Here is a 114,593-nt window from a genome sequence, read left to right as displayed (position 1 = left end):
GCGCTGGTTGCTGTCAACTACCGCGGAGTGACGCGGACGGCGCAGATGGCCAGGGTCATCGTCGCCGTGTCGACGACGGCATTGTGTGTGGCGTTGCTGGTTGCCGTCGTGGGACCTGGTTCAGTGCGCGAACTCCCGAACCTCGTGTTCGGGTCGTGGTACGGGATTCTGCAGTCGGCGGGGCTTCTGTTCTTTGCCTTCGCCGGTTACGCCAGGATCGCGACGCTGGGGGAGGAAGTGCGCGATCCGCGCCGCACGATTCCGCGGGCGATTCTGATTGCACTCACCGTCGCGGTTGTCCTCTATGCGCTGGTAGCGGTGGTGCTGTTGGTGACGTTGGGGCCTGATCGGCTGGCGAATTCGGCGCGGCCCCTTGCCGATGCAGTGGGCGCAGCCGGGTGGAATTGGGCCGTCCCCGTGGTGGTGATCGGTGCCGCGGCGGCGTCGGCGGGGGCGCTGCTGGCTCTGATCGCCGGGGTGAGTCGTACGGCGATGGCGATGGCCCGCGAGAGTGATCTGCCTGTCGCTCTGGCTTCCGTCCATCCACGGTTCGTAGTCCCTCACCATGCAGAACTTGTCGTCGGTGCTGTTGTGATCGTTCTCGTCTCGACAACCGATCTTCGTGGCGTGATCGGCTTTTCGTCGTTCGGAGTGCTGCTCTACTACTTCGTCGCGAACGTGAGCGCGTACAGCCAGCGCAGTGTGGACCGGATATATCCGAAGTGGCTGCAGGCAGTCGGGGCGGCCGGTTGTATCGTTCTGGTGGTCACACTTCCGTGGATTTCGGTTGTTTCCGGGGTAGGTGTGGTTCTGGCCGGTTGTGGGTACCGGTGGATACGACTTAATAAATTCAACGACACGTAACACCACAATGGGTGCATCTCGGACGTTGGCGTTCTATCGTCGGTAACGACCGCGAAGACCGCCCGAAGGGGAAGTCGAATGGTGACAGCAGCGTTGACAACAGCACAGACCACGCAGGTGGATTCGCGTCCTGCGGCCGAGGCCTACGTCGGTGGTGTGTGCTTCAAACAGGGGCCACCCCGCTTGGTCGGAGCCGAGGTCGAGTGGCTGACCAGGCAAGAAGCCGGTGGGGAGCGGCCATCCGCCGCGACGCTGGCAAGGGCACTCGGGCGACATGCGCCCACCAGTATCGACCCGGATTCACCGGCGGTTCCCCTTCCTCGTGGCAGTCTCGTCACGGTAGAACCCGGCGGACAGATCGAACTCTCGTCCGCTCCGCGCACATCCGCCCGCGAACTGTGTGACTGTCTCGACGAAGACCGTCGTACTCTCGAATCGCTCCTCGCGTCGTACTCCATCGAAATCAGTTCGGCCGCGGCCGACGTCGCCCGCCCACCTTCCCGCATTCTCCGGTTGCCGCGTTACTGCGCAATGGAATCCCGTTTCGCCGGGATAGGCCCGTACGGCACCTTGATGATGTGCAGTACCGCAGCAGTGCAGGTCAGTGTCGATGCCGGCGGGAGTCCGGAGTCCATCGCCCAGCGTTGGCGGCTCCTCGGGGACATGGGCCCGGCTCTCATCGCAGCATTTGCGTGTTCTCCACGCTTGCAAGGGGTTCCGAGGGGAGATTGGGCTTCCCAACGCATGCGGACGTGGCTCGAACTCGATTCCCGGCGCACCGCCGCAATCCCGGAAGCGCAGGACTACGCCGGCTGGGCCCTCGACGTTCCGCTCATGTGTGTGCGAAGCGAAGGCGATGATTGGACGGCTCCGCGGGGTGCGACATTTGCGGACTGGATCGACGGCGCCTTGGATGCCGAGATCGGACGTCGCCCCGTCTGGGCGGACTTGGACTATCACCTGTCCACGCTGTTCCCGCCGGTTCGCGCTGTCGGCCATCTGGAGGTTCGCTACATCGACGCACAACCGGGAGATCTGTGGAGAGTGCCGATAGCAGCGGTCGACGCGTTGCTGTCCGGGCCCGCCGTGATGCGCGAGGCGAGTGATGCTGCAGCGTCGACGGCCGGAAGGTGGCGAGACGCGGCAGAGTACGGTTTGGACGACGTCGAACTGCGTTCGGCTGCAACATCTCTGATGTCGCTTGCCGCGTCGTACGCGCCGGAGCCACAGTTTGTTCGCCTTCTCGATGCCGCAGCCGAACGGTGTTGTCGCGCAATCGTGCCCGGTGAGAGCGACACATGACGGGGGAGATCACCAAGGAAGCGGTCGAGGCCGTACTTCTACGAGCGCGTGAGCGGTCGACGCTGCTCACCGACTGCGTCGATGATGCCGAATTGATCGCTCAGCATTCCCCGTTGATGAGTCCGCTCGTGTGGGACCTGGCGCACATCGGCAATCAAGAGGAACTCTGGCTGGTGCGCGACGTCGGTGGCCGCGATCCGGTGCGTAGCGACATAGACGAGCTGTACGACGCTTTCAAGCATTCTAGATCGTCGAGACCCACACTTCCCCTGCTCAACCCGGCCGAGGCGCGCGAATACGTACGTACGGTTCGGGGGAAGGTCTGGGATGTGCTCGAAGCCAGCACCTTCGGGCGCACAGAACTCGACATGGACGGTTTTGCGTTCGGGATGATCGCGCAGCACGAACAGCAACACGCCGAGACCATGCTCGCGACACACCAATTACGTTCGGGGCCCACGGCACTCGTTGCGACACCCGCTCCGCAAGCGGCCCGCATGCCGGAACTCGACGAGGTCACCATCGCGGCCGGCTCCTTCGTCATGGGGACCGACGACGAACCGTGGGCACTCGACAACGAGCACACTGCACATCAGGTCTATCTCACCGATTTCGCAATCGACAGATTCCCGGTCACCAACGGGCAGTTCATCGAATTCATCGAGGACGGTGGCTATTCCCGACCGGAACTGTGGTCCCGAGACGGTTGGCGGCATCGCGTCGACGCGAAGCTTCGAGCGCCTCTGTTCTGGGAACACGACAGTTCGGGTTGGTGGCACGAGACTTTCGGCGTCGAGGCTCCGGTTCCACCCGACAAGCCGGTTGTACACGTGAGCTTTTTCGAAGCCGAAGCCTACGCGGGCTGGGCAGGCAAACGGCTTCCCACCGAGGCGGAATGGGAAAAGGCCGCGCGGTGGGATCCGGAATCCGGGAGATCACGACGGTTCCCTTGGGGGGACGTGTCCGCAGACGAGAATCTTGCCAATCTCGGTCAGCGCCATCTCGGTCCAGCCGGCGTCGGCTCGTACCCGGCGGGTGCGTCGGCGGCGGGTGTCGAGCAGTTGATCGGCGACGTGTGGGAGTGGACGTCTTCGGGTTTCCATCCGTATCCGGGTTTCCGGGCCTTCCCGTATCGGGAGTATTCGGAGGTGTTCTTCGGCGGCGACTACAAAGTGTTGCGAGGGGGATCGTTCGGGACCGACAGCGTTGCCTGTCGCGGGACGTTCCGCAACTGGGACCATCCGATCAGGCGCCAGATCTTCTCGGGTTTTCGCTGCGCCAGAACGATTTCGGGTAGATCCTGACATGTGTCGGCACCTCGGGTATCTCGGGCCCCGGCGTTCGGTTCGTGAACTCCTCCGCGACGGCGAGAACTCACTGATGCGACAGTCGTGGGCACCTCGCGAGATGCGTGGCGGCGGGACCATCAATGCCGACGGATTCGGCGCGGTGTGGTGGAACGACGGAAGGCAGGGGCGGTATCGCAGCATTTCGCCGATCTGGTCGGACCCGACCGTCGACGAGACGTTGTCCCACATCGTTTCCGGATCCGTTCTCGCCGCCGTACGTTCCGCGACGGAGGGGATGGCCGTCGAGATCGGTGCCTGCGCACCGTTTGTCGACGGAACCTACGCTTTCAGCCACAACGGAGCGGTATCCGGTTGGCCTGGTTCACTTGCCGACTTGGCGGCAGAAGTTCCGGCCGTCGAACTGCTGAAGATGCCCGCCCCGACGGATGCTGCCTTGTTGTGGACAGTGCTTCGGCATCGGTTGAAGTCGAAGCCCGTGGAGGCCGCCGTGACGAGCCTCGTTCACGATGTGGCTGCGGCGGCACCGGATTCACGACTGAACCTCCTGTTCGGCGACGGGCAGGAACTGTGGGCCACAGCGTGGGGCCACACGTTGTACACGCGGGTCGACGAGTCGCGGGCCCTGATCGTTTCCGAACCGTTCGATCGATCGCCGGACTGGGAGCAGGTGCCGGACCGGCACTTCGTCTGCGCGCGTCCTGGCCATTTGATCATCACCCCGATACCGATGGGAGAACAATGAAAACCCCTACGCTCGAGGTTTATCTGACACCGGCCGAATCGGTCGACGCACTGCGAGTCGAGGCCAGGGAGGGTCTGACCGCTACGCCGAAGTGGCTCTCGCCCAAATGGTTTTACGACGCGCGTGGAAGCGAACTGTTCGAGGAGATCACGGCCTTACCCGAGTATTACCCCACTCGAACCGAGCGCGGCCTGCTCGCGCAGTACGCCGACGAGATCGCTGCGTTGACCGAACCCGAGATCCTGATCGAACTGGGTTCCGGTTCCTCGGAGAAGACGCGGTTGCTCCTCGATGCAATGACCGCTCGTGGAACTCTGCGAACGTATGTACCGCAGGATGTTTCGGTGACGGCACTGGACGGCGCGGCGCGGCAGGTCGGTGCCGAGTTCCCCGGCATCGATGTGGTCGGGGTGGTCAGTGACTTCACCGGTTCGCTGCATCATCTGCCCGGTGGTGGACGGCGAGCGGTCGCATTTCTCGGTGGAACTCTCGGCAATCTCGTTCCGGCAGAACGCGCCGAGTTCCTCTCGGGCATTGCAGCGGTGCTGGATCCGGGTGAGAACCTGATCCTGGGCGTGGGATTGGTGATCGATCCCGCAGTCCTCGTGCCCGCCTACGACGACGCTGCCGGAGTGACTGCGCAGTTCGATCTCAATGTTCTCTCGGTCCTGAACAAGCAACTGGGAGCGAACTTTCCCTTGGAGGACTTCCGTCACGTCGCGCTCTGGGATGCCGAGAACCAGTGGATCGAGATGCGGCTGGAAGCACTTCGTGAACTCTCGGTGCGGCTCGACGACCTGGACCTGGAGATCAATTTCGCAGCGGGCGAGCAGCTGCGCACCGAGATCTCGGCGAAGTTCACCGAGGACGGGATTGCCGCGGAACTCGCGTCCGCGGGCTTCGAGGTGCGGAAGGTGTGGACGGATAGGGATCAGCGCTTCGCGCTTTTGTGTGCGCAGCGGGCGTGAGGTGGGCGCAAGTCAGAGGATGCCGTCTCCTCCCAAGCGTGCCTCAAAAGTTCTGTAGGCGGCAATATTTGAGAAGTGTCGAGAGTAGAGATCTGCTGTGCCGGTCTGGACCGTGTCGGACACTGGGGCAAGATCCACGAAATGCGCGAGTTTTACGTAGGACTGGTCATCGCTCGCGCCGACCGGATATTCCTGCTCGCCGGCCTTGCGCTCGAATTTTGTCTTCGCCTCAGCGGGGTTGCCAGCCCAGATGAGATAACAGTCCTCCCGGTAGAAGCACCCGTCCCCGTCATTCTTCCCCAACTCGAATATCGCTATGCCGAAATAGGGCTGCTCTTGTGTCGAGTAATGGGTCATGCGATTGAAAGTAGCGACATCAGAGCACGAACGATATCGGTGAATACCCTGGGATTCCGCAAACTTGTCGGTGGGTGCCCGTAAAATCGACCATATGTTCGAATCGAAGATTTCCGCGGAACTGTTGTCGATTCAGCATGCGGAAATCGCGCGCGCCCACTTCCTCGAGGTGGATGCGGTCACCACGCTGCACTTGGGGCGCTGCGAGGAGGATGCTGATGCTGGAGTCAATGAGGCGGTTCAAGGCCAATTCGCGCACGTGGAGATCGCCTCGATACTGAGTATTACGGAGTATGCCGCGCAGAAAATGATTGCACTCGGATGTGACCTGCGTTGGCGGCTGCCGCGGGTGGCGGCCGCTTTTGCTTGTGGTGACATCGAGCTCGCCAAGGCGACTGCACTGTCCGAAGCTCTCGCCAAAGTTTCCGACCGGGCACTCGATGAGATCGAGTGACTCCTCGTGGACGGTGCCGGCAGTGCAACCGGTAACAAATTGAAGGCGAGGCCACGAGTGCTCATCGCTCGGCACGACCCTGATGGTTTGCGTGCCAGGCGAGTTCGTGCGGAGGCAGATCGGGACGTCCGGACGTGCGCGTCGACGGTATGTCGACTCTGGACGGAACGCTTCCAGTGGTCGGCGCTCAGACATTGGCGACCAGACTCCGTGCGATGTCGATGCAGGTGTGACGGCGATTGCACCCGTGATGATGATGATTCGAAGACCTCTGCGCTCCCGATTTCGATAATTCTTGTGGGTGTCAACGCTTCCACCCTGCTCGGATTCGACTACCTACCAGGCTATTTGCAGGGACATGGACACATCGATGCCGATCTTGCGCGAGCGATCGCTGCGGACGGTACATGGCAGAGAGTCCTTACCCCTCACGCCGTCCGAGGTGCAACGGTGCTCGACTGCCGTGGCGGTCGGGCCCGTACTCGGCGTGGGTCGGTCGATGCCCTCGCCGGCGGTCTTGCCCGATGTGGCAAGGGGCCCATCGCTCGACACGGGACAATGGTTCTCGGCGTACCGAGTGCACTTACCGGCCGTCCGCAGCGTTGGCGAAGATTGTAAGAACGCGAGACGGTACGTGCCGAGTTCCGAATTATGTTGTGCGTTAAGATAATTGATGATTGGAAGGTGGGCAGTGAAACAAATCGGGGGTCGTCTGGAGTGGGAAGATCCGTCAGGGCGTCGAGCGGCTACCGCGCCCGTGGGCTCATTCTGTGTCCCCGAACTGAGTGCCACCGACGCGGCGAGACTGAATTTCGTGGATGAGTATGCACTGGAACGACGTGTCGGATTGCGGGACAAGGGAGTAGAAGCGGATCTCGAATACCTCCTGGACTGGAGTGTGCCCAGCTGGCGGAAGACGCGATCTGCCTCGAGGTGGATCGCGCCCCCACTGGCGAACGCGTTGCCGGAGATTGCCGACTTCTGACGGGGTTTCGTTGCCCTGTGGCCTGCAGGTACGGCGCGATGGCCCGAAAAATGGTGTTTGTCTGTTTATAGTGAGGCGCAGAACGGTTTCCGACCCGAGGAGAACGCGTGCGTCATCCGAAGCTCGCCGCATTGACCGTGGCCCTGACTGCAGTACTGGTGATGCCGGTAGCGCAGTGCGTGGCTCAACCATTCCCCTTCGACCCCGGCAGTTTCGGCAACGGAAGTACAGGGTCGCTGGGCGGTGAAGACCCGGACATCCCCATCGAGAACACCCTCCCGCAGCTGTCGGTCACCACACTCCTCGACGGACTCGATCACCCCTGGGACGTCGCGGCGGCCCCGGACGGCGCGATCCTGACCGGACAACGGTCCGGCGGATTCTTCGTTCGCCGAAGCGACAACACGACAGGTCCGGTCGCTGCAGATCTTTCGGATCTCTACGCTCAGTCCGAAACCGGCCTCATGGGCATCGCGCTTGCACGCGACTTCGCTCAGTCGCGCACCCTGTACACCTGTCAGGGATTCAGCGCTGGGGGAGTCACGGACGTTCGAGTGATCTCGTGGACCGTCGACGCCGGATGGACCGCCCTCACTCGAACCGGAACTGTATTGCCAGGAATCCCGGTCTCGTCCGGGCGTCACGGGGGTTGCCGAATTCTTGCGGCCCAGGACGGCACGCTGTTCGTCGGGACGGGTGACACAGCGACGCCGAGCGTTCCGCAGGATCCGAATTCGCTGGGTGGCAAGGTCTTGCACATCAACGCCGACGGAACTCCGGCGGCGGGAAATCCGAATGCCGGCAGCTCCGTCTACACACTAGGGCACCGCAACGTCCAAGGTTTGGCCGTGCAACCCGGAACCGGCCGGGTGTACTCGGTTGAGCAGGGCACGAGCGTCGACGACGAAGTAAACCTGCTTACCCCCGGTGGAAACTACGGCTACCGCCCGGATCGGCTTCCCGGAACGTACGACGAATCCGTGCCGATGACCGATCCTGTGCGCGTGCCGGGAGCAATTGCGGCGGTATGGCGTTCGGGTAGCTCGACGTTGGCTACCGCAAGCGCAGCCTTCACCGGCGGAGCTGCATGGGGTGCGTGGGACGGTGCACTCGTGATGGGCGGTCTCAAGAGCAAGGAACTGATCTTCCTCCGCCTCAATGCCGATGGCCGTTCGGTCGACGCGCAGACCTTCGGATTGGTGAACCAGTTCGGGCGCTTGCGCTCGGTGACCCCGACGCCGGACGGCTCGCTTCTGGTGACCACGGACAACGGAACAGGCGACAAGGTGCTGCGGGTGACACCCACGCCCTGATCTTCAGTACCAGGCGATAACCCGGCACGGACCACCCGAACCCCCCGCATGCGTCGGCGCGCCTACCATCACTGTGGCGCCGACGGCTGGAAGTGCGGACAGGTTTGCAAGGGCTTCGACTGTGTACTTTCCTGAGCCCAAAGCGCTTCGGTGAGCCCCGTGGGTCGTGCTTCGGCCCGCGTCGATGCTGAGGGTGTCCGAGCCCACGGCGACTATGTCGCGCTCGGACACCAAAAAGTCGATCGCCTCGGGGGCGAATCCGGGAGTGTGTTGCACGCCGAGTGCATCTCGATTCGTGAAGGCTCCGCCGGCACCGGCCCGGGTATCCCAGCCCGAGTTCATCGCCACCAGGCTCCGGGGAGCGATGGTCCCGTGGGTGGACTCCCAATCGAGGATGTCCTGGCGGGTGAGCAGTGTGTCAGGGTCGACGGAGGCTCGGGCGCTGATATCGACGACCGCAATCGGTACGACGAGGTCGGTGACCGGAATCTTCTCGACGGTGATTCCGTCCGCGCTGGCGTGAGCGGGCGCGTCGATGTGAGTGCCGGTGTGTTCCTCGAGGCGGAGTTCGTTGAGGTAGAAGTTTCCGCCGAAACCAGCGGACCCGAGCGAGCCCAGAGATCCGGCGGTGTCGGCGATCTTCGCCAGGTTCCTCATCTCGAACGAGCGCGCGCCCGGCCACACCGGGAAATCCGGCGTCAGTACGTGCGTCAGATCGACGATGGTGTGACCCGCCGGCGCTGCCGACGCAGTGGGCTGCACCACGCCCGCCACGACGGTTGCGCCGAGCGCAGTAGTGCCCAGCGCCGCGAACATCGATCGTCGGCTGACCTTCCTGCGTTCTCGTCCGATCGATTCGTAGACCTCCGTCAACACCTTCGGTGAGCACATCAGAAACTCCAGATCACTGGGATCAACACCGTCGCAACTACCAGGAACCACAACAACATCGGGAGCCCGAGCTTCCAGTAGTCGCCGAACTTGTACCCGCCAGGTCCCATGACCATCATGTTCGCGGGAGTGGCTACGGGCGTCAGGAAGGAGGCCGCGGCAGCGACAGTGACCGTCATCAGAAGGGGCAGCACCGAGATGTCGAGTTCGCCGGCGACCGAGATGGCGATCGGCGTGATGATCAGCGCGGTCGCGGTGTTACTGATCAGCTGACCCAGAGTCGCCGTCACGACAAACAGTCCGGCGACAACGACATACGGGCTTGCACCGCCGACGACGTCGACGAAGGCATGAGCGAGTTTTTCGGCTGCGCCGGTCTGCTGGATCGCGGTCGAGAGCGGGATCATTCCGCCGACGAGAATCAACGTGGTCCACGAGATGGACCGATGCGCCTGCTCCACACTGATGACTCGTAGCAGCACCATCGCACACGCCGCGAGGAGTCCGGCTATCGCCGAAGGCACCAGTCCGAAGGTCAGCAACACGACCATCGCCGCGACGACGACGAGGGCGATGACCGCGCGGGTTCCCAACGGTGCTGCCTGCTTCCGTATCTGGGCAGGTGCGTCGACCACGAGGACGTTCGGATCGACCGCGGTGTGGGTGTCGAGATCGTCCCAGCTGCCTTGCAGGAGAAGCGTGTCACCTGCCGCCAACTTGACGCCCTTGGGGCCGCAGTCCTCACCAGCACGCTGGACTGCGAGTATCACCAGATCTCCACTGTCGGTCACCATGCCGGGAAAGGCCCTGTCGCCGATCATTTCCGAGCGCGGCGGGATGATCACTTCGACCACACCGTCGTACTTGGTGATCAAGGGTTCGGCGGACGGGGCATCCTTACCCATAAGCTGATACTGCTTCGCGAGGGTCTTGGCGTGTCGGCTCAGATCAGGAGACATGAACGTCCCCGCGCGATGTGGGAGGACGTGGGGGCCGAGTAGCACGGCGATCGCGATGGTTCCCAGTACCAGGGGCGCACCGACCAAGGTGAAACTGAAGAACCCGAAAGCGCCGGCCCCGGACTCTTCGGCTGCTTCGGAAACGATGATGTTGACCGGCGTTCCGGTCAAGGTGAGCATCGATCCGGCATGGGCGGCAAATGCCAACGGCAGAAGCAGTTGTGACGTCGATTTACCGAGACGCACCGCCAAGACGACCACCATCGGTACCAACGCGGCTACGGCCCCGTTGACGCTGATCAATGCGGTCAACGCGGCAACCAGCAACATGATCGCACTCACGAGACGGACTCGGGATTCGCCGACTTTCGCCAGCAGTTTCTCACCCGCCCAGGTGGTGACGCCGGTGGCGTCGAGGGCTTCGCTGACAACAAAGAGCGCGGCGATGAACACCACCGTGGGATCGCCGAATCCGGCGAGTGCCTGCTCCATCGAGATCACACCGGTGGCGTACAGCGCCAGGGCAGTGCCGATCGCGATGATGCCGACCGGGATTCGGCCGATCACGAACAGCGCGACGACCAGTGCAAGCACAACAAAGGTGATGGTGATGTCATTCACGATTCGTAAAGGTACCTGCTCATACAGAACAGCCCCGTCTCGCAAGGGAGACGGGGCCGTGGGATGGACGCGACGGAATTTAGTTGGAGGCGGCGATGCGGGCTTTCTCGAGAGCGGCCAGCGTGCGAAGAACCGTGGCCTTCTGCTTGTTCAGATCGCTCAGTCGTGCGCGAGCCGGCAACCCTTGTGCAAGTTCGGCGACCTTGATCTGCTCGTCGATCGAACCGAGCTGATCGAGAAGCCCTAGGACGCGCGTCTGGAGCGTGTCGATGTCGACGGTGTCCGTCTTGACCGGAGCGGCAACGCGCGTCGCTGTGCCCGTGCTGGAGGGGCGAGAAGCCCGCGCGGGTGACGCGTCGGCGACAACCGTTGCGGCGCGGGGCCGAATTGCCTTGCGGACAGCGGCCGCATCGGGAAGGACGTCCATGCGGATCTCGTTCAGGACTCGGCGTGCCTCGCGTGCGTTGACGCGGTACTCGCGCTCTTCGTCGTCGTCGGACTGCAGCGTGCCGCCGAGCGGGCGCAGACCGTACATGCCGAGGAAACGCTTAGCGTCATCGATGATGCCTTCGTTTTCACGGCATTTTCCACAGCGGGGTTCGTTGCGGAACATGTCCACGGAGTTGTCGTCTCCGCACCAGACACAAGATCCTGGGCGCCACCGCCGGATCGTCGGAACTGATGAATTCAGGGAATGAGATTCGGGCCGGGATTCCAGGGTTTGCGCGTCGATCACGACGAGCCACACTAGGCGAAGATTGCGGCGCGGTGAACACCGCCCCAACATCGACCTGGGTTTCTCGACGCGGGCGTGATCAAGATCATGCTGTTTGCCGCATTTGCTGGTATTCGTGTGTCGCACAGGTGGTTTCATGATGACCGGGTGGTCTGTTTTCGTGGGGTTCGCGAAGACGACTACGGGCGCGTACCGGTGACCGTGAAGTCACAGGTACGCGCCCGTAGTGCAGCGGAAGACTAGGCGCTGCCGTTGAACAGCGAAGTCACAGAACCGTTCTCGAAAACTTCCTTGATGGTGCGAGCCAGCAGCGGTGCGATGGACAGCACCGTCAGCGTCGGGAACTTCTTCGACTCGTCGATCGGAAGTGTATTGGTGACAACAACTTCCTTCGCTCCACACGTCGACAGACGCTCGGCCGCAGGGTCGGACAGGACGCCGTGGGTTGCAGCGATGACGACGTCACCCGCACCGGCCTCCTTGAGTACCTTGACCGCGCCGGCGATGGTTCCGCCGGTATCGATCATGTCGTCGATCAGGATGCAGGTGCGACCTTCGACCTCACCGACGACGCGGTTGGACTTGACCTGGTTGGGCACCAACGGATCGCGCGTCTTGTGAATGAACGCCAGCGGTGCTCCGCCGAGCGAGTCGGCCCACTTCTCGGCGACACGAACGCGGCCCGAGTCGGGGGAGACCACCGTGATGTTCTCGAGGTTGTAGCCCGCGCGAATGTGGTTGGCCAACTGGCTGTGTGCGTGCATGTGATCGACGGGGCCGTCGAAAAAGCCTTGGATCTGATCGGTATGCAGGTCGACCGTGATGATGCGATCGGCGCCGGCAGTCTTGAGCAGGTCCGCGATCAAACGAGCGGAGATCGGCTCGCGTCCGCGGTGCTTCTTGTCCTGGCGGGCGTACGGGTAGAACGGAAGAACTGCAGTGATGCGCTTTGCCGATCCACGCTTGAGAGCGTCGATCATGATGAGCTGCTCCATCACCCACGTGTTCAGCGGTGCCGGATGACTCTGCAGGACAAACGCGTCGGAGCCGCGAACCGACTCTTCGAATCGAACGAAGATCTCACCGTTCGCGAAGTCGCGCGCGGTCTGCGGGGTGACGCGGATGTCGAGTTCCTTCGCCACCTGCTCCGCCAACTCGGGATGTGCGCGACCCGAGAACAACATCAGGTTCTTCTGGTTGTCGATCCAATTCGCAGTCACTGGTTCATGCCATCCTTTTGTACTTGCCGGTCGATCTGGTGGTGATCTGTGCTGTCAGGTTGTGCAGGGCTGTCAGGTTGTTGCAGGGCTGTCAGGTTGTGCAGCCGCTGCAGCGGCATCGGCCGCAGGAGTTCCGGGTCGATTCTTCTGGACCCAACCCTCGATGTTGCGCTGCGCCCCACCCGAGACGGCAAGCGCCCCAGGCGGTACGTCGTTCTTCAAGACCGTGCCCGCACCCGTGTATGCGCCGTCTCCCACGACGAGAGGGGCAACGAACATGGTGTCGGAGCCTGTTCGGACGTGCGACCCCACCACAGTACGGCTCTTGTTCACCCCGTCGTAATTGACGAAGACGCTCGAAGCTCCGATATTGCTGTGATGGCCGATGGTGGCGTCGCCGACGTAGGTAAGATGCGGAATCTTCGAATGTTTGCCGATGTCGGCGTTCTTGGTTTCCACGTAGGCGCCGATCTTGCCGTGGTCACCGAGACGGGTACTCGGCCGGAGGTAGGCGAACGGACCGACAGTTGCGTCCGCGCCGATCACGGAGTCGCTCCCGTGTGAGCGGACCACCACCGCGCGCTCCCCGACGCTGACGTTGTCCAAGGTGGTGTCCGGGCCGATCACGGCGTCTTCGCCCACCGACGTCGTGCCGGTCAACTGAACTCCGGGCAGGAGCGTCACGTCCTGTGCGATGTGCACGCCGCAATCGATCCACGTGCTCGCGGGATCGACGACGGTGACGCCGGCACGCATCCACGTCTCGAGGATTCGACGGTTCATCTCGCGGGCAAGCGTCGAGAGCTGCACGCGGTCGTTGGCGCCCGCGACGAGAACCGAATCCGCGATGTGCTGCGCACGAACACGCTTGCCTGCTCGACGGGCGATCATGATCACATCGGTGAGATAGAACTCGTGTTGTGCGTTGTTGGAGTCGAGAGACGCCAGCGCGTCGCGCAGAGTCTCGAAGTCGAAGGCGTAGACACCCGAATTGACCTCGGTGATCGAGCGCTGCGATTCGGTGGCTTCCTTCTCCTCGACGATGGCGTTGACTTCGCCGTCCGTCGTACGAAGGATCCGTCCGTAGCCGGTGGGGTCGAGCGCCGTCGACGTCAACACCGTGACCGCAGCCGCAGGGGCGGCAGTGTGCTGAGCGAGGAGGTCTGCGATGGTCTTGCCGTCGAGCAGCGGCACGTCGGCGGCTGTGACGAGTACGGTCCCGGCGAAGTCGGCGGGCAGACCCTCGAGTCCGCAACTGACGGCGTGCCCGGTGCCCTTCTGCTCGTCCTGAACGGCAACGGTGACGGGGCGGCCCAGTTCGCCGGCGACTGCGCTGACCGCTTCGGTGACACGCTCACGATCGTGACCGACGACGGTCACCAGGTGCGTGGGGTTCAGTGAGGTTGCCGCGTGAAGCGAATGTGCCAGCATGCTGCGTCCGGCGAGAGTGTGGAGGACCTTGGGAGTCTTCGACTTCATTCGTGTACCGGCACCCGCTGCGAGAACGATCACGGCGGTCTGCACTGGTTTGAGCTCCCTCTGTCGATCAAACTGTCGATCAAACTGTCGATCAAGACACGCATTTCCGCTCGGAAAACGCATGTTGTTTACCAGCTCCGCCGCCAGGACTCGAACCTGAACTATCTGAACCAAAATCAGAGGTGCTGCCATTACACCACGGCGGATTGCCACGCATTGCCGAGCCTTGCGGACGAACGCGCGAAAGAATAATCGCATGCCGACCCGCCGTAGGTCGAACCGCTCCTCCGATTGGGTTCCTGAAGTCCCGATAGGCTGAGCATCCACAGCTGTAATTTGTGTGTCGGAGAGAGGAAGACCATGGCGACGGTGTCCGGTTCGGTTGGCGGGGATCCAGTTCCCGAACGAGCGATACGGATCCGGATGACCGGTACCCAACGTCGGCAACAACTGATCGAGATCGGGCGGGCGCTCTTCGCCGAACGGGGATACGAGGCGACCTCGATCGAGGAGATCGCTCAGCGAGCCAATGTGTCCAAGCCGGTTGTGTACGAGCACTTCGGCGGCAAGGAGGGGCTGTACGCCGTCGTAGTAGACCGGGAGATGTCGCGGCTTCTCGAAATGATCACCTCGTCGCTGTCACAAAATCGCTCGAGAGTTCGAGTCGAGCGGGTTGCGTTGGCTTTGCTCACCTACGTGGAAGAGCACACCGACGGATTTCGAATACTCGTGCGCGATTCGTCCGTCGTCGCGCCGAGTGGGACGTATTCGAGCTTGCTCAACGACGCGATCAGTCAGGTGGGCTACCTCCTGGCGGGGGACTTCTCCAGACGTGGTTTCGACCCCGGACTAGCAACGATGTACGCCCAGGCGCTTGTCGGCATGGTGTCCACGACGGCTACGTGGTGGCTCGACGAACGGACTCCGTCCAAAGAAGTTGTCGCCGCTCACCTCGTGAATTTGTGTTGGAACGGCCTGACGAATCTGGAAGCCGACCCACAATTGGAGGGTTAACCAGGCGCGCCTGCCACGCAGAGATGGATCGCGGTCTAAGCTGTGTTCGCTGTATCACGATCGTTTGATGGGCAAATGTCTCATTTGTTTGCAGGGTGGGTTGAATGCCGAACCGTGCCTTCCATTTTGACGCTGTGAACGGGTAAGACCAAGGATTCGTTCGATGTGTGGTGATTGGAGGCCGGATCGATGGTGAGGCAAGAGCGGGCAGAAGCCACCCGTGATTCGGTGCTGCGCGGAGCAGCGGGGGTGTTCTTGCGCCTGGGCTATGCCAATGCCAGTTTGAGCGAGATCATCGCCGAGTCGCAGGTGACCAAAGGCGCGCTGTACTTCCATTTCGGGTCCAAGGAGGAACTCGCGCGGGCGGTGATCGACGAGGGTTCGGCACGTTTCGATGCGAAATGTGAACTCTGGTTGGACCGTCGCACTCCCGCGCTCGAGTCGTTGATCGGTATTTCGTCCGTCATCGTCGACATCGGTGCGCACGACGCGATGGTTCGTGCGACCTTCCGCTTGCTGGTCGAGATCGGGGACTATCGGGGATCCGGGCCGGCAACGCTGGATGTCTGGCTCGACATTTACCGCGAGCTTGCCAGCCGCGCCGCCGACGAAGGTGATCTGCGTTCGGACGCGGATTCCGCCGACATCGCTCGATTCCTGTTGGAAGTGGCGTCCGGAGTTCGGCTGATGGCAGCGGCGACCGGGACTGTTCGTGAGCTCTCGGACTCCATGAAGGCATCGTGGAACCTGATACTTCCGATCGTGGTCCCGGAATCCAAAGTGGAGTACTTCAGACAATTCGCAGCACGGCGTCTCGCCAGCGATCACTGACATCACGGGCCTGCCGCACAGTTCCTTTGATCAATTTGTTGGAAATGTCCTGGTAGAGAGATTGTTCTCTATTGTTCTGCATTCGAAACAAACTGAGAGTATGTTTATAGTGTTGATGGGAATCCGGAAGTCCGATCTTTCCTCCCATCTTCGGATTGCGGTATGTTCTACCGGTAGCTGAAGAATTGCTAGAACGAAGGTTTGTCAGGGCAGTGTGACGGCGTCGGCACACCGGGCAGCATAGGGGGCTGCCCGGCGTGTACGACCCCAAAGGGGGAGTCAGAAGATGGGTGACACTGCACCGACGCCGATGCTCGACATCGGTCCGCGGATCGGCTGTGACGTCGTGAACGTCGTGGATGTCACTCGAAGTATCGACCTCTTCGGGCGGAGGTATCTCGATCGGACCTTCACTCCTCACGAATTGCAGACGTGCGCCGGGCCGGCGCGGGATCAACGACTGGCCGCGCGTTTTGCGGCCAAAGAGGCCGTTGTGAAGGTGCTCAGGCCGGGTGACGTTCCCGTTCCGTGGAACTCCATCGAAATCACTCGGGCCGAGTGGGGTGGTTGTGGGGTGACTCTGTCCGGCAATGCCGCGGAACTCGCGCGGACCCAGGATCTGAACGACTTTCAAGTATCTATCTCGCACGAAGCGGACGTGGCCATCGCAATGGTGATCGCAACACGCTCGGGCGCTCGCATCGAAAAGAAGGACGACATCGCTGATGATTGATCAGGCAATTCGGAAAGTGCTCGTCGAGCACGGTCGGCTGGCAGTCGACGTGAGCACAATCGACGGCGAGGCCGATCTTTACGAGTTGGGGTTGACATCGCACGCGAGCGTGAATGTCATGTTGGCGCTTGAGGATTCGTTCGACATCGAGTTTCCGGACGAGTTGTTGCGGAAGAGTACTTTCGCGAGCGTCAAGGCGATCGAGGGTGCGTTGGCAGAGTTGGGTGCTGCATGAACGCTCCGCAGTCGCAGTGCTCCACCGGGACGGCTCTCGAGCGGGCCGCACGGTTGGCCGACGAAGTTGCGGCGCTGTGGGCCGACGAAGTTGATGCAGAGGCAAGGTTTCCGCGTGAAGCCGTCGACGCCATGCGCAGTGAACGACTGCTGTCCGTCGCTGTACCGAGGGAACTCGGCGGCGAAGGGCTCTCGCTGCAGGAGGTGTCGCAGATCGCCCGTGTGATCGGAACACGCTGTGCAGCAAGCGGAATGATTTTTGCGATGCATCAGACGCAGATCTACTCGCTGGTCAAGCACGGCAACACCGAAGCGCTCCGCGGGTTCGTCGAAGAAACTGTCGACAAGCAATTGCTGTTGGCGTCGGCAACGACTGAGCTGGGAATCGGTGGTGATGTCAGCCGGAGTTACTGCGCCGTAGAAGATTTGGGCGGTCATCTGCTGTTGATCAAGAACGCACCCGTCATTTCGTATGGTGAACACTCCGACGCGATAGTCGTGACGGCTCGGCGAACGCCGGAGAGTCAGCCGAACGATCAGGTTCTCGTGGTGTGCCGCACCCCAGACTTGACGCTCGAACGCACTACCGAGTGGAACACGCTGGGGCTGAGGGGAACTTGCAGTCTCGGCTACATCCTTCGGGCCACCTCGACACCCGACATGGTCGCCGACGTACCGTATTCCGATATCTCCACCCACACGATGCTCCCGGTATCTCACGTCGTCTGGAGTTCGGTGTGGTTGGGAATTGCCGACGCGGCAGTCGAGAAGGCGCGCAAGTACGTGCGTGCCGCCGCCCGTAAGCAGCCAGGAGTCACTTCGCCCGGAGCGCTCCGTCTCGCCGAAGTTGCTGCTTCGGCACAACAATTCGCCGATCTCGTGGACGCTTCTGCGCGTAGGTACGACCGGGCAGTCCACGCTGAGGAAGGCGCTGCCGATTTCGAGGCGACGGGCGCGGTGGGCTTTTCGCTCGCGATGAACAACCTGAAGGTCACCACCTCCACCGCGGTGGTAGAAATCGTGGGGCAGACAATGTTGATCTGCGGAATCTCCGGATATCGCGAGGACACCGAATTCTCGCTCGGCCGCCACCTGCGTGACGCGCACGGCGCAGCGGTGATGGTGAACAACGATCGAATCATGGCCGGTTCAGCTCACATGGCTATCGGATACAGGGGAACGATATGACAACCGAAACCGTGACGACCGAAACCGATCTGGATCGGGCCCGAGCTGCATTTCAACGCGAACTGCTGGTCGAAGGACTTCTCGTAGAGACGGAAGTGCCCGGACTCTACGGGCGTTCCGGCGTGTTCGAGGACATCGTCGACGGTATCGATCGAGTGGTGGTGGCGGCAGGGCCAGGCACCGCCGCGACTCGGCTGCGGTTTCCGCCGGTGTTCCCGCGTAGCAGTTTCGAGCGCACCGACTACATCGCTTCGTTTCCCAACCTCACCGGCGCCATCAACACCTTCGCCGGTTCCAATCGCGATCATGCGCGACTGCTGGCCGATCGCGCCGAGGGGCAATCGTGGGATCGCCATCTCGAGCCGACCGAGACCATGCTCGTGTCCGCTGCATGCCATCCCGCATATGCGCGATACTCCGGAGTTCTCCCCGAAGGCGGGGTACTGCTGGACATCTACGGTTTTTGCTTTCGGCACGAACCGGCGATCGATCCGGCTCGCATGCAAGCGTTTCGGATGCACGAGTTCGTCACGATCGGTGACGCCGCAGCAGCGCGAGCGCATCGCGAGTACTGGATCGAGCGGGGACTCGACGTGCTCGGCCAGCTCGAGCTCGACGCCACCCCGGTGATCGCCAATGATCCTTTCTTCGGACGCGCCGGAAAGATGCTTGCAGCTAACCAGCGTGAAGAGAATCTCAAGACGGAACTGACGGTTCGGCTCTACGGAGATCTCGACGACGGCACAGCCATCGTGTCCTCGAACAACCATCTCGACCATTTCGGTGTCAATTTCGATATCCGAACGGCGGAGGGCGAGGTGGCGCACAGCTCGTGCGTCGGCTTCGGGATGGAGCGAATCGCGTTGTCCTTGTTGCGGACTCATGGCCTTGATGTGGCTACGTGGCCAACTTCTGTTCGTGAACGAATGGGCATCTGATGTCACGCCTCGTCGATATTTCACCTGATTGCTACCGGCCACACGCGTTACATCAGGACGACCGGGTGTGGGCGCAGACCAACTGCTACACGGATCTGTGGATCGAAGTGTTGCATTCGCTGGGATTGGACCCCGTCCCGGCATTGGCATGTGCCTTCTCGTCGCGGTTCGACGGGGCTCAGTGGACTTTCCTCAAGCTCAAGGCGGAGGACATATACGCGCTGTACGGGATCGAAGTCGCCGAGATGAACGTCTGGCGGGCACCGCTGATCCATGTCGAGGACAACCTCGGGGTTGGGATGCTGTCGACGATCGAGGTGGACGGATACTGGCTTCCCGACACTCTCGGAACGATTTATCACGAGGGGCACACCAAAACCACGATCGTGCCCAATCGGATCGATCGTGTTGCCGGCGAACTCGAGTACTTCCACAACAGCGGGTACTACATGTTGCGAGGCGAAGACTTTTCCGGCGTTTTCGATCTCGATCGTTTCTCACTTCCTTCTTTTGTGCCCTACGTGGAGCAGATCCGGCTCAATCCGGTTCACGCGACCAACGCCGGAAACATCGCCGAAGTAGCTCGACGGAATGTAGCGGTTCGAGCGGCGGGTAATCCGGTGCGAGAGCTGGGCCGCAGGGTGATCGACGATCTCGAATGGGTGCAGGGGGCGGGCATGGATGCCTTTCACCTCTGGTCCTTCGGGCTTCTTCGTCAGTGTGGTGCCTGCGCGGAGCTGGCGGCGGACGCCAGCGAGTTCCTGGACACTGCAGGTTTCTCCGGGATGGTCGAGGCTGCGCCCGATTTTCGCAAAGTGGCGTCCGGGGCCAAGAGCGTGCAGTTTCAGATGGCGCGCGCCGCCAGGGGTCGCGCGGTCGACCCACGTGAGCAACTCGACGAGATGGCCGTGTCGTGGAAGAGGGCGATGGAAGTCGTTGCCGACACAGTCGGCGTCGACTCGCATCGACACCTGAGGTTGGTCTAGCAGTGCCTCGCTCGTCAGCGGACCTGCTGGCCGGCGCGATATGGCGTTGCGCTGCAACCGAACCCGGATCCGTGACCGATCCGGATGCCCTCGAAGCCGTGACCGAGTGGGTCGCAGCTCCCGTGCCGGGAACAGTCGTCGGCGCGTTGCGTGAGTCGCAGTCCGGCGCCGGACGCACAATGCCTGTTGCATCGGCGTCTGTTGCAACATCGTCTGTTGGATCGTCGGACTGGTGGTTCGTGACTACCGTTGCCACGACCGGTGAGGGGTCGTGGCTGCTCCAGTTCGACGGTGTGACGGCGTTTGCCGACGTCTGGATCGACGGTGTCCCGGTCGCGTCCACCGAATCCATGTTCACGCCTGGGGAAGTGAGCATTCCGGCCGGAGTCGGTGTTGGTAAACGTGTCCAGGTGGCTATTCATTTTCATTCCCTCTCCGCGACTTTGAGATCGAGGCGCCCACGAGGACGTTGGCGCTCGTCGATGGTCCGCGAACAGGGTCTTCGGTGGATTCGAACCACGATGCTCGGTATGGCTCCCGTATTCAGTGGTGTGCCGGTACCAGTGGGTCCATGGCGAGGTATCCGGTTGTTGGACAAGGGAGTTGCCACCGTCGTCTCTGCCGTCAAGTACGCGAGTGTCCACGGCACAACCGGCCGCGTTGCCGTCAGTGCGCGGCTCACCGGATTACCGGTCGCGGTGGAGTACGTCACCGTGCGCGTCGGCGAGCACTCGCAACAATTCGCTACGGCCTCCGGGCCGGACGGATTCCTCGAGGTGTCCGGCATCGTCGAAGTGGCGGACGCGCAGTTGTGGTGGCCGCACACGCACGGCGCCCCGCGTACTTATCCGGTGACGATAGAAACGGTCGGAGTCGCCGAGTACCTCGGTTCGGTTGGCTTCCGGACGGTGGAAGTCGATAGATCCGATGGTGGATTCCGGTTGAGTGTCAACGGGATCGGGGTGTACTGCCGTGGTTCGGTGTGGGTACCGACCGACCCGATCTCGCTTCAAGACGACGCCGGCACCACTCTTGTGTTGGAACGGCTGGCCGAGGCGGGTCTGAACATGATTCGAATCCCGGGGACGATGGTCTACGAGAGCGACCACTTCTGGGAGGAATGCGCGCGACTGGGCATTCTGGTGTGGCAGGACATGATGCTGGCGACGCTTGATCCGCCTGACACCGACGAATTCTTCGAACTCGTTGCCGCCGAGGTCACCGCGTTCCTACGCCGAGTGCGTGGAAATCCCGCATTGGCAGTCTTCTGCGGGGGCAGCGAGACCGAACAGCAGCCGACCATGCTGGGCTTGGTCGATCAACACATACCGCTCATTCATTCGAGACTGCCGAAATTGATCTCGACGGTTGCACCTGAACTCGAGTACGTGACGTCGTCGCCCTCGGCGCCTCGCGGCGGAAATCAATCGGCGCCTTGCGGCGGAAATCAATCGGCGCCTTGCGGCGGAGGGCAATTGGCCACGCACGTCGGAAGCGGGGTCGCTCACTACTTCGGGGTCGGTGCGTATCGCCGTCCACTGGCCGACGTGCTCAGCGCGCGAGTACGTTTTGCGACCGAATCACTGGCATTCTCGATTCCACCGTCGAATGCGTTGATCGAGAACGAATTCGGTTCACTCGCCGTCGCAGGGCACCACCCGGCGTGGAAAGCTGCGGTGCCGCGGGACAACGGATCGTCGTGGGATTTCGAGGATGTTCGTGACCACTACGTCCACACCCTTCTCGGCGAAGACCCTCGTGAAGTCAGGTGGTCAGACCCGGAACGCTATCTCGACCTGGGGCGCGCAGCTGTATGTGAGGCGTTCGCATCGACGCTCGGCTACTGGCGTCGCCCGGACTCTCGGTGCGACGGCGCCTTGACACTCGCACTGCGAGACCTGGAGCCCGGACCGGGATGGGGGGTCCTCGATTGGAACGGCAGCCCCAAAGCTCCGTGGTTCGTGCTCCGTCGGAGCGCCAAACCGATCGCGCTCCTCGTCACGGACGACGGTATGGACGGACTGAGGCTCGACGCAATCAACGAGACAGCCAATCCTGTCGTCGGCGAGATCAGGTTTCGAGCACACTGTCGGTCAGGTGTCGTCCCGGTCGACGTCGCGTTGCCGGTCAAGGTGGAAGCGCATTCAAGTCTGACCTGGTCCGTGGACAGCCTTGTCGGCCGTTTCACGGACCTCACCCACGTCTTTCGGTTCGGGGCGCGGACATACGAGGCCGTCACCGTCACACTCGAAGACGAGGACGGCGAGATGGTGGACGAAGTGGTGCACCTCTTGGGGGGTCCGGCGCGGCCCCTCGAGCAGTCGGTCGGACTTGTCGCTACTGCTCGTAGCGTCGGCCGGCCTCGAGGCCTCGGGGATGAAGAGTGGGTCGTCGACGTCACGACCGATGCTGCCGCCCAATACGTAGCCCTCGAACTGCAGGGCTTCGAGCCCGAAGACTCCTGGTTCCACCTCGCGCCGAACGGTCGCAAGACTGTTCGTCTGCGGAGAACTGGCCAGGCAACGAAGGTGATCGGCCGGGTCCGGGCGCTCAACTCTCACACGAGCGTGGCCGTGACACCGCCGAGCGCACCGGCCACGCAATCTTCACCGGCCAAGCGGACGTCGAAGAAGACGAGCGCTAGGGGAAACTGAAAGGATCGGACTGCGCTGCGAGATCGCGCACCGATAGAATCGAACCGGCGCACAATTCTGCCTCGGTGGGGATCTTGCGCTCGGGCTGTGAGCCCGCAACCCGTCATCACTGTTCAGGAGCGCGTTCGTTGACTTCCTTGTCCTCTGCCCAGACTGCGCTCGCTGGACTCGCCGAGGTAGCCCTCGCAGACGCCGCGTTCACTCCGGTGATCGACTCCATCGGCGCGGCCGCCCTGGACATCGTGGCGCCGACGCCGGCTCGACCATTCATCGCCGCTGCACTTGCCGCCCGCACGCCGGTACTGCTGGTGACGGCCACCGGTCGCGAAGCCGACGATCTGACGTCAGAACTCACCGAGATGCTCGGCGGAGGTGTCGCGCAGTTCCCGTCGTGGGAAACATTGCCGCACGAGCGACTGTCGCCGAGCGCGGATACCGTCGGACGACGGGTGGAGGTACTGCGCAGACTCGCCAGACCAGACGACGCCTCGTACGGCTCGCCGCTTCGGGTGATCGTCACCACGGTGCGCTCTCTCGTTCAGCCGATGGCACCAGGTCTGGGCGAGATCGAGCCGATCACATTGCGCGTCGGCACCGAGATCGATTTCGATTCCGTTCTCGTACGTCTGGTGGAGATGGCGTACAGCCGTGTCGACATGGTGGGAAAGCGTGGTGAGTTCGCGGTCCGCGGCGGCATTCTCGACTTGTTCTCGCCGACGGCGGATCATCCGGTACGTATCGAATTCTGGGGTGACGAGGTATCGGAGCTTCGGTACTTCTCGGTTGCCGATCAGCGTTCGCTACCGGACGTCGACGTCGATTCCGTGATTGCGCCGCCGTGTCGTGAGCTGATTCTGACAGCTGATGTTCGCGATCGAGCTGCGGCACTCGCTGCTGAGAACCAGGCTGATGCCTCGTTGGTCGAGATGCTGGACAAGATCTCGGCAGGCATCCCCGTCGAAGGAATGGAAGCACTGCTCCCGGTTCTCAAACCCGGTGAACTGCAACTACTTTCCGATGTTCTTCCCGTCGGTGCGCACATCCTTCTGTGTGATCCGGAGAAGGTGCGCACCCGCGCCACCGACCTGGTGCGCACCGGCCAGGAATTCTTGGAAGCGTCGTGGACGGCGGCGTCGATCGGCGGCGCGGCACCGCTCGACACGTCGATCCTCAACGGCGGGGGAGTCGATCTCGGCGCCTCCGCGTACCGGTCGCTTCGTCATGTTCGCGAATCCGCCGAAGCTGCCGGCCGTCCGTGGTGGACGGTCAGCCCGCTGGCGTCGGGAAATGGTGAAGAACTCGAGCTCCCGGTTCAGGCGGCACCGCAGGTACGTGGTTCCGACGACCTGTTGGCCGAGCTGTTCGTCAGCCTCCGGGCGCACGTGAGCGCGGGCGGTCGCGCGGCGATCGTGGTGGCAGGTGCCGGAACGGCAAGCCGCGTCGTGGAGCGACTCGGTGAAGCCGAAGTGCCCGCCAAGATGCTCGACGCCGGCGCTACCCCCGCCCGTGGACAGGTCGCGGTGCTCCGCGGATCACTGCACGACGGCTTGGTACTCGCCGGCGACGACTCGACGCCGGGGATGGTGATCGTCACCGAGTCCGATCTGACGGGCAACCGTGTTGCCGCGGTCGGCGACGGAAAGCGTTTGCCGGCCAAGCGCCGCAATCAGGTCGATCCCCTCGCGCTGTCGGCAGGGGATATGGTCGTGCACGATCAGCACGGTATCGGCCGTTTCGTCGAGATGGTCGAACGCACCATCGGCGGGGCGCGTCGTGAATACCTGGTCATCGAGTACGCGCCGAGCAAGCGTGGTCACCCGGGTGATCGTCTGTTCGTCCCGATGGAATCGCTCGATCAACTCTCCCGGTACGTCGGTGGAGAGTTGCCGGCGCTGAGCAAGCTCGGTGGATCCGACTGGGCAAACACCAAGCGCAAGGCCCGCAAGGCGGTTCGTGAGATCGCGGGTGAGTTGGTTCAGCTCTACGCGGCGCGTCAGGCAGCCCCTGGGCATGCGTTCGGCCCGGACACGCCGTGGCAGAAGGAACTCGAGGACGCATTCGCGTTCACCGAGACCATCGACCAATTGACCGTTATCAGTGAGGTCAAGGCCGATATGGAGAAGCCGGTTCCGATGGACCGGGTGGTGATCGGTGACGTCGGTTACGGCAAGACGGAGATCGCCGTTCGCGCCGCGTTCAAGGCAGTACAGGACGGCAAGCAGGTGGCGGTGCTGGTGCCCACGACTCTTCTTGCACAGCAACATCTTCAGACGTTCACGGAGCGAATGGCGTCCTTCCCGGTGAGGGTGCGAGGGCTGTCCCGTTTCACCGATGCCAAGGACTCGAAGGAAATCATCGCCGGCATGGCCGAAGGTGAGATCGACATCGTCGTCGGTACTCACCGGTTGCTGCAGACCGGTATCCGCTGGAAGGACCTCGGGCTTGTGATCGTCGACGAGGAACAGCGATTCGGAGTCGAGCACAAGGAACACATCAAGGCACTACGCACCCACGTCGACGTCTTGACGATGTCGGCTACCCCGATTCCTCGTACTCTCGAGATGAGCATGGCCGGGATCCGCGAGATGTCCACGATCCTCACGCCGCCGGAAGAACGTCATCCGATCCTCACTTACGTCGGTGCGTATGCGGACAAGCAGGTTGCCGCGGCCATCCGGCGTGAACTTCTGCGCGACGGCCAGATTTTCTACGTGCACAACCGCGTCAGCTCGATCGACAAGGCAGCCAAGAAGATCCGCGAACTCGTTCCGGAGGCCCGCGTCGTCGTGGCGCACGGTCAGATGAACGAGGACACTCTCGAAAAGACCGTGCAGGGATTCTGGGAGCGCGACTTCGACGTGTTGGTCTGTACCACGATCATCGAAACCGGTCTCGACATCTCGAACGCGAACACGCTGATCGTCGAACGTGCGGATTCACTGGGGCTTTCGCAGTTGCATCAGTTGCGCGGCCGAGTCGGGCGTAGTCGCGAACGCGGATATGCCTATTTCCTGTATCCGGCCGAAAAGCCTTTGACGGAAACGGCGTACGACCGACTGGCAACGATCTCGCAGAACTCCGACCTCGGCGCAGGTATGGCAGTTGCGATGAAGGACCTCGAAATTCGTGGAGCCGGAAACGTCCTCGGCGCAGAGCAGTCCGGCCACGTGGCGGGTGTCGGGTTCGATCTGTACGTCAGGCTCGTGGGAGAGGCAGTCGAAGCCTTCCGGGCGGCAGCCGACGGCAAACCGATCACGATGGACGAGGGCACCAAGGAGGTCCGGATCGACCTGCCGGTCGACGCGCACATCCCGCCCGATTACGTCACCAGTGACAGGCTCAGGTTGGAGGGGTACCGCAAGCTCGCTGCCGCGACGGATTCCGACGGTATCGCTGCTGTCGTCGAAGAATTGGTCGATCGTTACGGCTCACTGCCCGAAGAGGTTCGACGGCTGATCTCGGTGGCCAAGCTGCGTCTCCTGTGCCGCGAGTACGAACTCGAAGAAGTCGCCGTCACCGGGACACAGCTGAAGGTTTCCCCGATGGCCCTGCCGGATTCCAAACAGATCAGGCTCAAGCGGATCTATCCGAGTGCGCAGTACCGGGCAACGACCGGGCTCGTGCAACTCCCGCTGCCACGCACCGGGGGAGTCGGCTCGGATCGGTTGCGTGACGTCGAACTGTTGCAGTACATCGCGGACTTCATCCTCGCGATCGACGGGCGCGCGGCCGGCGCCGTCGTAGTCGAGGCGTAACTCGAGGTGACCACAACGCCGACCGTCGTACTGCTCGATCCGACACGCCCGCAGGTGGTTCCGCTGGCGGCGCTTGCGTACTTGACAGGCGAGATCGAGATCGACGTCGGCGTTCCGGAGTCGGCTCGTGTCTCTCTTCCCGATTCGACGCCGGGCGCCCTGGTGACGGTGATGATGGACGTGCCCGGACCGCGACTCGATGCAGTGGTCGCCTCGGGGGCAAGGATCGTGCGGGCTGAACCAGTCCTCGGTGATCGATTGGTGGAGGCCGCGTCGATCATGGATCGATTGTGGAACCGTGGCGGGTGGGAGTCGACGCAGACGCACGACAGCCTGTCCGTGTATCTCGTGGAGGAGACGTACGAGGTGCTTGACGCCATCCGTAGTGGCGATCTCACCGACCTTCGTGAGGAATTGGGTGATCTCTTGCTGCAGGTCCTGTTTCAATCCAGGATCGCGCAGTCGACCGGGGCCTTCGACGTCGACGATGTGGGTGCGGCGCTCATCGAGAAGCTGATTCACCGGAGTCCGCATCTGGAGACGTCAGGAACCGTGGACATCGCCGAGCAAGAACGTGCATGGGAGACCCTCAAGGCAGTGGAGAAGGCCCGTGCCTCGGCGATGGACGGGATCGCCGTCAGCCAGCCTGCCGGCCTGTTGGCCGAGAAGTTTGCGAGTAGGGCGATCCGTGCCGGGTTCCCGCAAGACCTCGTCCCCGCTGAACTGCGCGAGAAGCTGGCCGCGTATCGGGCGCTGGAAACTAGCCTGCGGGTAGAAGCACTGAGGTTCGCATCGAACTATCGCGCCGCGGAGGGCCGGATTGCCGACTGCCCGGCCGGGACGGATCCGGGTTCGAGTGCTGGTCGGTGGACTGCGGCTTGGCAAATACCGGCCGAAGATAACGAGTGAGCGAGCTAGTTGTTGTGGGTATGGACGTTGCTGACGCGGGACTGAAGTAGACGGGCTGGTCCTCGGCGTGAGAATGGGAGTTGCGACACAACCGTTCTTAACCAAGAAGGACCAGCCCTGTGACACACCGTAATGCTCCGCTGACAGTGGAGGGAAGACGGCGACTCGTCGAACGATGCCGAACGCGTCCGGTAGCGCATGTCGCTGCTGAAATGGGGGTCTCGCGGCAATGCGCCTCGAAGTGGGTCAACCGTCACCGCAAATACGGCGACCTGGGACTACACGACCGATCCAGCACACCGAAACACCAACCGACCGCCACTGCGGCGGGCGTCGTGGCCGAGATCGAATTCATGCGACGGACCCGGAAATGGTCGGCCTCACGAATTACGTTCGAACTCCGAATGGATGGAACGGACATTGCTCGCAGGACGGTCACGAAGATCCTGCGGAATCTCGGGCTGAATCGTCGCCGGTTCATCGACCCGAACGGCGAAACCAACCGAAAACCACAGGTCATCATCGCGAAACGGCCAGGACAGATGGTCCACGTCGACATCAAGAAAGTTGGGAAGATCCCCGACGGCGGCGGGTGGCGCGTCCACGGCCGCGGGTCCGAGCAGGCCAAACGATCCCAGCGCCGGAAAACGAAGAACAACCAGGCCCGCATCGGCTACACCTACCTGCATTCCGCGATCGACGGTAACACCCGCCTGGCGTACACCGAAGCCAGGAACAACGAAACCGCCGCAACAGCCATCGATTTCATGAACAACGCCCGACTCTTCTTCGCCGCACACGGCATCACCCGGATCGAACGGGTGATCACCGACAACGGATCATGCTATCGGGCAGCTGATTTCACGGCTTCACTCGGAACCTCTCGACACCAACGGATCAGGCCGTACACCCCGAAACACAATGGGAAAGTAGAACGATACAACCGCATCCTCGCCGAAGAACTGCTCTACTCCCGCGAATACAGCAGCGAGCAGCAACGACGCACCGCCGTCGAGGTGTGGAATGTTCACTACAATTACCACCGACCGCATTCAGCACGCGGAGGACGACCGCCCGTCGCTTACCGCCGGCACCGCGTAGCTAACGTCCGTGCCTCATACATGCAAACCAGGCGTGCAGCTCACGGACACATCGGTATCGCAAACCTCACTGCCTGATTACTTTGTCCGGACGCACTGGAGCTACTGCTGGCTGGTGCCCCTGCGGTGGACTGGAACCCACCCAATCCGGAATGAAGGCACTGGCAGACTCGCTGAGGGGGCAAAATGAGGTGCTTGATCAGGTGCCTGAGACCCGGTATCTGACCCGAAGGTAACAATGTGATGCAGATTCCGGACACATTTGCATTACGACTCGAAGTCAAGGGTCCGTGGCCTACGCAGTGCTGATAGGTTCCCGACGTCTGGATAGCGCAGCATTTGCCGGGGGGCGTCAGGGTGAGTTCGAGTAATCAGCCATACATATCAGCGATGCTCGCGCGACCAGTCCGGATCCAGCCCTCAATGGCTCCGAGCCGCGTGCTGTATGCCCGGTTCGCCGCTTCTCCCAGTTCAGAGGATCGATACCCCCGATGCCGCACTTGTTCAGTATGTACACATTCGCGGGTCTCGCGACGCTGCAACGGTAACGAGACGGGCTCCTCGCACGACAATATGTTCGACCGCGTTGGTTGCCAAGGCTGAACTGACGCACGACGGCACTGTCGGCGGCCGAGAAACGCTGCGAACGGGGGCGATGAAAACGTGATTACGCTTACAGGTTGACCTTCCTGAGGCCCGATTTTGCCCGGTTTGTACAAATTTTCCGCAATTTCCTGGTTACCGATGGGTTGCCCGCTAATGATGAGTGCACATGAAACAAACCTAAGGTATGTTTTCAATCAAGAAGTTCGACGCGGGGTATGAAATTGCCCGAAGCAACCAGCTCAGGGCTGGTTATCGAAGCAAACTCCAGTCGGTGTGGCTTGAAACCGTGCGTCTCCGGGCGTGGCAACCTGCGGGGTGTTGCCGCTCCAGGATCGCGATATTGGTTACCGGTCAGCGACTCGCTAGAGAACTGATCCAGCCAACTCATAAGTTCGATGACCAGAAAGACAGAAAATCCATGAGCGTACATGTCGGGGTTGAAACCGAGTCCGGGCAATCGCCTATCCGCGCGATCGGTCCCGAGGCGAGTTCGTCGGCGAAGGTCGGTACGGATTGGAGGCAGGGATACCGGCGTCACATCGCCGTTACCGACTCCATCACCGTCGTACTGGTGATCGCCCTTGCGCAGATCGTGAGCATGTGGCCCCACCCCCTCGAGTGGCTGACACCGATGAAGGTCGTTGCCTCGGTCGCCCTCGGCGGACTCTGGATGGTTGCGCTCGCTCGGGGCCGTAGTCGTCACCAGGCGACGTTGGGTGAGGGCAGCGACGAGTACGAGCGCGTCCTTCTCGCCACCGGCCAGGTCTTCGGACTGGGCGCCCTGGCGGCCATCGTCCTCGGCGTGGGAATCGCACGGAGCTATCTGATGATTGCCCTGCCGGTCGGCCTGGGAGCACTGCTTCTCGGCCGCTACCTGTGGCGTCGCGACATTCTGCGCAAGCGTGCGTCCGGCAAGTGCAGGAATTCGGTCCTTCTCATCGGTGGCCACGCATCTGTAGTGGCAACCACCCGCTCGTTCGTCCGTGACGCATCGGCTGGATACGACGTCGTCGGCGCATGCATTCCGCGCCGCGCTACCGCCGTCGACGATCACATCATGGTCGACGGTGCACGAATCCCGGTATTCGGCAACGAGTTCGAGGTCGTCGAGGCAATGCGATCGAGCAATGCGGACACCGTCATCGTCACCGGAACCGAGGACTTGGGTCAGGTCGGACTCCGCACGCTCATGTGGGATCTCGAAGCCGAAGGCGTCGACCTCGTCGTATCGCCCGTCGTTGCCGATGTCTCCAAGGCACGGTTGATGTTCCGCCCCGTCGCAGGGCTTCCCCTGATCCACGTTGCACGGCCGCGTTACGAAGGTGCCAATCGCAAGCTGCCGGCAGTATTCGACGCAATGTTCTCTGCACTGATGATTCTGCTCGTGTCGCCCGTTATGGTTGCTGCGGCCATCGCGGTGAAGGCAACGTCCAAGGGTTCGGTCTTCTACAAGGCAGAGCGAATCGGTCTCAACGGAAAACCGTTCCCCATGTACAAGTTCCGGACCATGGTCCAGGGTGCAGACCAGCAGGTGACCGATCTCATGGGTGACAACGAAGGCGCCGGCGGAGTGCTCTTCAAGATGCGCGAAGATCCTCGGATCACTCGGGTGGGCAAGGTTCTGCGCCGACTCAGCATCGATGAGCTTCCTCAGTTCTTCAACGTCCTGCGGGGCGAGATGAGTGTTGTCGGTCCTCGCCCGCCGCTGCGTCGTGAAGTTGAGATGTACGACGACGAGGTTTCTCGCCGTCTGTTCGTCAAGCCCGGCATCACCGGACTGTGGCAGGTCAGCGGACGTAGTGATCTCTCGTGGGAGGATTCGGTCCGACTCGACTCCTCGTACGTCGAGAACTGGTCCGTGGCACAAGATCTCTCGATCATCGCACGAACTGTCTCAGCAGTAGTCAAGAGCGACGGAGCCTACTGACACTGAAAACCGGGTGGTGCTCGGAGAATTGTTCTCCGAGCAACACCCGGACTTTCGTGTTTCCGGATGAGTGGCTGGTGACCACGAACAGGTCGCCGGAGTAGCTGTGGGAGCTGATGACTGTTTTTCGAAACACCAGATCCCGCTTGGGGTTCGAGGAGTTGCGTGATGAGTGGATGGCAAGTGTCTAGAACTGTCGCAGGGCTGCGGGAGGTGAGAGATGCGTACGGGCGCAATATGGATGGGCTCGTACCACCCGCGGGTCTGCACGTAGTCGAGGAAGGGTGGTGGATCGCGCTGACGGGTGCTCCGGATCCCAGTTACAAACTTGCACTCGTCTACGGCGGGGACTTGCGAAAAAATGCGACCGAGGTACTCGAGCATGTTCTCTCTCAGAAGGCTGCGGAGCGTCATCATGTTGGCCGGCGCAGGATTGAATGCGGCGACCGTCATGTCGGATGCAGGATGGGTGTGTGTCCGGTCGAGTTCCTTTCGGGCGTTGCCGAATGCGCCGGTGGCGGACGATCCCCGAATCCGGGTGCTCGACGAGTCCGAATTGGATTCGGCGCGCACTAGCGGTGGATGTCTTCGGGATCGATCCCGAATCTGCGGGACTCGTCTACTCGTCCAGGGGCACTGATGGGCACCCGTTCCGTTCTGTCGTAGGACTGTTCGAAGACGACGTCCTGCAAACCGCAGCGATCGTGTCGGTAGGGGAGTCGATCAGCACAGTGTGGGCGGGTGGCACGCGCCCAGGCGGCCGACGGCGAGGGCACGGTCTTCGAATTCTTCAGGAAGCTTCGGCAACGGCCTATGCAGAGGTGGGGGAAGGTTCGCTGTGTTTCTTGGCGAGCGAGGCAGGCGACAGTATGTACGACTCGGCCGGTGCTGAGATCGTCGAATACTGGCAGATGTGGTCGAGACCTCGGTGGCTGTTGGGTAAGTGAGTGTCCTGACCAGGCGGGCAGTAGCACAGATGGGGGTGAGTCAGGGTCGTAGCTCAGGATTCTCCCTTCGAATTGAGTGCCGCGCGATTCATTGCACAATCACTACGCCGATGTTACCTTCGACGCACTCGCCGGGTAACGGTTGATTCGCTCGAAGAGAGATCTGATTGTTCAGCATCTACTTGGGGCAATCTATTTGGGGGCATAGTGGCACGACTCGTCGCTTCTGCAATTCGAACGTCTCTTGCGCTGGGATTTGTCGGTGTTCTGGTCACCGCCAGTGTGTCTGGTTCTACTGCGGCCATGGCGCAGGCTGATCGATTTGAGACGACATCCGAAGTCGGTAATACGGTGTTGCCGTTCGATGTACCCGCCCCGTCGACGCTGAATTCGAAGCGGGTATTCGCCCATTATTTTCCGCCGTATCCGATATCTCTCGACAATCAGGATCCGGCTACAGACACATATTCGCAGCATTATTTGGCCGTGAACGGCGAGGGTGGCGTTCACGCCTCCTACGGTGGGTTTCTCAGGGACAGGCCTCTCCCGCAGGCTCCGATCAGCGATCCTGACTGGAAACTGCGGAACTTGGAAACTGAAGTACGTCAGGCAGCTTCGGAGGGTATCGACGGTTTTTCCGTCGACATCATGGCACGTTCGAACAATACTTCCTGGTGGGGCAGCAGCGTTCCGCTCGCCCTGATGCAGGCAACAGTGAATGCGGATTCGGATTTCAAGATCATGTTGATGCCGGACATGATGGCAGAATTCCAGACAATGACTCCTGTGGAAGCCGCCGCGGAAATGGCAGTCTATGCCGATTATTCATCCGCATACCGACTGGCCGACGGGCGACTGGTGATCTCGCCTTTCGCTGCGGAGCAGAAGACCCCGAGTTGGTGGTCTCAGTTTCTGAGCGTTATGCAGTCGACATACGGCGAAACGGTTGCATTTGTCCCGCTTTTTGTCGACGCGGCGTCCAACATAGATGCATTCGCGTCGATCAGTTACGGGATGTCGAGCTGGGGGGAGAGAAATCCGAACGCGAATTCGCTGTCGCGAACCGATGCTAATGCGCCGCTGGTATTGGCTGATCGAGCGCATGATCTCGGGAAGATTTGGATGCAACCGGTAAGTTTCCAGGATGCGCGGCCGCAGCAGGGAATCTTTGACGAAACGATAAACACTCTGAATCTGCGCAACACGTGGGAAATTGCCCTGCAATCGCAGAGCGAGTGGGTTCAGTTGGTCACCTGGAATGACTACAGCGAGGGGACATCGTTCCAACCCAGCGCAGGTCACGGGTTTGCGCTGCTGGATCTGAATTCATACTGGCTATATCGCTTCCGCACGGGCGCGTACCCGACGGTCGTGCGAGACACGGTTTACCTGTCGTACCGCAATCAGCCAACGTGGGCGACGCCCGTGAATCCTTCCAGCGCGCCGATGGCCCTCAGGCCGTATTCGCCTGCTGCCGACAACACAGTCGAGGTCCTGAGCTTCCTGACCGCGCCGGCGGACGTGACAATCACAGTGGGCGGGCAAGTGACGACGTGTCACGTTCCCGCGGAGGCTTTCCCGTGCGTCGCCGGATTGGGTGCGGGGGACATCTCCGTTGTGACCAGTCGCGCCGGAGTCGCGGTGGCGTCCGTCAATTCACATGTGACCGTCAGTCAGGCTCCGTACAACCAGAACTACGACTATCTGATGGACTCGAGCAGACGGTGACGCGGAGCACTCTCGCTCAACATGATTCGAACTGAGCACGAACGTAGCCAGCCGTCTGCCACACGTAATTGGCGGCCCAGACCCAGACCGGCAGCGGCTGTGGATCGGCGACAACTCTGATCTCACCGTCCCAACACTTGCCGATGATGTACCGGCTCCGCGATACGTGCGGCACAAAGGTGACAACGATTACTCGTTTCCACCCTTCGGCCTCGGCTCGCCTGCGGATCTCCTGACCTTCACCCCGGGTTGTGGAGGGATCGGGCTTGAAGCAGCTCACGTCAAAATCGTAGTGGCCTTCGCAGATCGACTTCATCGTCGTGTCGCTCGCGCGGTAGGGGTTCGAAAATACGATCTGCGGTGCGAATCCCTGTTCGGCTAGGGACAGCCCGTACTCCTCGCGCCCGTCATGATCGCCGCCGAGTACAACGATGGCGTCGGCTTTTTCGGGAGCGTCGATTTTCGGGGTGACATACACAGGCCAGCCGACCGCGGTGACCGCGATGAGTGCGAAGGCAAGTGCGACGAGACCTCGTATCCGGCGACGCGACCGGCCGGTAGTGGCGGTGAGGTCAGCTTTCACGAGACTGCGAGCCGACCTTCCCGCTGCTTGCTGTATTCAGCTTCGAGAACCTTTCTGACAGCGTCCATCCCGAGCGTGTTTCTTGCCACGTCCCGAGCGCGTGTTCCCATGTTCGCCGACTCTTCGGGATTGTTGAGCATCCACGAGATCGCCGAAGACAGGGCCTCCGTCGTATCGTCCACGACGATTCCGCAGTTTCCGTCCCGGATGAGCGACGCAACACCGCAGGTGTCTGTCACGATGACCGGGAGCCCAGCGGCCATTGCTTCGAGCACTGACATCGGAAACGGTTCGTTCACCGACGGCAGGACGTAGATCGACGATCTTGAATATCGTGCGGTCGATTGGTCGAAGGGAAGTGGACCTTCGTAACGAATGGAGTCACGGTGGCTGGACTGCTCGATCGACGTCGTCACGGCCGCGGCTTCGCCCTCGTCCGGGCCCACGATCGAGAAGTGTGCCTTACGCCCCGAGTCGAGTACGACACATGCGGCGTCGACGAATACTTGCGGTCGTTTGCGTTCTTGTAGGCGTGCGAGGAACAAAACGTCAGGAACCTGATCGTCGCCAATAACCGGCCGCACAGCTTCTTCCGACTCGGGAATACCGTTGTTCAGCTCCACGAGGTGAATGTCGTGGCCCGCAGTCACAGCCAGAAGGTCTTGGCGTTCACGATCTGTGAGGTGGAAAACTGTTCGCGCGCCACGCAAGACAGGGACCGTCAACGCCGCGTCCAGCGGCTTCGCCAGCAATTTGTCTGTGCCGTCGATCATTCCGTGAGTTTGAGCCACAAATGGCACCCCGTATGCCAGCGCCAGTCTGGCAACGGGCAGAGTGACGAAGTCGCGGGCGAGATGGATGTGAACGACGTCGAATTCACGGAGGTGCTTCCGAAGCCACAGCAACATCCCAGGGGCGGCAATGCCGGCATACCCGATCTTGGGGATCAGGGTCCGAGCCGGAAACAGTTGCAGCGCAATGCCCTGCTCTTGGGTGGGCGGTTGGGCATACCCACGGGTACCCGCAGCGATCGTGACGTCGTGCCCGTGGTCCTGGAGGGCAGTCGCTTGGTTGAGGGCGACCCGAATGGGCCCTCCGTACGCGGCATCCGGAGAAAGAAGGGTGACGACGTGCAGAATCTTCACTTGATTTCCTTGGCGCGCGGCGCCAACATGGTCGAGTCGTCGGCAACGTCGGAGGTGACCAGCGCTGTGGCACCGACGATCGCTCGGTTACCCACGGTCACGCCGCGAAGGACCGTGGCGCGTGCAGCGATCCAGGCTCCGTCACCAATGGTGATGGGGGCGTTGTCGAATTCGAAAGTAGCGCTTCGGTGATCATGACTTCCGGTGCACAGGAACACATCTTGCGAAATCGCGGTGTCGGCACCGATCGTGACGGGTTCGAGATTCAGAATCCAGGTTCCTTCGCCGATCCACGAATCGGCGCCCACCGTGAGTTTCCACGGCCAGTGGATGCGAACGCGATGCCGAATGAGAACTCCTTCGGCCAGACCTGCTCCGAACTTTCGCAGGATCGAAATTCGAATACGGTTCGGGCACCACCAGTGCGAGAGAACCGCGCCGGATACGAGAAGCCAAGCGATCTGGACGAGTGGTCCGCGTCCCTTGTCGTATCCGGCGCCAGTGAATCCCGCCAACGAGCGTGTGAAATTCACTGGCGTGCTCATAGTCGGACCGATTCCGCAGCATTCTGAACATTTTCCCGGTACCAGGCCACAGTCGATTCGATCCCGCTCTTCGTCGAGATCTTCGGAGTCCAACCGGTTTCCATCAAGGTGGAGACATCGAGGAGTTTGCGCGGCGCACCGTCAGGCTTGCTGGTGTCCCACTTCATCTCACCTTCGTATCCGACGGCCTCGGCGACGATCTCGGCCAATTCACGAATGGTCTCGTCACGACCGGTTCCGACGTTGATGTGCTTGGAGTCGTCGAAGGTGTCCAGCAGGTGCAGGACGGCGTCGGCCAGATCGTCGACGTGAAGGAACTCACGACGTGGGCTGCCCGAACCCCAGTTGGTGACAGACGTGACCCCTTCGTTTTTCGCCTGATCGAGACGTCGAATCATCGAAGGAAGTACGTGCGACACCGTTTCCGTGAAGTTGTCACCCGGACCGTACAAGCTGGTGGGCATCGCCGAAATCCACGGCAGCCCATACTGTTTACGAACAGACTGAACCTGAATGATGCCGGCGATCTTCGCAATGGCGTATGCATCGTTGGTCGGTTCCAGGTGGCCGTTGAGCAGCTGATCCTCGGTGATCGGTTGCGGCGCCAAGCGCGGGTAGATGCACGACGATCCGAGAAAGAGCAACCTGGTGACGCCGTGATGCAGCGCTGCGTCGAGGACGTTGGTCTGGATCTGCAGATTGTCGGAGATGAAGTCGACCGGGTACGTGTTGTTGGCGACGATGCCACCAACCTTCGCGGCAGCGAGAACGACGCACGCGGGCTTCGTCTCCTCGAAGAAGCTGAACACCGCCGATCGATCCCGGAGATCGAGTTCGGACGATGATCGTCCGATCAAGTCGGAGAAGCTCTCGGCGTTCAGCTTTCGCCAGATCGCCGAACCTACGAGACCTCGGTGACCGGCGATGTATGTAGGCGCAGAGCGGTCGAGCGGGGTGGCTGAGTTGGTCGTGGTCATGAGATCGCGCTGCTCCAATCAGGAAGGGACGGTGTGTCGATCCACGGCTTGCCCTCGTGCTCGAGCGCGGCAATATCGGCTTCGATCATGATGCGCGCCAACTCCGGGGTCTGCACGGTGGCCTTCCATCCGAGATCACGCTCGGCCTTGCTCGCGTCACCGACGAGTGCGTCGACCTCGGTCGGGCGCAGGTAGCGCGGATCGAACTTCACGTACTTCTGCCAATCGAGTCCGACGTGGCTGAACGACGCTTCCACGAAGTCCTGGACGGTGAAGTTTCCGCCGGTGGCCAGGACGTAGTCGTCGGGTTGGTCGACCTGAAGCATGCGCCACATGCCCTCCACGTACTCGGGCGCGTAGCCCCAGTCGCGGACCGCGTCGAGGTTGCCGAGGTAGAGGCTGTCCTCGATGCCTGCATTGATGCGGGCGACTGCCCGGGTGATCTTGCGCGTCACGAAAGTCTCACCACGACGCGGGGATTCGTGGTTGAAGAGAATTCCGTTGACCGCATGGATTCCGTACGCTTCGCGGTAGTTCTTGGTGATCCAGTACGAGTACACCTTTGCCGCACCGTAGGGCGAGCGCGGATAAAACGCGGTCTCCTCGTTCTGCGGCGGGGGAGAAGCACCGAACATTTCCGAGCTCGACGCTTGGTAGAAGCGGCACTGGAGTCCGGTCATCCGGACGGCCTCGAGCAACCGCGTCGAGCCGATGCCCGTGGTGTTACCCGTGTGTTCGGGCTCGTCGAAGCTGACCCGGACATGCGACTGTGCCGCAAGGTTGTAGACCTCGTCAGGCGCGATCTTCGACAGCAACGTGACGAGACGTGCTCCGTCGGAGAGGTCGCCGTAGTGGAGGAACAGACGGGCGCCCTCTTCGTGAGGATCCTGGTAGAGGTGATCGATTCGCGAGGTGTTGAAGGTGGATGCCCGCCTGATCAAGCCGTGTACTTCATAGCCTTTGGCCAACAACAATTCGGCCAGGTATGAACCGTCCTGTCCGGTGATACCTGTGATGAGTGCGCGTTTGGTCATCGAGCGTCAACTGCCTTCTTTGTGATCGTGCTTGTCGGGACGGAATACGGAGTTTTTCCGCGACGTGCAGCCAGCTCTCGTATCCACTGTTCGCATGTGTCGATGGACGCTGTCTTGCCTACGGATGCGGCGCAGTAGTCCAGTCCGGCCTGTCCGAGTTGAGCAGATTTTGTTGCATTGCCTGCCAATTCGAGTGCAGCGGCGAGTAGCCCGGCTGGACTTCCGCTCGGAACCACGACACCTGCACCCGATGCGCGGATCTCGTCCGCGGTCGTCGATTCGACGTCGGTGGCCGCGAGGATCGCGGTTCCGCTGCTGAAATACGACGTGAGCTTGCTGGGCACTGCCATGCCGACGATGCCAGGGGCCTCATTGACCAGGAGGATATCGGCGGAAACCATTGCGGTCCTGAATGCTTCGTCGTCCAGTGGCCGAACGAAGTCGAGGCGGTCGATACCGGCGCCGGCCGATTCGAGGGCCGGACGTTGATTGCCGTCTCCGACGAGGACGAAACGAATCGGAAGTTTCTGTGCGTCCGCGAGCCGTGCGGCTTCTACCACGTTCTCGAGGCCCTGCTTCACACCCATGTTGCCGGTGTGCAGTACGACGGTCTCGTCGGGTGCCCAGCCGAATCGCGCACGTGCTGCAGCAATGTCACCGACGGCGATCGGCGCGACGTGCGTCCAGTTCCTGACGACAGTCACGTCGGCGGGAGAAACGCCGAATTGGTCGATGACGTGATCGACGAAGCGGTCGTGCACCACTGCGAGACCGTCGGCGGACTTCATGACCGCGGCCTCGAGACGTGCAGTCGCACGAGCACTGCGACCGGACATGGCACCGGTCTCGACGACTCCCTGGCCGTACAGGTCGTGAACCCAGATACCGATTGCCGGGCGGCGCGGGGTCATGCGGGCGCGGCCGAGTGACATGGCTGTCGCCAGCAGTGCAGGACTGGTGCAGACGATGACGTCGGGTGTGCCCCACTTGGACGTGATCGAGCGAGCTCCGAAGCTCAACTCCATTTTGATTCGTCCGAGCGCGTTGGGCGGACTCGGGACGAAGTGACGGCGACGGTGAACGTGAACCCCGTTGATGTCCTCGTCGATCGAGCGACCCGTGTACCCAGGATCGATTTCCCAAGCGGGATAGTGAGGGAACCCGGTTATCACGTCGACGTTGTGACCGCGAGCGCTCAATTCTTCGGCCAAGTCCGTCATGTACGGAGCGATACCGGTCGTCTCGGGTGAATAGTTGATACCGAGCAGAGTGATGTTCAGCATGTCGTCACGTGTGGTTTTCTGGTCGATTGAAGCGCCGACTTCGTCGCGGACGCTCACGCGTAACCGATCAGCTGATGTACTGATGGTGAACCTCCAAGTCCGGTAACCCAGACCGAAACAATCAAATGGTTTGGTTAACACCATTTAAGCTGCACTCTGGTCTTTTTTCAACCGGCTCATGTGCGATGTATGGATGCCCGAAGGCGAATGGAGGTGGCTGATTTTCCCCTCCGAATCGGCATCAGTAGTGGTTAGCCAAGGATTTGCCATTCTCGCGCTGGTGCTTATGTCGGGAGTGCGGCCGGAAAAAGTGTTGCATTCAACACCGATCCCGACGGCGAGTACCGTGGATCTATATGTTTTGGGGCCTCGCGACTTTCGATGTACTAGTTGGGCTCGATGTGTGTGTGGGCTCCCGCTCGATGTCGGAGTTGTCCACGGCGTCCTGTTGTCGGAACTGGGGATTGCCGACCTGCTGGGACACGCGCCGGTTGGCGCCGACTCGACTCTGCCTGCACCCTCGGTTACTATTTAGTAAACAATCTTTTGGTCTGTTCTCAATTTTGTTCAGATAGTGACCCTGGGGCCGGGTAGCGACACTGTGAGGAGCCCCGAGTGACGGCTCCACGCCACCGATCCTGATTCGTAGCCGATTCATCCCGCGGAAGGTGGTGAATACCAATGGCCAATTTGCGATTGCGCGTCGTGTACAGCGTCGGCGACCAGGTGTTGTCGAGTGTCAGCAACGCAGTCATTCTCTTCGCCATGGCGGGACCGTCCTCTGTTGCGGAATTCGGTCTTGCCGTCCTGGTGTTCTCGATCATCACCGCCTCGATCGGATTCGTACGCGGCGCCGCAGGCACCCCGTTGCTCCTCATGAGCGCCAACAGTCATCGATCCATCCGTGTGGAGTCGCAGTTCGCCTCAGGCGCAGCGGCGATCCTCGGAATCGGCGTGGGTGTGATCGCTCTGGTCGTGTCCATCGGCTTGTCCGAACCCTCCGTGGGAATCGCGTACGCCGTCGCGGCGCCCATAGTTCTCTGTCAGGACGCACTGCGCTTCTCCTCGATGTCGCACGGCGATCCGAAACACGCATTCTTCAGTGACGCGCTGTGGGCGGCACTGTCTCTCGTTGTCCTCGGCGTCTCGTGGATCAGTCCCGACGCCCTGTCGATACCGGAGATGATTTGGCTGTGGAGCGGTGCAGGCTTCGTGGCTCTGGTCTACCTCGTCGTTGCATTGCAGACGCGGCCTCGTCTGCGCGGTGTGATCGAGTGGTCACGGATGTACTGGCGCCACCGAGTGCGATTCGGGTTCGAAGCGGGCATCGATCAATTGGCGGCCATCGTCGTCGTGTCGGTCTCCACTGTGTACATCGGTACCGAAGCGGCAGCGTCGCTTCGCGGCGCAGTGACAGTTCTCGGTCCCTTCGCGGTGCTCATCAGTTCTTTGCCACTGATCGTGATTCCTGAGTCGATTCGTGCCGGGCACAGTCCCAAACAGATTTGGCGAACGCTGGCTCTGACCGCGTGGATCACCTCGATGATGGCATTGACCATCGGATTCCTGGCACCGTTTGCACCCGATGTACTCGGGCGGATGCTGCTCGGCGATTCGTGGGAAGTTGCCATACATGTTCTGCCTTTCCTGGGGCTCGAATACGCGGCGGTGTGTTGGATATCAGGTGCTTACAACTACTACCGAGCACAAGCGGCCAGCGAGCGGTTGATGAAGTATCGAATCATTCAGTCGATCACATCCATAGTGATCTGTACCGTGGCCGCCGCAGTGTCCAGGACGGCAGTTGGTGTCGCCGTGGGACTCGCGCTGTCGGCGGCATTGATTGCCTCCGTGCTGGTTGTTCAGGTCATGCGGGAACAGCGAATTCGGTCAAGAAAAACGGAATCAACGCAGGTTGTGTCTTCGGTCGGTCAACTGGTCGGTAGTTCACGATGAAATCCGCTGTCTCGAACGCCGTCGCATTGCGGCCGACGCTCGGTCCACCACTGATCGCGACGTGGGCGGCTGTACTCATGGTGGTCGTTGTTCCGGGAATCATCGTCGCGTACACCCCAACGCCCCCGACCAATGCCTGGATGGGTGCTCTGCTGGTCACCACAGTGGGTGGGCTGCGATACGGCTGGATTGTCGGCGAAGGTTACCGCCGACTCGTCGAGATGTCGTTCTGGGTATTCACCTATGTATTCATGGGCTTGGCCCCGCTGACACAACTTCGAATGCGAGTAGATCCGGCAACGTCTCCGCGCATCGATCCTTCCCTGGCGTGGTCGACCATCATGGTGGTCATCGTGGGTTTGGCCGCGTTCTTCGGAGGACTGATCGTTGCACGGCAGCTGTGGTCCCGATTGGCGAATTCTCGGCTGACCCGCCCGGCAAACACCCAGATCAGCCTTCCTCGAGTGCTGATACTTTCCGCATGTGCACTGTTGGTCAATGCGTACTACATATCCAAAATCGGTCCAGGCACCCTGCTGTCGAGCCGAAGCGCCGTCACCGAGCGCGCGCAAGTGGTACTCGGCGAGTCCACGGTCGCCAGTATCACCGTCGCAGTGGCGATGATGACACTTCTCGTCTCATTTGTGGCGCTCGTGAAGTACTGGGACTTGACGGAGCATCCGGATCGGGCGATCTTGGTGGTCATCGTGATCTTGGCGGTGACATTGTTGGTGACGCTGAATCCGATTTCGAGCCCTCGATACCTGTTCGGGACGGGTGCTCTCGCGGTGGCAGCATTGTTCGGCTTGTTTGCCACGGCCAAGAGATTTCGTTTCGTCGCGTTGAGTGCCGTCGCGGCGTTGGTACTGATCTTTCCGGCGTTGGACGCGTTTCGATACAGTTCATCCGCCCAGCTGAAGACAAGTTCTCCGTTGGAGTCGCTGACGTCCCCGGACTATGACGCATTTGCGCAAATCAACAACACGCTGTTATTCGTGCAGAATCACGGAACTACAGGTGGAAAGCAGGCGCTCGGGGTTCTGTTGTTCTGGGTCCCGCGTTCGATCTGGCCTGACAAGGCATTCGACACCGGGATTCTCCTGGCCGAAAGCCGGGGCTATGTCGTGAAAAATTTGTCTGCTCCGCTCTGGGCCGAATTGTTCATCAACGGTGGATGGATTGTGCTCGTCGTCGGGATGCTCTGTCTGGGAATTGTGGTCGGGATCCAGGATCGGAAGATCGAGATCGCCCTTCGGGTGTCGCGAGCGCCGACTGTCCTTTCCTGCATTCTGCCGTTCTATCTAATTATCTTGATGCGTGGATCATTGCTGCAAGCTATGTCGTATTTTGTCGTGATTGTTGGGTGTGCACTGTTTGTGACTGACTGGAGTCGTGCGCCAGATGGAGGGTCGACATGACGTTCGTACCGAAGTTCGTACGTGCCCTGCCGAAACGCTCCTTGTTGACACTGGCGTCGCTTGCAGTGGTCTTGATCGCGATGTTCACGTTCGTTGTGGTCGACCGCACGGCAGCAACACGTACGCTCGCAACTTTTGTCGATTCACGCGAAGAATCGGTCCCGCAACTCACCTATCGAGACGACATTCCGACCGCGCTCTGGGTGGGGGATTCGTTCACTCAAGGCGGTGCTGCCTACCCCAGGATCATTTGTGCCCAACTTGGCTGTTACTGCAATATCGATGCGCAGGGTAGTACCGGATTCATCAACGAGGGTGCGCCGGAAGGGCGAGCTTTCACCAGTCGAATCATCGACAGGTTGCCGACTTCGATAAAGCACTTCGAGGCAGATCTGATCATCCTCGACGGTGGTCGCAACGACATGAGTTCGGATCCGAACGACGTGCTCGAGGCGATGACTACCTACGTCGACGCTATTCGCGGTGCATGGCCAGCCGCCGAGTTGGTGATTATCGTCCCGTACCGGATCGAGACCGAGCCGTCCTATGCCTACTCGGAGTGGCTCCCGGGGATCGAAGATCTCGCCAGCTCGGCTGGAGCGGTCGTGCTCGATCCATACGTCGAAGGCTGGTTCGACGGCGCAGACACCAGCAAGATGGTTATCGAAGACAACTTTCATCCGAATGAATTCGGCAATTCGTACATCGCGTCGAAGATCAAAGAATCGTTGGAGCGAGCGCACGTCGTCACGCCAGGAAGCCCGAATGGAGGTCTCGGATAATGGAATTCGATTCATTTATTCGTGTGCTGCGTCGTCGTTGGATCGTCGTAGTCGTCGCAGTTGCCGTCGGGTTGATCGGCGGGCTCGTGATGTCAGTGGTCAGTACACCTCGCTACGAGGCTGTTTCGCGTGTTTTCTTGGCCACCCCCGGTTGGGGGACGCCCGTAGTGATGACGAATGCAGAATCCAGTCCGTATCGGGGTAACGAATTTTCCCAACTCAGGGCCGCGACGTACCTACGGATGACCGAGGGGCAGGATTTCTTCTTTCGGGTTGAGGCGCGGATGGATACGGCCCCCGGCGATATTCCGGCTACTGATGCAATCGAATTTCGGGTTGTGCCGGACACGGTGCTGGTCGAGTTGAGCGGCTCGGCAGCGTCGCCGGAACGCGCGTTGGCGTTGACCGAGGCGTTGACAGCTGAGGCGGCGGCGACGATCGAGAAGCTGGAAACGCCGGCCGGAACACTGGTTCCGGTAGTTCGGCCGACAACTATCGATTCGGCCCGATTGACCGACGCCCCTTCGGAGCCGCGGATTTGGCTACTTCTCAGTGGCGGTGGTGTGCTGGGACTCCTGGCAGGTGTTACCGCTGCGGTCGTCCTCACTCGAACGTCGCGGCGTTTGGACAGCGCACTTCAACTGGCATCGATTTCGTCGCTACCAGTTCTCGCGACCTTCGGTGAAGCCGATCCGGCTTCTATGTCGGACGCGGACAACGTGAATGCACGTGCGTCATCTCCGCCGGTGGACCCGGCAGGATCACGATTGCGATTCAACCTCGAGTTTCTCGGTCCTGGATTTTCCGCCGGGATAATCGCGGTGACCAGTCCGCACGTAGAGGCACCGACAGACACTGTTGCGCGGGGTCTGGTTCGCGCCGCGTCGGAAGCCGGCAAGCGGAGTGTCCTGGTGGACTGCACTACCGGTCGAGTTGTAGGACGTGACCGCCCAGGGCTCGCCGATATCGTCCTCGGTAGTGCGTCGATCGAGGAGGTGGTGGTCGAACCCGTTCAAGGGCAGGGCCACATGCTCGGAACCGGAGATGTCCCGGAGACGGCGTCGGGATTCATGGAGTCCACGAAGGTTCACGATGTCCTTCACGAGCTTCGAGACGTTTTCGATCTCGTGGTGCTCGACGTCCCCGGATTCCTCGAAACCAACAAGCCGGCGGTGATGTCCATTTACAGCGATGCGGTAGTAGTCGTTGCAGCCGAGGCAGTTTCGACGCTCGACGACTTGACGGCAACATTCGATGGACTGCGTACGGTCGGTGCTCCGCTGGTGGGTTCGGTTCTGGTCCGATCGCACGGGCGCAATCAGAACTCGTTCGACTATGTCGCTCCACCGGATCCGTTCGAACGGACGCGGTCGGTGGACGGGTTCGTAGGCCAAGTGCAGATTACTTCTGGTACCACAGGGAAAGCTTCGACATGAAAAGTGTGTATCTAACACTCAAACGATGGGCGCTCCGTGGCTGGATCGTTCCGGTCTGTGGCCTGTTGGGCCTTATTGCTGCAGGCTTGATGGTGGTCTCGACCCCCCAGTCCTACTTGGCGACAACAACTCTCTTCATCGGGTCGCCGGGTAGCGCGGACTCCGCAGGTGCATTGCAAGGTGACTCCTTCTCACAGCAACGTGCGAGCACCTATGCGCAATTGATCAAAACAGAATCGATCGCCGTCAAGGTCAAGGACGATCTCGGTTTGGGCGTCACGCCCCAAGAACTTTCCGCAGCTGTCACGGCGACACCCATCGAGAAGACGGTGCTCCTGAACGTCACAGTCGCAGGTGACACGCCACAGACCGCAGCAGACATTGCCAACGCCTACGCGTCGAACTTCGCGAAATATGCAGGTCAGTTGGAGAAACCGAACGATGGTGGTGCGCCGAGTGCATTGGTTTCCGTGGTCGGCACGGCTGATCCTGTAGACGCACTCAAAGCAGTCGACTCGAAGACAAATCTCATGATGGGTCTGCTGGGTGGCCTCGTTCTCGGCGGTGCATTGTGGTGGCTACTTCGTCGACTCGACAAGACGATCAGATCGGCAGACGCACTCGCAACAGCGGCCCAGGCCCCGGTCATCGGAGTGTTTCCCAGGTTCGATCAGAGCGGCACTGTTGATTTCGATTCCACGGTTGGCGGTCCCGAGGTGGAATCTGCACGAAAGCTCCGGACGAACGTCGAGTTCATGGACATCGACAATCCGATCCGAACGCTTGTTGTCGCAAGCCCATCCGCGGGCGAAGGTGCCGTGGAGGTAGCCGTGTTGTTGGCGCTCTCCCTCGGTGAGGCAAATCGCCATGTGGTGTTGGTCGACGCAGATTTCCGTGGGGCAGCGCTGGCAAGCTACTTCGGCGTCGCAGACAGGCGGGGATTGTCGGATGCATTCGCCGGAAACATCGCAATTCGAGACGCGGAGATCGAGCTTCCGGATCGCCGGATAAGCTTCGTCCCCGCCGGAGCCAATTGCGTCGCGCGGGTCGGTGATCTCGCATCGAGTGCGATGACCGACGTAATCGCCGAGTTGTCCAACCGATACGAATATGTCGTCATCGTGGCGCCGTCGATCTTGTCGTTTGCCGATTGCGCTTCCTTGGCAGCCAGGGCGGACGGAGCAATGGTCGTGAGTAAGAGAGAGTTCGGCACGACAGATACCGTCACTCGCGCGGTCGCACTATTGCGAAGCGCGGGATCCAGAGTGTCTGGGGTAGTGCTGACCGGCGCCAATGTTGCTCGTACGCAAGCCGAAGTAACGTCACCGATCGCGAAACCGTCTATCGGGAGCCGCAATTCCGGCAGTGAGTCTCGGGGCGCGTGGACCGTGGGGCCTGATGAGGTGAGCGAGAGCGTGCCCGAGGACGACGGTCCGGTCGGCCACTGGCCACCCGTCGACAAGGTCAAAGCGTCGCCGACGTCGCCCGCGCCGAAGGTTCAGGAGCCGGAAGACCCCTCGGCGGAAGAGGCTGTTACACCCGAGGAACCTCCGGTGGAGGAGTCCAAAACTCCTCTGGCGACACCGGAACGCCGCGTAAGCCGGGTAACCGACGAGTCTGCGTCCGCTCAGGAACGGACGTCAGAACCCACTGAAAGCCTGGAGACTTCCGGGGACGGCGATGAGGATCTGGACGATTGGGCTCCAGCGGTTTCCCCGCAGCGATACACCCGTTCGGACATCGATCCGCCGACGGTGGCCATTCGGCGCGACCAGCTGCCGAAGCCACTCGACCAAGCGGATAAGATCGACGAGCCGGGATCGCGCTCGGAGCCGAATCAATCGGACCGGGCGAATGGGAAGACCAAGCGGGACAGGCAGAAATCTGTATCGTCCAGGAAATCCGCCGCAATGGCATCCGATGACTGAGCTTATGTGTAGCTGCGCAGGTATCTACGTCACCCGCTGTCACTTGGGGCTCGGAGCGTGCACTGACCAAGGAGGAACGGCACGCCGTGCAGTGGAATTCGGCTCGTGAGAGCCTTGCACCGGTGCCTCGTCGCCGAAGGTCCGTTCGCTTCTGGATAGTTTCTGTCGGTATCGGAGCAGTTGTGTGCGGGTTCTTCACGTTATGGGTTGTGCCGCACCTGAACTCGTCGAACGGCGGTGGGCAGCAGGCTCTACCTTTCGAACGACCCGATTCCGCTTCCCTGAATGAGAAGTTGGTGTTTGCACACTACTTCCCGCCGTATCCGATCTCACTCGACAACGCGGAACCGTTTGCCGATACCTACGAGACGGAATATTTGTCGATTGACGGCGAGAAGGGTATTCATCAGTCGTACGGAGGGCTGCTGCGTGATCGCCCGGAGTCTCGGGCGCCCCTGACTGATCCCCAGTGGCGCCAACGTGATCTCGAAACCGAGGTTCGCAATGCAATTTCTGCGGGCATTGACGGGTTTTCGGTGGATATCATGACCCGTGCGACAGACACCGACTGGTGGGGTTCGACGATTCCGAATGCGCTAATTGCGGCGGCATCCACAGTCGATCCGAATTTCAAGGTCATGTTGATGCCGGACATGAATGCCTCATTGAAATCGACCAGTCCACAAGAACTTGCGGCGGAGATGGCGCAATATGCAACTGCACCTTCGGTATTCAAGCTCGATGACGGTCGCCTTGTGATCTCCCCCTTTCTGGCGGAGAACAAGTCGCCGCAGTGGTGGACTGAGTTCATCGCTGTCATGAAAGATTCGTACGGGATTGACGTGGCCTTCGTTCCGCTCTTCCTCGATGCCGCAGCCAATATGGACGCATTCGCGGCCATCAGTTACGGATATTCCAACTGGGGCAATCGCAGTCCCGCAGGGAACCCGTTGGAAGCGCTCGGTCCGACGTCCCCGAGGGCGGCGGCAGACAAAGCGCATGCGATGGGCAAGGTGTGGATGCAGCCGGTGTCCTTCCAGGATGTCCGGCCCAACCAATCGATTTATGACGAAGCGAACAACAGCCAGAACCTTCGCGACACCTGGAATATTGCACTCGAATCCGACAGTGAGTGGGTGCAATTGACCACCTGGAACGACTACAGCGAGGGGACCGCGTTTGCACCGAGCGAGGGGCATGGACGTGCGTTGCTGGATCTCAATGCGTATTGGTTGTACTGGTTCCGGACAGGCGAACCGCCGGTCATCAGTCGTGACACGGCCTACTTGATCTATCGATCACAATTGGTCGGTGCGGTTCCATCGAACCCCCCACCATCGCCAATGGTTCTCCGTCCCGGTTCATCTCCCGTCCGCGATACGGTCGAGGTCGTGACTGCGGTCAGGGGACCGTCGACAGTGACGGTCACGATCGGCGACACCTCCACTTCATGCGAAGTCCCCGCGGGTATCGGAACATGCGTGGTGCCTGCAGCGGTCGGGTCGGTTGTTGCGACTGTGTCTGACGGAACGTCGGAGATCGCTCGCGTTAGCGCGCACCGAGAAGTCTCCGCAGCGCCCTACAACCAGAACCTGGAGTACCTGGTTGATTCCAGCCGTCGTTGACCACACCGATCTGAGCGATCGCACGGAATTCGTCAGCAGTCGTTCGGTGCGGGTTCTCCTGCGAATCGTTGAATCAACCAGAGGGCGGTTTCGCCGCCCGCATCGAGGTTGTAGTGCGTTTGCTCTGGTCGGACAATGTGTTGAATCGTATCTCCGAGTTCACATCCCACGTCGACAGCATGCTGAACCCACATCGGCCGGACCACGGCATCCTGGCCGCCGTTGATGACAAGAAGTGGTGCCGATGCCTCACGCTTGGGTAGCGAAACGTCAGTGAGCCAAGTCTTGAAGATTTCGGCAGCTTCGGGAGTCGAGGGCGCTGTGTCGGCCGGGTTGATCTTGTCGTTGGACTTGGCGCGTTGATCTGCCAGAGCACCGGAGCACGCGAGCCACATCGCGTGGTTGGTTGCCAGACTGCCGTGTAGGTAGTCGGTTTCCTTTGCCTCGGGATACGCGCTCTGCAATCCGGCGATCAGGAACGGCATTATGACCTGTTGATCGCGCGTGAGCCAGTTGGTGGTCGACAGTTCCGCCATCTGTACGAGATCGACGGTGGGAGCGAGTGCAACTGATCCTACGAAGTCCAGTCCCGTCCCGTACGAATCGGCAAGCTCCGCGGCCGACCACGCCGCTTGCCCGCCCTGAGCTACGCCGTATGCCGCCCACTTGGACGTAGTCTCTGGCACAACTGCTTTGGCGGCACGGACGGCGTCGATCACGTTGAAGCCTGCGGTGTTCGGCTCGAGATACGCGTGAGGCCTGTCGCTGATACCCAAGCCTTGGTAGTCGGTCATCACCGCCACCATGCCCAATTTCATCAAGGAGGCAATTGCACTGGCGAACCCCAGGAGGTTCGGGTAGAGCGAAGGACCGCATTCTGCGGACAGGCCCGCGGGGGCATGCCCGAATGACACGATGTTCCAACCGCCTTCCGGCGCAGGACCCGCTGGACGAAAAACACTGCCGGACACCTGAACTGGAAGTCCGTCGATTCCGGACGTCGATTGATATACGACTCGAAATGCGCTGGCTTGTGTGTCGGTGATCAGTGGATCGAGATCGGTAAGTTCGGTCGAACTGATCAAGTCGCCACGGTCTTGGAGCGCGGCGTCGCTGACGACGGGCAGCGCCTCGGGATCCCAGGGCTCGATTGACACGGATTCACGTGTGGCAGTGGCCGGTTGAGTGCACGCGCACGCCAAGACTGCAAGGCACAGTGTGATCCCGGCAAGACGTAGGGAGCTTCGCATCGCAGTGGTGCCGCTCAGTGCCCGGAGTCTGAGGCAGGCAGAATTCGATCGGCGTCAGGTTCCTCGAAAATCGATGCGACGGTTCGGAATATCTCAGATCGGGCAGCAATGCGTATCTCACGTTCGTACAGGCTGTGATCGCCGTACTCGTAGTCATGCACGTCGGGGCGGAATCCCGATGCGTGCAACCGGGCGAGTCCGATCTCGCCTCGGCTCGCATTGAACCAGGCGCGGTCTTCGGGAGAGAGCAGAACGGTTGTGTGAACGTTGGCCTTGTCGAGTTGCGCCAGGAGCGATTCCGGCGCGTTGAGGTAGCCGATGTTGCTGAAGGCGAGCCAGGCGCGATAGGGGAGGAATGACTGAAGGCGTCGTCCGAAGTTGCGCACAGCGCGCAATGGAACGAACGCTTTGTCCACCCACCTCGAGTCGAGTGATTCGATCTGCGCCTTCTTGATGGGCAGCCGATGGTTCTGTAGCGACCAATTGACGTTGTTGATCAGCATCACACCGGCAGCTCCGCGCTTGTCTGCAGTGTATGCGCTCAACCAGCTGCCCGAGCATACTCCGATATGAATGCGCTGCTCTGCCGGAATATCCAGTGCATCAACAAGGTCCAGTGCATCGGCCCGTGCCGATGCTTCGATTGCCGGTGTACTTTCGTCCTCGATGACTGTCCCGGAATCGCCGGTGCCACGTCGGTCGAATCGCACACCCTGCACGCCCGACTTGGCCAAGTCGCGTGCTTGTTCGACCCACAACCGCGCGGGACCAATTCGGTGCTCGGCAGCGGTGCCGTGTAAAACGACTGTACCGGTGGTGTTCGGCGACGCGCTCACGGTAACGATCGACAAGAGATCGTTGGGGCCCTGTCGCTCGATGACCTCGTAGACGGGTGTGCCGTCGGCAGTGCGATCTACGATTGCCCGCGTGTGAATCGCAGGATGAACCGACGCCGTCGTCGTCGGGAACTGACGGGACATCCAATGGGCGATTCGTTCGATGTCAGACGTCGGCACCGACATCACGAAGCTGCTTGGCGTGACAAACGGTTCCTGTCGGTCGACGACCATGAGCTCAGCGCCCAGCGAATCGATTAACTTCTGCATGCGCGCGGATGCGGCATTTTCGCGGCGACTGACGACGAGGGTGGCTGAGGGAGCACCCTTTTCGGCAGGATCGATCCTCAGCTTTCCTAGGGCGGTAATTGCTTCGGGTGCGAAGGCGCCACCGACGAACGATACGCAGTTGCTCTGATCTGCCTCGCCGCCGAGTGACATTCGATAGAACGCGGTTTGCTCGCGAACATAGGCTTTGCCCACGATGATCGGGTCCCAGAGTGTAAGTGCCCGAAGCGAGTTCAATGACGCAAGTGCGTTGGTCCCGATCAGGGTGCCGGCGCGGAGTCCGACCATTCCCAAGTCGGCAACACCGGAGTCACGCAAATAGCGGACTGCATGTTCGACACTCTGGGTCCAGTGTGTCACCGCATTCGGGTCGTTCTGATCCCCGGCCGAATCACCCTGTCCGCGATAGTCGAATCGCAGAACCATGAATCCGGCTTCGGCCAGTTTCTCACTCAGCTGCCGGAGACCGCGGTAGGTTGAGACGTGCTCTTTGGCAAGCGGCGAGCAGATGACGATTCCGCCTCGCACCCGACGATTGGTCGGCAGGTGGACGCTTCCGAAGAGCGGAGATTCGTCGGGGCCGAACCAGGTCTCGAAAGTGGAGATCGGCGATGTACCCGGTTCGGTACGGCGAAGGGATCGCGGCGACGGTGTTGACAGGAATTTGTTGATCCTGGGTGCGTGAGATGTCAGGGTGTACTTCGTCAAGATGAGCCTCATGGTCGGACTGGTCTCTCCGGCTCCGATCGCGCGTATCGGAAATTAATGCGGACAGTAGCGGGAAGGTAACCGTTCGTCGAGTATTCTTAGTTGTTGTAAACATACCGTAAGACGGTTAAGAGTTCGATATTCGGTGTTTCGGTCCGAAAAGAAGGGTGGCGGTTCCGTGAGTGCTGTGTTTGGTTTCTCGATTGGGGCGGATGCCGTCCGGATCATGCGGATCGATGACGACTCGTCGGCGGACACGAGCGGCACACCGGATGCGGACGCGGGCGAAACTCGATTTTTGTCACGTGTCCTGGGAGTTGCTGCGGCATCGCCGCCTCGAGTTGCCGCGAAGGCGGCAGCCGATCTGGGGCGGAAGAGCAGTGCGCCGATAGTCGTCGCGTGTCCGGACGAGCGCACACGGATATCAGTCGAGGCGGAATTCAAGGCGTCGGGAGTCGCCAACTTTCGTCTGATCTCCGAGGCGGAAGCAGTGCTCGAGCTGGTAAATGCCTCGGGTGCCGTTCACGGATTCCGCAACCTTCTGGTTTACGACCTCGGCAAGACCGGACTGACAGTGTCGATCGTCGACGTCGTGAGCGGCCAGGTTCAGGGTTCGACGCGCACGAGCATGGTGAGCGGCGACATGCTCGACCGTCTGGTGGGTGAATTCCTGAGGAAGCGTAGCTCCGACCTCAACCCTTCGAATGACCCTGTCGAGGAACGGGACTGGACCGAATTCGGACGGTTCGTGAAAGAGGCGTTGTCGAGCACCCTCGAGTTCCGCGAATCGGGTTCGGGGCCGACCTTGATGACTCGATTCGATATCGACGAGCTTGCGCGCGATCTGTTCATCAGCTCGTGGGCTGCGATCAACGAAGTCGCGATGCAAGTGCAGCGACGCCCCGATGTAGTCGCGATCGTGGGCGGCGGAGCGCGCCTCCCGCTACTCGAAGAGGTGCTGCGCGAGCTACGCATTCCTGTAGTTCTCCCTGCGGAGCCGGAGTTTGCAGCGGGGAAGGGGGCGGCGCTCTGGGCTCGAACTCGTGAGCTGGGGACACGTGAGATTCCGATAGTCAGGCAGGGGCCGACTGTCCCGGTCGTCGAGACGCCGGTCGTCGAGGTGCCGGTCGTCGAGGTGCCGGTCGTCGAGACGGTGGACGTTCCAGAGGCAATCACCGAGGTGATCGATCTCACCAAGGCGGTGACCAAAGCGCCGGCGGTCACCGAAGCGGCTGAGCTCGTCAAAACGGAGTCCGAGGAGCCGGCTGAGACCGAGGAGTCTGCTGAGACCGGGAAGGTTGATGTCAGGGCGAACGTCCCGAGTGTGGTTGAAGGATTGGATGATTCGGAGACACCCTCGGTTGAGGGCGATGATCCCGAATCAGATGAGAGCGATCCTCCCAGTGATCGGTCGGATGATGTCGCCGGTGTGACGGTCACTCCTGAATCTGACACAGAGGCCAGCCCACGTCGATCGCGGCTTCCCTTCGTAGTGGGAATCGCGATGAGCGTGATCGCCGTGTTCAGTGTCGTGTTGTGGGTGACTGTGCGCCCGTTCGCAGATCCTGCTGTCGCGGAGGCTCCTCCGGTTCAGGTCAGCGACTCGACGGTCGTCAGCGACTCGACGGTCGTCAGCGCCGCGCCATCCCCTCCGCCTGTCGTCAGCACGCCGACTTCCGCTCCGACCACGACTCGAGCGGTAGGCAACGGGGTCGTCGAGAGACAAAGCTCGGAGTACGGACTGGTGAGGGCGTGGCGGTACTGATATCGAGGTAAATATTTACTCGAATAGTTTTGAGCCCCAGTAACTTTCAGGGGTCAGTCCGCCCGGGCAAGCGAAGACGGCTGAGCCGACGTGTTGAATGTATTCGTTCAACGCATCGTGCCGTGAAAGGTTTTGCTGCATCGGAACAAACTGCTCGACTGGATTCCGGCAATACGCGACAAAGAACAGTCCGGCATCGAGGTGGCCGAAGCCGTCGGAGCCGTCGGTGAAGTTGTATCCGCGGCGCAAGATCTGAATCCCACCGAGTTCCTCGGCCGAGGCCAGACGCACGTGTGAATCCTCCGGGATGACGAAGTCGTGTCCCATTTTGGAATCGAGATCGAGCTCGTCGAACTCGTCCTTGCCGCCGAGCGGCGCGCCGCTCCGTTTGGAGCGGCCGATGACGGCTTCCTGTTCCTTGAGCACTGCGCGATCCCACTGCTCGATCAGCATTCGGATACGCCGGGCGACAAGAAATGATCCCCCTACCATCCATTCCTGGTCGTCGTCAGAGTCGACCCATACATGCTGCTTCAGCAGATCCGGGTCTTCCGCCTTGATGTTGGCGGTTCCGTCCTTGAATCCGAACAGGTTTCGCGGTGTCGCCTGCGTGGTCGACGTCGACGACGTTCGCCCGAACCCCAGTTGTGACCATTTCACCGACGCAGTGCCGAACGCGACGCGCGCCAGGTTACGGATCGCGTGCACCGCTACCTGCGGATCGTTGGCACACGCCTGAATCGCGATGTCTCCGCCGCTGCGATTCGCATCGAGGTTGTCAGCACGGAAATGGGGAAGGTCCAGCAGGGCAGCAGGTTTCTTGTCCGCGAGCCCGAAACGGTCGTCGAAAAGGGACGGTCCGAATCCGATGGTCAGGGTGAGTTGCGACGGTGCGAGATCGAGAGCCTCACCGGTATCGCTCGGTGGTGCGTGCGGACCGTCGCCGGTTGCGCCGTCCTCGGTTGCTTCCTGACCCGCAGTCATTCGTTCTGCCATCGCCGTCCACGTCTGCAGCAGCGAGATCAGTTCGTCACGTGATTTCGTCGTCACGTCGAAAGCGACGAAGTGCATGCGATCCTGGGCCGGCGTCGTGATGCCTGCCTGATGTTCACCACGGAAGGCCACCACATCTGCGTGATCGGCGCCGGAATTGTCCTCGGCTGTCACCCGCCCGATGACGGCACCGGCACCGGCCAGGACGGCGCCGGCGCCCACGGTGCCGAACAATCGGCGCCGTGAAACTCCCTGCGGTGCTACGTTTTCCGCAGCGGGCGTGCCTTCTGGTGAATCAGTCATCTACTGCCCCGCAACTACTTCCTGGACCTGGCTGACCTCGGCGGACAGGGCATCGATTTTACGCGAGAGTTCCTGACGCTGCGTCTCGGTAACGGTGTCGTAGTACACAAATCCGTCGCCGACGCGGAATTGTGCCAGCGCGGCGTCGAGATCGGCGAATCGGTCGGCGATGCGCTGAGCGAGCTCGGGGTTACGTTCCTGCAGAATCGGGTTCAGCGCCGCGATCGCAGCTTGCGAGCCGTCGACGTTGGCCTGGAAATCCCACAGGTCGGTGTGCGAGAAGATGTCTTCCTCACCGGTGATCTTGGAAGTCGAGATCTCGTCGAGCAGCCCTTGGGCGTCGCCTGCGATCTTGGTGGGATCGATCGTGTAATCGTCTGCGTTCACCTGGTCGGCAAGATACTGGATGTCTTCGAGCAGCTGATCGGCGACCGCATTGGTGTCCGGCTGCAGCCCGGTGACCCACAGATCCTTCTCGAGGCGGTGGAATCCGGTCCAGACCTGACCGGGCTCGAGATCCGCCTCGCGGAGGTCCAGCTTGGGATCGAGTTCGCCGAAGCTCTCGGCTTCGGGCTCGATGCGCTCGTAGTAGGTACGTGCGATCGGGAACAGTGCCTTTGCCTGGTCGACGTTGCCGGACTGGACGGCGGCGACGAACTGCGCTGCGGTGTCCTGCAAGGCGACGATCTGGCTGCGGATATACCGACGGTAACCGTCGGCAGCCTCGGTGAGCTGGCCACTCTCGTCGGTGGCTGCCTGCGAATCGCCCGTGACGACGAAGTCCTGACGGATTCCGGTTCCGACCATGCCCGGCTTGCATGCCAGTTGGTACGTTGCGGCTTCGGGGAGGGACACGATCAGCTGACGAGTCAGGCCGGGTCCGATGTTCTCGACCTCGCCCATCGCTCGATCACCCTCGGCGAACACGTAGAACTCGGTGACCTTCGAGCCGTTGTTCGTCACCTGGAATGTCGACGTGCCGGTCGTGCCCGTAGTCGCGCTGACCTCACACGAGTCGTCGGTGGCGGTGACGACGATGTCGCCGTCGCTCGCCGTGGTCTTCTCGGTGCACGCGGCGAGGGAGAAGGGAAGTACCGCAGCCGTGGCCAGTACGAGGGTGGATTTACGCATGTCGGCAATGCCTCTCAGGATTTTTCGGGAACATGTGTGTCGTGCGCGGGCGGGGCCGTCGGCTCGGACGGCTTTGACGGCAGCGGACGCAGGAAGAGCGCGAGAACGACGACGAGGTAGACGACCCACGCGGTGGCTTGCAGGACAGTCGGATCCGGCCGGAAATTGAAGATTCCGGCGAGGACGGTGCCGTACCAGGTCGACGGGTCGTAGCCGGGCGTCAGGTTGAAGGCGAGAGAGGATCCACCCGGCAGGACGTTTCCGGTCTGCAGAGCGCGAACGCCGTACGAGAGGATGCCGGCGGCAACGACTATGAGGAAAATTGCCGTGTACCGGAAGAACGTCGTCAGGTTGAGGCGGAGGGCGCCGAAGTACATGGCGACGGTCAGCACGGCGGCCACGAGAATTCCGAGGAGCAGGCCGACCAGCGGCCAGGAGCTGCCCGCGGTGTTCTCGGCATATCCGACCATGAGCAACGCCGTCTCGACGCCTTCACGACCAACCGCGAAGAACGACAGCGACAAAATGGCAACGGGGCCGGCGATCAGCGCCTTTTCCATTCCCGCTTTCAGATCCCCGGAAATGTTCTTCGCTGCCGTGCGCATCCACAGGACCATGATCGTGACGATGACGACGGCTATCAGGGAGGCAACGCCTGCGATGATCTCGGCGGTCAAGCCGTCGACCGTGGACGTTCCGTAGTGGATCGCGAAGAAGATGATCGCCACCATCGCGACGGCGATCGCGACGCCGAGCCACACCCATTTGAGTGCGTCCTTGCGCTGAGCCTTCACAAGGTAGGCGGCGAGAATCATCACCACGATGCCCGCTTCGAGGCCTTCGCGCAGACCGATCAGGCCACTACCGAATAGCTGAGTGGCAACTGACGGTGTGCTCGCGGCAGCGAGTACCGACACGGGCACGGGCGACTCCTGACTGAGTGGGTGAAACAGGTTCGGACAGCTTTATGAGGCTAGGCCAGCCTTAACTCAGAAAAAGATACTCCACTATCAGCGGGGAACCATGCCCTGACCTGTACTTTTGCTGTTCTTTACCAATGGATTCGGGAGTAGTTCGCTCGCCTGTGGATGATGGAAGGGTGTACCGAACCCCCGCTGCCCACAGTCCCCGGCGTCTCTCGAGAGCCGTCGCCGCAGTAGCTGCCGGAACAGCCTTGCTGGGCGTAGGCGCCGTGGCGTGTGGATCGAACGAACCGAAAGTAGCCATTCCCGAGGGCATACCCCCAGGTAGCGGCTCTCCGACACCGCCGATCGACATCAACGCTCCCGGCCGCAGTGCCGATCAACTTGCCGACTGGGCGGCGGGATTGTCCGACGACATCGGGATCGGTACGACTGCGCTCGAGGCATACGGGTATGCCGCTGCGGTCATGGCCGAGACGCTTCCCGGCTGCGGAATCGGGTGGACAACTCTGGCCGGTATCGGCAGCGTCGAGAGCCGCCACGGGACCTACGACGGTTCGTCGGTCGACGCGTTGGGTCAGGTCGCCCCGATCATTCGGGGAATCCCTCTCGACGGTGGCCCGGGAGTTGCCGAGATCCCCGACACCGACGGCGGAGCGATGGACGGCGACCCCGTGCACGACCGCGCCATGGGGCCCATGCAGTTCATCCCTGAGACGTGGCTCAAATGGGGTGTCGACGCCAATGGCGACGGCCGCGTGGACCCGGACAACATCGACGACGCCGCCCTCACCGCTGCCCGTTACCTGTGTGCACGCGGGGGAGACCTCACTTCCGCTGCCGGTTGGCAGCAGGCGCTGATGGCGTACAACCTCTCGGGCGACTATCTCGCGCTGGTTCGTGATCGTGCGTCGGCATATTCAGTCGGGGTTCGGCCGGACTGACGGTGCTCGATCCGCAGGTCGGGGCCATGACCGCGCGTCGATAAAGAAGCCTTCGGCCGGTGCGGTTAGGCTGTGTGCTGGCACTACAGAGGTGCTGGCACTGCAGAGGCCCAGCCGCGATCGTGGTCCTCTGTCGACCGGAGGGGTCGGAGCCCAAGTGTCAAGCACGCAGTGCGTGCCCCAATGCGAAGCCCATTCGAAGGAGAACCACACAGTGGCCGGTATTGAGCAGGTCGGAGCTCGCGAGATCCTTGATTCCCGTGGCAACCCCACGGTTGAGGTCGAGGTTCTGCTCGAAGACGGAAGTTTCGCCAGGGCTGCGGTGCCGTCCGGCGCTTCGACCGGTGAGCACGAAGCCGTCGAACTGCGCGACGGTGGCGCGCGCTACGGTGGCAAGGGCGTCGAGAAGGCCGTAGAGGCTGTGCTCGGCGAGATCGCTCCCGCCATCATCGGCATCGACGCGACCGAGCAGCGCACGGTCGACCAGGCGCTGCTCGACGCAGACGGCACCCCGGACAAGTCCCGCCTCGGCGCAAACGCTTTGCTCGGTGCCTCGCTTGCCGTGGCTCGCGCCGCTGCCGAGTCCTCGGGCCTGGAGCTGTTCCGTTACGTCGGTGGCCCCAACGCTCACGTTCTCCCCGTCCCGATGATGAACATCCTCAACGGTGGCGCACACGCCGACACCGGTGTCGACGTCCAGGAATTCATGGTTGCGCCCATCGGCGCACCGAGCTTCAAGGAATCGCTGCGCTGGGGCACCGAGGTCTACCACTCCCTGAAGTCCGTTCTCAAGGAGAAGGGCCTCTCCACCGGTCTCGGTGACGAAGGCGGATTCGCTCCGGACGTCGCGGGCACCAAGGAAGCACTCGACCTCATCACGATCGCCGTGAACAAGACCGGCCTCAAGCTGGGTACCGACGTCGCGCTCGCTCTCGACGTCGCAGCCACCGAGTTCTACACCGACGGCACCGGCTACAAGTTCGAGGGCAAGAACCGCACGGCGGCCGAGATGGCGGCGTTCTACGCCGACCTCATCGAGGCATACCCGCTCGTCTCCATCGAGGATCCGCTCGACGAAGACGACTGGGACGGCTGGGTTGCGCTCACCGATCAGATCGGCAACAAGATCCAGCTCGTCGGCGACGACCTTTTCGTCACCAACCCCGAGCGTCTCGAAGAAGGCATCGTCAAGGGCGCGGCCAACGCACTCCTGGTGAAGGTCAACCAGATCGGCACCCTGACCGAGACCCTCGACGCTGTCGATCTCGCTCACCGCAACGGTTACAAGACGATGATGAGCCACCGGTCCGGCGAGACCGAGGACACCACCATCGCCGACCTCGCAGTTGCCGTCGGCAGCGGTCAGATCAAGACCGGTGCTCCGGCCCGCAGCGAGCGCGTCGCCAAGTACAACCAGCTGCTGCGTATCGAGGAGAACCTCGGCGACGCAGCACGTTACGCCGGCGAGGTTGCGTTCCCACGCTTCGCTTTCGAGGCCTGACGGAAATCTAAGATTCAGTAGTGTCTGCACAGCGCGGTAAGCCACGATCCCCCGGCGGAAGTCCGGGGGGTCGTGGTTCCCGTCGTGGAGACACACCGTCTCGTGCGCGTCGCGACAGCGCTCGACGCCCACGGGCGTCGGAACCTTCGATAGATCCCGCAGCCGTTGATTCTGCTGTGACAGTCCCCGCTCAGTCGGGGGCTTCGACCGAGAAGGCGTCGGCGCGCGGGTCGAAGTCGGCACGAGGGAAGAGCGGAACCAACAAGTTCTGGTCTCGGCTTCCCAAGTCGGACAACACCATTTTCGGGTTGTCCACCAGCCGAGCCGTGGTGCTCGCGATGGTTGTGCTCATGTTGGCGCTGACACTGGCAGTGCCGCTGCGTACTTACATCAGCCAGCGATCGGACGCCGCGCAGGTGGCGGCCGAACGTCAGGTGCTCGAGGAAGAACTGCGAAAGCTGCAGGGGCAGAACGCACGCTTCGACGACCCTGCGTACATCGAAGCTCTTGCACGAGAACGCCTTCGGTACGTCAAGCCGGGCGAGACCCCGTTTCAGGTTCAGCTTCCCGGTGACTACAAGGAACCGGAGAAGAAGCAGGAAAAGGAAACACCGCTGACAGGTCCGTGGTATCGCGATCTGTGGCAAACGATTTCGGAACCGCCAGTGGTTCCCGAGACGACGACACCGGCCCCGATGCCGTTGGCGCCGATAGAGCCAGAAGAACAAGGAGTACCCACCGGGTGAGCAACACGTCCGAAAATTCCCCACAGGTTTCACAGGCGGACCTCGACGCCGTTGCCGCTCAATTGGGCCGTGAGCCACGCGGAGTGATCGAGATCGCGTACCGCAGCCCGGACGGCCAGCCGGGCGTCGTCAAGACTGCCCCCAAACTTCCGGACGGGACACCGTTCCCGACGTTGTACTACCTCACCGACCCACGACTGACTGCCGAAGCGAGCCGTCAGGAATCCGCCGGCGTCATGCGTGAGATGACCGAACGTCTGACCCAGGATCCCGAACTTGCCGCGGCTTACCGGCGGGCCTACGAGTCGTACCTCGCCGAGCGTGACGCGATCGAATCTCTCGGAACCGACTTTGCCGGTGGTGGGATGCCGGATCGCGTCAAGTGCCTGCACGTGCTGATGGCGCATTCGCTTGCCAAGGGGCCCGGCGTGAATCCGCTCGGTGACGAGTCTGTGGCGTTGGCCGGTCACGGAAAGCTCCGCGGCACTGCAATTCCCGCGGACTGGCCTGGCATCGACGATGCCGACAACACGGACCAGTGACTCGCCGTGTTGCCGCAGTCGATTGCGGCACCAACTCCATTCGACTGCTGATCGCCGACGTCGGCGCCGACGGTCGTCTGGTCGATGTCCGACGCGAGATGCGCGTCGTGCGACTCGGTCAAGGCGTTGATGCGACAGGGACATTCGCGCCCGAGGCCATCGAACGCACCCGGGTTGCGCTCGTCGAGTACGCGTCGATGATCGCCGACGCCGGAGCAACCGCCGTTCGCATGGTCGCCACCTCGGCTACTCGCGACGCTGCGAATCGGGAAGACTTCTTCACGATGACGCGAGACGTGCTCGGTGCGGTGATTCCCGGATCCGGAGCCGAGGTGATCACCGGCGACGAGGAGGCACGTCTCTCGTTCAGCGGTGCTGTGGGAGAACTTGATCCGTCCGAGGGCCCCTTCGTGGTGGTCGATCTCGGCGGCGGGTCCACCGAAGTTGTCCTCGGCGATGCTTCAGGCGTCCAAGCTGCGTACTCCACCGACATCGGCTGTGTGCGCGTCACGGAGCGGTGCTTGCCGTCGGATCCGCCTACAGCAGCGGAGGTTTCCGAAGCGACGGCTTTTGCGACCGCGAAATTGGCGGAGGCGTTCGAGGCCGTTCCCGTCGAGAAGGCGCACACGTGGGTGGGTGTCGCTGGAACCATGACGACGCTGGCCGCGATCGCGCAGGATCTTCCGGAGTACGACGCCGAGAAGGTGCACCTGTCGCGAATCCCGTTCAAGCAACTGTTCGACGTGTGCGAGCGTCTGACCGCCATGCCTCGGGTTGATCGTGCAGCGTTCGGTCCGATGCATCCGGGGCGGGTGGACGTCATCGGCGGCGGAGCGATCATCACCACGGTGCTGGCTCAGACCTTCGAGGCCAAAGCCGGGATCACCGAACTGATTGTCAGCGAACACGACATCCTCGACGGTATCGCGATGTCGATAGCTCAGACCCACCCGATAGTCTGATCCCTGCCGCACCCGACCAGTCGGGTGCGTCAAGGCCCCCATAGCCCAATTGGCAGAGGCAACGGACTTAAAATCCGTAAAGTGTCGGTTCAAGTCCGACTGGGGGCACAGGTCAGCAGGTATTTCGAGGGGATTCGCCTGCTAGCTTGACGCCGTTTTGTCACGGATTGTCACAACTGGTGCATAACTCGCGGCATCGAGCAGCGCCGGATCTTGCGCGTGCGCGTAAGTCGACAGAGTGAAAGCCGCCGATGCATGCCCCATCCATGCCGCGATGACGGCGATCGGCACTCCACGCAGATGCATCAATGTCGCGCACGTGTGACGGGCGTCGTGAAGTCGGATAGTCGGCACGCCGGCCTTCTTGATCGACGCCTTCCACCAATAACTGAGGGTGTTCGGCGTCGGCGGATTGCCCTCGCGGTCGACGACGACGTAGCCGGTGTCAGCCCACGCTCCACCGAGAAGCAATCTGTCGGCGGCCTGACGCTTGCGGGCTGCTTTCAATGCAGAGACGAGGTCGTCTGGCATTGGAAGCGTTCTGGACGATCGCCGCGACTTTGGTGCGCCCTCACTGATTGTCTTCGCGAATGACACTCGGGACACGGCGACGGTGAGCAGTGCTGCGTCGAGGTCGACGTACTTCCATTGCAATCCACTGATTTCGCCGCGGCGCAGGCCACAGAGTGCAAGGAACCAGGCATGTGAATACTGGTCGCCGTCCGTCATCTCAAGGAACTTCTCGACGTCGGCGGGCACCCATGTCTTCATCTCGTGAGTTTCGCCGGGCAACTTGTCTACGAGCTTGGCCACGTTGCGAACTAGGGAGCCTTGCTTCACCTGATCTTCGAGCGCCGCAGACATGAGCGTCAGCATGTAGTTCACGCTGCGGGGCGTCCACTTCTTTCGCTTCGCGGTCTTTTCACCGACCGACAATCCGCCCGCGCGAAGCTCCACAATTAGATCGTCCAGGTGCCTGCGTGTGAGCTTTTGGGCGGGAATGCTGCCTAATTCGCGGACAACTGGGTCAAGCGTCACTCGATATCCGTTTGCGGTTGAGGGCTTGAGTGAATGCTTCGAAGCGAGCCAGTCGTTTATGACCTTCTCGACGGTCGTCTCCTGTGAATGCACATGCACACCGCGGGCTACTTCACTTTGAATATTGGCTAGCTCGTCGCGTGCGTCCGCTTCATTGCTGAACCGTTTGCGTATTTGCTTTCGTCGGCCGGTGACAGGATCGACTCCAGCGTCGACGACAAGTTGATATCGGACGAGAGCCTTTCCTCGTTCTTTCTTTTGCAGCTCGATCTTCTTGATCTGTGGCGGCAACTGCTGTCTGGCCATGGCGGTCCTATCTGGCGCGAGGGTTGTTTCGCCTTTGCATCGATTGCCAGGCGTAGATCATCGGGGCGGTAACACCAAGTTGCACTGCGAGGGTGGGGACGTGGGGTCCGTACATTCGCTCGGTCACTTCGTAGTCGTAGGAATTGATCAGAAGTCTGGCGGCGAATTCGTCTGCCTTGCGTTCTTGGCGTAGGCCGGCGACCGAGCCAGGCTTTTCGTCATGTTCATGTCCGTAGTGCGCATGTCCGAGTTCATGGCCGAATGTGTGGGCTTTCTGCCGGGCGTGAAGCCGAGTGTTCAACACGATTGATTTCTTGGAGTGCACGTACCGCCCGCGTTGCTGTCCTGGCAAGAAACGCTCCACCACGGTCACGCCCATGTTTTTGGCGATCTCGTACAGGTGGTCCACGTTTCCCCTTAAATGTCGTATCGAGACTCGTCGTCGTCCTCGTCTATGCCTTCGTCTGGTTCGTGCGCGACGTAGGGAAGGTCAAGGATGTCCACTTCGGTGTCAACCTCTTCGGGTTTACTTCTCAAAGTCAACTCATGGACGTTGTCAGGGGTCCGTGGAATGTTGAGGGGGTCATCCAGGACTCTGTCGTGAACAGACTCGAGTCGGCGAAGTATCTCGTCGGCTAACTGTTGGTCGGTGACGAGCCTAAGGGTCGACGATGGGCGTGTTACGCCCGCTTCCTCTGCAGTGACGTGACCAGCCGCGACGAGTGCGTCGATCACGTCGAGGCCAAGTCCGCGTGCGATGCGGATAACCATGTCTGAGCGAATCTCGCCTGCCTTGATCTGCCGGCTGAGGGTGCTGTTGTCGACACCAGCGCGCGTGGCGATGCTGCGGACGGAATCGCCCTGCTGTACCAGTTCTAGCCAAGTTACCGATGCGTTCATGTGTTGCATACTGCCTCACTTCTGATACAAGCACAAGCCAATCTAGCTGGAATGTTGCCGAACGCAACGCATTTTTGGTGAATCACCCTGTTGCAATTCGAGGCATCGAGTGGCACTCTTCAACACATCGCCACAAGGTGTGGACAAATGCAACACAGATTGGGAGGTGACGGTATGCCCGCCACTTTGCGAGTCAAACCAGGACTGCTCAAGAGGGTTCGTGAAATGCACCGACTCCCCTCCGATGACGCTTTGGCTCAGGCGATCGGGGTCAGCCGCGCAACTCTTGTCCGTGTCGACAAGGAGGAGATCCCACCCAGTCCCGCATTCATGGCGGGCCTTGTCGGATTCACCGGTCTGGGACTGGGTGAGGCGTTCGAGATTGCACAGGCGCGCCCCAGCCGGCAGGCGCGCCCCAGCGAGTTGAAGGTGTCGGCATGAACTCAGTGACGACTATTCCGACACGGCTGCTGAGTGCTGTTCAGGCGGGTGAGCGTCTCGGAGTTAACGAGACCACTGTCCGCGAACTTTGGAATGCGGGCGAACTCAAGTGTGTCCACATCGGTCGCGGTCGCAAAGTTTCCGACGCAGAGATTTCGCGCTACATCGCCGAACACGAGCAGTTCGCGCCCGCCACATGAAGATTCACCGGCCGCCCCCGAACGACTTGGCAAACCTGAACCCTAAGGAATCGTATGACTGAGCGGGAGCTTGCTGACAATCGGGATTCGATGTCGCTGGTGGAGCGCGTTGAGGCCCGCCGCGATCTTGATGAGGCTGCCGGCGTCAAGTACGGACTGCCGTCAGAGCAGGGGTTGAAGCGTTTGGCTCGGATCCTCGGTCCTGGTCTACGACGGATCGACAACCAGAAGTAAGCGAAGCCGCCACGGGGGCAACCGTGACGGCCTCTATTCACCTACCCAAAGGAATGAACATGTCTGAGAATACTGCACCGACCAGGACCGACACAGGGTTGCGTGTCGTGAAGCTGGAAGTCGAGCGATTCAAACGCATTCGCGCTGTGGAGATAACCCCGGATCCGAACTCGTCAACGGTGACGATCGCTGGCCGCAATGCGCAGGGTAAGAGTTCAGTGATCGATGCGATCTGGGCTGCGTTGTCGGGTGCCGCGGCGGTGAAGGGTACGTCGACGACTCGCCCGATTCGTGATGGGGAGAACTCGGCGCGCGTCACTGTGGATCTCGGTGACATTGTGGTGACGCGTACGTGGTCGGGGGAGAAGACCGCGTTGAAGGTGGAGTCGAAGGACGGCGCCAAGTACAGCTCACCCCAGCGGATGTTGGATGAGATGGTCGGCCGGTTGTCGTTCGATCCGTTGACGTTTGCGTCGTTGCCAGCGAAGGATCAGCAGTCGGAATTGCTCGGCCTGGTGGAGTTGCCGTTCGATCCGGCTGTCCTTGCAGGGCAGCGGAAGTCAGCCTTCGATGAGCGCACCGATGTCGGCCGGACGGTGAAGCAGCTCAAAGGTCAGCTCGACGGGTTCCCTGAGATCGGTGACGACGTGCCTGACAACCCGGTATCTGTCGCCGCGCTGGTCGCCGAGCTGGATACAGCCCGTGAACTGGAGGTATCGATCGAGGTCGCAAACGATGAGATTGCCACCGCCAGGAACATCTTGGCCGAGACTGACCGCGCAATCTCCGAGCTCCGCGAAAAGGAGAACCGTTGGCTGGAAAAGCTCGAGGAGACCACGGCGCGCCTGGCTGCTCTTCCTGATCGCATAGACATCGAACCCATCCGCTCGCGGATCGACAACGCGGAGACGATCAATGCCGGTGTTCGTCGGAAGCAGGAGCGGCAGCAAGTCCTCGACCAGTTGGAAGATTGGCGGGAGAAGCAGGACGCGCTCACTGCCCGGATCGCCGAACTCGACAAGAAGCGGGAGGACGGTCTCGCTGCGGCCGAGTTCCCGGTGCCGGGGCTGGGTTTCGATGAAGACGGTGTGACTCTCGATGGTGTGCCGTTCGCGCAGGCGTCGGCGGCGGAGCAGCTGCGGGTGTCGGTGGCGATGGCTATGGCTCTGAATCCGAAGGTTCGGATCATCCGCATCACGGACGGCTCGTTGCTTGACTCGGAGAATCTGGCGCTTATCGAGGAGATGGCCGGCGCCAACGGTTTCCAGGTGTGGATCGAGCGGGTTGACGAGTCAAGCTCGGTCGGTGTCGTCATCGAAGACGGCGAGGTCAAAGCATGAGTGTCAACGAGGAAATGTTGCGGTCGGTGATGGATCACATCGAGACGTGGCCGAACCTGCTGGATATGTCGACGTGGCGGTGCGGGACTACTCGCTGCTTCGCCGGATGGACGGCGGATCTTGCTGGCGCTGAGTGGATCGCGGACAGTCTCGATCAGACCCAGGTAGGCCCGATCGATGGGGAGATGTGGTTCGCGGGCAGTGTTGTTCGCTCGGCGTCCGGTGAGTTGTTCCATGTATCTGAGTTCGCACGCCGCGAACTCGGATTGACAGCGGAAGCCGCCGACACGTTGTTCGATGCCTCGAACACATTGAAAGATCTCCGCGAGATGGTCGAGAACCTTTGCGATTTCGGGACAACGTACGACGCTGCACCGAAGACGCAGGCTGAGGTGACCGCGCCATGATGATGCTCGTAGACGGCGACCTGAAGTTGATTCACACTGTCGAACCTGATGGGCGCGTGCGAATCACGATCGAAATCGCGGGAGAAGTCGTTCGCGCTCCGACGTTCGCGCACACGACGTACTCGCTCGAGTCGTTGACGTTCATGGACGAGATTGCATCGCAGGACTTCCGGCGGTCCATCCGATGAAGCGCCGAGGGACGACCCTGCTCGGATACCTGAGCTTGTACGCGTGCGCGGCGATCGTCACGGTCGCCATCTACTACAGCATCCCCGGGGGTAACTGATGGAACCTGTTGTTGTGTACGACGATCGGATGATTTGGCATCTCGCCGCTGGCACGAAGATTCGTGAAGTCGGGAAGGGTGGCCGGGTGTTCGTGGTGGACAAGACCTGGCCTGGTCGGTTGTGGCTTGGTTCGACGCCGTGTGCTGTGTCGGATCTGGAGATGCCGGTGGAGGTGATGGGGCGTGGACGCTGACGAATTGGCCGGCGTCCTGGTAGAGAACCTCGACGAGTTGGACGGATTCGGAGTGTGGACAGAAGTCGACTACGACCGATACAACGGCGCGACCAGCCGCGGATGGGCGACAGCATATTTCGAGATCACCTCCGCGAACGGGCGAGACGCATCGATGACCTATCTCGTCGCCTACCCCACCGAATCTCACCCCGACGACGGCGCAGTCGACCGCGCATACGACGAAGTCAAAGATCACCAGATTGGAGTCGACCTGTGAAGATCAACGGAACCAGCGAGCGGCAGTTCGACTACACCTCGGACGCTGATCTCGGGTTTGTGCCGCCAACCGATGCGGCCTTGTCAGCGAAGGCTGCACGCACCGTCGCGGCGAACTCCCACGACGCCGACGACGCCCGCCTGCTGCTGTCGATGCTCGGCCTGCTCGAACCGGAGGCGTCGTGATGGCGGCGACGAAGAAGGCCGGGCTGTGGTCCGACGTCGACGATGTCGCGACCTTCGCACACCAAGTGTGCGAGGACATCCGCGAATCGGACACTCGCGCACTGCATGACCGTTTGACGGTGGAGTGCGCTCGGCGGCCCGGGCAGATGGCTCAAGCGTTGATGGCGCTGGCGGCCTGGGTGAATCCGGACGAGCGAATCACGGCCCGGCTGGATCGGGTTGAGCGAATCGCGGAAGTGAAAGCCGAGCACGTGATGCGCGCCAGGGGAGTGAGGGTATGACGTTCACTCCGAAGGCGACGAAGTGCATGGCGTGCGGCGCGGCGATCTTCTTCTGCCGCACATCGAATTCGGAGCGGATGCCTGTCGAGTTCGAGCCGAACCCGAACGGCAACCTCGCTGTCACCCCGAAATCGGACGGGTTACCCGAAGCGGTGGTGATTCGTCCCGGGCAGGCCGCGGGCATGCGTGCCGCCGGCCTCCCGACCTATGTCTCTCATTTCGCGGCGTGCCGGATGGCGGATGAGTTCCGCCGCAAGGCCCGCCACAAATCAACTGTTGACACCTACCGCCGTAACGCGGCGGCCCGATCGAGAGCGAGAAGAGCATGACCCCTCGATACCCCCAAGGCGCGCAACTGAGCTTCGCGCGCTTCATCATTCTGTCCTGCGCCATCGTCATCGGCGCCGTACTCGTAGGAGTGATCCTGTGACCAGCTGGACTGAACTACCCTTGGCCGCCTTCGATCTCGAAACCACCGGGCCGAATCCGACGAAGGACCGCATCGTCACCGCGTGCCTTGCTCGCATCGACGGGAAGACTGTCAATTCCCAGAACTGGCTGGTTGATCCGGAGATCGAGATCCCGGAAGGTGCATCGAACGTGCACGGTGTTACCACCGATCGCGCTCGCGCGGATGGCGCGCCGTACGCGGATGGGTATAAGCAAATCCGTGACGAGCTCGAGCGAGTGTGGGCCGAGGGGCGCATCATCGCGGTGTACAACGGGAGCTTCGATTTCACGATCATCGACCGCGAGGGGCAGCGGCTTGGATACCCGAAGTTGGTGTATGGCCCGATATTTGATCCCTACGTTGTGGACAAAGCTGTGGACAAGTACCGGAAGGGGAAGCGCACGCTGTCGGTGACATGCGAGGTTTACGGTATCCGGCTCGACAACGCGCACTCCGCAGATGCTGATGCCCTCGCTGCAGCGCGATTGGCGTGGAAGCTCGGCAACCAGTACGACGGGCTCGCATCGTTCACCATCGACGAGATGATGGACAAGCAGGAGGCCTGGTATCGCGACCAGCAGGAAGGTCTCGCCCGCTACTTCGAACGGACGGGCAAAGACTTCTCCGACGTCAACACCGAATGGCCGATCCGAGGTGTGGCATGACCGCACCAACCGAGCCCGGCGTATACGACGGCATCACCGATGAGGTGTATCACGGTGACCGGGGCAGCCTTTCGTCGTCGGGCGCACGCCGGCTTCTCGACACCAGCCCCGCACGGTTCCGGCACGAACAGGACAACCCGCGAGCGCCGAAGAAGGAATTCGACTTCGGGCACGCCGCACACAGCCTGGTTCTCGGCGTCGGCTCGGAGCTCCGCGAGATCCCGTCGAAGATCCTCGCGTCGAACGGCGCCGCCAGCACCGCCGACGCGAAAGCGTTCATCGCGAAGGCCAGAGACGAGAACGCCGTCGCGCTCAAGTCGGACGACTACCGGCAGGTGCATGAGATGGCCGACAAGCTACTCGAGCACCCGATCGCCGGACCGCTGTTCAAAGGTGAAGGGCAGCCGGAACAGTCGCTGTACTACGACGACCCGGAAACCGGTATCCGTCTCCGTGCGCGGCCGGACTGGATGACCAGCCCCGGCGGACGACTCCTCATCGTCGACTACAAGTCCACCAAGGACGCGAACCCGGCGAAGTTCATCAAGTCCGTCGCAGAGTACGGCTACCACTGCCAGCACCCCTGGTACGTCGACGCGGTGAAAGCTCTGGACCTCGACGATGATCCGCCGTTCCTGTTCGTCGCGCAGGAGAAGACCGCACCGTACTGCGTGTCCGTCACACAATTGGACGAGGCCGCTGTCGAACTCGGGCGCCGCCGGAACCGGAAAGCGATCGACCTCTACGCCCAGTGCGTAGCCGACAACCACTGGCCGTCGTGGGACCACGACGTCTATCCGATCAGCCTGCCCCGGTGGGCATTCACTCAGGAGAAGAACGAAGATGACCAGTAACGAAATCGCCATCAGCGGGCAGCCGAGCAGTGTGGTGGCGTCGCCGACGTCGATCTCCATCAGCGGAGCGCTGCAGGAGCAGGTACAGCAGATGGGACACGCGTACACGCTCGCGCAGTCGATTTGCAAGACTTCGCTGGTCCCGCAGCACTTCCGCGGCAAGCCGCAGGACGGCGCGGTCGCGATCATGGCCGGCGCGAAGTGGGGACTCGACGCCATCTCGAGCCTGCAGAACATCTTCATCGTCCACGGCACCCCGTCAACATTCGCGAAAGTCATGAAGGCTGTGGTCATCGCGAACGGCCATCGGCTGTGGACAGTCGAGTCCGGTCCGACGAAAGTTGTGGTTCGCGGTCAGCGATTGGACTCCGAGGACATCGAGGAGTCGGTGTGGACTATCGAGCGGGCCAAGAAGGCTGGACTGTTCTCGAACAAGAAGTACGAGACCGAACCGGAGAACATGCTGTACGCCCGGGCGACTGCGGAGTGCGCGCGCAGGGTGGCTCCGGATTGCTTGCTTGGTATGCCGTACTCGCGTGAGGAGATGGAAGACGTCCGGCCGACGCGTGTCACCTCGCAGCGTGAGGATGGTCAGCGGATTTCTGACAGCCTCGGCATCACGACCGCGCCACCCGAACCGCAGCCTGAGGTCGCCGCTGAAGCGGAACCTGCGCCTGCACCGGTCGATGTCACCCACCTCGACGAGTTCAACGAAGGCCCCTCAAATCCGGTCGCGGAACCGGACATCGCGCAGGTAGAAGACGCCGTCGCGGAGGAGATGATCACCGCGGCGCAGCTGAAGAAGTTGCACGTCGTCCTCGGCAAGGAAGGCTTGACCGCCGATGCGGGCAAGCATGACTGGCTGTCGAGCAACCTGCACCGCGAGATCACTTCCACGAAGCAGCTCACCAAAGCGGAGGCAGGCGAGATCATCGATTACCTCGAGGGCGTCCAGAAACAGGATCCGCCAAAGTGACCGACGCCGATCCTCGGCCTGGTGTCGACGAGAACGACCTGCGACTCCTCGCAACCGCACTCGGCTTCAACTACGAATCCACCATCGCGCCGGTACGCCAACAGATCATCACCGTCGGCGACGTCCGAAGAGCGCTCCACAAATACCCCGGCCTCGCCGAGGCAGTGAAAACCACCGCAACACCCAACCAGGAGAAGGAAGCGCCATGAGCAAAGTCCACAACTTCAACGGAACCCCCGACGGGCAGTCGGATTCGATGGTCAAGTACAGCTTCTCGGGATCACCTACCTCGCTGTATGAGCACACACCGAAGGTCGGCGAGCAGCGCGTCATGAGCGTAACGGTCGAATGCACCCTGTCCGGCACTGATCAGGTGAAGGACGGCGACCGGGCCATCGCTCGATGGAAGGTCGTCGACGCCGGAATCGGAACCATGGCAAAGCGCGCCAACGCCGACGAGCCGACCCTCGATTTCGAGTCGGGGGAGAGCAGCGACTACGGCGACTACGGCACCGGCGAGGCCGAACCCGTCGCTGACGCTGCAGGTGACAGCGACGAAACTGCGGACGAGCCTGACGACAACGAGGCCGGCGCCGACGAGTCGGACAACGTCCACGACATCGGCGGACCGAAACTCTTCTCCGCCGAATAGCCGTCAGCAGAATATCGGTACAAACAGTTGACTGTGCGTACCGAGTAGCGTGACATCATCGAAGGCGGGTTCGGCCCAGATACGTCAGGAGCCGAACCCGCCTCAACAGCCACCGAAGGGACGGCCGTGGACACGACCACAACAACACTCGACCCTCGCGAAGCGGTCCTCTCCGAACTCGACCAGCTCCGCCAGCGGCAAGCCGCAGACCGCGCCGCACGACTCGCGACAATCCGACACGCACGAACCCTCGGACTCACCAACCAAGCCATCGGCGACGCTCTCGGCGTCACCGAAGTCGCAGTCCGAAACATGATCAAGAGGGCAGAGAGCGGCACATCTCGCACAGGTGACGAATAGTGCCCAAGGACAAGCGGACCTTCATCACAGTCGCCGTGGACATGCCCGATCATCCGAAGTTCGCGTCACTGTCGAAGGCCCAGAAATTCCTGATCATCGAAGCCTGGTGCCACTGCCGGAAGTACACCACCGACGGGTTCATCGACCTCGCCACCTGGCGGAAAATGGACACCAAACGGAACCGGGAAGCAGTCGAAGCGACAGGCATTCTCGTACCGATTTCGGACGGATTGCGGACGGATTGCGAACCGATTCCGGAAAAATTTCGCGAGCACGACTCCAAAACTTTTTCGGAATCCGGCGTTCTTTTTCTCGACTTTTTGGAGCATCAGCAGTCGCGAGCAGAGATCGAAACAGCCCGCGAAGCAAAGAAAGTCGCAGGTAGCAAGGGTGGGAAGGCTCGAGCAGCGAACCTCGCAGCGGACCCGGAACGTGCTAGCAGACGTCAAGCAGGTGCTAAAGCAAACGCCAAGCAGACGCTCAAGCAAAACGAAGCAGAGGAAGAGGAAGAAGAAGAGAAAGAACTTACTTACGTAAGTTCTTCTACTCACCTAGGTAACACGCGAGCGAAGCCGAGGACCGGTCGAGCAATCGCCGAACACCTCAACGGCAAAGCGCACTCACCCGACGCTCACACCATCGCCCGCGCCTACTCCGACTCCTGCCAAACACCCATCGCCGGAAACACACTCGCCAAGATCGCTCAAGCGATCGACAGCTGCCTCACATCCGGGATCGACCGCACCCAAATCGAAACCGGAATCCAGGACTGGGCCGCATCGCCGATGACCGCACCATCGACCATCCCCGACTTCGTCCACAAAGCCGCCAACCGGCCGGCCGCATCTGCAGCCACGAATGGCGTCGGGAAGACCACCGCCAAGGCCATGGGTTGGGCAAACCTCGGAAATCAACTCGCCCAACAACAAGCCGAAGCACTCAGCGCCACCACCACGAAAGGCATCACCGCATGACGATCATCGAAGCGACGCCACAACAGCTCGCCGACGCCGGCGCGATCATCGGTCGAAGCGCGCTCTTCGACAACCGCTTCGGTGAACCCGACATCGGCCGAGCCTCAGCCTGGGCAGAAGCGCTCGCACCGTACAACCTCGAAATCTCCGACGCACTGAACGCCGTCACCGCCCACTACCGAGCCGAACCCGAACGAATGATCATGCCCGCCGACGTCATCCGACTCGGCCGCGAAATCCGCATCGACCGCTCCCAGCGCGAACCCGCCGAAGACCGCGAACTACGCCAACTGCAACACGACCTGAAACACGGCCTAGCCCAAACCGATCCCCAGATCGGCCTACCGATCCGCGGCGTCGACGGACCGCCAGTCCCCGGAGCATACGAAGTGAACAACGCAGTCGACCGCGGATGCCCCACATGCGGGGCCGAACCCATGACCCCCTGCGCAAACCGCATCACCGGCAGCCCCCGCAAGATGCCCTGCCTCCGCCGCATGACCGGAAAGCGAGCCGGCCAATGAGCGCACCCGACACCCTATTCGGTACCGGAACCCTCGAAACGCTCCAACAAGCCGCCACCGTCGCACACAGCCCCAGCAACCACGGCCCAGTCGCAGGCATAGACCCATCGCTCCGCTGCTCCGGAGTCACAATCCTCGGAACACACCCCCAACCCCAAATCCACCTCATCGGACAAGACGGCTCCAACGACGACCCCCGCCACATCAAAGGCGCACGCATCCGCCACATCCGAACCCGCATCATGGACCTCATCCCACGCAACACCACCCTCGCCGTCATCGAAGGCAGATCCTTCGGCAACAACCTCCCCGGAACCGACGAACGATCACACCTCTGGTGGCTCATCTGCGACGCCCTCGACCACCTCAAAATCCCCATCGCAGTCTGCCCACCCACCACCCTCAAAAAATGGGCAACCGACCACGGCCACGCCAAAAAACCCGAAGTCATCACAGCCATCGAACACATGTGGCCAGGAATCCAACTCCCCGAAAACCCCAAAGCCAAACGCGACGAACGCAAAGCCGACTCCGCCGACAGCCTCGCCCTCGCCACCATCGGCCAACAGCACCTCCGAATGCCGATGCCCTACCTCGTCCTCGAACGCCACAAACTCGCACTCACCAAAATCGCGTGGCCCGACAACCGGTAGATACACTCAACAGTGCCCCACGTAACGGCACACCCAAAGGCGGCACACAAACCCACGGAGAGGGCACATGGCGAGCACCAAACCTGACGGCATCAGCGACCGCGAACGAGCCCTCGGAGCCATGAAAGATCGCCGCGACGGCAAGACCTGGGCCGAAGTTGCGGACGCCTGGGGCTACCAAGACAAGAGCACCGCCTGCCGCGCCGTGAGACGCGTCCTCGAGCGCGTCGAAGGCGAAACCGCCGACGACTACCGCGAAGTCATCGCAGCCCGCTACGAAGCGCTCTGGGCGAAGTCCTGGGAAGCGATCAACACAGCTGAAGCGAAAGGCCAGTTGGTCGGCAAATCACAACTCGTCGCATCCGCCCGCGGTGTGCTGGACAGCCTCGCGAAACTGCAGGGCTTGCAGGCATCGACGAAGTCCGAAGTCACCGTCGTCACGCGTACGGCGATCGACTCGGAGATCGAAGCATTGTTCGGGAAGGCCGGCATCAGTTCCGGCGACGAAACCACCAACCCACAGGAGAATTCATGACAGCACAGAAGTTCCGAAAGAAGCCCATCGAGATCGAAGCAGCGCAGTGGGACGGAACCATAGACGGCGCAACCCCGGTCCTCGACTGGATACGCGCCAACGATGGCACCGCGTATCTGCACCGGGAATGTGGCCAGGGTGATTCACACCTTCTGATCCGCACTCTCGAAGGCGACATGATCGCGCAGTCTCAAGACTGGATCATTCGAGGCGTCCAAGGTGAGTTCTACCCCTGCAAGCCCGACATCTTCGCAGCCACATACGAGGCTGTGTCAGGCGGTGCAGCATGAGGCATCCGAGCGTCGGCGTCATCGTCCACTACCAGTCGTACGGCACCCCGGGTGGTGAGTATCTGCCGGAGCCGCGCGCAGCGATCATCACCGCGGCGAGTGGACCGACGGACCCACTGTCAGCCGATGAGCCGCCCGAGAACTTCGCGGTTGGGCTGTGCGTCCTCAATCCGACGGGCCTCTTCTTCAAAGAGGAGATCCCGTTCGCCGCCAACCCCACTCCTGGGCACTGGAACTGGCCGCCAAATGTCGATGTTGACAGCGAGATTCAGGCGTTGGTGGAGCTGAGCGAGAGCAGGCCATGCCGCCGATGCGACGGATGCGGACGGGTGGCGAACTCTGAGGACGCCGAACCTTGGTCGGAGTGGGAAGCGCTACCGCCGGGTTCAGACCTCGCTGTGCAGATGGGTGTGGTTCGCCCGGTCACCTGCCTCGACTGCAACGGTTCGGGGACGGTGGACCTGTGATCGTCACCGTGTTCACGAAGCCCGGTTGCCCGCCGTGTGATGCGACGAAGTCGAAGCTCGACAAGCATGGCGTTGAGTACCAGGTTCGCGATGTCACCACCGACCCGGAAGCGAAAGCGCGGGTGCAGGAACTCGGCTACCTCGGCACGCCCGTCGTCGAGTGCGGTGACGTGCACTGGCAGGGGTTCAGCCCCGACAAATGCAAACAGTTGGCTGACCAGCTCACGAACCAGGAGGCGGCATGAGCGCCGAAGTGCTCGCCGAGATCGCCGCCGAACGTGAACGCCAGGACGCGAAGTGGGGCGAACAAAACCACCACGACGGCACCGGACCCGGATACAAGACCGCTGCAGACAGTGCGCGCGCTGAATGTGACCAAGCGGCCGCACTCGGTCTCGTCACCTACCGCCACATCCTCACCGAAGAAGTGCAAGAAGCGTTCGTGGAAACCGACCCCGCCAAGCTCCGTGCCGAACTCGTCCAAGTCGCAGCCGTCGCCGTCGCATGGATCCAGAAACTCGACCGAGAGAAGGCCCCCCGATGAACCCCATCGCGCTCGTTCGCAGCTGGCTTACCGGCCGGAAACCACAGCCGGACATGACCATCCGCTGCGGCATCCACACCGGCAGCGACCTCGCCGAGATCTTCCGCTTCAACATCGAAGACGACGACCTCGCAGCATTCACCATGCGAGCAGGAACCGTCCTGGGGCTGACCCTCGACCTGCCCGCACCCTCACCCCGCGCATTCCGCCTCATGCACTCCAGCCTCGACGAGACCACGACCGTATTCATCCGGGTCACACTCGCCGGCAGCGACGTCGAACAGTGGCTCCGCATGCAGTCATGGAACACCGCAGGGACCACGGTCACCGCCGACTTCACCCGCGAATACTCGTCCCGCAGATGGAATGAGCGCGACGGCTACTTCACGGAGATCCTCACCGAACCGTCCCCACCTGTCCCGTTCGATGAGCATCACCCGCACTACGAAGGCTCCGCGCAACAGCACGCCGCAGACCTCGCAATAGGTGCAGCAGGCGGCTGGTAATGGGTGACGTCGTTCCGTTCCGCACACCCCAACCCACACCCGCGAACACCACATGCCCATGCGGCAGCGCATGGTTCACCGCAACCGTGTGCCTGAACGGAACGACCATCACCGGCTACCAACAACCACTCCACTGCACACACTGCGGAAACGAACACGCCCCATAACCCGAACGTCCGCGGGACCTTCCCTGCCGCGGCCGAACGAAACACATAGCAACACAACAGGGAAAGGCCCACCATGCCCGTCACAATCCACGGCACACGCGACCTCGACATCAACGACCTCCACCCACACCCCCAAAACCCCAACCGCGGCGACGTCGAAGCACTCACCGCATCCCTCAACACCTTCGGCCAATACCGCGCCATCGTCGCCCTCACCGACGGCACCATCCTCGCCGGCCACCACCTCTGGCAAGCCGCCCGCGCCAACGGCCACAAAACCATCCGCGTCGAAGTCATCGACTGCGACGAACAAACCGCCCGCAAAATCCTCATCGCAGACAACCGCCTCGCCGACCTCGGCCCAGGCGTCGACCCCGAACTACTCCTCACCGTCCTCAACGACCTCGACATCCTCGACGGATCCGGCTACAACGCCGACGACCTCGCCCTCCTCGAACAAACCATCAACCCACCCCAACCCAACGCCGACCCCGACGACGCCCCACCAGTCCCCGACAAACCCAAAAGAACCGCAGCCGGCCAAACCTGGCACCTCGGCACACACCGCCTGTACGTCGGCTCAAGCACCGACACCGACGCCGTACGAACAATGCTCGCGGGCGACACCGCCGACTGCATCTGGACCGACCCGCCCTACGGCGTCGACTACATCGGCAAAACCAAAGACGCACTCACCATCTCCAACGACACCACCAACGGCCTCCCACAACTCCTCGCCGACGCATTCGCCACCGCAACGGCCGTCGCCCGACCCGGAGCACCCGTCTACGTCGCACACGCAGACACCGAACGCATCACCTTCGAAACCGCCCTCACCGCCGCAGGCATCACCATCCGCCAAAACCTCGTCTGGGTGAAAAACCAACTCGTCATGGGACGCAGCGACTACCACTGGCAACACGAACCGATCCTCTACGGCTTCACACCAACCGCACCCGGCGTCGGCCGCCTCGGCCGCGGCAGCAAACACTGGCACGGAAACAACAGCGCCAGCACCGTCTTCACCATCGACAAACCCACCGCCAACAGCGACCACCCCACTATGAAACCCGTCGACCTGATCGCCGCCCACCTCAACAACTCCTGCCCCGTCGGCGGCATCGTCCTCGACCTATTCGCCGGCAGCGGATCAACACTCGCCGCCGCCTTCATGACCGGACGCCGCGCCGCACTCGTCGAACTCGACCCCCGATACGCAGACGTCATCATCACACGATGGGAAGCACTATCCGGCGACACAGCCGAACAGGTGGCCTGACCATGCGCTCACGCCGAGTCAACGCCCAAACCGCCGAAAAACACGAACGCGCCCTGCAACTCCTCATCGGCGGCGCCACCAACCAACAGATCGCCGACCAACTCGGATACTCCAGCCGCGGAGCCGCACACAACGCCGTCACCCAAGCACTCAACGAACACTCCGCGCGCAGAGCCGAACTCGCCGACCAAGCCCTCACCATCGCCCTCGAACGACTCGACGCACTATGGCGCCCGCAGTACGTCAAAGCGATCCGCGGCGACGGCCACGCATCCGAAACATGCCTCCGAATACTCGACCGACAAATCAAACTCCTCGGACTCGGAGCACCCAGCCGCGCAGACATCTCCATCACCTCGCGCACCGAACTCGACGTCCAAGTGGAAACACTGCTCACCAAACTCGCTGACCGACAGCCCCACCCAGTGATCGAAGCCGACGAAGAACCCGACAAGGAGTAACCATGAGCACGTTCGATGGCGGAGCCTGGCGCGCGCTACCAGCGGCCGACAAGCAGTACCTACGCGACAAACTCGCTGAAGCCTGCGCACGCAAAGGCATCCCCATCAACGACACCACCAGCCCCGGCATCCTCGCCCTACGTCACGAGCCGGCCGTCACCGTGCAACGCCCACACCTCGAGCTCATCGACCGCGAGCTCACCAAACTGCTCTCCACGCCCAACGCGAAACTCATGATCTGGACCCCACCCCAGGTCGGGAAAAGCATGCGCGTGTCCCGCTGGTTCCCGTTCTGGTGGCTCAGCCACCGCCCCCGAGACCGCGTCATCCTCGCCTCCTACGCAGCCAGCCTCGCCAACACACACGGCGCCGCATGCCGCGACCTCGTCGAATCACACGGCCTCACCTACGGGCTACGCATGCGCGACGACGAAAACACCCGCGCCAACTGGTCACTCACCACCGGAGGCGGCATGCGATCCGTCGGCACCAAAGGCGGCCTCACCGGTCACCCCATGAACCTCGGCATCATCGACGACCCCTTCGCCGACCGCGCCGCCGCCGACAGTCCACTGATCCGCGAGCGCGTCTGGGAGTGGTACAGCTCCGCGTACACCACCCGAAAAGCGCCCGGCGCACGCGAAGTCATCGTCATGACCCGCTGGCACCCACTCGACCTGTGCGGCCGGCTACTCGAACGCGACGGACGCACCGAAGAAGGCGGCGAATGGACCGTCCTCCATCTACCCGCCCTCGCCGTCGCACCCGACCCAGCGAAAGGCATCTACGCCGACCCCCTCGGCCGCGAACCAGGTGACCCACTCACACATCCCGTCATCGACCTCGGCGACATCGACTCCCTCGCCGACCACTGGCGCCGGAAGAAGAAAGGATCCACCAGCCGAGACTGGAACGCCGTCTACCAAGGCAGTCCATTCGACTCCGAAGGCGCACTGCTCACCGAAGCGCATATCCGCGACGCGACCGCGGACCTCGCCCTCGTCACACCGCGCATCGCGGGCGTGGGCATCGATCCTTCCGGCGGCGGCCGTGACACCGCTGGAGTCGTCGGCGGCATCCTCGGTGGCGACGGCAAGTTCTACTGGACGCACAACCGCACCGCGCGTATGACATCCGACCGGTGGGCCCGCGAAGCGTGCTTGCTCGCCGACGAGATGGACGCCGACCGGTTCGTCATCGAAGTGAACTACGGCGGTGACCAGGCAACGACCCTGTTGAAGCAGGCGTGGGATGCGCTGCAACGTGAAGGGGCGATTGACAAGCGGAAGCTGTGCCCGCGCCTCGTGCCCGTGCATTCCCGGAAGTCGAAACTGCTCCGCGCCGAACCGATCGCGCAAGCCATCCTCACGCAGCGGGCGTGGTTCGGGCGTGACCCCGGCCTGTCCGACTTCAAATCAGAGTGGCAGTTGTGGGAGCCCGGATCGACGTGGTCGCCCGGCGCATTGGATGCCGGCGTTCACCTCGCGACCGACATGTTGCCGCCCATCAACTCGGGTTCCTCGGTGTCGTCGGCAGCGAAGCGTTCTCGTTCATCTGTCACGGGCACAAGCAGTTTGGCGGCAAGACGCACACGTTGATTTCGGAACCGGGGACACAGTGTCACTGTATCCGTGCAATACTCTGTGTCATGCCCCCAACACATCCATCACAGGCTGACGTCGCCGCCGCATACCGCACACTCATCGCCCACGAAACAGAGCGGAAAGAGCAAGACTTCTACCGCACCCGACTCCAACGGTTAGAGCAGGCAACAGAACCCGCCGAGGTGACAGGTCGAGACTTCCTCGAGGCCTTGCCCACTGTGCGTGAGTGCTTCAGCGACTATGTGCCGCCTGCCGCTGCCGAACCCGCCGAGAAGGAGACGAAAGCGCATTGCCTGTCCGAGATCGAGGGCTGGGTGTGCTCACTGACGACCGGTCACGACGGCGATCACACCGCATACGACCAGGACGGACCGGCCTACACCTGGCCCGCCGCCTCGCCGGTTGTCCCTGCCCGCACCGAAACGTCGGAGATCCGTGCGGCTGCCGATGCACTGAGTAGTGCCCTCGTGATTCTCGACCCGCTCGAAACCGGCCATTGGGAACACGCGTGGCGAACTCTGAACGACCTCGACGACTGCGCGAAACGCGAGAAAGCCTCTGCCACCGCCGAAGCCGGAGGCTGGGACACGTGGGATACGGTGCCCGAGAACGTCACTGTCGTGTCGAGCTTTCTCGACCACAGGTACCGCAAGGTAGATGGCGAAGTCTTCCGAGTTTTGGAGGACGGGAAACAGCACAAGGCTGCCGACTTCACCCCGACGGATATGCGCTCTTTCGCCCCGTTCGTTGCGGCCGAGGAGGGGTGAGCATGAGCGACCTCCCGATTGGCATTGGTTGGAAGCGTGAAGGCGACAAGGTCGTCGCTCACGTCATCGAGGCTCACCCCGGCGGACGACGAAGTGAACTCGTCAAGGTCACCTACACACTCGAACAGGCCGCAGAGAACGCCAAACAGCTCCTCGCGGCGATGGGCGGCAAGTCATGAGAATCGGGTCGCTCTTCAGCGGCTACGGAGGGTTGGATCTCGCTGCACTGCAACTCTTCCCCGGCTCGTCTGTCGCGTGGCATTGCGAATGGGACGACGCGCCCGCCAAGATCCTCGACCACCACTGGCCGACAGTCCCGAACCACCGCGACGTGACAACTCTCGACTGGATCACCGTCGAACCCGTCGACATCCTCACCGGCGGCTATCCCTGCCAGCCATTCTCAGCCGCCGGCCAACGCAAAGGAACAGACGATGAACGACACCTCTGGCCCTACGTCCGGGACGCAATTCGCCTACTACGACCACGATTCACACTCCTGGAAAATGTGGCCGGGCACCGGTCTCTGGGGTTCGATCGAGTTCTCGGAGACCTGGCCGAAGACGGGATGCATGTCCGATGGACGAGCCTACGAGCTTCCGACATCGGTGCCCCCCATCACCGCGAACGACTCTTCATCCTGGTTGCCGACCCCTCGGAGCAGCCGGGGCGGTTCGGCGACGGAGACGATGTACGCCTTGGGCGGAGTAGTGGACTACAGCCGTCGACCGCAGGGCGAGGTGGTTTTGCCGACACCACGCGCAGCCGACCCGAAGGCATCGATGGGTTCACCCGGGGCTGCGCGGCATGTGGCGGCAGGAATGGGCAGTCTCGCGGAAGTGATCGGGGTACACCTTCCAACACCGACAGTCAGCGACACGAAGGGCGCGGCGCAGCGCCCGGGGCGGACACGGGGCGGACGGTTGCGGCCGGACAGCGACGAACGCCTAGCCGGGGCGGTTCAGAGATTCCTGCCGACCCCGAAGGCGAGTGCCCGCGGGGATTGTCCCAGCGAGTCGCAGCGCAGGACACCGGATCTGATCGCAGTGTCGCACTACTTCCCGGAATCAACTGGGGCGATTACGGACCCGCTGTTCGCCGTTGGGAGCGACTAACTCGGCCGGCGCCCGCGCCAACCGAGTTGAACAGCAACAACAAACCTCGCCTGAGCGCAGCATTCGCCGAATGGATGATGGGCCTCCCCGCCGGCCATGTCACCGCGGTGCCAGGGATCTCGCGGGCGCATCAACTCAAAGCAATCGGCAACGGCGTGTGCCCACAGCAGGCAGTCGCCGCGTATTCATCGCTACTGGAATTGGGGGTAGCGGCGTGACCGCGGATGAATATCTCACCTACACGGTTACTGACGGTCCGTGGAAGATGCAGCATGAACGCGACGGAACCATCGGCCTGTACCTGATCCGCCTAGACCGACCCCTCGACGAGCAGATAACTCGCATCGCACGATTCGATCGCGTCGAGGACGCCGAGTTCACAGCCAAAGCACGCGAACTGCTCAACGATTTCATCGGCCCGAGAGGGATCCGAGGAGTGCTGAGTCGCATCCGATACGTACTGAAAGGCGACTTCCGATGAGCGCGGATCCGATGCCGGCGCCGGACACTGTGCGCATCTATCAGGACTCGCTGGGGGAGTGGCGGTGGATCCGCCGAACCTCGACCGGCCGCACCGTCAACGAATCAGCAGCAGGGTTCCCCACTCGCGGGGAAGCCAACGCCGACAACAGTTTCTGGAACCAAGACACCCTCAGCTATCTCCTCGAACAGGCACGAACGTGAACCCGTACTTCCTCGCCGCCGTCGCACTCACCGTCATCATCGGCGGATTCACCGTGATCGGCTTCCTCATCTACCGAGACCTGAAGGACACCGAATGACACCCGAACAGATCCGTGACGAAGCAACCCTGCGGACCGCCGAAGCGCTGTGGGTGAAGGACGGATCCCACGGTGGAGTGCCCAACTGGTTTCTCCTCCTGCCCGAAGATCAGGAGCCATACCTCGCGAAGGCTGTAGCCGTAGTCGAAGCTCTCGATGGACTCCTGCCTACCGGTGGAATCCGTTATGCCGTCGCGCATCCCGTGACCGGGACCAGTGACCCACGTTTCGTCGGCTACACCCTCGAAGAATGCAAAGCATTCGCCACCGAATACGACACCCACGTCATCGAACAACACCTCACCGAATGGACCACCCATGAGTGACGTCACCACATTCCTCCGCGCACGACTCAACGACGACGAGAAGATCGCAAACACCGCAATCGGCCGGCAGTCCGAGTATGCGGAGTGGGCGTACGAGGGTGACGAGGTGTTCGCTCCTCGCCTTGGTGAGCGCGGCGACCGCTGGAACGTGACCTGCGACAGCGAAGGACTCCGCCCAGCAGTCGAAGAGAAGGACGGGCCGCACATCGCCCACTACGACCCAGCACGAGCACTCCGCGATGTGGCTGCAAAGCGCGGTGTGGTCCGCGAGATGGAAGCAGCCCGAACCAATCTCGAAGAACGCGGCATCAACGCCCCGTTCTTCATCACCTGGACCTTGTGGCACCTCGCCGCCGTCTACTCCGACCACCCCGACTACCAGAAGGAATGGCAGATATGAGCGACAGCAAGCCGTACCGCGACGGGCCGTCCATCAAGACGGGGGACAGGGTCGTGTTCGTCGACGTCGACGGTGGACGCACGGAGGGGATCGCTCGTGTGGACAGCGCAATCGGCTCGGGGTTCTATCACTCCCCGACCCGCGAAACTCGGATCACCATCATCCCCGACGGCGAACCCATGCAGTTCGGACGCGACTACGCATTCGCCCCAATCCCGTCAGATGAAGCACTCACCCACTCGCAGATCATTCATCGGCGCATCTACGCCCGACTCCACGAGTTGGGTGTGCTGCCCGTCTATCCGTTGCCGGACAGCCCGTTCGACGAGGAGGCGTCGAATGCTGATCGCGGCGGAATCATCCAGGCCGGGAAACTCCCTGCCTGGATGGTCGACGTTGGTCTTGTCGAACCTGAACCCGAGACCCCGCAGCAGCGGGCCCTACCGCGCCCATCCACGACACCGCCCATCTGGGCAGACAACCCGGCCGGCCAGCGCCGCCCCACCAAAACCCGCAACCACCGGAGAGTGAAGTGATTGTCCACAAATCGACGACCGGGCTACATCGACCTATCTGGACTGTCTGGACTCAGTGGCGCGGACCTTGGCGTCGGAGGATGTCGATTTTCGGACCTGAGCGGTTCGTCGCCGAAGGCAAACTTGAAGTCGGCAAATTGCGAGGCGGAGGACGGATCTCATGACCGAAGAGTCGATCGCACATCTCGACTTCGCGCCCACATGCGCGCTGTACGACGTCCGCACCAACACACCTTGCGACCAGCCGGCCACCCACCTCGCCGACGTCCACATGCACGAACACAACACCATGCCCCGCATCGCACTCTGCGACAAACACCTCGCCGGATACAAAGCCATGGAAGCCCAGATCCTTCCTGACCGCGACAACCGATGCGGCACCTGCCACCAACACATGCACGCCGACGACTTCATCCGAAACGAGGAGACACTATGACCGCCATCGCCCACAGCGAACCCAAATTCAAAACCATCGCCGACAACAACACCATCCTCCGTGGCCAAGTCGGATCAGGACTCCACGGCGTCACCACCGGAAACGATGACCGCGACGAAATGGGAGTATGCATCGAGCCACCCGAATTCGTCATCGGCAACAGCACATTCGAGCAATACCAATACCGCACACAACCCGAAGGCGTCCGGTCCGGCGCAGGAGACCTCGACCTCGTCGTCTACTCACTTCGCAAATGGTCCCGACTCGCCGCCGCCGGCAACCCCACCGTGCTACTCCTGATGTTCATCCCACCCCACGAACTCGTCCTCAACTCATCTGTCGGCGAAGACCTCCAAGCCCACCCCGAACGGTTCCTTTCACGCGAAGCAGCCATGCGGTTCGCCGGCTACATGAAATCGCAGCGCGAACAAATGCTCGGACTGCGAGGAAAGCGACACACCAACCGGCCCGAACTGGTCGACGTGTTCGGCTTCGACACCAAGTTCGCCTACCACATGGTTCGCCTCGGAATCCAAGGCGTCGAACTCCTCACCACCGGCCGCATCACGCTTCCAATGCCGCCAACCGAACGTGCCTGGCTCACCGAACTACGCGAAGGCAAGCACACGAAAGAAGAAGCACTACAACGCGCCGCAGACCTCGAACAGCAACTGCTGCACCTCGCTGACCACGCAGACCTGCCGAAGCGAGCGCCGCGGACACAGATCGACCGCTGGCTGGTCGAGACCTACCAGCAGTGGTGGGAGGACCGCGGGTATCTGTAGCTAGTTGACGCAGGTCCTCTGTTTCGGTAGATACACTCAACTCTGTCCACCGGAATAGAGGAGCTGCACACCGTGTCGATCACGATCTTCCTGCTGACGCTCGGTGCCGCCGCGCGGCTAACCCGACTTGTCACTGACGACTACATCACCCGCCACTTTCGGGCGTTCTTCATCCGGCGACTAGGACCGGACAACGACCTCAGTTATCTGGTGACGTGCCCGTGGTGCATGTCGATGTACATCGGCGGTGGGATGTTCACCCTCGCATACTTTTACAGCTGGCATCCCGCCTACCTCGTCGTCACAGCAGCACTGACCGCGTCATACCTAATCGGCACAGCCGCAACCCTCGTCGGATCTGCCGAGGAGGACTGATGCGCACCCGCCGCCCCGACAGCAACGCACACGCCATCGCCGAGAAACTCGCAGGTGGCGCACCGCCACACCCCGGCAGACCCAACCGCGCCGAACGCCGACTCCGCAGAGCCTCAATTCGCCGCGGGCCCGTCGTCGGCAACTACGTCACCCCCTCCACCAACAGCCGCTACGCACCGCAAACCGTCACCGCCGCCGCCGAAGTCGTCTACGGCAAAAGCCTCGCCAGACAAAAGAAACGCCCACCAGTCGCTGGCTGGCAAAACGAAGCGTGGGAACTCCGCGGGCAAGTACCCGAGTTCCGGTTCGCCGGCGACCGCGTCGCGCGCGGCGCATCCCAATACAAACTGTTCGCAGCGAAACGACCCGACGTCAGCAACGACGAACCAGAACGCGTCGACGACGGACTCGCATTCGAACTGTGCTCCGAGATGTTCGGCGACACCGCCCGCACACAACAAGCCCTTCACCGCGGTGGACAGCAACTCGCCTTCAACGGCGACAGCCTCCTCGTCGTCAGCGAAGACGAGAACGGATTGTCCTGGGCGCCGCACTCCGTCAACGAACTCACCGGACAAGGCAAGTCCTGGAAACTCAACGACGGCATCGAAACCCGCAACCTCACCGAAGACGACGTCGTCATCCGCTGCTGGAAGCCCGATCCCCAGTTCCAGGCCCTTGCCGATTGCCCCGCGAAAGCTGTTCTCCCCATCGCCCGCACACTCCGCGCGCTGGGGAAACGAACCGGAGCAGAGATCGACTCACGACTAGCAGGCGCCGGCCTCCTGCTCGTCCCGTCCGAAATCACCCTCGCCGTCCACCGCGAGAGCGACGACCCCAACGAAGACCCGTTCGTCGAAGAGCTGATCGAGAACATGCTCACGCCCATCCAGGATCCAGACTCGGCGGCGGCCGTGGTCCCGATGGTCGCGAAGGGTCCAGGGGAGTTCCTCGACAAGGTGAAGCATCTGAGCTTCGCGACACCCCTCGACGAGAAGCTCCCCGAGATGGAGACGAGCTCCATCCGCCGTATCGCGCTCGGAATGGACTCACCGCCCGAGACGCTCCTCGGCATGGGTTCGGCGAATCACTGGACGGGCTGGCTGATCTCGTCCGAAGAGGTCACCCTCGTCCTCTCGCCGACTGTCGCCACGATCTGCCACGCCCTCACCGTCGGATGGCTGCACCCGATGCTCGAGGCGTCTGGTGTCGAGGACTGGGCGGACTATTTGATCTGGTTTGACGCGTCCGAACTGGAGTTGCGGCCGGACAAGTCATCGGACTCCCGAGAACTGCACGCCAAGGAAGTGCTGTCCGATGCGGCGATGCTGCGGGAGAACGGATTCAGCGAGAAGGACGCACCGACGCCGGAGGAGACCCGTCGTCGCCTGCTGACGAAGCTGGTGCTCTCGGACCCGTCGTTGGCGCCGCAGATCCTCCCAGAGTTGGGTATCGACATCGGCCTCGTAGAACCCGCGAAAGCATCCCCCGAGAATGTCGGCGCGACCGTCCCGGCGCCGCCGCCCGAACCGAAAGCGGAGCAGACCATTCCCGAGAAACCCACCGAACAACCAGACGACAACGTCGAGACAGGACCAGGCGAATGACAGTGACCATCGACGAATCCACTGTCCTCGCCAGCGAAGTCGCAGTCCTGCGGGCATTGGAGATGGCGGGAAAGCGGTGCCGCAACGTGTCCCGCGACCGCCGCAAGGTGCTGATCGCAGAAACCCCAGATCATCTGCTGTACACGCAACTCCCGAACGCATCGCGTCACGAGGATTGCGATCGCTTGTTGGAGGGCGCCTGGGATCACCTCCGGTTGGTCCTACCGGGCCGACCGAAGGTGTACGCGCTGTGCGATTGGTATGTCCGTGAACTGTTGGTGACGCGCCAGCAGCACACGCGCGCGGATCTGGAACGAGTCCTGGCAGTCGCACATGAGTAGCCGCCCGGGGGTGCGCATTCTCATCCAACTGTTCGGCTACTCCCTCGAATTCTCGCGCGACGAACCTGTTGTTCCTCCTGCGCCGTACCAACCGCAGATCACGCATTCCGCGCAAACGGATTTCGGATTCACGAAGCCGTTGAACTACCCCGACGAGAGGTGGACCGACTCGTGAACATCTGGCGGCCATTCAAAGGTGGCGCTGTCCCCCAAGCGATCGCGAAACCGTACACCGGCCCTGTCCCACCCCCACCGAAAGGTGGCAGTGGCCAGAGTCGTGGCGATGAAGAGGGCTGCGCGTGCTGCAGACGGTGCTGCCGATGATCCTCGACCTGATCGAAGCGGCCCTGATTGTGTGGGCACTGCTCAAGTTCTGGGTGTTCTGATGGCCAGGCAGGATCCGTGGTTGTCGGAGCGGATGCGCGCGGACGCACGGATCCGCCGCGGCGAACGCGACATCTACAACGCGGTCATCACCGCGATGACCATCTGGCTCGACACCACCCGACAACTCGTCCTCGGGCAACCCGTACCCGCGCTCACCGCCGCCGCAGACGACCCAATCCCCGACATCGACGCCGCACACGCATCATTCGCAGCCTGGGCACGAGCCCTCGAAAACCATGTCGAACCCGCCATCGCCGAAGCATTCGGCGAAGCATTCGCCGCGCAGTCCCGTGCCGCCGACATCTCACCGGTGCACTTCCAAGAGCACCATATGGCCACCGTCCATGACCGCCTCAAGATCTGGCCCGAAGGAGCATTCGAAGAACTTCGCCCAGAACTGTTGGAGGCGATGCAGCAGAACGAATCCATCGAACAAATCACCGACCGCATCGGACGCATCCTCGACATCGACGCACCATCACGCCGCATCCGCGCCGACATCTCCGCTATCGATGCCGAGATCGCTGATCCCTCAACGGATCGCGACGAACTGCCTTTCCTGCGTGGGAAGCGCCGGCGCCTGTGGAATCAGCATGACGAGTCGCAGCAGCAGTGGAAGTGGTTGGCGCGCCGTATCGCTCGCACCGAGATTCAGGGCGCCGTCGAGGGCGGATCGTTGGCGTCCGCTCAAGCGACCGCCGAAGCCACCGGCGAGGAAATGTACAAGGCGTGGCTGTCCACCTCCGATGAGCGGACGCGGGCATCCCACAACGTCGCTGACGGGCAGATCGTGAAACTGGCCGAACCGTTCCGCGTCGGCGTCGCACTGCTCATGCATCCCGCATTCCCTGGCGGCCCCGCGCATGAAGTCATCAACTGCCGTTGCACCATGCGCATCCTCACCGGCGGTGAGATGCAGGCAGAACTGCAAGGGGTGTGGGGTGGCCGCGGAGTCTCACCAATGGGTGCCCGACTCGGTCCCGACGACGAAGCTGACGCCGCCACCGCGATCGACCGCCTGAATCGCGAACGCCGCGGCGAAGTACTCGACCCCATCGAACGCACAGAACCCGACGTTCAAGACGCCGTGAACGCCGACGACGGCACTCAAGAATCCCCCGAAATTCTCGAACCCGACGACGAACCATTCACCACCCCACACGACGACATCCCCGACCTCGAGGACGACATTCCCGATGATGAACTTCACGTGGCAGACGAAGAACCGGACCTGGACACTGACGACGAAGAGCTACCGGATAACCCTGCAGTCGAAGGAGATCCAACCGACGACAGCGACAACGAAACCGAACCTGACGACGATCAGCCGGACCCTGATCCTGCCGACATCCCTGAGATGGACGAAGAACCCGAACCCGAAATAATCGAACGGCCCACCGGCGGTCCGACTCCCGAGGACGCGGAAGCCCTCGCCGGACAGTTCGACCGAGATTTCGCCGAACCGATCAGCCAACTCAGCGACGAGGAACGCGCGGCAGTCCGCCGCTGGCAAGGAATGGATCGGTTCTATCGTCGAATACAAGACGTTGTGCGCAACGAAGCCGAAGACGAGGAAGCTCAGGACGTCATCGACGCGCTGCTGCCCCTGCTATCCGGCAACGCGGTGCAATCGGACGTCGTCCTCTACCGGGGAATCCGAAACGTCAGCACCCTCATCCGGCGGACCAACTCCGACCTCGAGCGGTACATCGGACAAACTATCCCGACACCAGGATTCCTCGCGGCGTCCACATCGCGCGAGCAAGCGACCAGCGGCTTCACAAGACCCTTCGTCGGCGGCGGACCCGTGCTGTTCGAGCTCACCGTCCGCGCCGGCACACCTGCATTCTGGATCGCGGGCGCAGGAGATCCAGCGATGACAGACCAAAGGGAACTGTTGATGGACGTGACAATGTCGCTGCTAATCGTCGGTGTCAACTACAGTGGAAATGTCCCCACAGTGCAGGCGGAGGTGATCTGAGCATGGAAATCAACGAACGGTTCTACGACGACAGTGCCTTCCTGCCTATCGGATCGCCGATGCCGCCGCCTTCAACGGCCGGCCTTCTCCTGCACAAGCTCGGTCTCACACTCGCTGATCGTGATGCACAGGTCGCTGGTATTCGCGAGTGGCTCAAGACGAATGAGCCGACTCCCGGGTTGGTGCGTAACCTTAATCGCCGAGGTTTCGGCGACGTCTTGACTGACTGAACCCCCACAGCGCATGTCTGCGGAACTGCCTGATCCAAATAGCGGTAGATACAGTTAGCCGTGTCTACCGTTCAGAGGAGCTCAGGATGACCGCACTTATCACCCCGGCGGGGGACAAGCCGCTGCCCACCGGATGGCGCGGGCCCGTGCTGCCGTTGAACACACCATCAGGTGACATGAGGCAGTTCATGCTCGCCGACGGCACGGAACCTGCGATCCGGCCGCTGCCAGTCGCGCTCTCCGCGCAGGACGAAATGTGGGACAACCACGAGGGTTCCCGCGTCGTCGGTCTCGTCACTCGGGCCTGGGTTCAAGACGGGTATTTGTGGGCTGAAGGGCCGTTGGACCTCGAAGACGAGTTCGGCGCCGCGTACGCCCGCAAGCTGGGCGACGGGTTCGCAGGCTGGGTATCCGCCGACTTGTCCGACATCTTGCTCGAGGAAATCCCGCTGAGGTCCGACAAATCGGAGTGGGCGCCAGACGAACTCGCGGCAGCGTACGCAGCATTCGAAGGTGGGACCGGTGATGAGCCGGATGTCGCCGGCCAACTGCTCCGTGTGCACGAGTGGAAGTTGATGGGCGTCACCGGTGTCTCGTCACCCGCGTTCGAAACATCCCGGATCGAGCCGCTGTACGGCGACGAGTTCACCGGCGTCCGCGCATCAGCCGCGTTGACCGCTGCCGCGCAGCAGCACTCGGGGGCGATGATCGCACTTGTCCCGTCGGCCGAGGACTGCGCGCGGCTCGCGATTGACGGCTACGAGCCGGCCGACGTCCTACACACCACTCTCGTGTTTCTCGGCGACGCCGCGAATTGGTTGCCGGAACAGCGGGACGCGCTCGAGCAAGCAGTGCGAGTCCTCGACTTCACGTGCCCACTGTCCGGTTCGGTGATGGGGCACGCGCAGTTCAACCCTGCAGGGGATGAGCCATGTGCTGTGTACCTCGTCGAAGCGCGTGGGCTCAGCGCAACGCAATCGTGCACGTACGGTGCCGTCGCCGACAATGTAGACCTGCCGCCGATCCCGGAGCCGTACGACACCTTCCTGCCGCACATCACAGCAGGGTATGGGCTCGACGTCAGCAAACTGACCGAAGTCGGGCCAATTCGTTTCGACCGGATCCGCCTGTCGTTCGCCGACACCGACGTCCGCGACATCCCCCTCGAGCCCGTCACCGCGGGGCTCGTCGCAAGCTCCGTCGTCTACGACACCGCCGACTTCACCATGCCCGAACCCGACGAGCTCACCGCGCTCACCGTCACCGACGACGGCCGCGTCTACGGGCACCTCGCACAAGCCGACTCCTGCCACATCGGATTCGCCGACGTCTGCGTCAGCCCACCCACCAGCGCAACCGGATACGCCTACTTCCACCAAGGCGAAATCTCCACCACCGAAGGACCACTTCCCGTCGGAAAGCTCACCCTCGGAACCGGACACGCCGGAATGCGACAAGCAGCCCGCGCCGCGGCTGCACACTACGACAACACCGGTACTGCCGTCGCAGTCGTCCGATGCACCGACGGGCTCTGGGGGCCATGGCTTTCCGGCCGCATCCTCCCCGGCATCGACGACGACCGGGTCGACGAACTCCGCCGATCCGGAGTATCAGGAGACTGGCGCAGCATCCAACGAGGCTCCAACAACCTCGAACTGGTCGCGGTCCTCGCCGTCAACGTCCCCGGATTTCCCGTCCCGCGCACCCGGGCCCTCGCCGCATCCGGCATGCGATCCCTCATCGCCGCCGGCATCCCTCCCACACGAAAGCGTCATGACCCTCCAACAGCATCGAAGAAGACCATCGACATCGCGCAAGTCCATGCGACTGCGCTTCGAAAGAGCCGTAGCCAGACGGCTGCCCAACGTGTTCGGTCGGCGCGCCTGGCAGCGGCTACTCGACGAGTAGAACGTCTAGGGAAAGAACGCCGCGTCCGGACACCGGACGGAGAGAGAAGGTACGGGCAACCCATCGAGTCCGTCATCAGGGGACGAGGCAGGCTGCCCTCCGCCCCAGGCAATGGCGGAAGTTCCGGCGCTGGTGGTGGCGATGCCGAACGAGGACCGGATGTCGCCGAGCGCAGGCGCGTTCTTCCCGAAGGGATCGTGATCGACGACGTCACACCAGGCGGTCGTTCAGAGCGGCCAGCCACGTGGACAACAGCCGAGGAACTCCGCAACGACGAAGAAGACATCGTGGCCCCCGTCGACGACCCAGACAGGTATTTCAGTGCGTCCGAGGCGCGAACTGCCGAGTTCCTACGTGAGAGCGGAGTTGAGGTGGTGTCAGTTCTGGAACGTGATCGTAACGGCGTGAAGACCCCCGACTCGATTGCGCTAGTTGCAGACGTCCCCGTGGAATTCAAAGAGACCGACACCGCAACGAAGAATGCCGTCATCAACCATGTTCGCCGAGGTGCGGAGCAAGCAGGGCACATCATCGTTGATGCGTCCAACTCTGGGATGACTGTTGACACCGCGTCCGAGGCAATCCGGACATCAGTTCGGATGCGCGGCGCCAGGTTGTATGAGATAGCTGTCATCGTGGAGCGCCGTGATCCAAACACTCCAGGGTCGCGCGACGTTGTCGTATCATGGTTCCATGGCTGACACCGGCGTGTACCTCCCTAGCGGTACAGACATGTCTGCAGTCAAGTCGGTAGCGGCGCGCATCGTCAAAGACACCCGCATTCTGTACAGCATTGACGATGAAGCCTACGAGTACCCCGAGTACAACGTCGCGGTCGACTTGCACATCAAGGACTACGCCCCGGCGGATCGTGACCTGCTTATGAATCGCGCTGTGGAACTACGTGACTCGCTCAAGTCAGAGCTTGGCGTACAGGGCAAACTCGAGAACGAGCTGACCGAGCAAGATTTGAAGCTCTGATCATGGGCTGCAATTGTGGTGGGGGAGCGAAGCGAACGGTTCATCAGGTTCGCCGATCGGACGGAACTGTGAAGCGCTACGCGACAGAGGCTGAGGCTAAAGCAGCCGCATCCCAACCTGGCGCGACGTACACCAAGATCGAACGCTGACACCAAGCTTCACAACAGTTGCCCAGCACACGGGATAGAGTGCGCATAGATCGCCGCTGGCCTCGGGCCGGGCACCAAGTGCCCGCACGACCCAGGAGGCCCACGGTGGACCCCATCACTCTCCAGAATCTGATCAACGCAGCGCAGGGCGGTGTGGATGGCGCCGCTCCCGACGAGGCCGCTAAAGCCCCCGCCGACCCGGCGAAGGCAGTAGCCGAGTATCTCGCAGCGCACCCCGAGACCGACGTCGCCGCTTTGCAGGCGGAGGCAGTGCAGTCGTTCACCGAAATCAGCGCTGCCGGTGCCGATTCCGACGACTCCCTCGCCGCTGTCGAAGCTCTCGCCGACGTCATCGACGGCGTCAAGGTCGAGCAAGAACGCATCGACGCGGCAGGTGAGGAGAAGCGCGCGAAGCTCGCTGCTCTGTCTGAGCGTGTCAAGGCCGCAACAGGTTCCGAAGCCGAGGGCGAGGACAACGCGGATGCTGACGCGACTGCCGAAGCCGAAGTTGTCGCCGAAGCTGAGGCTGTTGCAGTGGACGCTGCTGGGGCTGACGCGAATGTGGATGCCGGCGCTGCCGCTGAAACTGCTGCTGCCCCGGAGGCTGTCGCCGCGTCCGCTGCGAAGCCTGTGAAGCGTGTTCGACTTTCCCAGATCCCCCGAAAGACGGTAGTCATGCCCGCCGAGAACACCGTCGACAACACCCCCCGCGCGGCGATCATCGCCTCCGCTGACGTCGCAGGTTTCGCGACCGGACAGAATCTGTCCACCCGCGAACTCGCCGATGCGGCGAACGTCAAGCTGCAGTCCCTCAGCGCATCTGGTGGCAAGGCGTCCGCATCTGTTGCACGCATCCATATTCCGTTCGACGAGGAACTGACGGCGGACGGCCGCAACGATCAGGACGTCATCGACTATGCGGCTGACACGAGCCGTCTGGACGGTGGTTCTCTTGTCGCGGCAGGTGGTTGGTGCGCACCTTCGGAGACGCTCTACGAACTTGGCGGTATTCTCGCCGACGCCAACGCCGGCTTGATCGACCTGCCGGAGGTGAAGGCCGCTCGTGGTGGTCTCCGATTCACGGAGGGGCCGGATTACGCGGCCCTTTACGGTGATCCGAAGATCGGGTTCATTCAGACCGAGGCTCAGGCCGCCGCCGGTTCCGGGTTCACCAGTCCGACTGGTGCAACGATTACCGGGACGGAGAAGCCGTTCTTGCGGGTTCCATGCCCGGACTTCACCGACGTCCGCGCGGAGGCCGCGGGCTTGGGTATCGTCGCGGGCATCCTCGCGAACGACGCCTACCCGGAGATGACTCAAGAGATCGTCGAGCACGCACTTATTGCGCACTCGCACCGCATCAACACCCGCACGCTGAACCGTCAGGTCTCACTGTCGGGGACCGCGATCTCGCTCTCGCTCGGCCCGTCCGCAACCACGTCCGTTCTCAACGCGGTCGGCATCCAGATCGTGGACTACCGCTACGCAAACCGCATGTCCCCCGAAGCGGAACTTGAGATCGTTCTGCCGCTGTGGCTCAAGGAACTCGTCCGCGCCGATCAGTCGGTGCGAAACGGCTCCAACGTCACCGAGGCATTCGAGGTCACCGACCAGAAGATCGACGCCTGGTTCAAGGCCCGCAATGCTGTCCCTCGTTGGGTCTACGACTGGCAGGATGCGTTCTCCGGTGTGGCTGGCGGGTTCGGTGCCGCAACTGCGATCACGGCATGGCCCACCACGGTCGACATCATGATCTACAAGGCAGGCACGTTCGTTCGTGCACGCGGCGAGGTCATTTCGGTCGACGCGATCTACGACCCCACCTCGCTGAAGCAGAACGACTTCCACCGACTCTTCGTCGAGGAGAAGCTGCTCGTCATCAAGCGTCGCTGGAAGTCCCGCCTGGTCCGTGTCCCTCTCGCAGTGAACGGTGCCGTCGGCGCTGCTCGCGAACTGGACGCGCAGGGCAAGATCGTCGTCACCACCCCGTAGTCCATCACCGGGCACACCTGCAGACCTCTTGCGGTGTGCCCGGTGGTGTTCCACTGACCCCACAATCTTCTGGAGGCTACGGTGGCTGTCGCACCGGCTCTATACGTCGCAGCGCCGACGCTCACACCAACTCGATTCGGACTCGTCTCGGCTGGGGATTTGGTGGTTCCCGAGGACCCCCGATTCGTCAACGGCATTCAGTTCGAAAGCAACCCGTCCGGGCCCGCGAAGCTGGCGCCCACGGAATGCGAAGACCCACAAACCCGCACCGTCGTTGACGGCATCGAGGTCATCGAAGCGGGCCCGATCATTGTGTACAACGGATTCACCTGCCGCGCTGTCGGTGTTGACGAATCCGAAATGCTGGACCGCGCCCGCAAAGCCCTCACCGGTGGCGAATGGGCTGGTGTCGAGAAGGCGCTGCCGTTGATGAACGCCGAAACCGACATCCTCACCACCGGGGCTGTGCCGCTGGTGAAGGGTATCGGCCTGCTCGAGGATCATCTCACCGAGCAGTACGGCGGTGTCGGTGTCATCCACGCACCGCGTCACGTCGCGATGTTCGCCGCTGAGCGCCGGCAGGTCGACGTCGACGCTGGCCGTAAGGTCACTGCGCTCGGTACGCGCTGGTCGTTCGGCAACTACCCGAACACTGATGCTGCCGGCGCACCCGCAGCTGTCGATACTGCGTGGCTAGTCGCCACCGGTGCTGTGCAAGTCCGGCGCGGTGATGTCAAGCAGCGGCCGGCATCATTCGCGGAGGCATTCAACTACGCCACCAACGAGATACAGGCGATCGCTGAACGAACGTATGTCGTGTCATGGGAAGCGGTCCAAGCCGCTGTCCTCGTCAACCTCACCAGCAGCTAGGAGCACTGTAATGCCTTCAATCATCCCCACCTCATCTGACCAGGTACAGGACATCGCTCGCGCCCTTCTCGAAGCGGCTGATTCGCCTGACGAGGTCCGCACCGACACGTCCGGTCCGCGGTTGGCGTTCATCGTCTCTGACGAGCTCGCCACGAAGGCCGGTTTCGGCGAGTACGACGACGATCCGGAGCCTCTCCCCGAGCCCGAGCCCGAGCCCGAGTCGGTTCCCGTCGAGGAACCGCCACGCAGTGGCAAGGGGTCCGGCGAAGAAGCCTGGAAGAAGTTCCTCAACGATCAGAAATTCGAGTTCGATCCAAAGCTCGAGCGCAATGACCTGATCGCACTCTGGGATGCACACACCGGCGGTCAGTAATGACATTGACCCTGCGTCGACTGCGCATCGAGATCACTTCCCTGCCTGCAGAACTCCTGCAGTTGGGTGCTCTCGTTGTCGCAGTCGCGCGCGGTCTCGACTACATCCGACTCCCAGCTGACCTCACGCCGGATTCGTTGTCGGTGATCGAGGCTGCGCTCCCGTTCGATGTGTGGGGGTGGATCTTCCTCACCGCCGGAGCCGTCGGACTGCTGGGCATATTCGTACCCCGCATCCCTATGACCGCGTTGGCGCACGGGGTGCTGTTCGGCCTGTACCTCGTGTTCGGTATCGGTGCGCTCGCAGAGCTTGCCGACCGAGACTTCCTGTACGGCTGGCGAACTGCTGTCGGGTGGGTGCTCGGCGCCGCGGCGGTGCACCTGGTTTTGGCTGACGCGTCGATAGATGGTTGGAGGCGGACACGTGCCCGATGATGTTGCCGCGCTCTTGCAGGGGCACCCCTGGTTGTTGTTGGTAATGCTGGTGGCGATCGTCATCAGGTATGTAGGACAGCTTCTGTCGGAGGCGTCGGAATCGTGGGCGAAAGTGCTGGGGCCGTTGGGGAGACGTTGGCGTTCGAAGGCTGAACGTCGCCGGTTTGTGGAGGCAGCGGACCTCGCGGATCTTCGCCGGCAGGTCGACAACCTCGCGCCGCGAGTGGAGTCGATGACCGAGAAGGTCGCGATGTACGACGACTATCTGCAGTACGACGCGAACTGGCACCGCGACATCAACCTTCATGGCGCGGAGCGGGGCTGGGAGTTCCCGCCGCCGGAGCACATTTCGTTTCTCGCATTCATGCGGCAACGCCATCAGGCAGGGGATATCTGACAATGAGTGTGATCACTGAGGACTTCCGCCGGTTGGACGGGGTTGCTCCGTTCCCGGCGGATTTGGCGTTCGTGTACTTCACGGTCCCGCGGCGTCGCGAGAACGCAGCCGGTACATGGGTTGTGGTGCCGGTCGAGGTGAAATGCCGCCTTGTTGGAGGGCAGTTGACTTCGCCGAACCTGGATCCGGGTGAGGCGACAGTGCGGATCGGGCCGCACGGTCCGACGTACAAGATCATCATTCCGGCAACTGATGCCCGGTTGTGGGATCTGATCGAAATGTACGAGATCCCCGACCCTCCAGTTGTCTCGCTGGTGAAGCAGTACCTGGAAGATACGAAGGAAGCACGCGACATCGCGGTCGCAGCGGCCGAAGGTGTTGCCGGCATCGGTGAGGACCTCGAACAAATCGCGCAGGATCGGGCGGCAGCAGAGGCCGCTCGCGACGCGGCTCAAGGGTTCGCCGGTAGCGCGAGTGAGTCGAGCGGGCACGCTGCAGTGTCCGCGGTATCGGCGGGAGACTCGGCAACCCTGGCCGGCCAACGGGACACCAGTGCGGCTGGACACGCGAGCAATGCCTCTGCAAGTGCGACGGCGGCGGGCCAGTCAGAAGCGGCTGCAGCGCAACATAAGGAAGATGCCGAAGGCGCGGCGGATCTCGCCGTCCAGACAGCGGCGGGCATCCAGGATGTTGCAGAAGATGCGGCGCAGGTTGCAACAGATCGGCAGGCTGTCGAGTCCGCGGCCTCCGCAGTCGCGACCGACCGCCAGACCGTCACGACTGCACACGATGTCGTGGTTGCAGCGCAGACCGATGTCGAGCAGATCCAGACCGATGTTCACCAGACGAAGAGCAGCATCGAGAACACATCCAACCTCGTCGACCAGACACTCGCGCAATACGGCACCCAATTCGTCGCGGAGAGGGAGCTCTCGCAGCAGGCGGTGACGGATGCGACAGCGCAGGCGCAGCGGGCTGAGGACGCCGCTGATGGCATCGTGGCGGGCTCTGTGCTCGACAACGCGGTCACGACACCGAAGCTCGCCGACGAGGCTGTCACGAAGGCGAAGACGTCACCGGCTGTGCAGGCCTCGCTCGACAAGGCCGACGGGTCGGTGCAAGGCGATGACCCACGCCTGACAGATGCGCGGCCCCCGACAACGCATACGCACGCGGAGTCTCAGGTCACGGGCCTGACTGCGAAGCTCGCGACCAAGGCCGACCTCGACAGCAATGGGGTTCTCGTTCAGTCGCAGATCCCTGCAGTGGCGATCCGGGACTTCCTCGGCGCCGTGTCAACACAGTCAGCGATGCTCGCCCTGATCGGGCAAAAGGGCGACTGGTGCACGCGGTCTGACCGAGGTTCCGACTTTCAGATCATCGGCAACGACCCGACACAACTGTCGAGCTGGCGCGAGAACACGTATCCAGCTTCACCAGTTTCGTCGGTTAACGGACGCCAGGGCGCGGTCACAACCCAGGCCGTCGACATCACCGACTCGACTGCCGTCGGACGCGCAGTGATGAAAGCGGCCGATGCTGCCGCAGGCCGACTGGCACTTGGCGTCGACGCGCCTTCCGACACGCGCAATCCCTCGCCTGGGTCGGTGACAATCGCGACGATGGCGTCGGCTGCGAAGCAAGACACTCTCCGATTCGGACTCTGGTCGGACACCCGCAAGGTTGGCACCGGTGACGGATTCGCGCCTGATGGCTGGGAGTTCACCTATCCGGTCACTGTGACCGGGTTCAAGGTGCAGTTGGGCACGGCGGACGCATCGGGCGCTTCGTCTGTGGTTCAGATGCAGAAGAACGCGGTCGATGTCGCCGGCGCGAGCGTCAGCATTGCGGCCGGCACGCGCACTGGTTCTGCGACAGGAACATTCGCGTTCGCTGCCGGAGACGTTCTGACGTTCAGTCAGACCGCTGCCGGAACGACGCCTGGTAAGCGAGCGTCGATTATCTTGTCGATGACGAGGGCCTGACATGTCGATGTACTGGTTCAACTCGGGGTCAGTCGATCTCGTGCCGCAGATATCGGCCACGGTGTATCACTTCAAAACCACTGGTTCCACGCTGACGTTCAACCTGCCGCCGGCCGAAGTGGGTGACATACGGATCGCGGCGGTCGCTTCGATCCGGGCCTATGTTACTAGCCGGCCACCTACTGGGTGGGTCACAATTCAAGACAACGGCAGCTGGTCCAACAACAATCTGTTCGTCTTCGGGCGGGCCAAGCAAGCTGGCGATCCCGATGCCGTGTCATGGGCCACTGCGGGATACGACAGCGAGTTCATCGTCTTCGTCGCAGTACTGCCAAAGGTCGCCCCGGTGCCCAACGCTTCCGCGAAGTCCGAAGGCACCGGGCTCACATGGCCGACCCCCGCGGTAACGACGACCGTGCCGAACTGTCTGATCTTGCGGTATGCGGTCAGCTCCGGAACCGGGGTCACAGAGATCGCGTGGGGTAGCGACGTCGAGTCGATTTTCTCGTACACCATCGCCGACAAAGTGACGCTCGGTGTCGCAATCCAGAAGGCAAGAGACCCAGGTGTCTACGCGGCAGTCAATGCAGGACAACCAGCAAGTCGACGTTTTTCGACAACGACAGTCGCGGCCGCATCGATCGACTAGACCCGCACATGACAAAGCCCCCGATCTCATCGCATCAAGCGGTGGCCTCGGGGGCTTGTCTGCGTCTACCGGTTACGTCAGTCGCGTTCTCCTGATGCGATCCGACAAGGAGATGACATTTGAAGCCGGAGTCGAGACCAACTGCGGAACGAGCCTAGGTTCTTCCAGACCTACCTCCACCGGCTCCTTGGTCCTCCAGCCGCGACTCGAAAGCTGAATCATGAGGGACTTATACCGCTCCTGGTTGATCACTTCCAAGGTCAAGGCTCGTCTGATTATTGCCTGAATGGAGACGCCCCACTTAGCCTTAAGCTTGCTGTAGCCGAGCAATGTTAGACCTGGTGAAAGGTCTTCCAGTATCGCCGATTCAGGAAGCAAGAATGCGCCAGCAAAGACGTTTGCTTCCATCTCTCGTAGATTCTCCGATTCCGGTCGAGTCCGGGTATGCAGGACTAGGTGCCCACCCTCGTGCGCGACAGTAAAACGAAGTCGATCTCCGGCGTCTCGTGCAGCAACTGCTATGACAAAGTTGTTGCCATCATCTGACGGGCTGGATATACCGTCGAGTTTGCCGTTCGGGACCACATCACACTCGAACGGCACAACGGCAATGCCAGCACGCTCGAACGCGCGCGTCACGTTCGGTATCGGGGCATGGGGATCGAGGGCAAGGGTTTGCCGGGTCTGACGGGCAGCCTCAGTGATTTCAGGAAGCGGGAGACCGATGGACCGCGGTGGTGTGTCGATCGCTATGTTGCGAAAAGGGATGTCGGCCATCTTGGCTTGTAGCTCGCGCTCAAGGTCTCCGAAGGTGAAGATAGCCGCGTCCTGAGCCTTGGCCGTCAACACATTTCGGCGAAAGTTCAAGGATTTGCGTGTGTAGTCAACTGCGGGCAAGAGAAAGTAATCATCCGAAAGGTCGAATCGAACTATTGCCGCTGAAAGAACGGCCGGCGTTGCAGTGCGCTCATTGCGCTCAACCTGCGAGAGCAATGACTGTGTGATTCCGAGCTTGCGCGCAAAATCGCCCTGCGTCAGGCCGACCTTCGCCCGCAGCTGCTTGAGTCGCAGATTGGGGTCGATCGTCACTGTGCTGATGTCCCCTTTCCATCTTCGTTGTCGTCTTCGCGATCGATAAAGAGTAGAGGTTCATCGATCGGGTTGAACGGATTGATGTGTTCAGCGAGGGTTGCGCCCTGAATGAGCGGCAGACCAAACTCCCACTCTCCGTCGTCCAGGGAACGACCGGGTTTGGCTTTGAGGAAGGTGAGAGGCCATGGGTCTGACAACTCGCCGTGTTCGTCAAGCTTCGGCCAATCCCAGGCAAGTGCTGCCCTTTCAAACTTCGACGGCTGAAGTTTCAGCTGCGAAATCTGGAACAGTCCCGGTGGAGCGCTTGGCACTTGCGATGCCATCGCCTTACCAAGGCCTGTCGAGCGACGCAACGAGAGCTGCAGCTGACTATCCTTGTCAGTCAGCACAATCCGCGGACAGCTCTTCGCCAACTCGGAATCGAAGGTGAAAGATGCGAGATGTTCGGGCAAGTGATCCGCGAGGGCCCGCTTGAACGAGGCCGTTCGATACCAGCCGGGGCTGTTCGCAGGGGCATAAGTGAGCTTCCTGATGGTCTCGTACGCTGCAGCGAGAGCCTCATGCAAAGGGTCGACGATAGGCCGGAGGAGGCGAGCGCAATCCTCGCTGGTGTTTGTCATGGCCTCAAAATATCACATTCTGTGCGAATTACGACCCCGAAACAAACACTTTCAGCTCCAGGGTGCGGGGCCGAGCTGGTCTTCCCTTACCCTCCCGACCCCGCGTTGATGAAGATAGCAAACATCGAACAGGTGTGCGAATATTTTGGCATGCCCAGCTACGAACGGCCACCGAAACAATGCCCCAACAGGCACCCCTTCGGACCCAACACATGCCTCGTCGGCTGGGAAGTCTGCGCATGCACCACCGCCCACAACGGCGGCCACCGCACCCACTACTGCCGACAATGCGGAGAAACCGTCCGTACCCCACCCTGTGCCGGCGCCAAACCCCAAACCGACCGCTGGACCAACAAACCCGCACGCATCCCGCCCCCACCGGCAGACAACGACTATCCTCACCTGTAGAGCTGCTGGCCTCGGGCCGAGCGAATCTTCTTCCGCTCGGAGGCTCACATGCCCACCACTGTCTGGCCCAGTATCCGCTCCCACGTCGCACGTGCCACCAAGCTCGATGCTTGCGGCGCACCCGTCATTGGCCCCAAGTCGACGATCGTCACCGACGGCCACGTGTCCATCAAGATCAGCCCCCAGTACGAGGACGGTGAAGAAACCGCCCCCAAGAACGCCGCCGGGAAGATCCAGTTCGTCGACAAGGCTGACGACGAGTTGAAGTATTTCAACGTCGAGATCGCGTTCCTGAAGGTCGATCCGGAACTGTTCAACATGGTGACCGGTCAGCCCATCGTCCTGGACCATGCAGGGAACGCCGTCGGCTTCGAGATTGGCGCGACAGTGAAGGCGAACGTCGCGCTCGAGACGTGGTCCGATGTTCCGGGCACTGTGTGTGGCCCTGATGGAAAGCTGTACGGCTACTTCGTTCTTCCGTGGCTGAAGGGTGGCCGGTTGGGTGATTTCTCGTTTGAGAATGCGCTGGCGAACTTCACGATCACCACGCGCACAGAGGCGAATTCGCCGTGGGGTGTCGGCCCGTACGATGTGGTGCTGCACGCTCCGGTATCCCCGTCTACAACGCCGTTGCCAGGTCCGCTGTTGACGCCGATCGCTGCGGATAAGCATTTGCACGGTGAGCCCACTCCGGTGATCTACCCGGCGACGACGGCCGGAGCGGTTGCCCTTACTGCTTAAGGGTCGGCTGATTCCCTGGTTCGCCGGTGTCCATCGGTGGACCAGGGAGTTCCGGGACTACTCCGACTTGTCGTTGACCTCATCGCTGAAGAGGAATCCATTGACGGCGAGTTGGTTTAACTCGCTTGTGATCTCGTCGATCTGTGTTGTGGTGTATGTGGTTGAAGCCTTCGACCTGAGATCGTATGCAGAGGCCACCCCGGGGGAGTTGCCGGATGACCAGAACGCGTGGAGAATTTGGTTTCGGCGCTTCATGCCTTTGCTCGCAGAACTGATCCACTTTTGCCAAAAATCCTTCTGAGCCTCGTTCAGAAAAGTATCTTGATTAATGACCTCAAGGTTGCGTTCGGTGACCTGCCAAAAGGGTCCAGTGTTACCTGCTCCGTTTGGGTCGAGGGACCTCGCTATGTACTCCAGTTTTGCCGCTGCAATTGCGAGGCGACCTATCGCGCATAAGTGTGCGTCGTCGATGTCCATGATTCAGAATATGGCGCTGCGATGTCGATGCGCTAGCCCCCAGTCTCCTGGGTTTCGGACGCGCCTATACGGCCCGATGCGGTAGACACTGTAGGGAGTGTCTAACGTAATGGAGGAAGTTCTGTGAGCGGACCGTGTGAGTGGCCGGTGCAGTCGTCAACGAAGGAATGGACCGACGCCGATCCAGATGACAAAGCTGTCGCCGCGGAGTTAGCGACGAACATTCTGTGGTCGTTGACCGGGCGGGTGTTCGGGTTGTGTGAGGTGTCGGTGCGGCCGTGCTTCAGTCCCGCTGACTATTCGACGTACCGCGGCCGGTCGGGTTCGGGCGCCGACTGGTTCCCGGGACTGGTGTCGGGTTCGTGGATGCCAGGGTCGTGTGGTTGCGCTGACGGATGCAACCATCCGTCCGAGGTTGCGTTGCCGGGTCCGGTGGATTCGATTGTGCAGGTGATGATCGACGGCGAAATCCTCGACCCGTCGGAGTATTTGATCCGCAACAATCGTTGGCTTATCCGCACAAGTGTTGGGGTGTGGCCACAGAATCAGAACCTCACCGTCCCCGACGATGCGGTGGGTGCGTTCACGGTGACGTACAAGCAGGGCATCGAAGTTCCGCTCGCGGGGCAGTTGGCGGCCGGTGATCTTGCGGTTGAGTTCCTGCGGGCCCGCAAGGGTGGCAAGTGCAAACTTCCGGACCGGGCGATCAGCGTGTCCCGGCAGGGTGTGGATATTCAGCTCGTGGATGCGCAGGTGCTGTTCGAGCAAGGGCTCACCGGTGTCGCGTCGGTGGACCAGTGGATCGCCGCGGTCAATCCGCACAAGTTGAAGTCGCGGCCACGGGTGTATTCGCCTGATTCGCCACGGGTAGCGAGGATCCGCTGATGGACGTCTACGGCAAAGCCACAGTGCTGCTGAACGAACTCACCTCCCGGCTGGAGTCGACGCGCGCCGGCCAGGTCGACTACGCGGCTGTGCATCCAGGAGACATGGTGCCCGCGTATGGATGTGAGACGGCGTTCGTGCGACCGGGGCAGATCTATCCGACGGTCGCGTTCCCGGCGCCGTTGAATCCCGCGCAGATCGACGCGTCGCAACCTGTCCTGTACGCGGCGGACCTCGAAGTGGTGGTATTTCGTTGTTACCGAGGCCCGGAAGATAATTCGATGCCTCAACTGCAGGAGCTGGATTCACTCGCACGGGACGCTCTCGACGATGCCAGGGCGATGATGCGCGCAGTGTCCTGCGCGTTCGATCGTGGCACTCAGTTCTTCTGCGGTCCGTGGATACCCCGAGGCCCGTCGGGCGGTATCCATGGCGGTTCGATGACGGTCACTGTCGGTGTCGACTTGTGGTGCCCATGCGATGCAGTGATCCCGGAATTCGATGCCGTGTTCGCACCGTTGGACGGCGATCCTCGCATCGAATAACTATCGGTAGGCACAGTTGTACTGTGTCCGCCGTATGATCTGGTTCATGACCACTGTGCATGTTCGTGCGAATCAGACCACAGTCGATTGGGCGGAGGGCGCCGAGTTCGTGTGCGAGCGCACTCCGTTCGTCGACAACCTCATCCAACACGGAGGACTCACCGTCATCGAGCACGAGGGACTCGTCGAACTCGACGCTTCAGACCACCTGGATGCACCGAGGGAAGTGGTGAGTGATCCCAGCAAGCCGTACGTGCGGTACGCGGAGGGCGGTGTCGTTGACGCTCAAGACAAGGTCGCAGCTGCCTACGCGGATGCGAGTTCGTCGTCCGAGGAACGTCGGGACGCAGAGAAGGCGATCGCTGACTCTCAGGCGGATGCCACTGCGGCGCAGGAAAACCTGACCGAGGCACGTACCGATGCCGCCGAAACCATCGCCGAGTTGAACACCGAACTCGACAACGAACCGCCGAAGACCACCCGGCCCCGGAGAAAGAGCAGCTAATGCCCGCCCACGTGGTGATGTACCGGGAACGGATGGAGCAGGGTCTCGCCCACGACGGCATGCAGCGGATGAACGACATCGGCCGGCAAGTCGTGAATCACGCGCGCGCTGACTGCCCTGTCGACTCTGGTCAGACGAGGTCGTCGATCACCCATCACGTGACCCTCGTCGGCCGGACCGCACGACTTCGGGTCGGGTCGCCGCTCGAGCGGGCGAAATGGCTCCACGAAGGCACGGGCATCTACGGCCCGCACAAGAAGCCGATCGTCCCGGTTTCTGCGAAGGCGTTGAAGTTCCCGACGCCAGGGGTTTTCGGTCCGATGCCACGCGGTGGATCCCGCCGCCCAGGTGGGTTCGTGTTCGCGAAGTCCGTCAAAGGCATCCCACCGAACCCGTTTCTCACCACTGCATTGAAGACAGTTCTCGGCACCACCAACGTCACCGTCCGCCCAACCACCACCTAAGGAAACCGCAAATGCCTCCACGCGCACGCAAGACCGCTACCAAGCCTTCACAGGCCGACGGCAACCCCACCACGAAGGAAGTCGAGAAGGTACTCGACATCATCGAAACCCCCGACGAAATCCTGGACACACCGAAAACTGTCGATGACGAGGGTGCCCCCATCCCGGCCGAGCTGCAGTTCAGCACGGAAGATCTTCCTGACCTGCCCGAGGATGACGGTCACGTCGAATACCTCACTGTCGATGGTTTCGAGCTGAGAGCCCGCAAACCGGATCCGTCAGCGTGGAACCTGGTCATCGGCATGATGTCCGATGACGCCACTGCGGCTGACAAGGCGCGATCGCTGCAGACGTTCATCAACCACATCTTCGACGAGCCGTCTCGCATGTACATCAATCGCCGATTGTTCACGCGTGGTGACAAGTTCGATCAGGACTTCCTCGAACGAATCGTGGTCACGATCATCGAGCGGTTCACTCCGGAGACGAATCGGGAGCAGCGGCGCGCGCGAGCTCGTGCCACGAAGCGCACTCGATAGTCAGTGGCTGAACCGTGGGTCTCTGACCCGACAGCGTGGGCAGTAGATGGCCGGGTCATGCATGTGACCCGGCCGGACCTTGTTCCGCTTGTGCACATGATCATCTCGTTCTCGCCCATCCAGGTAGTGATGGGCTCACTCCGCGACATCGACGACAAACAATGGTTGTTCGAGCAGATCCTCGACCCAGACTCGAAGATCGGCAATGACTTCGTCCACCTTGTTGCGGATGCCTTGGTGCAGGAATGGTTTTGGATGCCGCGGTGGACGGTGCAGGAAATATGGTGGAAAGCGATGGGCAACTGGTCCGACGTCGACGGCGAGCTGTCGATGCGCGGGGTAAACCTGGTGTCGATGCCGCCGGCGCAGGCAACGAACACGGTGAAAGCTGTTCTGCGGAAGTGGGCATCAGGAAACAAAGAGGCAGCCGAAGAGTTACAGCGCGACCTGACGACGGAGCCGCCTCGCATCGCGCTCAATCCTCGACGGGCGGAAATTGCCCCGGAAGCAGTTGAGGCTGAGGGCTTTGATTTCATGGCTGCGCTCGAGTTGGCGAACCAACACCAGCGGTGACTTTCCGCTAAACCCGTCGGGTACAGATACCCTGCATATAGAACTTTGCTGCTGGCCTCGGGCCGGGCATCACCACTGTGTGATCCCGAGGAGCCTCCGGCGTGACAGCCCCGTACGCAAAAGCTGTAGTCACAGCGGAACTCGACTGGGGCAACGTCGGCGCCGAGTTCGAAGCCCGCGTCAGAGTCGCCGCCGAGAAGGCAGCGAAAGCCGCGCAGAAGCAGTTCGATCGGGTTCGTCTGGCGGCGAAGGTTTCTTTCCGTGCCGATGTGGCGGAGTTTCGTCGGGAGACTCAGGAACGTCTGAACAGGGCGTCGTTCTCGGCGAACGTGGTGTTGCGCGCGGGTACGGCGAAGTTCCATGCCGATGTTCGGAAGGCGACGAAGAACCTTCCCGGCGCGAAGGTGGAGGTCACTCCCGAGGTCAAGAACATTCAGTCCTTCGTTCAGGGGCTCGAGGAACGTTTGCGGGTCGCGCGGATCACGGCTCCGGTGTTCCTGGCGGTCGCGAACGAAGCTGATTTCCTGGCGCGCATTGCGACGCTGACGCGTCCGGTGACGCAGACCGTCAACATCATCACCACCGGCGACACCAGTGGAGCTGGGGGCGGCGCTGGGGGAATTGGCGGACGAAACGGGCGACTCGGCGGACCAATCCGCATGATCCGCATGCAGATCGAGATCGATCGAGCATCCGTCGCGAGTGCAGAAGCGCAGCTGTCGGCCATACAGACCAGGCTCACGGCGGCCCGAAGTCAACAAGCAGAGTCGATCGACCGAGTTCGAGTGGCGGACGCTCGGCTCCAAGAAGTAAACGCACGATCAAACTCCACGACGTCTCAGCGGCTCGCAGCGCAGGCCGCGCTTGCCCGCGCCAACAACGTACTGGGAACGCATACAGCGCGGGTCACCCAACTGATTGGCGATCAGGCGAACTCGCACCACCGTCTTCGTCGCGCGCAAGATGACCAAAACTCGATGTCCCGCCTCGTTATGGCCGGCATCGAGGGCATCGGCAACATGATCGCGAATGCTGGCAGCAGCCTAATTTCGATGCTCAACCCGGCTGGCCTGGCAAAGATGGCGCTGATCGCCCTGGCAGGGCTAAGCCTGGTTCCTTTGCTCGGGCAGCTTTCACAGGCTGCGGGGATCATCTCACTGCTACCTGCTGTAGCTGCGGCGGCTGTCGCAGGTATTGCCACCATGGTCATCGGGTTCACCGGTGTGTTCGACGCATTCTCGAAGGGGTCGAAGGCTGCCGAGATCGCAGCGAAAGGCACTGCGGCTGCCGCGAAACAGCAGGAAGCAGATGCACGTAAGCGCGCGCAGGCAGCGAAGGCCGTGGCGGCGGCCGAACGTGGGGTGGAGAGCGCGCTCGACGGTGTAGACCGGGCTGAGCGTGGTGTCACGCAGTCGCAACGTCAGGCGGAGAAGGCACAGGAAAGCCTCAACCGTGCTCGTGAAGATGCGAAGGCGACGATCGACGATCTGAACTTCGCGCTCAAGGGCACCGCGATCGACGAACGCGATGCGGTGTTGGCGCTCGCGAGGGCGCGGGAGGCCTACGACAAGACGTTCGCGGACCCTGCAGCGTCAGCGTTGGATCGGTCCGAAGCTGCTCTCGGTGTGGACAAGGCGCTGCGCCAGCAGGAAGAGGTTGGGCGCCGGAACACGCAACTCGCGAAGGATGCCGCCAAGGCTAATGAGAAGGGCATTGAAGGAGCCGACCAAGTTGTCGCGGCGAAGGAAGCTGTCGCCGAGGCGGATCAGGGCATCGTCGACGCGAACAAGGCTGTTGTCGATGCGCAGGATCAGGTAACACTCGCGCAGCAGAACCTCGCCGACGCGCAGGATGCAGCAGCTGAGGCGATGACGTCGAACGCTGACGCCGTCGACGAATACGCGGACGCACTCGCGAACCTGTCCCCGAACGCTCGCGCCTTCGTGGAGCAAGTTCGTGGCCTGAGCGACGCGTGGAAAGAACTGCGACTCGAGATCCAGGACAACCTGTTTGCTGGATTGGGTGACTCGATTGTCAACCTAGCCAACAACTATTTCCCGATCCTCAAGATCGGTCTCGGTGGTATAGCAACCGAAATTAACGGCGGACTCCGGCGCGCGATCGATGACTTGTCCTCGGACTCGGTGAAACTGGACTGGACCACGATCCTCGACAACACAAAGGCATCGATCGGGCCTGTAATTGACGGACTCACCAACCTTTTCGGTGCACTCACGAACATCGCATCTATCGGCTCGGAATTTCTGCCCGGATTCAGCGATTCGTTCGCGGACACGATGAAGGAATTCCGCGACTGGACTGAGTCCGACGAGGGCGAAAACTCGATCCGGAACTTCATGGAGAAGTCGATCGAGTCACTGAAGCAGGTCAAAGACTTGTTCCTCGCGGTGGGCAGCGTGATCGGTGGGTTGTTCGCGACGTCGGAGAAGACCGGAAAGTCGATGATCGAGTCGATGACTGACTCACTTCGCGAATTCTCGGACTGGATGAAGACGACAGACGGCCAAGAGCGCATGGGGAATTGGTGGCAGACAGTCAAGGACACTGTCGGCGAGATCATGAATATGGTCAAGAACGCGATTGTGCTTGTGGACAAGGTCTTGGTTTTGGCTAAGGCACTCGGGTTGATCGAGGACCCAGATGCACCTGAACCTCCGGCGATCACAGGGCCACGCCGAGATGCGCCCGAAATCTCCGGGACTGCGCTCGCGACTGGTGGTCTTCTCGGTCGAGGGAACGTCTTCTCCCAAGCCAATAGCGGTCTGGTTCAGCCGATCTGGCGTTGGTTGAAGAATGACAACAGTGACGGTCTGTGGGACCAGCTCAACGGCATAGGTCGATGGATTACCAACGACGACAACAACGGCTTCCATGCCTGGGCCAAGGGGGTCGGCTGGAACGGCACCGACGAGATGCCCACTTCGCAGCGCTTCCCTGGCGACGGCATCGATCACGCAACAGGTAAGCCAATCAACGGCGAAACAAGCCCGGGCGCAGACGCAACTATCGAAGTGCCCAACCCCTACGGCAAGGGCGGCATGCGTAAGCCGATGACCAAGGCCGAATGGATGTCGTTCTTCGAGCCGGGCACCGAGGCTGCTGCCGAGGCTGAGGCACAGTTCGACGAGACCTGGCGTAACGAGAACCAGAACACACAGGAAAGCCTCGACGAGCAGAAGGGGTTCTTCGGGAACTTCGGCTCGAAGATCAGCGAGGTCTTCGGCGGCATCGTCGAAGGCGACATGCCGAACTTCATGGGCGGTCTCGGTGGAACCCTGTCGAACGTTTTCTCCTTCGATTCGGAAGGCAGTTCAGCGTTCAGTCGCTTCGGATCGAACGCTGGTCAGGCTCTGTTCTCCCTCGCAACAGGAGATTTCACGGGTTTCACGTCCAGCCTGGGCGAACTGGGAAGGAACATCTTCGGCACCACTGAGGACGGCAAGATCAACTTCGATGGCTTCCGCAACAAAATCGGTGAAGTCATCGGGGACATCGTCGGAAGACTCTTCCCCGGTCTGAAGCCCGGCCTCGACAAAGTAGTCGAGTGGGGGGCCGGCGCAGTTGCAGGGTTCGCGAGCGCGTGGGACGGCCTCCGGAGCGCGGCGGCCACACCGATCAACTTCATCATCGACACCGTCCTCAACAACGGTCTAGGCAAGGCATGGAACGCGGTTCACTCGATGCTGGGACTTCCTGCGTGGCCGACCATCGATCCGATCGGCGAAGTAGGCGGTAAAGCCGGCGGAAACATCGCCGACAACATGATTCACCGCCGCGACGGAGGCGCAGTGTTCGGTGCGGGTGGACCGCGTGAGGACAAGATCCCCGCCTGGCTGTCGAACAACGAACACGTCTGGACCGCAGCCGAAGTGAACGCCGCTGGCGGACACAAAGCTGTCGAACAGATCCGCAACGGTGTCCTCGCAGGGAACTACCGCGACGGAGGAAAGGTCGTCGGAGGAAAGGGACCGGCACGCTTCGCTATCGGCGGTGGCGTGATGTTCGGATCCGACGCGGACACATGGATGTCGGACGTCATCCAGAACACATTCCCCGAAGCGACAATCACTTCCGCGCTCCGCCCCGGACATTCCGGATTCCATGGACGCGGGCAGGCCGTCGACATCGACGGACCGAACAAGCAGCAATACGCGAACTGGATCTACGAGGCGTACCCCCAGTCGTCTCAGTTGATCTACGGCCCTGGACCGCTGCTGTACAACGTGGGCGGGCAGTCCATCACCGACCAGAACCAGCTCGCGAACCAGGTCTACGCCGGTGACCTTCCAGGACACTTCGACCACGTTCACTGGGCGAACTCGATGCCGCTCGCTGAACTGTCGGAGGATCAAAGGAAGTCGCTGTTCGACCGCGTCAAGGAGTTTGGCGGCGCAGTAATCAACACGATCGGGAACCAGACGGCGAACCTGTTCGAAATGCCGGTCAAGGCGATCCGAAAGACCATCCCGGAATTTTCCGAGCTCGGGATGTTCGGGAAGATCCCGCTGGCGCTGTACGACAAGGTGACCGAAGCTGCTCTCAACAAGGTGCGGGGTAAGTCGCAGAGTATTGGTGGCGGCGGTGATGTGCCATACGACAAGTCGTCCGGGGCCGAGCAATGGCGACCACTCGTCGAGAAGCTCTTCGACGAGAAGGGGATCGACCGGTCGCTGGTCGACAAGTACCTGTACCAGATCCAGCGTGAATCGGGTGGTAACCCGAACGCGATCAACGACTGGGACATCAACGCGCAGAACGGTGTCCCGTCGAAGGGCCTGGCGCAGGTCATCGACCCAACATTCGAATCGTTCAAGGACCCTGGTTTCGACAACATCTGGGATCCGGAAGCGAACCTGCGCGCGTCACTGAATTACTTGCTTCGTGATCCGAAGTTCGGTGGTCGTGGTGTCGGTGCGTTGACCGGTGCGGGCTACGACCAGGGCGGTATCGCGAACGGTATCGGTGTGATGCCGAAGTTCACGTTGCAGCCTGAGCGGGTCTTGTCTCCTGAGATGACTGCTGATTTCGAGCGGCTGATTTCGGTGCTCGAGCGTCCGGACTTCATCGACGTTCTCCGTCAGATCACGAGCGATGCAGTGACGAACGCGGCGACAGCGGCGTCAGTATCGAGTGGCGCGACTGCTCCTGCACCCGAGGTGAATATCGCGGCTGCTGCGTCGGGCCCGTCGACGGCGTTCGATCCGAACAACACCGGATACGACGACACGTATTACAACGACACCGTCGCCCGTGGTGGGAAGGAAGGCGCCGACGCATGGCTCGCACGTCAGGACTTCGGACCTCAGATCCGCACGTGGGGGATCAACGCACTCAAGGAGATCGGCGGTGAGTTCGCATCACCCCTCGGGTTGGAACGTCGTTGGGGTGAGGCAGTCGATCAGGGCGCGAAGGACGCGATGCGCGCAGCCAATGGCGGCGGCAACACGTACAACATCACGCAGGAATTCCACGGCTACAACGGCACCCCGCAACAGTTCCTCGCGGAAGTTGAACGCGAAGCCCGCCGCGGCATGACAGCACTGACACCGGTCTAGGGGAATGGAATTCGATGAACAACTGTGACCCCGACTTCAACGGCGGCTACCCCGTCCTGTTGATCATGCGCGATTTCGATCCCACGAGTCCGACGTTCGAGGAAGACATCGTCACTGTTCCGATCTTCGGACCGGACTTTGTGGGTCAAGGCATTTCGCTGCTCGAAGGGTATTCGGGTTTCTACCACACTCCGATCACCCCGGTTCGGGAACCGCACGCATACCAGGCGGGTTCAACTCCCAGCGATTACACGCGGGTAGAGGAACGGATCCTTGACTGCGATATCGGTGTGCAAGGCAGGAACTGGGCTGAATTCGTGCAGGTCGAAACCTTGCTGTGGAAGATCATGAAGCCGCCGAAGGGGAAGCGCCCGGACTTCGTGTTGCGCTTCTACTTCGGCCCCGGCGAGGACGACTGGCGCGAGATCACCGTCCGTTTGGAGCGCACCCCGAAGGACCTGTTCAGCCGCGGCCCGGGGCTGACGACGAAATACAAGTGGTCATTGACGCTGCTGGCGTGCGATCCGTACTGGTACTCGCGGACCTTGCAGGACACCGTCACCTTCGACACCGGCACCGGTACGGGTGCGAACCGGATCAGTCAGCGGACGTTGGTGATCGACAACATGGCGGACCAGGAGTGCTGGCTCGAGTACGCGTCGAACGAGCTGACTGCAACGTCGACATTCACGTTGCCTGATGCGCTGGGTGTGTACCCGAAGTGGCACACCTCGGCTGGTCAAAGAATCTATGTGCCGTTGCCGCAGCTAGGGGTAGGGAAGTCGTTCCTGGTGCAGACAGATCCTCTGCAGATCGCCTTGGAGACTGCCGATGATTCTCAAGAAGTTGCGAACCTGCAGGGCGACTTCAACAATGCGTTGCCACCGCACACGGTCGGCGCTGAACTGCCGGTGACGTTGAAGGGCGGGACCGCGCAAACCCAGCTCAGTGTCTACGCCGTACAGCAGTGGGACCGCGCATTTGGCGGTGAAGCGCTGTGACTTCGAGACCGGTACACAGAGACAACTTCATCTACCGGGTTGGTGAGTGCTGATGCCCACAGCTTTGATGACTCCGGATGAGGTTCGGAAGGCAATCCGTCAGCGCACCATCGAGCGCATCTCGATCATGCGGTCCCGGCCGAAGATCTGGTTGTTCGACAAAAATTGGCGGAACCCCGTCCGCATCATGGGGGAGGTCAAAGCGTCGTTCGAGGAGAAACTGAACGACGCCGGCGAAGGTGACCTCACCCTGTTCGGGAACCACAAGATCCGCGAGTGGGTGATCGAGGAACTCGAAGACGAAGAGGACATCCACATCCGCGTCCAGATGGGCGGCAAGGAGTGGACTGGTAAGGCGGTCTCGATCACCAACCGCGGTGACGAGCAAGGGTTCGAGTACATCGAAATCAAGTTCGTCCACGAGTGGCAGCATCTGAAGAAGATCGTCTGCTACTCGAATCCACTGCTGCCGGCTGAGTTGCAGGCCCCGAAGATCTGGGCGTACGCAGGCCCGTCGATTTACGGCATCAAGACGTTGATGTTCTTGAACCTGTTGCGCCGCTTCGGGCCGCTGTGGGGTCTGGCGGAGGATCTCTTCAACCCGCAGAACTGGGCTGCGAATCTCAACCCTGCGAACTGGCCGATCGTCGTGCTGCCGGGCAGTTTCTTCGGCGATACGTCGATGTGGCAGATCATCACCACGAGGTTCGGGAAACTGCACGATGTCATCGCACCGAGTTTGGCGATGGCAGGGTTGCAGGTCATCGCGAAGCGTTGGTTCCCGGGTATGCCGCAGCCGGCGCCGAATCACTTCACGTTGACGGAGACGACGTTGACGCTCGACGTCGTCGACAAGTCCGGGTACCGCGGTAAGAACGGCAACATCCTCGACGGCCTCCTGCATCTGGTTACCGAGATCGCGGATGATCTGATCAATCAGGTCGTCACGCAGATCACCGGCGCACCGAACCCTCCCGAGTACTCCCTGTCTGGGTACCTGGGCACGAACTCGGAGCGCCCGTTCGTGACGTGGCGCAACGCGAAACGCACCGGCAAATCGGGAATCGGTCAGTGGCAGTGGACAGTCCACAAGGCGCTCGCCGGGGCAATCGTCACGGGCGGTCACAGCCCTGACTGGGTGAACGCTGGCCTCAAGCTCATCGCCAACGCGATCCTCGGCTACATCGGGGCGATGTTCGGCAACGCAGGCCTCGGGTTGGGGATCCTGGACTCTGTCATCGAGGACGTCGTGTTGGCGTTCCACCGGATGGCGAATCCGATACGGCAGAACAGGATGGGCATCCGCGGCCCGGGCTGGGGTGAGGAATGGGAACCCACCGGCGGTACCGGTGCGTCCCTGTCCGCGTTGCAGGCGATCCAGGCCGGCTTCGATCGGACGAAGGCTTACCGCTCCTACAAGGTGTCTGTCCGGAACTTCGCCCCGTGGCGCGTCGGCGAGCATTTCGATCTCGGGGACCGGACCGCGGTCGAGGTAGGCAAGCGCGGCACATACTACATCGACCATGTGTACGGGTTGAAGGTGTCGTGGTCGCGGACCGAGGATCCGTGGTACGACATCTCGATCGGTGACGACAAGAAGGACATCGCACCGAATGCAGTGCTGACCCGGCAGGTCGAAGGCTTGAAGGCGATTTTGCAATCGGTCTCTGTAGCAAGCTGATGACAGAACCGGTAGATACAGTGAACAGTAACTACTGCATGGAGGATGGTTGTGGCGAAGGCTGACAAGGACGGCATCATCCGGGATCGCCGGACTGGGATCGTGTTGGCGCGTAAGCATCGGCATCCGCTTGCGGACCTGTTCAAGGACGTCCCGATGGGGGAGGGGCTGCCCGGTTTGCATATGGGTTTGCCGGAGGTGGAGCACCTGTTGGCAATCCATGTGTTCGACAACATGGATTGTTCGCCGCCGCGGAATCCGTTGTACCGGGCTGTTCCTGACCCGGACAGTC

General features: G+C 61.7%; 123 protein-coding genes and 2 tRNA genes (2 of these 125 running past the window's edge). 100 read left to right on the top strand and 25 right to left on the bottom strand.

Going from position 1 to position 114,593, the window contains the following annotated elements; all coding sequences use genetic code 11:
• From QM716_RS01705 to egtD, 5 genes are all read left to right on the top strand, one after another.
• On the top strand, window positions 1-864 hold the 3' portion of the coding sequence (locus QM716_RS01705) for an APC family permease (RefSeq protein WP_283301920.1). Its footprint begins 411 nt before the window's first position; only the last 864 of its 1,275 coding nucleotides appear in the window; its start codon lies off the left edge, out of view; its stop codon occupies window positions 862-864.
• 78 nt (window positions 865-942) lie between these two features.
• Window positions 943-2,166, top strand: coding sequence for an ergothioneine biosynthesis glutamate--cysteine ligase EgtA (gene egtA, locus QM716_RS01700; protein WP_283301918.1), 1,224 nt, complete (start codon window positions 943-945; stop codon window positions 2,164-2,166).
• Window positions 2,163-3,470, top strand: coding sequence for an ergothioneine biosynthesis protein EgtB (gene egtB / locus QM716_RS01695; protein ID WP_283301916.1), 1,308 nt, complete (start codon window positions 2,163-2,165; stop codon window positions 3,468-3,470). Before egtA ends, egtB begins: the two co-directional genes overlap by 4 nt.
• Window position 3,471: 1 nt before the next feature.
• Window positions 3,472-4,218: an ergothioneine biosynthesis protein EgtC gene (gene egtC, locus QM716_RS01690; RefSeq protein WP_283301914.1), complete on the top strand. Its 747-nt coding sequence runs from the start codon at window positions 3,472-3,474 to the stop codon at window positions 4,216-4,218.
• Window positions 4,215-5,186 carry an L-histidine N(alpha)-methyltransferase gene (egtD, locus tag QM716_RS01685; protein WP_283301912.1) on the top strand — a complete coding sequence of 324 codons (972 nt, stop codon included), beginning with the start codon at window positions 4,215-4,217 and terminating at the stop codon, window positions 5,184-5,186. The genes egtC and egtD overlap by 4 nt, the downstream gene beginning before the upstream one ends.
• A 12-nt stretch (window positions 5,187-5,198) precedes the next feature.
• Here the strand turns inward: egtD and QM716_RS01680 are convergent, their stop codons facing one another.
• Window positions 5,199-5,543 (bottom strand): DUF4288 domain-containing protein, encoded by a 345-nt coding sequence (locus QM716_RS01680; RefSeq protein WP_283301910.1) that lies wholly within the window; start codon window positions 5,541-5,543, stop codon window positions 5,199-5,201.
• Window positions 5,544-5,613: 70 nt separating this feature from the next.
• Here QM716_RS01680 and QM716_RS01675 point away from each other — a divergent pair, with 70 nt between their 5' ends.
• From QM716_RS01675 to QM716_RS01665, 3 genes are all read left to right on the top strand, one after another.
• Window positions 5,614-5,997: a DUF222 domain-containing protein gene (locus tag QM716_RS01675; RefSeq protein WP_283303018.1), complete on the top strand. Its 384-nt coding sequence runs from the start codon at window positions 5,614-5,616 to the stop codon at window positions 5,995-5,997.
• 814 nt (window positions 5,998-6,811) lie between these two features.
• Window positions 6,812-6,982, top strand: a complete 171-nt coding sequence (locus tag QM716_RS01670) for a hypothetical protein (RefSeq protein WP_283301908.1) — start codon at window positions 6,812-6,814, stop codon at window positions 6,980-6,982.
• Between the two features lie 107 nt (window positions 6,983-7,089).
• Window positions 7,090-8,295 (top strand): PQQ-dependent sugar dehydrogenase, encoded by a 1,206-nt coding sequence (locus QM716_RS01665; RefSeq protein ID WP_283301906.1) that lies wholly within the window; start codon window positions 7,090-7,092, stop codon window positions 8,293-8,295.
• A 3-nt stretch (window positions 8,296-8,298) separates the two neighbouring features.
• Here QM716_RS01665 and QM716_RS01660 read toward each other — a convergent pair whose 3' ends face one another.
• From QM716_RS01660 to QM716_RS01635, 6 genes are all read right to left on the bottom strand, one after another.
• Window positions 8,299-9,186 carry a cyclase family protein gene (locus tag QM716_RS01660; protein WP_283301904.1) on the bottom strand — a complete coding sequence of 296 codons (888 nt, stop codon included), beginning with the start codon at window positions 9,184-9,186 and terminating at the stop codon, window positions 8,299-8,301.
• Window positions 9,186-10,766, bottom strand: coding sequence for an SLC13 family permease (locus QM716_RS01655; protein ID WP_283301903.1), 1,581 nt, complete (start codon window positions 10,764-10,766; stop codon window positions 9,186-9,188). The genes QM716_RS01660 and QM716_RS01655 overlap by 1 nt, the downstream gene beginning before the upstream one ends.
• 79 nt (window positions 10,767-10,845) lie before the next feature.
• The gene (locus QM716_RS01650) at window positions 10,846-11,502 is read right to left on the bottom strand and encodes a hypothetical protein (RefSeq protein WP_349307339.1); all 657 of its coding nucleotides are present in this window, start codon (window positions 11,500-11,502) and stop codon (window positions 10,846-10,848) included.
• A 239-nt stretch (window positions 11,503-11,741) separates the two neighbouring features.
• Window positions 11,742-12,722, bottom strand: a complete 981-nt coding sequence (locus QM716_RS01645) for a ribose-phosphate diphosphokinase (protein WP_003946284.1) — start codon at window positions 12,720-12,722, stop codon at window positions 11,742-11,744.
• A gap of 72 nt (window positions 12,723-12,794) precedes the next feature.
• Window positions 12,795-14,246, bottom strand: coding sequence for a bifunctional UDP-N-acetylglucosamine diphosphorylase/glucosamine-1-phosphate N-acetyltransferase GlmU (glmU, locus tag QM716_RS01640; protein ID WP_283301898.1), 1,452 nt, complete (start codon window positions 14,244-14,246; stop codon window positions 12,795-12,797).
• 90 nt (window positions 14,247-14,336) lie between these two features.
• Window positions 14,337-14,407 (bottom strand) — tRNA-Gln (locus tag QM716_RS01635).
• Between the two features lie 154 nt (window positions 14,408-14,561).
• On the opposite strand from QM716_RS01635, the gene QM716_RS01630 reads away from it, so the two are divergent.
• The 14 genes from QM716_RS01630 to QM716_RS01565 all read left to right on the top strand — a co-directional run bounded on the left by QM716_RS01630 (window position 14,562) and on the right by QM716_RS01565 (window position 33,751).
• Window positions 14,562-15,215 (top strand): TetR/AcrR family transcriptional regulator, encoded by a 654-nt coding sequence (locus tag QM716_RS01630; protein ID WP_283301895.1) that lies wholly within the window; start codon window positions 14,562-14,564, stop codon window positions 15,213-15,215.
• Between the two features lie 189 nt (window positions 15,216-15,404).
• A complete protein-coding gene (locus QM716_RS01625) occupies window positions 15,405-16,046 on the top strand; it encodes a ScbR family autoregulator-binding transcription factor (RefSeq protein ID WP_003946317.1) in 642 nt (213 codons plus the stop codon).
• A gap of 286 nt (window positions 16,047-16,332) precedes the next feature.
• Window positions 16,333-16,779 (top strand): holo-ACP synthase, encoded by a 447-nt coding sequence (locus tag QM716_RS01620; RefSeq protein ID WP_283301894.1) that lies wholly within the window; start codon window positions 16,333-16,335, stop codon window positions 16,777-16,779.
• Window positions 16,772-17,014, top strand: a complete 243-nt coding sequence (locus tag QM716_RS01615; RefSeq protein WP_283301892.1) for an acyl carrier protein — start codon at window positions 16,772-16,774, stop codon at window positions 17,012-17,014. Before QM716_RS01620 ends, QM716_RS01615 begins: the two co-directional genes overlap by 8 nt.
• A complete protein-coding gene (locus QM716_RS01610; protein ID WP_283301890.1) occupies window positions 17,011-18,201 on the top strand; it encodes an acyl-CoA dehydrogenase family protein in 1,191 nt (396 codons plus the stop codon). Before QM716_RS01615 ends, QM716_RS01610 begins: the two co-directional genes overlap by 4 nt.
• Complete coding sequence (locus QM716_RS01605) at window positions 18,198-19,139, top strand: amino acid--[acyl-carrier-protein] ligase (protein WP_283301888.1); 942 nt, start codon at window positions 18,198-18,200, stop codon at window positions 19,137-19,139. The genes QM716_RS01610 and QM716_RS01605 overlap by 4 nt, the downstream gene beginning before the upstream one ends.
• Window positions 19,139-20,125 (top strand): DUF1839 family protein, encoded by a 987-nt coding sequence (locus tag QM716_RS01600; protein ID WP_283301886.1) that lies wholly within the window; start codon window positions 19,139-19,141, stop codon window positions 20,123-20,125. Before QM716_RS01605 ends, QM716_RS01600 begins: the two co-directional genes overlap by 1 nt.
• A gap of 2 nt (window positions 20,126-20,127) precedes the next feature.
• Window positions 20,128-22,779: a glycosyl hydrolase 2 galactose-binding domain-containing protein gene (locus QM716_RS01595; RefSeq protein WP_283301884.1), complete on the top strand. Its 2,652-nt coding sequence runs from the start codon at window positions 20,128-20,130 to the stop codon at window positions 22,777-22,779.
• A gap of 128 nt (window positions 22,780-22,907) precedes the next feature.
• Window positions 22,908-26,534, top strand: a complete 3,627-nt coding sequence (gene mfd, locus QM716_RS01590; protein ID WP_283301883.1) for a transcription-repair coupling factor — start codon at window positions 22,908-22,910, stop codon at window positions 26,532-26,534.
• A 6-nt stretch (window positions 26,535-26,540) separates the two neighbouring features.
• Window positions 26,541-27,443: a nucleoside triphosphate pyrophosphohydrolase gene (locus QM716_RS01585; RefSeq protein ID WP_283301881.1), complete on the top strand. Its 903-nt coding sequence runs from the start codon at window positions 26,541-26,543 to the stop codon at window positions 27,441-27,443.
• Window positions 27,444-27,562: 119 nt separating this feature from the next.
• The gene (locus QM716_RS01580) at window positions 27,563-28,621 is read left to right on the top strand and encodes an IS481 family transposase (RefSeq protein ID WP_283301879.1); all 1,059 of its coding nucleotides are present in this window, start codon (window positions 27,563-27,565) and stop codon (window positions 28,619-28,621) included.
• 946 nt (window positions 28,622-29,567) lie between these two features.
• Window positions 29,568-31,076 (top strand): sugar transferase, encoded by a 1,509-nt coding sequence (locus tag QM716_RS01575; protein WP_283301877.1) that lies wholly within the window; start codon window positions 29,568-29,570, stop codon window positions 31,074-31,076.
• A 578-nt stretch (window positions 31,077-31,654) separates the two neighbouring features.
• Window positions 31,655-32,023 (top strand): hypothetical protein, encoded by a 369-nt coding sequence (locus tag QM716_RS01570; protein ID WP_283301875.1) that lies wholly within the window; start codon window positions 31,655-31,657, stop codon window positions 32,021-32,023.
• A 72-nt stretch (window positions 32,024-32,095) separates the two neighbouring features.
• Complete coding sequence (locus QM716_RS01565; protein ID WP_283301873.1) at window positions 32,096-33,751, top strand: glycoside hydrolase family 71 protein; 1,656 nt, start codon at window positions 32,096-32,098, stop codon at window positions 33,749-33,751.
• A gap of 16 nt (window positions 33,752-33,767) precedes the next feature.
• On the opposite strand, the gene QM716_RS01560 is transcribed toward QM716_RS01565, so the two are convergent.
• From QM716_RS01560 to QM716_RS01535, 6 genes are read right to left on the bottom strand one after another with little or no spacing between them, the layout of a single operon-like run.
• Entirely contained in the window at window positions 33,768-34,334 is a 567-nt protein-coding gene (locus tag QM716_RS01560; protein WP_349307338.1) for a YdcF family protein, read from the bottom strand.
• Window positions 34,331-35,479, bottom strand: a complete 1,149-nt coding sequence (locus QM716_RS01555) for a glycosyltransferase (RefSeq protein ID WP_283301871.1) — start codon at window positions 35,477-35,479, stop codon at window positions 34,331-34,333. Before QM716_RS01555 ends, QM716_RS01560 begins: the two co-directional genes overlap by 4 nt.
• Window positions 35,476-36,012, bottom strand: coding sequence for an LbetaH domain-containing protein (locus QM716_RS01550; RefSeq protein ID WP_502941932.1), 537 nt, complete (start codon window positions 36,010-36,012; stop codon window positions 35,476-35,478). The genes QM716_RS01555 and QM716_RS01550 overlap by 4 nt, the downstream gene beginning before the upstream one ends.
• Window positions 36,013-36,020: 8 nt before the next feature.
• Window positions 36,021-37,001 carry a GDP-L-fucose synthase family protein gene (locus tag QM716_RS01545; RefSeq protein WP_283301867.1) on the bottom strand — a complete coding sequence of 327 codons (981 nt, stop codon included), beginning with the start codon at window positions 36,999-37,001 and terminating at the stop codon, window positions 36,021-36,023.
• A complete protein-coding gene (gmd, locus tag QM716_RS01540; RefSeq protein ID WP_283301865.1) occupies window positions 36,998-38,035 on the bottom strand; it encodes a GDP-mannose 4,6-dehydratase in 1,038 nt (345 codons plus the stop codon). The genes QM716_RS01545 and gmd overlap by 4 nt, the downstream gene beginning before the upstream one ends.
• Entirely contained in the window at window positions 38,032-39,318 is a 1,287-nt protein-coding gene (locus QM716_RS01535) for a glycosyltransferase family 4 protein (protein ID WP_283301863.1), read from the bottom strand. The genes gmd and QM716_RS01535 overlap by 4 nt, the downstream gene beginning before the upstream one ends.
• 681 nt (window positions 39,319-39,999) lie before the next feature.
• Here QM716_RS01535 and QM716_RS01530 point away from each other — a divergent pair.
• From QM716_RS01530 to QM716_RS01505, 6 genes are all read left to right on the top strand, one after another.
• Entirely contained in the window at window positions 40,000-41,274 is a 1,275-nt protein-coding gene (locus QM716_RS01530; RefSeq protein WP_283301861.1) for an MATE family efflux transporter, read from the top strand.
• Window positions 41,271-42,692 carry an oligosaccharide repeat unit polymerase gene (locus QM716_RS01525; protein WP_283301859.1) on the top strand — a complete coding sequence of 474 codons (1,422 nt, stop codon included), beginning with the start codon at window positions 41,271-41,273 and terminating at the stop codon, window positions 42,690-42,692. Before QM716_RS01530 ends, QM716_RS01525 begins: the two co-directional genes overlap by 4 nt.
• Entirely contained in the window at window positions 42,689-43,474 is a 786-nt protein-coding gene (locus QM716_RS01520; protein WP_283301857.1) for an SGNH/GDSL hydrolase family protein, read from the top strand. The genes QM716_RS01525 and QM716_RS01520 overlap by 4 nt, the downstream gene beginning before the upstream one ends.
• Window positions 43,474-44,910, top strand: coding sequence for a P-loop NTPase family protein (locus tag QM716_RS01515; RefSeq protein WP_283301855.1), 1,437 nt, complete (start codon window positions 43,474-43,476; stop codon window positions 44,908-44,910). Before QM716_RS01520 ends, QM716_RS01515 begins: the two co-directional genes overlap by 1 nt.
• Window positions 44,907-46,838 (top strand): hypothetical protein, encoded by a 1,932-nt coding sequence (locus QM716_RS01510; RefSeq protein WP_283301853.1) that lies wholly within the window; start codon window positions 44,907-44,909, stop codon window positions 46,836-46,838. The genes QM716_RS01515 and QM716_RS01510 overlap by 4 nt, the downstream gene beginning before the upstream one ends.
• A gap of 296 nt (window positions 46,839-47,134) precedes the next feature.
• The gene (locus QM716_RS01505) at window positions 47,135-48,463 is read left to right on the top strand and encodes a glycoside hydrolase family 71 protein (protein ID WP_283301852.1); all 1,329 of its coding nucleotides are present in this window, start codon (window positions 47,135-47,137) and stop codon (window positions 48,461-48,463) included.
• Window positions 48,464-48,495: 32 nt separating this feature from the next.
• On the opposite strand, the gene QM716_RS01500 is transcribed toward QM716_RS01505, so the two are convergent.
• Window positions 48,496-49,620 (bottom strand): lipase family protein, encoded by a 1,125-nt coding sequence (locus QM716_RS01500; RefSeq protein WP_283301849.1) that lies wholly within the window; start codon window positions 49,618-49,620, stop codon window positions 48,496-48,498.
• Between the two features lie 107 nt (window positions 49,621-49,727).
• Window positions 49,728-51,545, bottom strand: coding sequence for an alpha/beta hydrolase family protein (locus tag QM716_RS01495; protein WP_283301847.1), 1,818 nt, complete (start codon window positions 51,543-51,545; stop codon window positions 49,728-49,730).
• A 178-nt stretch (window positions 51,546-51,723) separates the two neighbouring features.
• Here QM716_RS01495 and QM716_RS01490 point away from each other — a divergent pair, with 178 nt between their 5' ends.
• On the top strand, window positions 51,724-53,310 hold the full coding sequence (locus tag QM716_RS01490; protein ID WP_283301845.1) for an Hsp70 family protein: 1,587 nt from the start codon (window positions 51,724-51,726) through the stop codon (window positions 53,308-53,310).
• A gap of 15 nt (window positions 53,311-53,325) precedes the next feature.
• Here QM716_RS01490 and efeB read toward each other — a convergent pair whose 3' ends face one another.
• Genes efeB through efeU form a run of 3 tightly spaced genes read right to left on the bottom strand, consistent with a single transcriptional unit; the run spans window position 53,326 to window position 56,654 of the window.
• Complete coding sequence (gene efeB, locus QM716_RS01485) at window positions 53,326-54,606, bottom strand: iron uptake transporter deferrochelatase/peroxidase subunit (RefSeq protein ID WP_283301843.1); 1,281 nt, start codon at window positions 54,604-54,606, stop codon at window positions 53,326-53,328.
• Complete coding sequence (gene efeO / locus QM716_RS01480) at window positions 54,607-55,737, bottom strand: iron uptake system protein EfeO (RefSeq protein WP_283301841.1); 1,131 nt, start codon at window positions 55,735-55,737, stop codon at window positions 54,607-54,609.
• 14 nt (window positions 55,738-55,751) lie between these two features.
• Entirely contained in the window at window positions 55,752-56,654 is a 903-nt protein-coding gene (gene efeU, locus QM716_RS01475; RefSeq protein WP_283303015.1) for an iron uptake transporter permease EfeU, read from the bottom strand.
• Window positions 56,655-56,794: 140 nt separating this feature from the next.
• Here efeU and QM716_RS01470 point away from each other — a divergent pair, with 140 nt between their 5' ends.
• Window positions 56,795-57,604, top strand: coding sequence for a lytic transglycosylase domain-containing protein (locus QM716_RS01470; RefSeq protein ID WP_283301839.1), 810 nt, complete (start codon window positions 56,795-56,797; stop codon window positions 57,602-57,604).
• Window positions 57,605-57,818: 214 nt separating this feature from the next.
• Window positions 57,819-59,105 carry a phosphopyruvate hydratase gene (eno, locus tag QM716_RS01465; RefSeq protein WP_283301836.1) on the top strand — a complete coding sequence of 429 codons (1,287 nt, stop codon included), beginning with the start codon at window positions 57,819-57,821 and terminating at the stop codon, window positions 59,103-59,105.
• A 190-nt stretch (window positions 59,106-59,295) separates the two neighbouring features.
• Here the strand turns inward: eno and QM716_RS01460 are convergent, their stop codons facing one another.
• On the bottom strand, window positions 59,296-59,457 hold the full coding sequence (locus QM716_RS01460) for a hypothetical protein (protein ID WP_283301834.1): 162 nt from the start codon (window positions 59,455-59,457) through the stop codon (window positions 59,296-59,298).
• Here QM716_RS01460 and QM716_RS01455 point away from each other — a divergent pair.
• The 4 genes from QM716_RS01455 to QM716_RS01440 all read left to right on the top strand — a co-directional run bounded on the left by QM716_RS01455 (window position 59,444) and on the right by QM716_RS01440 (window position 61,463).
• The gene (locus QM716_RS01455) at window positions 59,444-59,851 is read left to right on the top strand and encodes an FtsB family cell division protein (RefSeq protein ID WP_256931639.1); all 408 of its coding nucleotides are present in this window, start codon (window positions 59,444-59,446) and stop codon (window positions 59,849-59,851) included. The genes QM716_RS01460 and QM716_RS01455 overlap by 14 nt on opposite strands.
• Window positions 59,848-60,393: a DUF501 domain-containing protein gene (locus tag QM716_RS01450; protein WP_214885201.1), complete on the top strand. Its 546-nt coding sequence runs from the start codon at window positions 59,848-59,850 to the stop codon at window positions 60,391-60,393. Before QM716_RS01455 ends, QM716_RS01450 begins: the two co-directional genes overlap by 4 nt.
• Window positions 60,390-61,355, top strand: coding sequence for a Ppx/GppA phosphatase family protein (locus QM716_RS01445; RefSeq protein WP_283301831.1), 966 nt, complete (start codon window positions 60,390-60,392; stop codon window positions 61,353-61,355). Before QM716_RS01450 ends, QM716_RS01445 begins: the two co-directional genes overlap by 4 nt.
• Window positions 61,356-61,389: 34 nt before the next feature.
• Window positions 61,390-61,463 (top strand) — tRNA-Leu (locus QM716_RS01440).
• A 33-nt stretch (window positions 61,464-61,496) separates the two neighbouring features.
• Here the strand turns inward: QM716_RS01440 and QM716_RS01435 are convergent.
• The 3 genes from QM716_RS01435 to QM716_RS01425 are packed head-to-tail and all read right to left on the bottom strand — an operon-like array spanning window position 61,497 to window position 63,599.
• A complete protein-coding gene (locus tag QM716_RS01435) occupies window positions 61,497-62,699 on the bottom strand; it encodes a site-specific integrase (protein ID WP_283301829.1) in 1,203 nt (400 codons plus the stop codon).
• A gap of 7 nt (window positions 62,700-62,706) precedes the next feature.
• Window positions 62,707-63,108, bottom strand: coding sequence for an ImmA/IrrE family metallo-endopeptidase (locus QM716_RS01430; RefSeq protein ID WP_283301827.1), 402 nt, complete (start codon window positions 63,106-63,108; stop codon window positions 62,707-62,709).
• An 8-nt stretch (window positions 63,109-63,116) separates the two neighbouring features.
• On the bottom strand, window positions 63,117-63,599 hold the full coding sequence (locus QM716_RS01425; RefSeq protein ID WP_283301825.1) for a hypothetical protein: 483 nt from the start codon (window positions 63,597-63,599) through the stop codon (window positions 63,117-63,119).
• 174 nt (window positions 63,600-63,773) lie between these two features.
• Between QM716_RS01425 and QM716_RS01420 the strand changes: the two genes are divergently transcribed.
• The 54 genes from QM716_RS01420 (at window position 63,774) to QM716_RS01155 (ending at window position 99,194) form a co-directional block, all read left to right on the top strand.
• Entirely contained in the window at window positions 63,774-64,040 is a 267-nt protein-coding gene (locus tag QM716_RS01420; RefSeq protein ID WP_283301822.1) for a hypothetical protein, read from the top strand.
• Window positions 64,037-64,240 carry a helix-turn-helix domain-containing protein gene (locus QM716_RS01415; protein ID WP_283301821.1) on the top strand — a complete coding sequence of 68 codons (204 nt, stop codon included), beginning with the start codon at window positions 64,037-64,039 and terminating at the stop codon, window positions 64,238-64,240. The genes QM716_RS01420 and QM716_RS01415 overlap by 4 nt, the downstream gene beginning before the upstream one ends.
• A 54-nt stretch (window positions 64,241-64,294) precedes the next feature.
• Window positions 64,295-64,474: a hypothetical protein gene (locus tag QM716_RS01410; RefSeq protein WP_283301819.1), complete on the top strand. Its 180-nt coding sequence runs from the start codon at window positions 64,295-64,297 to the stop codon at window positions 64,472-64,474.
• Between the two features lie 59 nt (window positions 64,475-64,533).
• Window positions 64,534-65,814, top strand: coding sequence for an AAA family ATPase (locus tag QM716_RS01405; RefSeq protein ID WP_283301817.1), 1,281 nt, complete (start codon window positions 64,534-64,536; stop codon window positions 65,812-65,814).
• Complete coding sequence (locus tag QM716_RS01400) at window positions 65,811-66,221, top strand: hypothetical protein (RefSeq protein WP_218681508.1); 411 nt, start codon at window positions 65,811-65,813, stop codon at window positions 66,219-66,221. The genes QM716_RS01405 and QM716_RS01400 overlap by 4 nt, the downstream gene beginning before the upstream one ends.
• A complete protein-coding gene (locus QM716_RS01395) occupies window positions 66,218-66,409 on the top strand; it encodes a hypothetical protein (protein ID WP_197941896.1) in 192 nt (63 codons plus the stop codon). The genes QM716_RS01400 and QM716_RS01395 overlap by 4 nt, the downstream gene beginning before the upstream one ends.
• 97 nt (window positions 66,410-66,506) lie before the next feature.
• Window positions 66,507-66,701, top strand: coding sequence for a hypothetical protein (locus QM716_RS01390; protein ID WP_283301813.1), 195 nt, complete (start codon window positions 66,507-66,509; stop codon window positions 66,699-66,701).
• Entirely contained in the window at window positions 66,691-66,960 is a 270-nt protein-coding gene (locus QM716_RS01385; RefSeq protein WP_283301811.1) for a hypothetical protein, read from the top strand. Before QM716_RS01390 ends, QM716_RS01385 begins: the two co-directional genes overlap by 11 nt.
• Complete coding sequence (locus QM716_RS01380; protein WP_158171412.1) at window positions 66,957-67,145, top strand: hypothetical protein; 189 nt, start codon at window positions 66,957-66,959, stop codon at window positions 67,143-67,145. Before QM716_RS01385 ends, QM716_RS01380 begins: the two co-directional genes overlap by 4 nt.
• Window positions 67,145-67,426 (top strand): hypothetical protein, encoded by a 282-nt coding sequence (locus QM716_RS01375; RefSeq protein ID WP_054780947.1) that lies wholly within the window; start codon window positions 67,145-67,147, stop codon window positions 67,424-67,426. The genes QM716_RS01380 and QM716_RS01375 overlap by 1 nt, the downstream gene beginning before the upstream one ends.
• Window positions 67,423-67,755 (top strand): hypothetical protein, encoded by a 333-nt coding sequence (locus QM716_RS01370; RefSeq protein WP_283301808.1) that lies wholly within the window; start codon window positions 67,423-67,425, stop codon window positions 67,753-67,755. Before QM716_RS01375 ends, QM716_RS01370 begins: the two co-directional genes overlap by 4 nt.
• Before the next feature lie 97 nt (window positions 67,756-67,852).
• Entirely contained in the window at window positions 67,853-68,542 is a 690-nt protein-coding gene (locus QM716_RS01365) for a 3'-5' exonuclease (RefSeq protein WP_283301805.1), read from the top strand.
• A complete protein-coding gene (locus QM716_RS01360) occupies window positions 68,539-69,396 on the top strand; it encodes a PD-(D/E)XK nuclease-like domain-containing protein (protein WP_283301804.1) in 858 nt (285 codons plus the stop codon). Before QM716_RS01365 ends, QM716_RS01360 begins: the two co-directional genes overlap by 4 nt.
• Window positions 69,386-70,372, top strand: coding sequence for a hypothetical protein (locus tag QM716_RS01355; protein ID WP_283301801.1), 987 nt, complete (start codon window positions 69,386-69,388; stop codon window positions 70,370-70,372). The genes QM716_RS01360 and QM716_RS01355 overlap by 11 nt, the downstream gene beginning before the upstream one ends.
• The gene (locus QM716_RS01350) at window positions 70,369-70,581 is read left to right on the top strand and encodes a hypothetical protein (protein ID WP_283301798.1); all 213 of its coding nucleotides are present in this window, start codon (window positions 70,369-70,371) and stop codon (window positions 70,579-70,581) included. The genes QM716_RS01355 and QM716_RS01350 overlap by 4 nt, the downstream gene beginning before the upstream one ends.
• A complete protein-coding gene (locus tag QM716_RS01345) occupies window positions 70,578-71,024 on the top strand; it encodes a DUF7171 family protein (RefSeq protein WP_283301796.1) in 447 nt (148 codons plus the stop codon). Before QM716_RS01350 ends, QM716_RS01345 begins: the two co-directional genes overlap by 4 nt.
• Window positions 71,025-71,150: 126 nt before the next feature.
• Window positions 71,151-71,384 (top strand): helix-turn-helix domain-containing protein, encoded by a 234-nt coding sequence (locus tag QM716_RS01340; RefSeq protein ID WP_158171420.1) that lies wholly within the window; start codon window positions 71,151-71,153, stop codon window positions 71,382-71,384.
• A complete protein-coding gene (locus QM716_RS01335) occupies window positions 71,384-72,358 on the top strand; it encodes a con-10 family general stress protein (protein WP_283301793.1) in 975 nt (324 codons plus the stop codon). Before QM716_RS01340 ends, QM716_RS01335 begins: the two co-directional genes overlap by 1 nt.
• Window positions 72,355-72,882, top strand: a complete 528-nt coding sequence (locus QM716_RS01330) for a hypothetical protein (protein ID WP_283301791.1) — start codon at window positions 72,355-72,357, stop codon at window positions 72,880-72,882. Before QM716_RS01335 ends, QM716_RS01330 begins: the two co-directional genes overlap by 4 nt.
• Complete coding sequence (locus tag QM716_RS01325) at window positions 72,879-73,535, top strand: hypothetical protein (protein WP_283301789.1); 657 nt, start codon at window positions 72,879-72,881, stop codon at window positions 73,533-73,535. Before QM716_RS01330 ends, QM716_RS01325 begins: the two co-directional genes overlap by 4 nt.
• Window positions 73,536-73,602: 67 nt before the next feature.
• Window positions 73,603-74,070, top strand: a complete 468-nt coding sequence (locus tag QM716_RS01320; RefSeq protein WP_283301787.1) for a hypothetical protein — start codon at window positions 73,603-73,605, stop codon at window positions 74,068-74,070.
• Window positions 74,067-74,360 (top strand): hypothetical protein, encoded by a 294-nt coding sequence (locus QM716_RS01315; protein ID WP_283301784.1) that lies wholly within the window; start codon window positions 74,067-74,069, stop codon window positions 74,358-74,360. The genes QM716_RS01320 and QM716_RS01315 overlap by 4 nt, the downstream gene beginning before the upstream one ends.
• A complete protein-coding gene (locus QM716_RS01310) occupies window positions 74,357-74,827 on the top strand; it encodes a hypothetical protein (protein ID WP_283301782.1) in 471 nt (156 codons plus the stop codon). The genes QM716_RS01315 and QM716_RS01310 overlap by 4 nt, the downstream gene beginning before the upstream one ends.
• Window positions 74,824-75,072 carry a glutaredoxin family protein gene (locus tag QM716_RS01305; RefSeq protein WP_283301780.1) on the top strand — a complete coding sequence of 83 codons (249 nt, stop codon included), beginning with the start codon at window positions 74,824-74,826 and terminating at the stop codon, window positions 75,070-75,072. Before QM716_RS01310 ends, QM716_RS01305 begins: the two co-directional genes overlap by 4 nt.
• A complete protein-coding gene (locus QM716_RS01300) occupies window positions 75,069-75,371 on the top strand; it encodes a hypothetical protein (protein ID WP_283301777.1) in 303 nt (100 codons plus the stop codon). Before QM716_RS01305 ends, QM716_RS01300 begins: the two co-directional genes overlap by 4 nt.
• Complete coding sequence (locus QM716_RS01295; RefSeq protein WP_283301775.1) at window positions 75,368-75,877, top strand: hypothetical protein; 510 nt, start codon at window positions 75,368-75,370, stop codon at window positions 75,875-75,877. Before QM716_RS01300 ends, QM716_RS01295 begins: the two co-directional genes overlap by 4 nt.
• Window positions 75,878-76,117: 240 nt before the next feature.
• Window positions 76,118-77,323: a DNA modification methylase gene (locus QM716_RS01290; protein WP_283301773.1), complete on the top strand. Its 1,206-nt coding sequence runs from the start codon at window positions 76,118-76,120 to the stop codon at window positions 77,321-77,323.
• Between the two features lie 2 nt (window positions 77,324-77,325).
• Window positions 77,326-77,784, top strand: coding sequence for a hypothetical protein (locus QM716_RS01285; protein WP_054780932.1), 459 nt, complete (start codon window positions 77,326-77,328; stop codon window positions 77,782-77,784).
• Window positions 77,785-77,786: 2 nt separating this feature from the next.
• Window positions 77,787-79,382: a terminase large subunit domain-containing protein gene (locus QM716_RS01280; RefSeq protein ID WP_283301770.1), complete on the top strand. Its 1,596-nt coding sequence runs from the start codon at window positions 77,787-77,789 to the stop codon at window positions 79,380-79,382.
• 50 nt (window positions 79,383-79,432) lie between these two features.
• Window positions 79,433-80,155 carry a hypothetical protein gene (locus QM716_RS01275; protein WP_283301768.1) on the top strand — a complete coding sequence of 241 codons (723 nt, stop codon included), beginning with the start codon at window positions 79,433-79,435 and terminating at the stop codon, window positions 80,153-80,155.
• 2 nt (window positions 80,156-80,157) lie between these two features.
• Window positions 80,158-80,334 (top strand): hypothetical protein, encoded by a 177-nt coding sequence (locus tag QM716_RS01270; protein ID WP_265154951.1) that lies wholly within the window; start codon window positions 80,158-80,160, stop codon window positions 80,332-80,334.
• Complete coding sequence (locus tag QM716_RS01265) at window positions 80,331-81,488, top strand: DNA cytosine methyltransferase (RefSeq protein WP_283301765.1); 1,158 nt, start codon at window positions 80,331-80,333, stop codon at window positions 81,486-81,488. Before QM716_RS01270 ends, QM716_RS01265 begins: the two co-directional genes overlap by 4 nt.
• Entirely contained in the window at window positions 81,485-81,751 is a 267-nt protein-coding gene (locus tag QM716_RS01260) for a hypothetical protein (RefSeq protein ID WP_283301763.1), read from the top strand. Before QM716_RS01265 ends, QM716_RS01260 begins: the two co-directional genes overlap by 4 nt.
• Window positions 81,748-81,954: a hypothetical protein gene (locus QM716_RS01255; RefSeq protein WP_283301762.1), complete on the top strand. Its 207-nt coding sequence runs from the start codon at window positions 81,748-81,750 to the stop codon at window positions 81,952-81,954. Before QM716_RS01260 ends, QM716_RS01255 begins: the two co-directional genes overlap by 4 nt.
• A 94-nt stretch (window positions 81,955-82,048) precedes the next feature.
• Entirely contained in the window at window positions 82,049-82,378 is a 330-nt protein-coding gene (locus QM716_RS01250; RefSeq protein WP_283301760.1) for a hypothetical protein, read from the top strand.
• A complete protein-coding gene (locus QM716_RS01245) occupies window positions 82,371-82,778 on the top strand; it encodes a DUF6221 family protein (protein ID WP_283301758.1) in 408 nt (135 codons plus the stop codon). Before QM716_RS01250 ends, QM716_RS01245 begins: the two co-directional genes overlap by 8 nt.
• Window positions 82,775-83,314, top strand: a complete 540-nt coding sequence (locus QM716_RS01240) for a hypothetical protein (RefSeq protein WP_283301756.1) — start codon at window positions 82,775-82,777, stop codon at window positions 83,312-83,314. Before QM716_RS01245 ends, QM716_RS01240 begins: the two co-directional genes overlap by 4 nt.
• A 160-nt stretch (window positions 83,315-83,474) precedes the next feature.
• Entirely contained in the window at window positions 83,475-83,750 is a 276-nt protein-coding gene (locus tag QM716_RS01235; protein ID WP_283301754.1) for a hypothetical protein, read from the top strand.
• On the top strand, window positions 83,747-84,535 hold the full coding sequence (locus QM716_RS01230) for a DNA polymerase beta superfamily protein (RefSeq protein WP_283301752.1): 789 nt from the start codon (window positions 83,747-83,749) through the stop codon (window positions 84,533-84,535). The genes QM716_RS01235 and QM716_RS01230 overlap by 4 nt, the downstream gene beginning before the upstream one ends.
• 72 nt (window positions 84,536-84,607) lie before the next feature.
• Window positions 84,608-84,910, top strand: a complete 303-nt coding sequence (locus tag QM716_RS01225; protein ID WP_283301750.1) for a hypothetical protein — start codon at window positions 84,608-84,610, stop codon at window positions 84,908-84,910.
• The gene (locus QM716_RS01220) at window positions 84,910-86,517 is read left to right on the top strand and encodes a hypothetical protein (protein ID WP_283301748.1); all 1,608 of its coding nucleotides are present in this window, start codon (window positions 84,910-84,912) and stop codon (window positions 86,515-86,517) included. The genes QM716_RS01225 and QM716_RS01220 overlap by 1 nt, the downstream gene beginning before the upstream one ends.
• On the top strand, window positions 86,514-86,858 hold the full coding sequence (locus QM716_RS01215) for a hypothetical protein (protein WP_158170884.1): 345 nt from the start codon (window positions 86,514-86,516) through the stop codon (window positions 86,856-86,858). The genes QM716_RS01220 and QM716_RS01215 overlap by 4 nt, the downstream gene beginning before the upstream one ends.
• Window positions 86,851-87,033 (top strand): hypothetical protein, encoded by a 183-nt coding sequence (locus tag QM716_RS01210; protein ID WP_283301744.1) that lies wholly within the window; start codon window positions 86,851-86,853, stop codon window positions 87,031-87,033. The genes QM716_RS01215 and QM716_RS01210 overlap by 8 nt, the downstream gene beginning before the upstream one ends.
• A gap of 108 nt (window positions 87,034-87,141) precedes the next feature.
• Window positions 87,142-89,226 (top strand): phage minor head protein, encoded by a 2,085-nt coding sequence (locus QM716_RS01205; RefSeq protein WP_283301742.1) that lies wholly within the window; start codon window positions 87,142-87,144, stop codon window positions 89,224-89,226.
• A gap of 2 nt (window positions 89,227-89,228) precedes the next feature.
• The gene (locus QM716_RS01200; protein WP_283301740.1) at window positions 89,229-89,456 is read left to right on the top strand and encodes a hypothetical protein; all 228 of its coding nucleotides are present in this window, start codon (window positions 89,229-89,231) and stop codon (window positions 89,454-89,456) included.
• Window positions 89,457-89,542: 86 nt separating this feature from the next.
• Window positions 89,543-92,065 (top strand): CdiA C-terminal domain-containing protein, encoded by a 2,523-nt coding sequence (locus tag QM716_RS01195; RefSeq protein WP_283301738.1) that lies wholly within the window; start codon window positions 89,543-89,545, stop codon window positions 92,063-92,065.
• Entirely contained in the window at window positions 92,058-92,345 is a 288-nt protein-coding gene (locus tag QM716_RS01190; protein ID WP_283301737.1) for a hypothetical protein, read from the top strand. Before QM716_RS01195 ends, QM716_RS01190 begins: the two co-directional genes overlap by 8 nt.
• Before the next feature lie 254 nt (window positions 92,346-92,599).
• Entirely contained in the window at window positions 92,600-94,486 is a 1,887-nt protein-coding gene (locus tag QM716_RS01185) for a major capsid protein (RefSeq protein WP_283301735.1), read from the top strand.
• A gap of 81 nt (window positions 94,487-94,567) precedes the next feature.
• Window positions 94,568-95,356 carry a hypothetical protein gene (locus tag QM716_RS01180; RefSeq protein WP_283301732.1) on the top strand — a complete coding sequence of 263 codons (789 nt, stop codon included), beginning with the start codon at window positions 94,568-94,570 and terminating at the stop codon, window positions 95,354-95,356.
• Between the two features lie 10 nt (window positions 95,357-95,366).
• On the top strand, window positions 95,367-95,729 hold the full coding sequence (locus QM716_RS01175; protein WP_283301730.1) for a hypothetical protein: 363 nt from the start codon (window positions 95,367-95,369) through the stop codon (window positions 95,727-95,729).
• Entirely contained in the window at window positions 95,729-96,163 is a 435-nt protein-coding gene (locus QM716_RS01170) for a hypothetical protein (RefSeq protein WP_054780908.1), read from the top strand. The genes QM716_RS01175 and QM716_RS01170 overlap by 1 nt, the downstream gene beginning before the upstream one ends.
• Complete coding sequence (locus QM716_RS01165) at window positions 96,153-96,560, top strand: hypothetical protein (protein WP_283301727.1); 408 nt, start codon at window positions 96,153-96,155, stop codon at window positions 96,558-96,560. The genes QM716_RS01170 and QM716_RS01165 overlap by 11 nt, the downstream gene beginning before the upstream one ends.
• A 2-nt stretch (window positions 96,561-96,562) precedes the next feature.
• Window positions 96,563-98,545: a hypothetical protein gene (locus QM716_RS01160; RefSeq protein WP_283301725.1), complete on the top strand. Its 1,983-nt coding sequence runs from the start codon at window positions 96,563-96,565 to the stop codon at window positions 98,543-98,545.
• A gap of 1 nt (window position 98,546) precedes the next feature.
• The gene (locus QM716_RS01155) at window positions 98,547-99,194 is read left to right on the top strand and encodes a hypothetical protein (protein WP_283301723.1); all 648 of its coding nucleotides are present in this window, start codon (window positions 98,547-98,549) and stop codon (window positions 99,192-99,194) included.
• A 72-nt stretch (window positions 99,195-99,266) separates the two neighbouring features.
• Here QM716_RS01155 and QM716_RS01150 read toward each other — a convergent pair whose 3' ends face one another.
• Window positions 99,267-100,283, bottom strand: coding sequence for a helix-turn-helix domain-containing protein (locus tag QM716_RS01150; protein ID WP_283301720.1), 1,017 nt, complete (start codon window positions 100,281-100,283; stop codon window positions 99,267-99,269).
• On the bottom strand, window positions 100,280-100,906 hold the full coding sequence (locus tag QM716_RS01145) for a hypothetical protein (protein ID WP_283301719.1): 627 nt from the start codon (window positions 100,904-100,906) through the stop codon (window positions 100,280-100,282). The genes QM716_RS01150 and QM716_RS01145 overlap by 4 nt, the downstream gene beginning before the upstream one ends.
• Window positions 100,907-101,362: 456 nt before the next feature.
• Here QM716_RS01145 and QM716_RS01140 point away from each other — a divergent pair, with 456 nt between their 5' ends.
• A complete protein-coding gene (locus QM716_RS01140) occupies window positions 101,363-102,055 on the top strand; it encodes a hypothetical protein (protein WP_283301717.1) in 693 nt (230 codons plus the stop codon).
• Window positions 102,056-102,112: 57 nt separating this feature from the next.
• Here the strand turns inward: QM716_RS01140 and QM716_RS01135 are convergent, their stop codons facing one another.
• Complete coding sequence (locus tag QM716_RS01135; RefSeq protein WP_283301716.1) at window positions 102,113-102,532, bottom strand: hypothetical protein; 420 nt, start codon at window positions 102,530-102,532, stop codon at window positions 102,113-102,115.
• Between the two features lie 123 nt (window positions 102,533-102,655).
• On the opposite strand from QM716_RS01135, the gene QM716_RS01130 reads away from it, so the two are divergent.
• The 10 genes from QM716_RS01130 to QM716_RS01085 all read left to right on the top strand — a co-directional run.
• Entirely contained in the window at window positions 102,656-103,417 is a 762-nt protein-coding gene (locus tag QM716_RS01130; protein ID WP_283301714.1) for a hypothetical protein, read from the top strand.
• On the top strand, window positions 103,417-103,962 hold the full coding sequence (locus tag QM716_RS01125) for an MACPF domain-containing protein (protein WP_283301712.1): 546 nt from the start codon (window positions 103,417-103,419) through the stop codon (window positions 103,960-103,962). Before QM716_RS01130 ends, QM716_RS01125 begins: the two co-directional genes overlap by 1 nt.
• 46 nt (window positions 103,963-104,008) lie before the next feature.
• Window positions 104,009-104,467: a hypothetical protein gene (locus QM716_RS01120; protein WP_283301710.1), complete on the top strand. Its 459-nt coding sequence runs from the start codon at window positions 104,009-104,011 to the stop codon at window positions 104,465-104,467.
• Window positions 104,467-104,931 (top strand): hypothetical protein, encoded by a 465-nt coding sequence (locus QM716_RS01115; RefSeq protein ID WP_283301709.1) that lies wholly within the window; start codon window positions 104,467-104,469, stop codon window positions 104,929-104,931. Before QM716_RS01120 ends, QM716_RS01115 begins: the two co-directional genes overlap by 1 nt.
• An 11-nt stretch (window positions 104,932-104,942) precedes the next feature.
• A complete protein-coding gene (locus tag QM716_RS01110) occupies window positions 104,943-105,470 on the top strand; it encodes a hypothetical protein (protein WP_283301707.1) in 528 nt (175 codons plus the stop codon).
• Between the two features lie 57 nt (window positions 105,471-105,527).
• Window positions 105,528-106,043: a hypothetical protein gene (locus QM716_RS01105; RefSeq protein WP_283301705.1), complete on the top strand. Its 516-nt coding sequence runs from the start codon at window positions 105,528-105,530 to the stop codon at window positions 106,041-106,043.
• A 101-nt stretch (window positions 106,044-106,144) separates the two neighbouring features.
• Window positions 106,145-111,619 carry a transglycosylase SLT domain-containing protein gene (locus tag QM716_RS01100; RefSeq protein WP_283301703.1) on the top strand — a complete coding sequence of 1,825 codons (5,475 nt, stop codon included), beginning with the start codon at window positions 106,145-106,147 and terminating at the stop codon, window positions 111,617-111,619.
• A 14-nt stretch (window positions 111,620-111,633) separates the two neighbouring features.
• The gene (locus tag QM716_RS01095) at window positions 111,634-112,620 is read left to right on the top strand and encodes a hypothetical protein (protein WP_283301701.1); all 987 of its coding nucleotides are present in this window, start codon (window positions 111,634-111,636) and stop codon (window positions 112,618-112,620) included.
• A gap of 52 nt (window positions 112,621-112,672) precedes the next feature.
• Complete coding sequence (locus tag QM716_RS01090; RefSeq protein ID WP_283301699.1) at window positions 112,673-114,301, top strand: Gp37-like protein; 1,629 nt, start codon at window positions 112,673-112,675, stop codon at window positions 114,299-114,301.
• 51 nt (window positions 114,302-114,352) lie between these two features.
• Window positions 114,353-114,593 carry the 5' portion of a hypothetical protein gene (locus QM716_RS01085; RefSeq protein ID WP_283301696.1) on the top strand. The gene runs 218 nt beyond the window's last position, so the window shows 241 of its 459 coding nt (coding positions 1-241); its start codon is at window positions 114,353-114,355; its stop codon lies off the right edge, out of view.

It is taken from the genome of Rhodococcus sp. IEGM 1409, assembly GCF_030056735.1.
GTDB lineage: Bacteria > Actinomycetota > Actinomycetes > Mycobacteriales > Mycobacteriaceae > Rhodococcus_F.
The sequence above is the reverse complement of the archived record's forward strand: the minus strand, read 5'-3'. Positions and strand labels throughout refer to the sequence as shown.

Coding starts and splice junctions, on each gene's coding strand:
- QM716_RS01090 (WP_283301699.1), top strand. CDS start 112,673: ATGCCCACAGCTTTGATGACTCCGGATGAGGTTCGGAAGGCAATCCGT.
- QM716_RS01410 (WP_283301819.1), top strand. CDS start 64,295: ATGACTGAGCGGGAGCTTGCTGACAATCGGGATTCGATGTCGCTGGTG.
- QM716_RS01535 (WP_283301863.1), bottom strand. CDS start 39,318: ATGCTGAACATCACTCTGCTCGGTATCAACTATTCACCCGAGACGACC.
- QM716_RS01310 (WP_283301782.1), top strand. CDS start 74,357: ATGAGGCATCCGAGCGTCGGCGTCATCGTCCACTACCAGTCGTACGGC.
- QM716_RS01105 (WP_283301705.1), top strand. CDS start 105,528: ATGCATGTGACCCGGCCGGACCTTGTTCCGCTTGTGCACATGATCATC.
- QM716_RS01230 (WP_283301752.1), top strand. CDS start 83,747: ATGACCGCCATCGCCCACAGCGAACCCAAATTCAAAACCATCGCCGAC.
- QM716_RS01240 (WP_283301756.1), top strand. CDS start 82,775: ATGAGCGACAGCAAGCCGTACCGCGACGGGCCGTCCATCAAGACGGGG.
- QM716_RS01680 (WP_283301910.1), bottom strand. CDS start 5,543: ATGACCCATTACTCGACACAAGAGCAGCCCTATTTCGGCATAGCGATA.
- QM716_RS01415 (WP_283301821.1), top strand. CDS start 64,037: ATGAACTCAGTGACGACTATTCCGACACGGCTGCTGAGTGCTGTTCAG.
- QM716_RS01125 (WP_283301712.1), top strand. CDS start 103,417: ATGGACGTCTACGGCAAAGCCACAGTGCTGCTGAACGAACTCACCTCC.
- QM716_RS01295 (WP_283301775.1), top strand. CDS start 75,368: ATGAACCCCATCGCGCTCGTTCGCAGCTGGCTTACCGGCCGGAAACCA.
- QM716_RS01290 (WP_283301773.1), top strand. CDS start 76,118: ATGCCCGTCACAATCCACGGCACACGCGACCTCGACATCAACGACCTC.
- QM716_RS01615 (WP_283301892.1), top strand. CDS start 16,772: ATGATTGATCAGGCAATTCGGAAAGTGCTCGTCGAGCACGGTCGGCTG.
- QM716_RS01210 (WP_283301744.1), top strand. CDS start 86,851: ATGAGTAGCCGCCCGGGGGTGCGCATTCTCATCCAACTGTTCGGCTAC.
- QM716_RS01425 (WP_283301825.1), bottom strand. CDS start 63,599: ATGAACGCATCGGTAACTTGGCTAGAACTGGTACAGCAGGGCGATTCC.
- QM716_RS01095 (WP_283301701.1), top strand. CDS start 111,634: ATGAACAACTGTGACCCCGACTTCAACGGCGGCTACCCCGTCCTGTTG.
- QM716_RS01390 (WP_283301813.1), top strand. CDS start 66,507: ATGGAACCTGTTGTTGTGTACGACGATCGGATGATTTGGCATCTCGCC.
- QM716_RS01525 (WP_283301859.1), top strand. CDS start 41,271: ATGAAATCCGCTGTCTCGAACGCCGTCGCATTGCGGCCGACGCTCGGT.
- QM716_RS01625 (WP_003946317.1), top strand. CDS start 15,405: ATGGTGAGGCAAGAGCGGGCAGAAGCCACCCGTGATTCGGTGCTGCGC.
- QM716_RS01630 (WP_283301895.1), top strand. CDS start 14,562: ATGGCGACGGTGTCCGGTTCGGTTGGCGGGGATCCAGTTCCCGAACGA.
- QM716_RS01575 (WP_283301877.1), top strand. CDS start 29,568: ATGAGCGTACATGTCGGGGTTGAAACCGAGTCCGGGCAATCGCCTATC.
- QM716_RS01140 (WP_283301717.1), top strand. CDS start 101,363: ATGCCCACCACTGTCTGGCCCAGTATCCGCTCCCACGTCGCACGTGCC.
- egtA (WP_283301918.1), top strand. CDS start 943: ATGGTGACAGCAGCGTTGACAACAGCACAGACCACGCAGGTGGATTCG.
- QM716_RS01330 (WP_283301791.1), top strand. CDS start 72,355: ATGACGATCATCGAAGCGACGCCACAACAGCTCGCCGACGCCGGCGCG.
- QM716_RS01155 (WP_283301723.1), top strand. CDS start 98,547: ATGTCGATGTACTGGTTCAACTCGGGGTCAGTCGATCTCGTGCCGCAG.
- QM716_RS01265 (WP_283301765.1), top strand. CDS start 80,331: ATGAGAATCGGGTCGCTCTTCAGCGGCTACGGAGGGTTGGATCTCGCT.
- QM716_RS01220 (WP_283301748.1), top strand. CDS start 84,910: ATGCGCACCCGCCGCCCCGACAGCAACGCACACGCCATCGCCGAGAAA.
- QM716_RS01300 (WP_283301777.1), top strand. CDS start 75,069: ATGAGCGCCGAAGTGCTCGCCGAGATCGCCGCCGAACGTGAACGCCAG.
- QM716_RS01255 (WP_283301762.1), top strand. CDS start 81,748: ATGAGCGCGGATCCGATGCCGGCGCCGGACACTGTGCGCATCTATCAG.
- QM716_RS01355 (WP_283301801.1), top strand. CDS start 69,386: ATGACCAGTAACGAAATCGCCATCAGCGGGCAGCCGAGCAGTGTGGTG.
- QM716_RS01315 (WP_283301784.1), top strand. CDS start 74,067: ATGACAGCACAGAAGTTCCGAAAGAAGCCCATCGAGATCGAAGCAGCG.
- egtD (WP_283301912.1), top strand. CDS start 4,215: ATGAAAACCCCTACGCTCGAGGTTTATCTGACACCGGCCGAATCGGTC.
- QM716_RS01520 (WP_283301857.1), top strand. CDS start 42,689: ATGACGTTCGTACCGAAGTTCGTACGTGCCCTGCCGAAACGCTCCTTG.
- QM716_RS01455 (WP_256931639.1), top strand. CDS start 59,444: ATGGTTGTGCTCATGTTGGCGCTGACACTGGCAGTGCCGCTGCGTACT.
- gmd (WP_283301865.1), bottom strand. CDS start 38,035: ATGACCAAACGCGCACTCATCACAGGTATCACCGGACAGGACGGTTCA.
- QM716_RS01470 (WP_283301839.1), top strand. CDS start 56,795: ATGGATTCGGGAGTAGTTCGCTCGCCTGTGGATGATGGAAGGGTGTAC.
- QM716_RS01610 (WP_283301890.1), top strand. CDS start 17,011: ATGAACGCTCCGCAGTCGCAGTGCTCCACCGGGACGGCTCTCGAGCGG.
- QM716_RS01325 (WP_283301789.1), top strand. CDS start 72,879: ATGAGCGCACCCGACACCCTATTCGGTACCGGAACCCTCGAAACGCTC.
- QM716_RS01205 (WP_283301742.1), top strand. CDS start 87,142: ATGAAGAGGGCTGCGCGTGCTGCAGACGGTGCTGCCGATGATCCTCGA.
- QM716_RS01170 (WP_054780908.1), top strand. CDS start 95,729: ATGACATTGACCCTGCGTCGACTGCGCATCGAGATCACTTCCCTGCCT.
- QM716_RS01660 (WP_283301904.1), bottom strand. CDS start 9,186: ATGTGCTCACCGAAGGTGTTGACGGAGGTCTACGAATCGATCGGACGA.
- egtB (WP_283301916.1), top strand. CDS start 2,163: ATGACGGGGGAGATCACCAAGGAAGCGGTCGAGGCCGTACTTCTACGA.
- QM716_RS01145 (WP_283301719.1), bottom strand. CDS start 100,906: ATGACAAACACCAGCGAGGATTGCGCTCGCCTCCTCCGGCCTATCGTC.
- QM716_RS01190 (WP_283301737.1), top strand. CDS start 92,058: ATGGCTGACACCGGCGTGTACCTCCCTAGCGGTACAGACATGTCTGCA.
- QM716_RS01420 (WP_283301822.1), top strand. CDS start 63,774: ATGCCCGCCACTTTGCGAGTCAAACCAGGACTGCTCAAGAGGGTTCGT.
- QM716_RS01215 (WP_158170884.1), top strand. CDS start 86,514: ATGACAGTGACCATCGACGAATCCACTGTCCTCGCCAGCGAAGTCGCA.
- QM716_RS01395 (WP_197941896.1), top strand. CDS start 66,218: ATGATGATGCTCGTAGACGGCGACCTGAAGTTGATTCACACTGTCGAA.
- QM716_RS01345 (WP_283301796.1), top strand. CDS start 70,578: ATGAGCAAAGTCCACAACTTCAACGGAACCCCCGACGGGCAGTCGGAT.
- egtC (WP_283301914.1), top strand. CDS start 3,472: ATGTGTCGGCACCTCGGGTATCTCGGGCCCCGGCGTTCGGTTCGTGAA.
- QM716_RS01320 (WP_283301787.1), top strand. CDS start 73,603: ATGGCGAGCACCAAACCTGACGGCATCAGCGACCGCGAACGAGCCCTC.
- QM716_RS01270 (WP_265154951.1), top strand. CDS start 80,158: ATGAGCGACCTCCCGATTGGCATTGGTTGGAAGCGTGAAGGCGACAAG.
- QM716_RS01280 (WP_283301770.1), top strand. CDS start 77,787: ATGAGCACGTTCGATGGCGGAGCCTGGCGCGCGCTACCAGCGGCCGAC.
- QM716_RS01515 (WP_283301855.1), top strand. CDS start 43,474: ATGGAATTCGATTCATTTATTCGTGTGCTGCGTCGTCGTTGGATCGTC.
- QM716_RS01460 (WP_283301834.1), bottom strand. CDS start 59,457: ATGAGCACAACCATCGCGAGCACCACGGCTCGGCTGGTGGACAACCCG.
- QM716_RS01360 (WP_283301804.1), top strand. CDS start 68,539: ATGACCGCACCAACCGAGCCCGGCGTATACGACGGCATCACCGATGAG.
- QM716_RS01375 (WP_054780947.1), top strand. CDS start 67,145: ATGGCGGCGACGAAGAAGGCCGGGCTGTGGTCCGACGTCGACGATGTC.
- QM716_RS01405 (WP_283301817.1), top strand. CDS start 64,534: ATGTCTGAGAATACTGCACCGACCAGGACCGACACAGGGTTGCGTGTC.
- QM716_RS01400 (WP_218681508.1), top strand. CDS start 65,811: ATGAGTGTCAACGAGGAAATGTTGCGGTCGGTGATGGATCACATCGAG.
- QM716_RS01275 (WP_283301768.1), top strand. CDS start 79,433: ATGCCCCCAACACATCCATCACAGGCTGACGTCGCCGCCGCATACCGC.
- QM716_RS01175 (WP_283301730.1), top strand. CDS start 95,367: ATGCCTTCAATCATCCCCACCTCATCTGACCAGGTACAGGACATCGCT.
- QM716_RS01115 (WP_283301709.1), top strand. CDS start 104,467: ATGCCCGCCCACGTGGTGATGTACCGGGAACGGATGGAGCAGGGTCTC.
- QM716_RS01605 (WP_283301888.1), top strand. CDS start 18,198: ATGACAACCGAAACCGTGACGACCGAAACCGATCTGGATCGGGCCCGA.
- QM716_RS01370 (WP_283301808.1), top strand. CDS start 67,423: ATGACGTTCACTCCGAAGGCGACGAAGTGCATGGCGTGCGGCGCGGCG.
- QM716_RS01160 (WP_283301725.1), top strand. CDS start 96,563: ATGAGTGTGATCACTGAGGACTTCCGCCGGTTGGACGGGGTTGCTCCG.
- efeB (WP_283301843.1), bottom strand. CDS start 54,606: ATGACTGATTCACCAGAAGGCACGCCCGCTGCGGAAAACGTAGCACCG.
- QM716_RS01250 (WP_283301760.1), top strand. CDS start 82,049: ATGACACCCGAACAGATCCGTGACGAAGCAACCCTGCGGACCGCCGAA.
- QM716_RS01530 (WP_283301861.1), top strand. CDS start 40,000: ATGGCCAATTTGCGATTGCGCGTCGTGTACAGCGTCGGCGACCAGGTG.
- QM716_RS01135 (WP_283301716.1), bottom strand. CDS start 102,532: ATGGACATCGACGACGCACACTTATGCGCGATAGGTCGCCTCGCAATT.
- QM716_RS01600 (WP_283301886.1), top strand. CDS start 19,139: ATGTCACGCCTCGTCGATATTTCACCTGATTGCTACCGGCCACACGCG.
- QM716_RS01120 (WP_283301710.1), top strand. CDS start 104,009: ATGACCACTGTGCATGTTCGTGCGAATCAGACCACAGTCGATTGGGCG.
- QM716_RS01235 (WP_283301754.1), top strand. CDS start 83,475: ATGACCGAAGAGTCGATCGCACATCTCGACTTCGCGCCCACATGCGCG.
- QM716_RS01435 (WP_283301829.1), bottom strand. CDS start 62,699: ATGGCCAGACAGCAGTTGCCGCCACAGATCAAGAAGATCGAGCTGCAA.
- QM716_RS01620 (WP_283301894.1), top strand. CDS start 16,333: ATGGGTGACACTGCACCGACGCCGATGCTCGACATCGGTCCGCGGATC.
- QM716_RS01285 (WP_054780932.1), top strand. CDS start 77,326: ATGCGCTCACGCCGAGTCAACGCCCAAACCGCCGAAAAACACGAACGC.
- QM716_RS01510 (WP_283301853.1), top strand. CDS start 44,907: ATGAAAAGTGTGTATCTAACACTCAAACGATGGGCGCTCCGTGGCTGG.
- QM716_RS01545 (WP_283301867.1), bottom strand. CDS start 37,001: ATGACCACGACCAACTCAGCCACCCCGCTCGACCGCTCTGCGCCTACA.
- QM716_RS01245 (WP_283301758.1), top strand. CDS start 82,371: ATGAGTGACGTCACCACATTCCTCCGCGCACGACTCAACGACGACGAG.
- efeO (WP_283301841.1), bottom strand. CDS start 55,737: ATGCGTAAATCCACCCTCGTACTGGCCACGGCTGCGGTACTTCCCTTC.
- QM716_RS01110 (WP_283301707.1), top strand. CDS start 104,943: ATGCCTCCACGCGCACGCAAGACCGCTACCAAGCCTTCACAGGCCGAC.
- QM716_RS01195 (WP_283301738.1), top strand. CDS start 89,543: ATGACCGCACTTATCACCCCGGCGGGGGACAAGCCGCTGCCCACCGGA.
- QM716_RS01200 (WP_283301740.1), top strand. CDS start 89,229: ATGGAAATCAACGAACGGTTCTACGACGACAGTGCCTTCCTGCCTATC.